This is a genomic window from Chitinophaga qingshengii, assembly GCF_014529935.1.
Lineage (GTDB): Bacteria > Bacteroidota > Bacteroidia > Chitinophagales > Chitinophagaceae > Chitinophaga > Chitinophaga qingshengii.
Map to the genome: position 1 here is coordinate 1 of NZ_JACVFC010000001.1, position 115,343 is coordinate 115,343.

General features: G+C 48.5%; 79 protein-coding genes (1 of these 79 running past the window's edge). 41 read left to right on the top strand and 38 right to left on the bottom strand.

What is annotated here, in order from left to right:
• Both ICL07_RS00005 and ICL07_RS00010 read left to right on the top strand, forming a co-directional pair.
• Nucleotides 1–5,547, top strand: a 5,547-nt coding sequence (locus tag ICL07_RS00005) for a T9SS type B sorting domain-containing protein (protein ID WP_188085908.1), incomplete at its 5' end; no start/stop codon positions are given.
• A 123-nt stretch (nucleotides 5,548–5,670) separates the two neighbouring features.
• Nucleotides 5,671–7,905: a glycoside hydrolase family 20 protein gene (locus ICL07_RS00010; RefSeq protein WP_223151706.1), complete on the top strand. Its 2,235-nt coding sequence runs from the start codon at nucleotides 5,671–5,673 to the stop codon at nucleotides 7,903–7,905.
• Nucleotides 7,906–7,965: 60 nt separating this feature from the next.
• On the opposite strand, the gene ICL07_RS00015 is transcribed toward ICL07_RS00010, so the two are convergent.
• From ICL07_RS00015 to serA, 3 genes are all read right to left on the bottom strand, one after another.
• Nucleotides 7,966–9,564 carry a S41 family peptidase gene (locus ICL07_RS00015; protein WP_188085909.1) on the bottom strand — a complete coding sequence of 533 codons (1,599 nt, stop codon included), beginning with the start codon at nucleotides 9,562–9,564 and terminating at the stop codon, nucleotides 7,966–7,968.
• 26 nt (nucleotides 9,565–9,590) lie between these two features.
• Nucleotides 9,591–10,379, bottom strand: a complete 789-nt coding sequence (locus tag ICL07_RS00020) for a hypothetical protein (protein ID WP_188085910.1) — start codon at nucleotides 10,377–10,379, stop codon at nucleotides 9,591–9,593.
• Between the two features lie 271 nt (nucleotides 10,380–10,650).
• Entirely contained in the window at nucleotides 10,651–11,886 is a 1,236-nt protein-coding gene (gene serA, locus ICL07_RS00025; protein WP_188085911.1) for a phosphoglycerate dehydrogenase, read from the bottom strand.
• Between the two features lie 318 nt (nucleotides 11,887–12,204).
• On the opposite strand from serA, the gene ICL07_RS00030 reads away from it, so the two are divergent.
• Nucleotides 12,205–13,416: a serine hydrolase domain-containing protein gene (locus tag ICL07_RS00030; RefSeq protein ID WP_246484948.1), complete on the top strand. Its 1,212-nt coding sequence runs from the start codon at nucleotides 12,205–12,207 to the stop codon at nucleotides 13,414–13,416.
• 76 nt (nucleotides 13,417–13,492) lie between these two features.
• On the opposite strand, the gene ICL07_RS00035 is transcribed toward ICL07_RS00030, so the two are convergent.
• Complete coding sequence (locus ICL07_RS00035) at nucleotides 13,493–14,470, bottom strand: cation diffusion facilitator family transporter (RefSeq protein ID WP_188085912.1); 978 nt, start codon at nucleotides 14,468–14,470, stop codon at nucleotides 13,493–13,495.
• Nucleotides 14,471–14,633: 163 nt separating this feature from the next.
• Between ICL07_RS00035 and ICL07_RS00040 the strand changes: the two genes are divergently transcribed.
• Together ICL07_RS00040 and ICL07_RS00045 are read left to right on the top strand one after the other, a co-directional pair.
• A complete protein-coding gene (locus tag ICL07_RS00040; RefSeq protein WP_188085913.1) occupies nucleotides 14,634–15,221 on the top strand; it encodes an HD domain-containing protein in 588 nt (195 codons plus the stop codon).
• A gap of 17 nt (nucleotides 15,222–15,238) precedes the next feature.
• The gene (locus tag ICL07_RS00045) at nucleotides 15,239–15,787 is read left to right on the top strand and encodes a hypothetical protein (protein ID WP_188085914.1); all 549 of its coding nucleotides are present in this window, start codon (nucleotides 15,239–15,241) and stop codon (nucleotides 15,785–15,787) included.
• A gap of 36 nt (nucleotides 15,788–15,823) precedes the next feature.
• Here ICL07_RS00045 and infC read toward each other — a convergent pair whose 3' ends face one another.
• Complete coding sequence (infC, locus tag ICL07_RS00050) at nucleotides 15,824–16,501, bottom strand: translation initiation factor IF-3 (protein ID WP_188085915.1); 678 nt, start codon at nucleotides 16,499–16,501, stop codon at nucleotides 15,824–15,826.
• Nucleotides 16,502–16,668: 167 nt separating this feature from the next.
• Nucleotides 16,669–18,609 carry a threonine--tRNA ligase gene (thrS, locus tag ICL07_RS00055; protein ID WP_188085916.1) on the bottom strand — a complete coding sequence of 647 codons (1,941 nt, stop codon included), beginning with the start codon at nucleotides 18,607–18,609 and terminating at the stop codon, nucleotides 16,669–16,671.
• A gap of 514 nt (nucleotides 18,610–19,123) precedes the next feature.
• On the opposite strand from thrS, the gene ICL07_RS00060 reads away from it, so the two are divergent.
• Both ICL07_RS00060 and ICL07_RS00065 read left to right on the top strand, forming a co-directional pair.
• On the top strand, nucleotides 19,124–19,456 hold the full coding sequence (locus tag ICL07_RS00060; RefSeq protein WP_188085917.1) for a hypothetical protein: 333 nt from the start codon (nucleotides 19,124–19,126) through the stop codon (nucleotides 19,454–19,456).
• Nucleotides 19,457–19,485: 29 nt separating this feature from the next.
• Complete coding sequence (locus ICL07_RS00065; RefSeq protein ID WP_188085918.1) at nucleotides 19,486–20,079, top strand: hypothetical protein; 594 nt, start codon at nucleotides 19,486–19,488, stop codon at nucleotides 20,077–20,079.
• 3 nt (nucleotides 20,080–20,082) lie between these two features.
• On the opposite strand, the gene ICL07_RS00070 is transcribed toward ICL07_RS00065, so the two are convergent.
• On the bottom strand, nucleotides 20,083–22,443 hold the full coding sequence (locus ICL07_RS00070; protein ID WP_188085919.1) for a TonB-dependent receptor: 2,361 nt from the start codon (nucleotides 22,441–22,443) through the stop codon (nucleotides 20,083–20,085).
• Between the two features lie 51 nt (nucleotides 22,444–22,494).
• Nucleotides 22,495–23,085 carry a DUF3347 domain-containing protein gene (locus ICL07_RS00075; RefSeq protein ID WP_188085920.1) on the bottom strand — a complete coding sequence of 197 codons (591 nt, stop codon included), beginning with the start codon at nucleotides 23,083–23,085 and terminating at the stop codon, nucleotides 22,495–22,497.
• A gap of 210 nt (nucleotides 23,086–23,295) precedes the next feature.
• Here ICL07_RS00075 and ICL07_RS00080 point away from each other — a divergent pair, with 210 nt between their 5' ends.
• The 6 genes from ICL07_RS00080 to ICL07_RS00105 all read left to right on the top strand — a co-directional run bounded on the left by ICL07_RS00080 (nucleotide 23,296) and on the right by ICL07_RS00105 (nucleotide 33,030).
• On the top strand, nucleotides 23,296–25,263 hold the full coding sequence (locus ICL07_RS00080) for an ABC-F family ATP-binding cassette domain-containing protein (RefSeq protein WP_188085921.1): 1,968 nt from the start codon (nucleotides 23,296–23,298) through the stop codon (nucleotides 25,261–25,263).
• 92 nt (nucleotides 25,264–25,355) lie between these two features.
• Nucleotides 25,356–26,042 carry a response regulator transcription factor gene (locus tag ICL07_RS00085; RefSeq protein WP_078673032.1) on the top strand — a complete coding sequence of 229 codons (687 nt, stop codon included), beginning with the start codon at nucleotides 25,356–25,358 and terminating at the stop codon, nucleotides 26,040–26,042.
• Nucleotides 26,039–27,409, top strand: a complete 1,371-nt coding sequence (locus tag ICL07_RS00090; protein WP_188085922.1) for a HAMP domain-containing sensor histidine kinase — start codon at nucleotides 26,039–26,041, stop codon at nucleotides 27,407–27,409. The genes ICL07_RS00085 and ICL07_RS00090 overlap by 4 nt, the downstream gene beginning before the upstream one ends.
• Before the next feature lie 99 nt (nucleotides 27,410–27,508).
• The gene (locus ICL07_RS00095; RefSeq protein WP_188085923.1) at nucleotides 27,509–28,786 is read left to right on the top strand and encodes a TolC family protein; all 1,278 of its coding nucleotides are present in this window, start codon (nucleotides 27,509–27,511) and stop codon (nucleotides 28,784–28,786) included.
• A 4-nt stretch (nucleotides 28,787–28,790) separates the two neighbouring features.
• The gene (locus ICL07_RS00100) at nucleotides 28,791–29,882 is read left to right on the top strand and encodes an efflux RND transporter periplasmic adaptor subunit (protein ID WP_188085924.1); all 1,092 of its coding nucleotides are present in this window, start codon (nucleotides 28,791–28,793) and stop codon (nucleotides 29,880–29,882) included.
• A 49-nt stretch (nucleotides 29,883–29,931) separates the two neighbouring features.
• Complete coding sequence (locus ICL07_RS00105; protein ID WP_188085925.1) at nucleotides 29,932–33,030, top strand: efflux RND transporter permease subunit; 3,099 nt, start codon at nucleotides 29,932–29,934, stop codon at nucleotides 33,028–33,030.
• 180 nt (nucleotides 33,031–33,210) lie between these two features.
• Here ICL07_RS00105 and trhO read toward each other — a convergent pair whose 3' ends face one another.
• Nucleotides 33,211–34,227 (bottom strand): oxygen-dependent tRNA uridine(34) hydroxylase TrhO, encoded by a 1,017-nt coding sequence (gene trhO / locus ICL07_RS00110; RefSeq protein WP_188085926.1) that lies wholly within the window; start codon nucleotides 34,225–34,227, stop codon nucleotides 33,211–33,213.
• A 208-nt stretch (nucleotides 34,228–34,435) separates the two neighbouring features.
• Nucleotides 34,436–34,663: a helix-turn-helix domain-containing protein gene (locus ICL07_RS00115; RefSeq protein ID WP_188085927.1), complete on the bottom strand. Its 228-nt coding sequence runs from the start codon at nucleotides 34,661–34,663 to the stop codon at nucleotides 34,436–34,438.
• 291 nt (nucleotides 34,664–34,954) lie between these two features.
• On the opposite strand from ICL07_RS00115, the gene ICL07_RS00120 reads away from it, so the two are divergent.
• The gene (locus ICL07_RS00120; RefSeq protein WP_188085928.1) at nucleotides 34,955–35,347 is read left to right on the top strand and encodes a response regulator; all 393 of its coding nucleotides are present in this window, start codon (nucleotides 34,955–34,957) and stop codon (nucleotides 35,345–35,347) included.
• 608 nt (nucleotides 35,348–35,955) lie between these two features.
• Here ICL07_RS00120 and ICL07_RS00125 read toward each other — a convergent pair.
• The gene (locus ICL07_RS00125; protein WP_188085929.1) at nucleotides 35,956–38,475 is read right to left on the bottom strand and encodes a DUF5686 and carboxypeptidase regulatory-like domain-containing protein; all 2,520 of its coding nucleotides are present in this window, start codon (nucleotides 38,473–38,475) and stop codon (nucleotides 35,956–35,958) included.
• A 78-nt stretch (nucleotides 38,476–38,553) separates the two neighbouring features.
• Complete coding sequence (locus ICL07_RS00130; RefSeq protein WP_188085930.1) at nucleotides 38,554–38,910, bottom strand: hypothetical protein; 357 nt, start codon at nucleotides 38,908–38,910, stop codon at nucleotides 38,554–38,556.
• Nucleotides 38,911–39,019: 109 nt separating this feature from the next.
• Between ICL07_RS00130 and ICL07_RS00135 the strand changes: the two genes are divergently transcribed.
• Complete coding sequence (locus ICL07_RS00135; protein ID WP_188085931.1) at nucleotides 39,020–39,409, top strand: DoxX family protein; 390 nt, start codon at nucleotides 39,020–39,022, stop codon at nucleotides 39,407–39,409.
• Nucleotides 39,410–39,460: 51 nt separating this feature from the next.
• Here the strand turns inward: ICL07_RS00135 and ICL07_RS00140 are convergent, their stop codons facing one another.
• On the bottom strand, nucleotides 39,461–40,648 hold the full coding sequence (locus ICL07_RS00140; protein WP_188085932.1) for an O-succinylhomoserine sulfhydrylase: 1,188 nt from the start codon (nucleotides 40,646–40,648) through the stop codon (nucleotides 39,461–39,463).
• A gap of 25 nt (nucleotides 40,649–40,673) precedes the next feature.
• The gene (locus ICL07_RS00145) at nucleotides 40,674–41,093 is read right to left on the bottom strand and encodes an OsmC family protein (RefSeq protein ID WP_188085933.1); all 420 of its coding nucleotides are present in this window, start codon (nucleotides 41,091–41,093) and stop codon (nucleotides 40,674–40,676) included.
• Nucleotides 41,094–41,244: 151 nt separating this feature from the next.
• On the opposite strand from ICL07_RS00145, the gene metX reads away from it, so the two are divergent.
• Together metX and ICL07_RS00155 are read left to right on the top strand one after the other, a co-directional pair.
• On the top strand, nucleotides 41,245–42,258 hold the full coding sequence (gene metX / locus ICL07_RS00150; RefSeq protein ID WP_223151707.1) for a homoserine O-acetyltransferase MetX: 1,014 nt from the start codon (nucleotides 41,245–41,247) through the stop codon (nucleotides 42,256–42,258).
• Between the two features lie 94 nt (nucleotides 42,259–42,352).
• Entirely contained in the window at nucleotides 42,353–45,223 is a 2,871-nt protein-coding gene (locus ICL07_RS00155; RefSeq protein WP_188085934.1) for a TonB-dependent receptor, read from the top strand.
• 163 nt (nucleotides 45,224–45,386) lie between these two features.
• Here ICL07_RS00155 and ICL07_RS00160 read toward each other — a convergent pair whose 3' ends face one another.
• The 4 genes from ICL07_RS00160 to ychF all read right to left on the bottom strand — a co-directional run bounded on the left by ICL07_RS00160 (nucleotide 45,387) and on the right by ychF (nucleotide 53,828).
• Nucleotides 45,387–46,946, bottom strand: coding sequence for a reverse transcriptase family protein (locus ICL07_RS00160; protein ID WP_188085935.1), 1,560 nt, complete (start codon nucleotides 46,944–46,946; stop codon nucleotides 45,387–45,389).
• A 406-nt stretch (nucleotides 46,947–47,352) separates the two neighbouring features.
• Nucleotides 47,353–49,005, bottom strand: a complete 1,653-nt coding sequence (locus tag ICL07_RS00165; protein WP_188085936.1) for an SWIM zinc finger family protein — start codon at nucleotides 49,003–49,005, stop codon at nucleotides 47,353–47,355.
• A 92-nt stretch (nucleotides 49,006–49,097) separates the two neighbouring features.
• Nucleotides 49,098–52,436, bottom strand: a complete 3,339-nt coding sequence (locus ICL07_RS00170; RefSeq protein WP_188085937.1) for a HEAT repeat domain-containing protein — start codon at nucleotides 52,434–52,436, stop codon at nucleotides 49,098–49,100.
• A gap of 288 nt (nucleotides 52,437–52,724) precedes the next feature.
• Nucleotides 52,725–53,828 carry a redox-regulated ATPase YchF gene (gene ychF / locus ICL07_RS00175; RefSeq protein ID WP_188085938.1) on the bottom strand — a complete coding sequence of 368 codons (1,104 nt, stop codon included), beginning with the start codon at nucleotides 53,826–53,828 and terminating at the stop codon, nucleotides 52,725–52,727.
• A gap of 67 nt (nucleotides 53,829–53,895) precedes the next feature.
• Here ychF and ICL07_RS00180 point away from each other — a divergent pair, with 67 nt between their 5' ends.
• A complete protein-coding gene (locus tag ICL07_RS00180; protein WP_188085939.1) occupies nucleotides 53,896–55,134 on the top strand; it encodes a nucleoside recognition domain-containing protein in 1,239 nt (412 codons plus the stop codon).
• 27 nt (nucleotides 55,135–55,161) lie between these two features.
• Nucleotides 55,162–56,406: a YeiH family protein gene (locus ICL07_RS00185; protein WP_188085940.1), complete on the top strand. Its 1,245-nt coding sequence runs from the start codon at nucleotides 55,162–55,164 to the stop codon at nucleotides 56,404–56,406.
• Nucleotides 56,407–56,435: 29 nt separating this feature from the next.
• Here ICL07_RS00185 and ICL07_RS00190 read toward each other — a convergent pair whose 3' ends face one another.
• From ICL07_RS00190 to ICL07_RS00225, 8 genes are all read right to left on the bottom strand, one after another.
• Nucleotides 56,436–56,966 carry a hypothetical protein gene (locus ICL07_RS00190; protein ID WP_188085941.1) on the bottom strand — a complete coding sequence of 177 codons (531 nt, stop codon included), beginning with the start codon at nucleotides 56,964–56,966 and terminating at the stop codon, nucleotides 56,436–56,438.
• A gap of 130 nt (nucleotides 56,967–57,096) precedes the next feature.
• Nucleotides 57,097–58,500 carry a SusD/RagB family nutrient-binding outer membrane lipoprotein gene (locus ICL07_RS00195; RefSeq protein WP_188085942.1) on the bottom strand — a complete coding sequence of 468 codons (1,404 nt, stop codon included), beginning with the start codon at nucleotides 58,498–58,500 and terminating at the stop codon, nucleotides 57,097–57,099.
• Between the two features lie 12 nt (nucleotides 58,501–58,512).
• Nucleotides 58,513–61,650 carry a SusC/RagA family TonB-linked outer membrane protein gene (locus tag ICL07_RS00200; RefSeq protein ID WP_188085943.1) on the bottom strand — a complete coding sequence of 1,046 codons (3,138 nt, stop codon included), beginning with the start codon at nucleotides 61,648–61,650 and terminating at the stop codon, nucleotides 58,513–58,515.
• Nucleotides 61,651–61,922: 272 nt separating this feature from the next.
• Complete coding sequence (locus tag ICL07_RS00205; RefSeq protein WP_188085944.1) at nucleotides 61,923–62,333, bottom strand: nuclear transport factor 2 family protein; 411 nt, start codon at nucleotides 62,331–62,333, stop codon at nucleotides 61,923–61,925.
• A 49-nt stretch (nucleotides 62,334–62,382) separates the two neighbouring features.
• Nucleotides 62,383–62,961: a TetR/AcrR family transcriptional regulator gene (locus tag ICL07_RS00210; RefSeq protein ID WP_188085945.1), complete on the bottom strand. Its 579-nt coding sequence runs from the start codon at nucleotides 62,959–62,961 to the stop codon at nucleotides 62,383–62,385.
• A gap of 408 nt (nucleotides 62,962–63,369) precedes the next feature.
• On the bottom strand, nucleotides 63,370–63,867 hold the full coding sequence (locus ICL07_RS00215) for a PH domain-containing protein (protein WP_188085946.1): 498 nt from the start codon (nucleotides 63,865–63,867) through the stop codon (nucleotides 63,370–63,372).
• A gap of 47 nt (nucleotides 63,868–63,914) precedes the next feature.
• Nucleotides 63,915–64,211 (bottom strand): thiamine-binding protein, encoded by a 297-nt coding sequence (locus tag ICL07_RS00220; RefSeq protein ID WP_188085947.1) that lies wholly within the window; start codon nucleotides 64,209–64,211, stop codon nucleotides 63,915–63,917.
• A 242-nt stretch (nucleotides 64,212–64,453) separates the two neighbouring features.
• A complete protein-coding gene (locus ICL07_RS00225) occupies nucleotides 64,454–65,968 on the bottom strand; it encodes a GNAT family N-acetyltransferase (protein WP_188085948.1) in 1,515 nt (504 codons plus the stop codon).
• Between the two features lie 153 nt (nucleotides 65,969–66,121).
• On the opposite strand from ICL07_RS00225, the gene ICL07_RS00230 reads away from it, so the two are divergent.
• Entirely contained in the window at nucleotides 66,122–67,327 is a 1,206-nt protein-coding gene (locus ICL07_RS00230; RefSeq protein WP_188085949.1) for a glycosyltransferase, read from the top strand.
• On the opposite strand, the gene ICL07_RS00235 is transcribed toward ICL07_RS00230, so the two are convergent.
• Nucleotides 67,322–70,894, bottom strand: a complete 3,573-nt coding sequence (locus ICL07_RS00235; protein WP_188085950.1) for a PKD domain-containing protein — start codon at nucleotides 70,892–70,894, stop codon at nucleotides 67,322–67,324. The genes ICL07_RS00230 and ICL07_RS00235 overlap by 6 nt on opposite strands.
• 359 nt (nucleotides 70,895–71,253) lie before the next feature.
• Between ICL07_RS00235 and ICL07_RS00240 the strand changes: the two genes are divergently transcribed.
• Both ICL07_RS00240 and ICL07_RS00245 read left to right on the top strand, forming a co-directional pair.
• A complete protein-coding gene (locus ICL07_RS00240) occupies nucleotides 71,254–72,591 on the top strand; it encodes a lipopolysaccharide biosynthesis protein (protein ID WP_188085951.1) in 1,338 nt (445 codons plus the stop codon).
• Nucleotides 72,592–72,597: 6 nt separating this feature from the next.
• On the top strand, nucleotides 72,598–73,452 hold the full coding sequence (locus ICL07_RS00245; protein ID WP_188085952.1) for a beta-1,6-N-acetylglucosaminyltransferase: 855 nt from the start codon (nucleotides 72,598–72,600) through the stop codon (nucleotides 73,450–73,452).
• 53 nt (nucleotides 73,453–73,505) lie between these two features.
• Here the strand turns inward: ICL07_RS00245 and ICL07_RS00250 are convergent, their stop codons facing one another.
• Genes ICL07_RS00250 through ICL07_RS00280 form a run of 7 tightly spaced genes read right to left on the bottom strand, consistent with a single transcriptional unit; the run spans nucleotide 73,506 to nucleotide 81,028 of the window.
• Nucleotides 73,506–74,273, bottom strand: coding sequence for a class I SAM-dependent methyltransferase (locus tag ICL07_RS00250; protein WP_188085953.1), 768 nt, complete (start codon nucleotides 74,271–74,273; stop codon nucleotides 73,506–73,508).
• Between the two features lie 7 nt (nucleotides 74,274–74,280).
• Entirely contained in the window at nucleotides 74,281–75,408 is a 1,128-nt protein-coding gene (locus ICL07_RS00255) for a glycosyltransferase (RefSeq protein ID WP_188085954.1), read from the bottom strand.
• 18 nt (nucleotides 75,409–75,426) lie between these two features.
• Nucleotides 75,427–77,328 carry an asparagine synthase (glutamine-hydrolyzing) gene (gene asnB, locus ICL07_RS00260; protein ID WP_188085955.1) on the bottom strand — a complete coding sequence of 634 codons (1,902 nt, stop codon included), beginning with the start codon at nucleotides 77,326–77,328 and terminating at the stop codon, nucleotides 75,427–75,429.
• Nucleotides 77,316–78,242, bottom strand: a complete 927-nt coding sequence (locus tag ICL07_RS00265; RefSeq protein WP_188085956.1) for a glycosyltransferase family 2 protein — start codon at nucleotides 78,240–78,242, stop codon at nucleotides 77,316–77,318. The genes asnB and ICL07_RS00265 overlap by 13 nt, the downstream gene beginning before the upstream one ends.
• Nucleotides 78,226–79,440 (bottom strand): glycosyltransferase family 2 protein, encoded by a 1,215-nt coding sequence (locus tag ICL07_RS00270; protein WP_188085957.1) that lies wholly within the window; start codon nucleotides 79,438–79,440, stop codon nucleotides 78,226–78,228. The genes ICL07_RS00265 and ICL07_RS00270 overlap by 17 nt, the downstream gene beginning before the upstream one ends.
• A complete protein-coding gene (locus ICL07_RS00275; protein ID WP_223151708.1) occupies nucleotides 79,440–80,600 on the bottom strand; it encodes a sugar transferase in 1,161 nt (386 codons plus the stop codon). Before ICL07_RS00275 ends, ICL07_RS00270 begins: the two co-directional genes overlap by 1 nt.
• 38 nt (nucleotides 80,601–80,638) lie before the next feature.
• The gene (locus ICL07_RS00280) at nucleotides 80,639–81,028 is read right to left on the bottom strand and encodes a response regulator (protein ID WP_188085958.1); all 390 of its coding nucleotides are present in this window, start codon (nucleotides 81,026–81,028) and stop codon (nucleotides 80,639–80,641) included.
• An 800-nt stretch (nucleotides 81,029–81,828) separates the two neighbouring features.
• Here ICL07_RS00280 and ICL07_RS00285 point away from each other — a divergent pair.
• The 10 genes from ICL07_RS00285 (at nucleotide 81,829) to ICL07_RS00330 (ending at nucleotide 100,046) form a co-directional block, all read left to right on the top strand.
• Nucleotides 81,829–84,015 (top strand): GumC family protein, encoded by a 2,187-nt coding sequence (locus ICL07_RS00285; RefSeq protein WP_188085959.1) that lies wholly within the window; start codon nucleotides 81,829–81,831, stop codon nucleotides 84,013–84,015.
• 23 nt (nucleotides 84,016–84,038) lie between these two features.
• Nucleotides 84,039–85,115 (top strand): acyltransferase family protein, encoded by a 1,077-nt coding sequence (locus ICL07_RS00290; protein ID WP_188085960.1) that lies wholly within the window; start codon nucleotides 84,039–84,041, stop codon nucleotides 85,113–85,115.
• Nucleotides 85,116–85,234: 119 nt separating this feature from the next.
• The gene (locus ICL07_RS00295) at nucleotides 85,235–86,677 is read left to right on the top strand and encodes an O-antigen ligase family protein (protein WP_188085961.1); all 1,443 of its coding nucleotides are present in this window, start codon (nucleotides 85,235–85,237) and stop codon (nucleotides 86,675–86,677) included.
• Nucleotides 86,674–87,402, top strand: coding sequence for a TolC family protein (locus ICL07_RS00300; protein ID WP_188085962.1), 729 nt, complete (start codon nucleotides 86,674–86,676; stop codon nucleotides 87,400–87,402). Before ICL07_RS00295 ends, ICL07_RS00300 begins: the two co-directional genes overlap by 4 nt.
• Before the next feature lie 29 nt (nucleotides 87,403–87,431).
• Complete coding sequence (locus ICL07_RS00305) at nucleotides 87,432–88,232, top strand: carboxylesterase family protein (RefSeq protein ID WP_188085963.1); 801 nt, start codon at nucleotides 87,432–87,434, stop codon at nucleotides 88,230–88,232.
• A 6-nt stretch (nucleotides 88,233–88,238) separates the two neighbouring features.
• Nucleotides 88,239–88,814 carry a gluconate 2-dehydrogenase subunit 3 family protein gene (locus ICL07_RS00310; protein ID WP_188085964.1) on the top strand — a complete coding sequence of 192 codons (576 nt, stop codon included), beginning with the start codon at nucleotides 88,239–88,241 and terminating at the stop codon, nucleotides 88,812–88,814.
• A gap of 17 nt (nucleotides 88,815–88,831) precedes the next feature.
• Nucleotides 88,832–90,016: a glycosyltransferase family 2 protein gene (locus ICL07_RS00315; protein WP_188085965.1), complete on the top strand. Its 1,185-nt coding sequence runs from the start codon at nucleotides 88,832–88,834 to the stop codon at nucleotides 90,014–90,016.
• Between the two features lie 15 nt (nucleotides 90,017–90,031).
• Complete coding sequence (locus ICL07_RS00320; RefSeq protein WP_188085966.1) at nucleotides 90,032–91,081, top strand: acyltransferase family protein; 1,050 nt, start codon at nucleotides 90,032–90,034, stop codon at nucleotides 91,079–91,081.
• A 354-nt stretch (nucleotides 91,082–91,435) separates the two neighbouring features.
• The gene (locus ICL07_RS00325) at nucleotides 91,436–98,203 is read left to right on the top strand and encodes a fibronectin type III domain-containing protein (protein WP_188085967.1); all 6,768 of its coding nucleotides are present in this window, start codon (nucleotides 91,436–91,438) and stop codon (nucleotides 98,201–98,203) included.
• Nucleotides 98,204–98,345: 142 nt separating this feature from the next.
• On the top strand, nucleotides 98,346–100,046 hold the full coding sequence (locus ICL07_RS00330; RefSeq protein ID WP_188085968.1) for a GMC oxidoreductase: 1,701 nt from the start codon (nucleotides 98,346–98,348) through the stop codon (nucleotides 100,044–100,046).
• 83 nt (nucleotides 100,047–100,129) lie between these two features.
• Here the strand turns inward: ICL07_RS00330 and ICL07_RS00335 are convergent, their stop codons facing one another.
• The 4 genes from ICL07_RS00335 to ICL07_RS00350 form a co-directional block, all read right to left on the bottom strand.
• The gene (locus tag ICL07_RS00335) at nucleotides 100,130–101,554 is read right to left on the bottom strand and encodes a right-handed parallel beta-helix repeat-containing protein (protein WP_246484950.1); all 1,425 of its coding nucleotides are present in this window, start codon (nucleotides 101,552–101,554) and stop codon (nucleotides 100,130–100,132) included.
• A gap of 501 nt (nucleotides 101,555–102,055) precedes the next feature.
• A complete protein-coding gene (metK, locus tag ICL07_RS00340; RefSeq protein WP_188085969.1) occupies nucleotides 102,056–103,312 on the bottom strand; it encodes a methionine adenosyltransferase in 1,257 nt (418 codons plus the stop codon).
• 19 nt (nucleotides 103,313–103,331) lie between these two features.
• The gene (locus ICL07_RS00345; RefSeq protein ID WP_188085970.1) at nucleotides 103,332–104,696 is read right to left on the bottom strand and encodes a DUF4270 family protein; all 1,365 of its coding nucleotides are present in this window, start codon (nucleotides 104,694–104,696) and stop codon (nucleotides 103,332–103,334) included.
• Between the two features lie 51 nt (nucleotides 104,697–104,747).
• Entirely contained in the window at nucleotides 104,748–105,566 is an 819-nt protein-coding gene (locus tag ICL07_RS00350) for a glycogen/starch synthase (protein WP_188085971.1), read from the bottom strand.
• A 110-nt stretch (nucleotides 105,567–105,676) separates the two neighbouring features.
• On the opposite strand from ICL07_RS00350, the gene panC reads away from it, so the two are divergent.
• The 9 genes from panC to amaB all read left to right on the top strand — a co-directional run.
• Entirely contained in the window at nucleotides 105,677–106,540 is an 864-nt protein-coding gene (panC, locus tag ICL07_RS00355) for a pantoate--beta-alanine ligase (protein ID WP_188085972.1), read from the top strand.
• A 148-nt stretch (nucleotides 106,541–106,688) separates the two neighbouring features.
• On the top strand, nucleotides 106,689–107,033 hold the full coding sequence (gene panD / locus ICL07_RS00360) for an aspartate 1-decarboxylase (RefSeq protein ID WP_188085973.1): 345 nt from the start codon (nucleotides 106,689–106,691) through the stop codon (nucleotides 107,031–107,033).
• Nucleotides 107,034–107,077: 44 nt separating this feature from the next.
• Nucleotides 107,078–108,100, top strand: a complete 1,023-nt coding sequence (locus ICL07_RS00365) for a lysylphosphatidylglycerol synthase transmembrane domain-containing protein (RefSeq protein WP_188085974.1) — start codon at nucleotides 107,078–107,080, stop codon at nucleotides 108,098–108,100.
• Nucleotides 108,101–108,284: 184 nt separating this feature from the next.
• On the top strand, nucleotides 108,285–110,495 hold the full coding sequence (ppk1, locus tag ICL07_RS00370; RefSeq protein WP_246484951.1) for a polyphosphate kinase 1: 2,211 nt from the start codon (nucleotides 108,285–108,287) through the stop codon (nucleotides 110,493–110,495).
• A gap of 149 nt (nucleotides 110,496–110,644) precedes the next feature.
• Entirely contained in the window at nucleotides 110,645–111,544 is a 900-nt protein-coding gene (locus tag ICL07_RS00375; protein WP_188085975.1) for a Ppx/GppA phosphatase family protein, read from the top strand.
• A 77-nt stretch (nucleotides 111,545–111,621) separates the two neighbouring features.
• Nucleotides 111,622–112,437, top strand: coding sequence for a 3-methyl-2-oxobutanoate hydroxymethyltransferase (gene panB / locus ICL07_RS00380; protein ID WP_188085976.1), 816 nt, complete (start codon nucleotides 111,622–111,624; stop codon nucleotides 112,435–112,437).
• Between the two features lie 462 nt (nucleotides 112,438–112,899).
• Nucleotides 112,900–113,970, top strand: coding sequence for a saccharopine dehydrogenase family protein (locus tag ICL07_RS00385; RefSeq protein WP_188085977.1), 1,071 nt, complete (start codon nucleotides 112,900–112,902; stop codon nucleotides 113,968–113,970).
• Nucleotides 113,971–114,012: 42 nt separating this feature from the next.
• Nucleotides 114,013–114,903, top strand: coding sequence for a DUF1338 domain-containing protein (locus ICL07_RS00390; RefSeq protein ID WP_188085978.1), 891 nt, complete (start codon nucleotides 114,013–114,015; stop codon nucleotides 114,901–114,903).
• 23 nt (nucleotides 114,904–114,926) lie between these two features.
• Nucleotides 114,927–115,343, top strand: the 5' end (the start) of a protein-coding gene (gene amaB, locus ICL07_RS00395) for an L-piperidine-6-carboxylate dehydrogenase (RefSeq protein WP_188085979.1). Its footprint extends 1,113 nt past the window's final position; only the first 417 of its 1,530 coding nucleotides appear in the window; the start codon lies at nucleotides 114,927–114,929; its stop codon lies off the right edge, out of view.

Genomic DNA, 115,343 nt, shown 5'->3' on the forward strand with positions numbered 1-115,343 from the left:
TCTGTATGTAACAGCGGTACTACCTTCGATCTGGTTACTTCCAACCAGGTAGGTATTATCACTACATACACCATCAAACCGGCCGCTACCAAGCCAATGTCCGGCTTCCCGACCCAAACCGGTGCATGGACAGGCGTAGGTACTATTAAAGTCACCTACCCTGCTGGTACTGCTGCGGGTACTTATAACTTCATCCTCACTGTACAGGATGGTACCAATGCGGGTTGTACCAAAGATGTTCCGTTCTCCGTGAAAATCGAGCAGCCGTCTACACCAGCTACCGACATCTCCATCAACGCAGCTGAAATTTGCGACAAAGGCGATGTAGTACTGACCATCAACGGCGGTAGCCTCGGTACCGATGAAAACGGCGCCACCAACGCATCCTGGAAATGGTATACCGGTGGTTGCCCAGGAACACCGGGCAGCACAGCGGTTACGCCAGACGCTATCAGTGCCGACGGCAGAACTGCTACCTTTAAAAATGTATCCGCTACCACTACCTGGTATGTACGCGCTGAAGGCACCGGTGCTTGTGATCACACCTCCTGCACATCGGTGAAAGTAACCGTGTACGAGAAACCAGCGGAAGCGAATGCCGGAGAAGACAAATCCTTCTGTAACATTAAAACAGATCTCAAGCTGGAAGGTAATGATCCGAAAGCTGCCGGCGCCACCGGTAAATGGACGACCAACAACCCGAAAGCCATCATCCGTAATCCTGACCAACCAGGCTCTAATGTGTACCTGCCGGTAGGTGAAACAGCTACCTTTACCTGGACTATCACCAACGGCATGTGTGCCGTTACCAGCGACGAGGTAGTACTGACCAACTACGAAACACCGGATGTGGCCAATGCAGGTCCGGACCAGGAACATTGCGATGATGAAAACTTCACCCTGGAAGGCAATGCACCTAAACAATTCGGTGCTGCCAGTCAATGGACTGCCTCTACTACTACCGGCGTAACTATCGACAAACCGGGTGACGCCAATACCAAAGTGACCGTGAAAGCCGGTACCACCGTGACCTTCACCTGGACTATCACCAACGGAACCTGTGATGCTACTTCAGACAATGTGGTGATTACCAACTACGCTACCGCTGCTGACGCGAATGCAGGTCCTGACCAACAGGCTTGTAATCAGCTGGAAGACTTCATCATGAAGGCTAACGCTCCAAGCGTTCCAACAGCAACCGGCGAATGGAAAGACATCAGCCGCATCCCGGGAAGAGCTACCATCAAACAGCCTACCAACCCGCTCACAGCCGTAACAGTGCCTGTAGGCGACACCGTAGTGCTGCAATGGACGATCACCAATGGCGTATGTAAGGCTACTTCCAGCAGAATCACTATTATCAACTACAAAACGGCTGCTATTGCCAACGCAGGTGCTGACCAGGAAAGATGTGCCAGCGATGCAGACTTCGTAATGGACGCTAACCAGCCTGGTTCTTCCAGTGCCACCGGTACCTGGACAGACATCAGCCGTATCCCTGGCAGAGCAACCATTTATGAGCCTAACAACCCGGCTACCAAAGTGAAAGTGCCAATAGGCGATACCGTTATACTCAAATGGACCATCACCAATGGCGAATGTGCCAGCACCTCCAGCCAGGTAATACTGATCAACTACGCGAAAGCACTCGCTGCCAACGCCGGTCCTGATCAGGAAGCATGTAACCAGCTGACAGACTTTACCATGGCAGCTGATGCTCCAAGTGTTGCCAGCGCAACAGGCTTCTGGTCTATTATCAAAGGCAATGCACTCATCAAACCGATCAACAGCCCGACTGCAAAAGTGCAGATAAATCCAGGCGATACCGTAACGCTGCGCTGGACCATCACCAACGGTGTATGTAGCTCCACCTTCGACGACGTAACCCTGATCAACTACCTGACACCGGTAGCTGCCAATGCAGGCCCTGACCAGGAACATTGTGACAACGCGGTCTTCACCATGGACGCCAGCGATCCGGGTGTACCAGGCGCGAAAGGCGTATGGGTGGTAACCAGCAGCAATGCAGACCTGATCAGGATCAGCAGCGCTACCAATCCGAAAGCTACGGTTACCGTACCTGCCGGTGAAACAGCACAACTGACATGGGTGGTAAGCAATGGCAAATGCCCGGCTACCAGCTCCAGCGTCACCCTGATCAACCGCAAACCAATACTGGGTAACAGCATCGTGGCTGACCAGACTGTATGTACCACCGAAATGCCTGCGGCGATCCACGGTAACGTACTTTCCGGTGGCAATGGTACCTACACCTATGTATGGCAGCAAAGCACCGCCGGTGCAGCCGGTCCGTTCACCAACATTCCGGGTGCTACCACCGATACCTACCAACCGGGTCTGCAAAGCGCAGATATCTGGTACAGAAGACTGGTTACTTCCGGTGCATGTATCAATAACATCAGCAACGTGGTGAAAATCACCGTAGTCACCAAAGCACCGTTCGTAGTGTCTCAACCTTCAGACATCACAACAGAATGCGTACAGGGTATGGATTACACCACCCTCTTTGGTAAACCGGTATTCAGCCACGCACCATATGACGACGTGTCCCTGAATGTGACATTCAACGACGTGACCACGGTACATTCACCCTGTCTCACAACGATCACCCGTACATGGACTGCTGTGGACAGATGCGGACTACCTGCCATCGCCTCTCAGACCATCACGGTACAGGATACCAAAGCACCGGTGTTCCTCACCCCTGCTCCGGCCAACATCACCGTTGACTGTGATAAGGTTCCTGCTAAAGTAGACCTGACGGCGAAAGACAACTGCGCCGGCAACATCATCATACCGGCAGTAGAAGTACGCAAAGACATCCCAGGCGCCTGCGGTAACAACTACCAGCTGATCCGCACCTGGACTGCCAAAGATGCCTGCAACACCGGCGTCACCCTGACACAAATCATTACTGTGAAAGACATGACCGCTCCAGTGTTCACCATGCAGCCACCAGCCGATGCTACTGTAGATTGCGATAAAGTACCGGCCGGTATCAACCTGACCGCTACCGATAACTGTACTCCGGGCGTCATCAACGTTACCTCCAGAGACTCTATCGTTCGCAAACCAACTGACTGCGCCAGCAACTACATCATCTTCCGCAAATGGACTGCGCTGGATGAATGCGGTAACGGTAACACTGTACAACAGATCATCCGCGTACAGGATACCACCAGACCAGTATTCTCCATGCCTGCTCCGAAAGACACCGTGGTAGATTGTGATAAAGTACCGGCATGGCCTGTGATCACCGCTAACGACAACTGTTCCGGTGCCGTTCAGGTAACCACCAGCTCCAAAATCCAGAAAATTCCGGGAGCATGCGCGGGTAACTACCTGGAAATCCGCACCTGGTCAGCCATCGACAATTGCGGTAATAAGGCTACCATGCAACAGACGATCCACGTACAGGATACCACTAAACCGGTATTCACCGTACGGCCTCCGAAAGACACCACGGTTAACTGTGACGCCATCCCGGCTCCGGCTACCAACGTGTCCGCAACGGATAACTGCAGCGCTACCGGCAACGGTCTGACCATCACCCGTCAAACCGTTACCCAGGCTATCCCGGGTGCTTGCGGCAACAACTACCGCATCATCAGAACCTGGATCGCCAAAGATGCCTGTGGCAACGCCGACACACTGAGACAGATCGTAACCGTACAGGATACTACCAGACCTGTGATCATGCCTGCTCCGGCAGATGTGACCGTATACTGTCAGGACCCTATCCCGGCGCCGGTGACCTTAACCGCCACCGATAACTGTGATCCTTCCTTCCCGAAAAAAGCGACCTATAGTGAAGATCCATTTGTGAAAGACATCTGTAACGGCTATACGATCGTGAGAAGATGGAGCGTCACAGACGCTTGTGGCAACAAAGCCAACGATGTGATCCAACGCATCATTATCAAACCTTGTCCGAAACCGCAGCTCGCTGCTACCTTGCCGGCCAACTGCTCCGATAACCCGAGAGTAGCCCTGCAACCGGTAGGCAACGTAAACCTGCCTTCCTTTACCCTGGTAGCGGTTACACCTGCCAACGCGGTAACCGGCCTGCCGTTAACACAACGCAGCAACCAGTTCAACCTGAACGGTGCTACTTCCGCTTCCTTCATCATGACCGATGGTAAAACAGGTTGCTCTTCCGATACCATGACGTACCAACTGAACTACATTCAGAAACCGGTAGTCAACCTCGGCAAAGACACCACCATCTGCGGCGGCAACAGTCTTGTACTCGATGCAGGCGCTTCCAACTTCGCTTACACCATTAAATGGTCTACCGGAGAAAGCACCCAACGGATCAAAATCACCAAAGCAGGTACCTACTGGGTAAGCGTTAGCAACGGTCAGTGTATCACCAGCGATACCATTAAAGTGGGCCTCATCCCCACCCCGCTGGTAAGCATTCCGGATACTACTATCTGCCGTGGTCAATCCGTGAAACTGGATGCCTACGTAGACGGCGCTACCTACCTGTGGAGCACCGGTGCAACTACCGCTTCTATCCTCGTCAGCACACAGGAACAATTCTGGGTGAAAGTGATGAAGAGCGCTTGTATCACCATCGATACCGTAAAAGTAAGCGTGAATCCGCCACCGGATATTACGCTCAGCCGCGACACAGCGATCTGCCCTGACCAGTCCATCATGCTCACCGTTAATTCCAACGGCGGCCGCATCAAATGGCAGACAGGTGAAACCAGCAACTCCATCGTCGTGAATAAACCAGGCGGCTATTGGGTAGCGGTAAGCAGAGACAACTGCGTGGTAAGAGATACCGTAAACGTAAGAATGAAACCGGGTATTACAGTAGACCTCGGCCCGGATAGGAACATCTGCCCTGACGGCACCGTTACCTTCGATGGTACCAACCCGGATGCAGTGACCTACCTCTGGAACGACGGCGATACCAACCCGATCAAACAGGTAAGCCGCGCCGGTAAATACAAACTGGCCGTGATGGACAGATTCTGTCAACGTGTATACCTCGACAGCGTAAACGTCAACATCACCGGTGTACCGAAAATCAACCTGGGCAATGACACGGTACTGTGTATAGGCGAAACCCTGACACTCCGTGCAGAAGGCGGCGGTATCACCAGCGTACGCTGGGATAACGGCAGCACTTCGCCCACCCTGCAGGTCACCAATGGTGGCACGTATACAGTAACCGTGTTCAATGATTGCGGCAGCGCAACAGACGACATCCGGGTTAACTTTATACAGTGCGAACCGAAACCTCAGTTCCCGAATGCGTTCTCACCGAACGGCGACGGACGGAACGATGTGTTCAGACCAATCGTACGCGGACCAATGTTCGACTACGAACTGCGGATCTTCAACCGCTGGGGCGAACTGATCTTCATCTCCTCCGATAGTCACAAAGGATGGGACGGTAAATTCAAGGGTTCTCCGGTTGATATCGGCACCTATGTATGGTGGCTCACCTACAAGAAAGTAGCCGGCGGCGCTTCCAATGTTATCAAAGGCGAAGTGACCGTGGTTAGATAAATGTGATAACCGAATATTTCCTGTTGCAGAAAGCATAAGGCCTCCGGGCTTTATGCTTTCTGCTTTTACAGCCCTTTCGTTTCTTATAATCTTTCCCTATCATTGTTGTTTAATTATTGTAAGATGATGTTTAAGTATTGTGTTAGTGTGTTGTTGTTGACAGCATGCAGTGTGCTGCCGGGAAAAGCGCAGTATACCGGAAACCTGGACCTGATACCCCGCCCGGCGCAGATCACAGCTGGCGCCGGATTTTTTCACCTCAATGGCAACGCGCTCGTTTTTCCGGGGAAAAATTTTCCCCAGGCCGCACGGCTGTTAAAAGAAATGGGCGATTTTCCTGCCTCCGGGAAAAACCGCTCCACCATTATCTTTAAACAATCCAATGCGGCTGCTGTGCCGCATCCTGACGGATACCGCCTGCAGATCACGCCGGCAGCGGTAACGATTGAAGCCCGCAGCAATGCCGGCGCTATCAATGCCGCCCTCGCACTGGTGCAACTAAGCTGGCTACAGCCCGACCGTTCCCTGCTGCCCTGCGCTGCTATCAGCGATCAACCCCGCTTTGGGTACCGCGGCGTACACCTCGATGTGTCCCGCAACTTTTTCCCGACGGCCTACATCAAACGGTTCATCGACCTGATGGCCCTGTATCGCATGAATACCTTCCACTGGCATCTCACTGACGGCGCCGGCTGGAGACTGGAAATAAAAAAATATCCGGAACTTACCCGGCAGGCCGCCTGGCGCACTACCGCCAACTGGAAAGAATGGTGGAAAGGCGGACGCCGTTACTCCCATGAAGGAGATCCGAACGCCTACGGCGGTTATTATACCCAGGAAGAAGCCAAAACAATTGTGGCCTATGCCGCCGCCAGAGGCATCACAGTAATACCTGAAATTGAAATGCCCGGCCACTCCGAAGAAGTACTGGCCATGTATCCTTCGTTGTCCTGCTCCGGCATTCCTTATGAGAATTCCGAATTTTGCCTGGGTAATGACACTACTTTTCATTTTCTGGAAAATGTACTGGATGAAGTGATGGCCATCTTCCCTTCAAAATACATCCATATCGGCGGTGATGAAGCCTCTACCAAAGCATGGAAACAATGTCCGAAATGCCAGCAGCGTATCCGTACGGAACACCTGAAAGATGAAAAGGAACTGCAGAGTTATGCCATCCGCCGTATGGAAAAATTCCTGATCTCCCGCCACCGCAAACTGCTGGGATGGGACGAAATACTGGAAGGTGGTCTCGCGCCGGAAGCTACAGTGATGTCCTGGCGGGGAGAAAGCGGCGGCATCGCCGCAGCCAAAGCAGGCCACGATGTAGTAATGACACCTGGTACCTACTGTTATTTCGACGCCTACCAGGCCGACCCGGTCACACAACCTGAAGCCATCGGCGGATACCTGCCACTGGAAAAGGTGTACAGCTACGAGCCCATACCCCGGGAACTGGACAGCACAGCCGCTAAACATGTACTGGGCGCACAAGCCAATATCTGGACAGAATATATTCCTAATTCCTATCACCTGGAATACATGACCTACCCCAGGCTAATAGCTTTATCTGAAGTAGTGTGGTCTGATACCTGGCATAAAAAATGGGAAGATTTCCACCAGCGGATACAATCCCACTATCGCTTACTGCAACGGCTAAACGTAAATTACTACCGCCCTTCCTACGCGGTCAACATCCACCCGGAAATTGATATACAACAACATCAGGCGGCCATTACCTTCAGTTCCGAACAGTATCATCCACAGATCCGGTACACGCTGGACGGCTCCGCTCCTACACCGCAATCAGCCTTATACAACGGCCGTTTTACGGTAAAAGGTTCTGCGGTTGTTACCGCCGCCATTTTCCAGGACACTGTACGGAAAGGTAAACCGGCGGTATTAGCGATAGACGATCACATCGCACTGGGAAAAAAAGTCATCTACAACAGACCCTATAACGGGAAGTATGCAGCACAGCAGGAAGCCACCCTGGTAAATGGTTACCGCGGATCGCTGACTTATGGTGACGGCCAGTGGCAAGGATTTCTGGGAGATATGGACGTAACGGTAGACCTGGAAAAAGTGACGCCGTTGCATAGCCTGTCTGTTAATTTTATGCAGCTGACAGGACCAGGTGTATACATACCAGCCTGGGTAGAAATTCAATTATCTGACGATGGAACCAATTTCCGTACAGTCAAACAAATCAATAATGATGTGCCGGTAAGCCTGTCCACACTGGCTTTCAAGGAATTCAAATTTGAGCTGGGGCAACAATCCGCGCGTTATGTACGGGTTCATGCCAAAAATGAACAACGTGGATTTATGTTCACAGACGAGATCATCATCTACTAATCATATTTAATAAAAAATCCCCGCAAAGACATCTTTGCGGGGATTTTTTATTGAATATGATTAACGGCCAGCGCGTATCAGACGGCTACGTTCATAGTCCACCATTCCATTAAATCCATGTGCCGGCTTCTGTGACAGGTCCACCTTCATCAGGTTGCTATTCAGTTCAGGCGCGGCTATCCGGGCAGAAGTATTATAGTTGCCGGTAGTGAGGTAATTGACGATCTTCTTCAGGTTCTCGTCGTTTTGGGTATCTCCCCAGGAGGCATCAATGAAATCGCTGGCAGCGGCATCTACAGGGATACCTGTATAATAACCGCCTTCTCCTTTGGCATTTTTTGTTTCAAAGTTAATGGCGTATAAATCTGCCAGGTACACCTGTTTATGACTTGGATCAAAAACAGAGATATTAAAATCAATGAAGCCTACCGGTTTACCATACGTTCTTGAGCCGACCAGTTGCACCGGCATATACGGTTTCAGGCTGTTCAGCGTCAATTCGCTGGCAGAGGCCGTACTGCCGGAAGTAATGAAGAACACATTATCCAGTTTCAGCTTGCCGGTAGTGGTGGCAAAATTGGTGGTAGTCGTCAGCTTCACATCTGAAATGTGCGCCATCAGTTTATCGTTGTAGAGGGTGGTATACATTACCTGGCCTACAGCTGCCGATGGCGCGATGGCATTGCACAGGTATTGTGTAGTGGCTACAGCGCCTCCTCCATTATAACGGAAATCCACAATCAGGTTGTTGATACCTTGCGAGGCGAATTTGCTGAACAGCTGGTCCAGTACCGTTTTGGTGTAAGTATCCTGTCCGTTGCTGTTGATCACACTGGAGAAAGTATACATGGAAAAATATCCTACTTTCTTTTGGATATGATTAACATCTGTAACAATAAACGTGGTATCAAAAACCACCGGGTTGATATTATAGGTGGCGGTAGTCAGCGTTTTGGTAACCGTAGCAGCGCTGCTGGTACTGGGTTTGAGGCCCAGTGTCACCGAAGGGCTGTTAAAGACAGCACTGTACAGCGACTGCAGAAAGGATTGGGTAAAGCTAAAATTACTGTTGCCGTTGACGGAGACGATCTCCCATCCGCGGGCAATACCTGCCTGGCCTGCAGGGCTGTTCTTATCTACATACACCACAAAGATGTGTAGCTTTTGCTCGTTATCCCTCGCGAACAGGTAATCAAAACCGAAATCCCCGCTATTGGTAGCGGCTACTGCCTGTGAAGAGATACCGTTCATCAGTTTATTGGTCAATACCCCGTTGCGGTCCAGGAAACTGTAGTGGTCAAATGGCTGAGTAGTAGCAGGATTGATAGCATACGTTTTCATGGCGGACAGTAAGCTGTCAGCATTCGCGTATTTGCTATCCAGGGGATTGAGTGCCGGCACCTGGGAATACCAGTAATAGGTCGGCAGTCCCAGGGCCGCGTTTCGTCCGCCGTCGGCATAGGTGACTTGCATAATCTGGTACATCAGGTACTTCAGGGAATCTTCATAAGCCGATGCAGGCTTGGCGGCGATGGTATCACCCTTGGGCGGATTGTCCGGCGACGTTTTATTGTCTTTGCGGCAAGCGGTCCATAAAAGTACACTGGCGATTCCGGTGAGAATCACCCTGGCTCCTGAGGTAAACAGATTCGTATGCATAATAACGGTTAAGACGATGTGTAATATCAGGGATGTGCCGCCAGCGTTTGTTTCGTCCAGAATTCACTGGAGAAAAACAATACCATGTTCGCGCGGGTTTCTTCGTCAGGCATGGCGGGAGCTCCCCCATCTTTACTGGCTTTGGCCTGCTTCTCCCTCAACGCTTTCTCAAATTCCCGGCGTTCGGTAGCACTCACAGAGTTTACTCTAAAACGATAAGCGACCGGTTTATCGTATCCGGCAGGAATACCGGCTAAAGCCAGGGGTACCGCCATCTCACAAACCAGGTTGCCCGCTGCATCAAAAGCCGCCGAGGTACGGATACCGTAGGAGTTGTTAGCCGGAATGTTACCGTCTGTTACACCGGTAAGGCCTTCCACCTTGATTTCCTTTACATTGGCCAGAGCCTGCCTTTTCCATTCATCCGCCAGTTTCTGACGGGACTCCTTCGGTACATCCGGCGCTCCCATAATTTCCCCTACCAGCGGGAAAGTGATCATGGCGCCGCCTTTCTTTTTACCGGTAGCATTAATGGAAACACTCAGTCCGGAACGAAGAATACGCCGTTGGCTGGCCTGATCTGGCGAGCTAACGATCATAAACAGGGTATCCTTATTATTGGCGATCGTATAAAAAAGTTTGGTATCGTTGTTATAAAACTGCAGTGGTTTAGGCCATTCTGTTGCCTGCCCGTCAATGCTGATATGTTCCGGCGCCCATTTGTTGGGTTCGCTGTCCTGCGCGTTTACATTTACCTGCCCTAGCAGGGCCGTCATTAAAACTACCCCTGCTATGCGTACGTTGATACTGTTCATGCGTTTATTTTGATTGCTGTTTACGCTTGCAAGGATAACAAACAAATCTGAAACAATTTACATTTTGATTTTGGGATTTACGAATTTATGAATTTATGAATTTCGGGGATGAAGGATGAAGGAAACAAAGTTTGAGATTTACGAATTTACGGATTTTGGGATTGGTTATTTGTGAGCGGTTTCACAACCGAAACCATAAATAATCCAAATTTTATCTCCTCCATCCTTCATCCCCAAAATTCATAAATTCATAAATTCGTAAATCCCAAAATCAATACAGCAGTCTTGTTTTAATCGTGTGTTTCACATCCTTCAACAATGCCAGGGCTTCCTGGGAAAGCTGACGGTCGATATCCAATACCACATAACCGATCTGGTCGTTGGTCTTAAGATACTGACCCAGGATATTGATTTTATTTTCAGATAATGCGGTATTGATGGCTGACAGTACGCCTGGTACGTTCTGGTGAACATGCAGGATACGGTGGGTATTTTCAATAGGCGGTACGCTGATAGCGGGCACCGTATGGGAACCGAAGCTGGCGCCTTTCTCCAGGTAGTTGAGCAGTTTGGCGCTCACGTCCAGGCCGATATTATGCTGTGCCTCTTCCGTGCTGCCACCAATATGCGGCGTCAGGATGACGTTGGACAATTTCTGCAGCGGTGTGCTGAAAGCAGCGCCGTTTTTTTCCGGTTCTACCGGGAACACGTCTACCGCAGCACCGGACAGCTGGCCGCTTTCCAGGGATTCTTTCAGCGCCTCCAGGTCTACCACTTCTCCTCTTGCATAGTTCAGGAAGATCGCTCCTTTTTTCACGTAAGATAAGGTCTCCCGGTTGATCATCATTTCAGTGGTTTTATTGGAAGGCACGTGCAGAGAGATGATATCTGCCTGTTCAAACAGCTCTTTCAGGGTTCTTTGTTGTACGGCGTTACCCAGCGGCAGCTTGGTTTCTGCATCGTAGTACATCACGTTCATACCCATATTCTCTGCCAGTACGCTTACCTGGCTACCGATGTTACCGTAGCCGACAATGCCCAGGGTCTTGCCTCTCAGCTCATAGCTGCCTTTGGCTTCCTTCATCCAGATGCCGTTATGGGCAGCGGCATTTTTATCAACGATCCGGCGGATCAGCACTATAGACAGCCCAATCACCAGTTCCGCTACCGAGCGGGTGTTGGAGTAAGGCGCGTTAAAAACAGCTACCCCGTGTTCAGTCGCCGCTTTAAGGTCAACCTGGTTGGTACCGATACAAAAACAACCAATCGCCTGCAGTTTTTTGGCCGCCTCCAGTACAGGGCGGGTCACTTGTGTTTTGGAACGGATACCTAATAAATGAACATCCTTGATTTCGTTGATCAGATCAGCTTCACTCAGCGCTCCCGCGAGCTTACGCACCGAGTACCCAGCGGCCGTAAATTCAGCCACTGCTGCATCGCTAATATTCTCCAACAATAAAATGCTGATCTTTTCCTTCGGATAACTTGTAGACTTTGCCTGTTCCATAATATTATAAAGAATTATATGTCAATTTTATATGCGCAATTGGCTTAATAATTGCGGTTACGCGGGTCAAACAAGGCACAAACCTACTTTATGTTAGGGAATAATCAAATACCGTGGTAATCAAATTCGATTTTTATCAAAAAAACAGGTTTCTACCCCTGCTTTTTTTGATGTTTTATCAATCATCGGGCTTAAAAATGTATTAAAAGCGGGTTGGATGCCTGGTAATATTTGGTATACATTGACAATGAGTATAATTTTAGCGCCTTGTTATTTATAGAGAGAACAGCATTTAAGTAAGTCAGTGAATCACCTCTAATGAAGCGATTGAAAGCAGTAAGCATCATCTTATCTATCACGGGAATTGCCATCATCACCAGCTGTCAGAGCAATGCAGCACGTAAGGAAGCAAACAGACGAAAAGCCATATCAGACAGTACCCTGTATACGCTTAACCTCACGGAAACGCAGCGGGAAGCCATCCTCAAGGCGCCACGCACCGTACAGCTACAGCGGGAACTGAATGCATTTTACACCGGGAAACTATTACGCAGCGGCTTCAATGGCGCTATCCTGGTGGCTAAAAAAGGCGTCATCATTTTTGAACAGTATCATGGTTTGGAGAACTACCGGACTAAAACAGCAGTGGTCGACAGTTCCGCATTTCAGCTGGCCTCTGTCTCCAAAACCTTTACCGGCGCGGCAGTGCTGTGGCTGGCAGAAAAACAGAAACTTAACCTGGAAGACTCGCTGCAGAAGTTCTTCCCTGAATTCCCCTACAAAGGCATCAATGTACGCATGCTGCTAAACCATCGCAGCGGTCTGCCCAACTATCTGTATTTCTGCGACAGTCTCTGGAAAGACCGGGCTGCCTTCATCACCAACAATGAAGTGATCCGCCTGATGGAACAACACCAGCCGCGTATCCAGCACCTGCCTGATACACATTTCCAGTATTGCAATACAAACTATCTCCTGCTGGCTTCTATTATTGAAAAAGTCACCGGGCAGAAATATGCCGACTTTATGCAACAGACCTTCTTTAAACCGCTGCATATGGTCAACACCTTTGTATATGATCCGGCTTCTGCACCAAGGCCACATCAGACACAGAGCCACAAGTTCAATGGTCAGGCTGAACCAGACACCTACTTCGATGGTGTAATGGGCGACAAAGGCATCTATAGCACCGCCCGCGATATGCTCAAGTGGGACCAGGCTTTGTATTCCGGTCAACTGCTGGATTCTGCCACCCTCAAAGCGGCCTATACGCCATATAGCCATGAGAAGCCCGGCGTACGCAACTATGGCCTGGGATGGCGCCTCATGGTGTATCCCGACAGCACTAAAAACATCATCTATCACAATGGCTGGTGGCATGGCAACAACACGGTATTTTACCGCTTTGTACAGGATACCACTACGCTTATTATCCTCGGGAATAAATACAATCGTGGTATTTACCAGGCCGTGAAACCTATCCGCGAAATGTTGGGCCATGGCGATAATGAAGAAGCCGGTGATGAATAAAAAAGTTATATTCATCTGCATAAAAACAAAAGCGCGAAGGAGATCCCTTCGCGCTTTTGTTTTTATGCAGATGCTATCATCCGTGTTTACGGTTAGGCAATACATTATCCCTTGTCCAGGTGATTTCTCCCGTGAAAGGATGTTTCCGTACGGGGCAGGCTTCCTTCAGGCAGTAGTGGCAACAGGAAGGAATACAGGGATCCATATGGATAAAAAATTCTACTTCTCCCCCTTCAAACTCTTTGTTAACAAGCACTTCCACCTTTTTCATTTCATCGTGCGCTTCTGTTAGTGACAGGTAATAGGGCATCGTGATATGGCAATCGATGTGGTAGTTATTGCCATATTGCTGTACGCGCATATTATGGATATCGATCCAGTTCTGTACCCGATGACTGAAAAGGATCGCAATCACCTTGTCCACTATCTGCATATCCGTTTCATCCATGAGGCCGGAGATAGAGCGGCGCATCAGCTGATAACCTTTGGTGAGGATCAGGATACTCATGAGTACGGAAACAGCGGGGTCCAGCCAGTTCCAGCCGGTAAAATGAATAACGGCAAGCGCAATGATCAGGCCTACGCTGCTGTATACGTCGGTCATGATATGCTGTCCGTTACCACTCAACGTAATAGACCCCAGCGTGCGGCCGGAGCGGATGAGATATAAGCCCAGCAATAGATTAGCTACGGTAGTGGAACCGAGTAACCACATGCCGCTGCTCATTTCGTGCAACTCTTTGGGGGAGATAAAATACTGTACTGCTTTAAAGAGAATGAGGATACCGGCGAAAAAGATCATGGCGCCTTCAAATCCGATAGAGAAGAATTCTACTTTGCCGTGTCCATACGGATGGTTGGCATCCTTGGGTTTACCGGAAAGATAGATGCTGTAACTGGCAAAACCGCCAGCTACCACGTTGATGATAGACTCCATGGCGTCAGAAAGGATAGCCACCGAGTGGGTCAGATAGAAGGCCACGAACTTGGCCACGGTCAAAATAAAACTAACGACCAGCGACACCAGGATGACGCGTAATTCTCTTCTTAGCAAGTAGATCAGATTGTATGGGTGTGAAAGTACAAAGGTAAGGTTATTCCATTATCTCCCCTACTGCGGTGACGGCGAAAATTAATATTCCGGTAACACCTACCCGGCAAAATTGTACGATATTAATAGACAGAAGAATCGACCCTAACGTAAACCTATAAACGAAATGGATACTAGAGAAATCCGGGCCAATGCAGTTGTAGACGAACTTTTTGGTTTGTACGAGCAACATGGCCATCATGCCTATGGAGAACAGGTAACCATGTTGATGCACATGATGCAATCCGCCCTCATAGCCGAACAGACCGGTTTCGACGATGAGATGATACTGGCAGCCTTCCTGCACGACATCGGCCACTTCTTTGAAGGCGGCGGACAGATGGACATCTACGGCGCCAAAGCGCACGATACCATCGGTTACCGCTACCTTATTTCCTGCGGCTTTCCCGCCAGGATGGGGCAACTCGTGGCCAGTCACGTTGCCGCCAAAAGATACCTCACCTGGACCGACAGCGCCTACTATGATACCCTCTCCGAAGCCAGCAAGGAAACATTAGCCTACCAGGGTGGTCCGATGACAGCCGCCGAAGCCAAAATATTCCGCGCCGATCCGTTGTTTGAACAATACATCCAACTGCGCATCTGGGACGATATGGGCAAAGATCCCGATATGCCGGTACAGCAAGCCGACCTGGAAAGAATGCGCGCACGCATGCTCCGCTACCTGATGTTCTATGGACAACTGGGAGATTAATTTTATATTGCTGCAGTATGGAATTAAGAAAAGAAATACTGTCGGCGCACAGCAAGGAACATTCCCTGTATATAGCGCATTGGATAGGCGACGACGCTACCCGTTTCCGGGAGCTGATGCAGCTTTTCCTGGAAGATGAATACCGGGTGGTACAACGAAGTGCCTGGATCATCAGTCTGGTGGGGCAACAACATCCGGAGTTGCTGCCCCCTCACCTGCCTGCCATGGTGGCCCGTATGGAAACCGTCGGGCTTCCGTCCGCGGTAAAACGGAATGTGCTGCGGGTGATGCAGGAAATGACATTACCACCGGAACTGCATGGTCCGGTGATGAATGCCTGTTTCCAGTACCTGGAAGATCCTAAGGAGATGATTGCCATCAAGGCTTTCTCTATGACGGTATTGTCCAACCTGGCCCTGTCTTATCCGGATATCAAAAATGAGATCCGGGTGTTGCTGGAAGACCTGCTCGAGCATGATCCGTCGCCGGGTATCCGTTCACGGGCAATAAAGGTGCTGAAAGCCATCAGTCCTGCAGCCACAACAAAAAAGCGGCACAGCAGGTAGTGTTACCTGCCGGGCCGCTGTATGAGTTGAAATCAATTAAGCCTTTTCTTCCGGTTTGCTTTCAGCAACACGAGGTTCTTTCGGTTCTTTCGGCTCTCTTGGTTCTCTTGGCTCTTTTGGTTCCTTTTCTTTTTTCTTGGCTGCCTTAGGAGCGAAGATGGCGATCATGCGTTTACCTTCCATGGTAGGCATGCTTTCCAGGCCACCTACTTCTGCCAGCCTTTCAGCGAACTTCAGCAGGATGAGCTCTCCACGCTCTTTAAACATGATAGCACGACCTTTAAACTGCACATAGGTTTTCACCTTGTTACCGTCTTTCAGGAAGCTTTCCGCATGTTTGGCTTTGAAGTCAAAGTCATGATCGTCGGTGTTAGGCGTAAAGCGGATTTCTTTCACTTCGCTTTTGTGCGCCTTCGCCTTCATTTCCTTTTCCTTCTTTTTCTTCTCGTAAAGGAATTTATTGTAGTCGATGATACGGCATACAGGAGGGGCGGCGTTAGGGGAAATTTCCACGAGGTCGAGGCCTTGTTCCTCAGCCATACGCAGGGCGTCTTCTGTTTTGTAAACGCCTACTTCCACATTTTCACCTACCAGTCTGACCTCAGGGACACGGATCATTCTGTTGGTCCGGTGTTCTTGTTGTTGTTCCCTGCGGAAATTCGGGTTTCTGCCCCGGTTATTACCGCCAAAATTTGGTCTGGGTCTTTGTTGCATTAAAAAAATTAAGATTTATTAATTATTGTTCATAGTCCATGGTCCATATCCCACGCATGGACCAAAAACAACTTATACAAAAATAAGGGGAAAAATCCGTGCAATTAACATACCTGATTTCCGGAATGTTCATTGTTTTATATACTTCTTTTCCACATTTCAGTATGTTACTCTATGGGCTTGCGATTGATCACCTCTTCGTTTACCAGTGCGGTAAACTGTTCCATCGTCATGGTTCCGAGGTCACCTTTAGCTTGCCGGCGAACAGCCACGATATTGTCTGTCGCTTCTTTTTCGCCGAGTACCAGCATGTATGGCACTTTAGCGAGTTCTGTATCGCGGATTTTCTTACCGATTTTTTCACTCCGGTCGTCAATCTCAGCGCGAATTTCCGCTTTTTTCAGCAAATCTGCCACTTTTTCTGCGTAGGCCTGGGTTTTCTCGCTGATAGGCAGGATTTTCACCTGTGTAGGCGCCAGCCACAGCGGGAATTTACCCGCGCAGTGTTCGATCAGTACGGCGATGAACCTTTCCAGGGAGCCAAACGGTGCACGGTGGATCATTACCGGGCGGTGACGCATATTGTCAGCCCCGATATATTCCAGTTCAAAACGTTCCGGCAGGTTGTAGTCCACCTGTATGGTACCCAGCTGCCATTTACGGCCGAGGGCATCTTTCACCATGAAGTCCAGCTTAGGACCGTAGAAGGCAGCTTCCCCGTATTCGATCACGGTGTTCAGGCCTTTTTCGGCGGCAGACTCGATGATGGCTTGTTCAGCCAGGTTCCAGTTCTCTTCGGTACCGATGTACTTACTGCGGTCTTCCTTGTCACGCAGGGAAATCTGGGCAGTATATTCGGTAAAGCTGAGACTGTTGAACACGTACATCACCAGGTCGATCACTTTCTGGAATTCTTCCTTCACCTGGTCGGGACGGCAGAATAAATGCGCATCGTCCTGGGTAAATCCTCTTACACGGGTGAGGCCATGCAGTTCACCATGCTGCTCGTAGCGGTATACGGTACCGAATTCGGCGAAACGTACCGGCAGGTCCTTGTAGGACTTCGGTGAGCCTTTATACAGTTCACAGTGGTGAGGGCAGTTCATTGGTTTGAGCATGAACTCCTCTCCTTCTTCCGGCGTATGGATAGGCTGGAAGCTGTCTTTACCATATTTTTCGTAGTGACCGGAAGTCACGTACAGATTTTTGTTACCGATATGCGGTGTGACTACCGGCAGGTAGCCGCTTGCCAGCTGGGCTTCCTGGAGGAAACGTTGCAGGCGTTCGCGCAGCATGGCGCCTTTGGGCAGCCACATCGGCAGGCCCAGGCCCACTTTCTCAGAGAACATAAACAGTTCCAGTTCCTTGCCCAGTTTGCGGTGGTCGCGTTTTTTCGCTTCCTCGATCAGGGTCAGGTATTCGTCCAGTTCTTTCTGATTCGGGAACGTGATACCGTAGATGCGGGTGAGCATCTTGTTTTTCTCGTTACCCCGCCAGTAAGCGCCGGCGATGCTGGTCAACTTAATGGATTTGATAAAGCCGGTGTTGGGAATATGCGGGCCACGGCACAGATCTGTAAAACCGCCCTGGGTGTAGAAGGTGATGCTTCCATCGGGCAGTTCGTTGATCGTTTCCACCTTGTAGGGATCGCCTTTTTCCGTGAAATACGCCAGTGCATCGGCTTTGCTGATGTCTTTACGAACATATTCGCTGTTCTTTTTGGACAGCTCTACCATCTTGGTTTCGATCGCTTTCAGATCTTCTTCGGAGATGGTGCGGTCGCCCAGGTCGATATCGTAGTAAAAACCGTTTTCAATAGAGGGACCGTAACCCAGTTTCACACCGGGATACAGGGCTTCCAGGGCTTCGGCCATCAGGTGCGCGGAAGAGTGCCACATGGTGGATTTACCATCGGCATCCGTCCACGTCAGGAGCTGCAACGTAGCATCCGTTGTAACCGGGCGTGTAGCGTCCACTACCTGCCCATTAACTTTTGCAGCCAATACTTTACGTGCCAATCCTTCGCTGATGGACTTGGCAATGTCCAATGCAGTTACTCCTGATTCATACTGACGAACTGCGCCATCCGGAAAAGTGATATTTATCATACGTTTTACTGTTAGCGTCATACTTTTTCATATGCGCTATATTTCCTTTATAAAATGTTTGCGAAGTTAAGAAATAGTTTGTTAGCTTTTTGCTTAGTCCGCCAGCGAAATCAAAGGAATTTTAAAAATAGTGTTTCGCACGGCGGTGGGGTATCAGTCCGGAAAGTCAACAAAGCCTACAAATATAATGAATTTTGTCCGCTTTACAAAGCTGTTGATCCGCCAATTCTCCAAAAGTTGACAAAATCGTTATTGCAGATGGAGGGTTGGTGAGAATTGGCGGATCAATTGACGACCTTGCCCCTGCCGAAATAGTAACGCCTTAATTATCGCTACCCTGGCTGATTACAGCTTCATTTCCATCTCGCTGAAAAGACGTTCCCTCCCCTGTTTTTCATCCCCGAAAAAAGAATTTTTAAAAAATGTTGTGCAAAAAATTGGGTAACAAAAGTGTGTGGGATAATTTTGTCATGTCATTTAAAAATATTCATTTCGTGCAAAAAACAAATAAAATATGAGCTATATTTCAAAACCTACACGTAAACCTTTATTGGCGGATCACCATCGTATACATCGTATTCTCACAGATGAATTGAAAATGAATCCTTCCACTGTCAGGGAATTGGTATTGGAGATGGACAATGTTCTAAACGACCGACTGGAGGCTTTAATAGAATACAGTGATTCTACTCAACAGAACAATGATCAACTCAAAGACAAGGTTGACAGGATTTATCAAGAAGTTTTCGGGATCTATGGAGGAATAACCTGGCGTATCGTTTTCTGGATGACTACTATTGGTACTCCTGTATTCTTAATGCTGCTCGCTTTGCTGGATAAACGTTAAGCCATTTGTCACCATAAAATACACTCACTATGATTGCAAACAACATTAAAATCTACGACATTTTCAGAAAAGATCTTCATCTTGAAGATGAAAAGGCCCGAGAGCTGGTTTCAGAAATGGATGATTCATTCAACAATTACCAGGTCACCAATTTTGCCACTAAGCTGCAAGTGCAGGAGCTTTCCGGCAGAATGGATCAGATAATTATCAATCAACACTCGATGAAAGGTGAGCTAACGGAAGTAAAAACTGAAATGAGAGACTTCAGGAACGAGATTAATACGAAGCTCGACGGGTTCAAGAACGAGGTCAATACGAAGCTCGATGGGTTCAAGAGCGAAGTCAATACGAAGCTCGATGGGTTCAAGAGCGAGGTTGATACAAAGCTCAATGGGTTCAATAACAACCAGGACGGATTCAAAGGTAAACTTGATGAATTCAAGGATAAAATGAATGAAGGCCAGGTTGGGCTGGCTAATTTTCAAACAGCCATAGCGATCCAAATGAAAAATGACTTTGAAAAAATTTACTCAAAAATGAATAGGATCGGAATTTTGCAATATGTAGCGATTACAGGCACACTAGTAGGTATCATAGCAAGCTTAATTAAACTTTTTAAATAACCCTCAAAACTTAAAATTATACGTCACCGAAGGTATAATCGGAAACAACGACACCTGCTTCGCCGTGACTTTCAGCGACCCGTCAACAGCGCTGCCTTCCTGATCAAAGTAGATAAAATAGGGATTTTTCCGGCTGTATACATTATAGATCGAAAAAGCCCAGCTGCTCCGGAACCGTTTGTTCTCTCTCTTAGGTTTCGGCGTGTAGATAGCGGACAGGTCCAGCCGGTTGTACGGCGCCATACGATATGAATTGATCTTACCATATCCTTGCACCAATGCCCCTTCCATGAAATAAAATTGTTCCGGCATCGTGGTAGTATTACCGGTGCCAAAGATAAAAACTCCCGAAAGGGTCCACCGTTTGCTTAATTCATATGTACCCACTGCTACAAGGTCATGCCGCCGGTCGTATTTGGCCGGAAAACGTTTACCATCGTTCAATTGCGGAAACTGCCGCCAGGTCCAGGCCAGTGTATAACCCAGCCAGCCCGTGAGCACCCCTTTCTTTTTACGGATGAAGAGTTCCAATCCATAAGCCTGCCCTTTACCAAATACAAAATCCTGTTCCGGATCGGTCAACGACGGCGTATAACCTTCGCGGTATTCTATCTGGTGGTACATCTCCTTATAATATACTTCTGCGGAGGCTTCGTAGGTGTTGTTCTTAAAGTTGCGGAAATAGCCGGCGGAATATTGCCAGGATTCCTGTGGCCTTACCTTGTAGGTACTCGGCACCCAAACGTCCGTAGGCAGCGTGGTAGCGGCGTTGGACACCAGGTGAATGAACTGGTAATTGCGCGTCAGCGAGGCTTTGACGGCATTGTCGTTATTCCAGGAGTACCGGAGAATGAACCGGGGCTCCAAACCACCGTAACTGGTAACAGGGCGCCAGCGGGCATAACGGACACTATCGATCTTCTGGCCCGCATCGTCGCGGATATAACGGGTGTAGGGACCTATTTGCATAAAACCACTGAAACGCACACCGGCATTGAGTTGCAGGTGGGGTGATATTTCCCAGTCGTCCATCAGATAAACGCCCACTTCATGCGCGTATTTTTTATACGCATTTTCCGGCGGCGCAAATTTGGTGGAATCCTGGCCACCACTGACAGTACTGGGTGTAAAAACATGGTAGATATAATTACCTCCAAACTTAATATGGTGGCGTGGACTGGCATAATAATCAAAATCCAGTTTAGCATTGCCATCGCTGATACCGGACGACAGACGGAGATTAAAATTATTTTGTAATACGCCAAACTGGAACTTATAATCATTATAGATCAGTGACAGGTTGGCAAACAGTTTACTGTTAAATACGTGGTTCCAGCGTAAAGTGGCCGTAGTATTACCCCAGGGGATCTTCACCATAAACTTCCGGTTATTGCTGGAAAAACTGAACACATCCCGGCCCAGGTATCCGCTGAGATACAGCCGGTCCTTGTCGGACAGGATATAATTTACTTTCATGTTCAGATCGTAGAAGTAATACCCGGTGCCTTTGTATTCAGAGTTATTGATAACCGGTTTGGCGAGCAGGTCCACGTAGGTACGCCTGCCGGAGATAATATAAGAGGCCTTGTCTTTTTTAATAGGTCCCTGCAGGGAAAGCCGGGAAGCGATGAGCCCTATCCCTCCCTCGCCCTGAAAGGTTTTGTTGTTGCCTTCCTTCATGCCCACATCCACCACGGAAGACAGGCGTCCGCCGTAGTTAGCCGGCATCCCGCCTTTAATCAGCGTGGTATTTTTGATGGCGTCCGCATTAAACACAGAGAAGAAACCGAACAGGTGACCGGTGTTGTATACCGGTGCTTCATCCAGCAGGATGAGGTTCTGGTCAGGCCCGCCACCACGTACATAGAAGCCGGCATTTCCCTCTCCGGCAGCCTGTACGCCGGGCATGAGCTGCAAGGCTTTCAGTATGTCCGTCTCCCCCATGAGCGCCGGCAGTTTTTTCACTTCCTGGGCAGCCATTTCCACGCGGCCCATATCGGTGCTTTTTACGTTGGCATGTTGTTGCTGGGCCGTTACCACGACTTCCTTTGCCTGGTAGGAACGCGGCAACATATCCATATAACGTATAGTGTTACCTGTTAGATGCAGTTCTACGGATTTGCTTTCGTAACCTATAAAAGAAAAAACGATGGTGTAGGTACCCGGAGACAGCGAGAGAGAATAAAAGCCGTAATTATTGGTGTGGATGCCCGTGGTAGTACCCTGTATATGAACACTGGCGCCGGTAAGGGTTTCACCGTTGGTACTGTCCCGCACATAGCCACTGACGGTATAATGCTGCGCCTGTACAGACACGCATATCAGGATCATCAGGAAAGTAACGACATAACGGACGATTTGCATATTACTGTCTATTGTACCGGCAACAGACAGTAATTTACAAATAATAACTACTTACTGATAACTTAAGGTGTCTTTTGTTTCTCCACAATGCAACATTTTGTTACCGAAGTAGGGATTCAGTATCTCCGGTTTGTCGCTCAGCCAATAGGCGCCTTTATCATCAAAAGCCATGGGGCAATATTGATGGTAAACAGTTTTTCCTTTGAGACCGGTATTTTTTACCAGATCAAATAACATATCGGAAACCATCTGGAAAGAAGAGCGTTTGCCTTCCAGGTCCTTCTCCCCTTCAAAACCTGCCAGTTCAGCGCTGATACTGCCGGTGGTGCCGGTGATAATGCTGAGATGACTGCTGTCCATTTGTAAAGTATTCACCGGAAGGCTGTCCATATGCCCTTTCAGAGAAGCTGCCGCTGTATTGGCTGCTGCACTGTCCGCCTTTACCAGCGCGTCTGACAGCTGATAGTAAGCCTGCATGACTACCTGCAGGGAATCGTAATACACCTGGTTATAGGGCGCCTGTAAGGCGGCTACAGGAGCAGCAGCCGGTTCTTCGGCTGATTTGTTGGCCGGCGACTGGCAACCAAACAGGGCGAATGCCATACATAATGTTCCTACGGGAACGCCTAATCTAAAGTTCATGCGCGTATGTTTTCTTCGTTCGCAAAAGTAGTAATAATCCGAAACCCTGCTAAAAACGTTAAAATTCTAATCTACATTAAAAGATGATAATTTCTAAAACATTATTTATCAACGTTTAACACATATAAAATATACAAAAACATAGGGAGTATTAAAATGACGGCAATTCTGGTTACCTTTGCACGTTTTTATCCAATTTTTGAACTATTTATGTTAATCGCATTACAGGACATTACTTTTGAGTTTGGATCCAGGGTTATCCTGGAAAATTCTTCCTGGCATATTGAGCCGGGAGATCGCGTAGGCCTTATCGGACTGAATGGAACAGGCAAGTCTACCCTGCTGCGTATTATCAACGGCGAATATTCCGTTTCCAAAGGAAGCGTTAATAAAAGCAAGAACCTGACCATCGGGTTCTTCAACCAGGACCTGCTCAGCTTTGAAACAGACGACTCTATCCTCAGCGTGGGGATGACCGCCTTTGGCAAAGCCCTGGAACTGGAAAAAGAAATAGAAAGACTCACCAAAGAGCTGGAACACGACCAGACAGAAGAACTGTTGCACCAGTTCAGCGACGCCCTTCATGAATTTGAGGCGCTGGATGGCTACAACATGAAACATAAAACAGCGCAGGTACTGGAAGGCCTCGGTTTTACCACTGCCGACCTGGAACGCCCCTATAGCCAGTTTTCCGGTGGATGGCGTATGCGCGTACTCCTGGCCCGTCTCATCCTGCAGCAGCCGGACGTGCTCATGCTCGATGAACCGACGAACCACCTCGACCTCCCGTCCATCGAATGGCTGGAACGTTACCTGATAGGTTATAACGGCGCTGTGATCATCGTATCGCACGACCGTTATTTCCTGGACCGTATGGTCAACAAAATCGTGGAAGTATACCAGCAGGAGCTGCACCACTATGCCGGCTCCTACGCCGATTACGAAGTGGAAAAAGAACTGCGCCGCGAAATGCAGCAACGTGCCTACGAAAACCAGCAGGACTATATCCGTCAGCAGGAACGATTTATCGAACGTTTTAAGGCGAAAGCCTCTAAAGCCGCCCAGGCACAAAGTATCGCCAAAAGACTCGACAAACTGGAACGGGTAGAACAGGTAGATAATGGTCCTTCTAAAATCAAGATCAACTTCACCATCGATAAAACACCGGGCAAAATCCTGTGTACGCTGAATAATATCAGCAAAGCCTATGGCGCTAACCAAATCCTGAAAAATACCAGCGCTGAAATTAACCGCGGCGATAAAATCGCCCTGATCGGCGCCAACGGTAAGGGTAAATCTACCCTCCTGCGTATTATCTTCGGGATGGAGTCCATGGAAGGCGAAAGAGTGCCGGGCCATAACGTGGTGACCAGCTTCTACGCCCAGCACCAGCTGGAATCCCTGGACCTGAACAGCGAAATACTGGATGAACTGAAAAACTTCGGTTCCGGCCGTACAGAACTGGAACTGCGCCAGCTGCTCGGCTGCTTCCTGTTCACCGGTGACGACGTATTTAAAAAAATCCGTATCCTCTCCGGTGGTGAAAAAGCCAGGGTGGCATTGGCTAAAACCATCATCAGTCAGGCCAACTTCCTCATGCTCGATGAACCGACGAACCACCTGGACATGAACTCTGTACAGATGCTCATCGATGCGCTCGACAAATACGAAGGCAGCCTGGTACTCGTATCGCACGACCGTTATTTTGTGAGCCAGACCGCCAATAAAATCTGGGAAATCGTAGACGGCGAAATCAAAGAGTTTAAAGGCACCTATGCCGAATACGAGGAGTGGAAAAAACGCATGGCCGCCCAACAGGCCCCTGCAAGCGTGAAAGCCGCCAGCGATAATAAAAAAGAAAACAAACAGGCCGCCGGCTCCAACACCACTGCCGCGGCTGCCAGCAAAGGCGCCATCAATAAAGAAGTACAACGCGAACTGCAAAAACAACAAAAACAGTTCTCACAGGTAGAAGGTCAACTGGCCAGCCTTAAAGAACGCAAAGCGAACCTGGAAGCCAGCTTAGGCGATCCAGGCATCTATAATGACCGAACTAAATTTGCCCAGGTAGAAAGCGAATACCAGGATGTATTGAAATACCTCGACCGAGCTAACGAACAATACGAACAGCTTTTCGAGAAAATCATGCAGCTGGAAGCCAACCTGGTAACCAATTAGGAATTACGCATTACGAATGACGAATTGAGCGTATCGTGGGGTACCCCAATTCGTCATTCGTAATACGTAATTTGTAATTCCAAAGCTCCTATATGCAGAAAATACTGGTGGTAGAAGATGAAGTCAAAGTAGCCAATGCCGTTAAAAAGGGACTGGAAGAAAACGGCTTCGAAGTAGACGTGGCCTACGATGGCCGCATGGGCAAAAGCCTGGCTGCCAGCAATAACTATGACCTCGTCATCCTCGACCTGAACCTCCCCCATCATAACGGTTACGAACTATGCGAAGTCATCCGCCGCAAAAATAATCGTGTACCCGTGATTATGCTGACGGCACTCGGTGGTGTGGAAGACAAAATGCAGGCTTTTGAGCTGGGAGCCGATGACTACCTGGTAAAACCCTTCGACTTCCGCGAGCTGCTGGCACGTATCCGGGTGTTCCTGAAAAGAGCCGGCTCCGAAGCGCCTCACAGCACACAATATAAGATCACCATCGCCGACCTGGAAATAGACCGGGAAAAAAAGGAAGTGACCCGCGGCGGCAAAAAAATTGCCCTCACCGCCAAAGAATACCAGCTGCTCGATTTCCTGGCGCTGCACAAAGGCAAGGTGATCTCCAAATTAACCATCGCTGAAAAAGTATGGGACATCGATTTCGATACCGGTACCAACGTGATCGAAGTATATATGAATTTCCTCCGTAAAAAGATCGATAAAGACTTTGAGCAGAAACTGCTCCATACCAAAACCGGCATGGGATATTATCTCTCCGAAGAATGAAGATCAAATATAAGATAGCACTGTATTACACGATATCAGCCTCCCTGATGCTGATCGCCTTTGCCGTGCTGGCCTATTATTTTTCTTCCAAATCCAGGCGGGCCGAATACCTGGAAAGACTCGAATACCGCGCCCGTTCCATCGCCAATGTGATCATTGAAGATGGTAATGTAAAAGTAGACCTGCTGCGGAAACTGGACCGCACCACTTTCCAGGACCTTTACAAAGAAACCATTCTGGTATACGATCCCAACTATGACCTGCTTTACAGCAACCTCAAAGACACTACCATCCGTACCCACCGGAGCCTGCTGGATTACATCAAACAAAACAAGTTATATAGTAATGTAAAAAACAGCGGAGAACAGGTAGGCGTCTATTATACAGAAGGCGATGTATCCGTGATCGTTATTGTATCTTCCTTCGATAAATATGGTTTTCAAAACCTGCAAAACCTCCGCCAGATCCTGCTGATAGAGCTGATCACCGCGGTGGCCATACTTGTGGGCGTTGGCTACTTCTTTGCCCGGAAGATGGTGCAACCTATTGACCGGCTGGTACAGCAGGTGGATAATATCAATGCCAGCAACATGCAGGATGCCCAGGTAGCTGTGAAAGGGAAAGATGAAATCGCCACACTGGGCGCCAACTTCAACACCATGTTACAACGCCTGAGCGACTCGTTTGATCTTCAGAAAAGTTTCGTGAGCAATGCCTCCCATGAGTTGCGAACGCCGCTGGCCGCCATTATCAGCCAGTTACAGGTAATGCTTTCCAAAGAACGCAGTAAGGAGGAATACCATGCCCTGCTGGTGTCTGTACTGGAAGATGCCGAAAACCTGTCGGACCTCTCCAACGGACTGCTACAGCTGGCACAGTCGGAACTGAACCAGGAGCAGTTTGTATTTAACAGTGTCCGGATTGATGAGTTGCTGATGGATATGGCCAACCTGATCCGTCTCAAACAGAAAACACCTGCCAAGGTGGATATCCAGTTTGTGAAAGTGCCGGAAAACGATCTGCTGGTAACCTGCTTCGGCAATGAAAGCCTGTTGAAAGTCCTTTTTCTGAACCTGATAGACAACGCTTGTAAGTTTTCTCCCGACAACAGTGCCCATGTGTCTATCGATTTCTTTACCCAGTATATCACTGTTCAGATCAGGAACCGGGGACCGGTGATCCCTGCCAGTGAGATCAACAAAGTTTTTGAGCCCTTCTACCGGGGCGAGAACGCCCATCAAACCCGCGGCCATGGCCTGGGCTTATCTATCTGCAAAAAGATTGTGAAAATACACAACAGTCATATCACCGTTACCTCCACTCCGGAAGAAGGTACCACCTTCACCGTGATACTCCCCCACTTGTAGCGCCCATCTTCCCTTAGTGCATTTTTAATGCGTTTTTAATATGTCTTAAAGCCCCCTTTAATCTGACTTGGAGAGCTTTGTATCATGAAAATAGGCATTATGCGAACCAAGACGAAACTGATGCTCTCAGTGTGCGTTGCCAGCCTGGGTTTTATTCAACCTATAAAAGCTCAAACTCCGACCCAAACGGTCACCCTACAGGCCGTGGAGGATTCATTCCTGGTCAGGAACTATGTACTGTTGGCACAACGTTATCAGATCGACGCCTCCAAAGCATTGGTGCGTCAGGCAAAAATGTGGAGTAATCCCTCCTTTAGCACGGTATTGGGCTTCGGCAGCACCGATAAGTTCAAACCCTTTAATGTAGGCGCTCAGGGAGAAACACAGTACACCATCGACCAGCTTATTCAGTTGGCCGGCAAACGCAACAAGAACATTTTGCTGGCGGCCACGGCCACCAAAATGAACGAAGCCACCTTCGATGAGTTGGTGCGTACCCTTCGCCTGCAGTTGCGCGAAAACTTCTACACGCTATACTATCGCCGCCAGACCGGCAAAGTACTCAAAGAGCAGCTCGAAAACCTGCAACGTATCGTAGACGCCTATGTGACCGCCGACAAAAAAGGCGTTGTGGCCCATGCAGACCTGGTACGTTTACAAGCCTTACAGGTAGGCATCGAAAACGATTTTGCCGACCTCAAACAGGAAGAGCTCGAAGCACAGAAAAACCTGCAACAGTTACTACATAGCCAGGATTTCTATGAAGCCGTAGTAACGGCTTCAGACCTGGCGCCTTACCGGCTCGACCAGATACAACTGCCGCCCCTGCTCGATAGTGTGGCAGTAAACCGTCCCGATGTCCGCATCGCAGCCAGTCAGTTCCAGACCGCAGAACTCAACTACCGCCTGCAAAAAGCCATGGCCGTACCCGACCTGCATGTAGGCGCCACCTATGATAAAAAAGGCAGTTATGTCGACAACTTCGTGGGACTTACCCTGGGTATTGATTTACCGCTGTGGAACCGCAACCAGGGCAATATCAAGGCCGCGCAGTTACAGATCGGCTCTGAACGGCAACAACTGCAGCAACAGCAGTCCATTGCCCAAACAGAAGTGCTTAACGCCTATCAGCGCATCGTAGCCCTGGAAAAAAGGTATAAAAGCTTCGACCTGCACCAGTTTCAGGCCGAATTCGATACCCTCATCTCTGAAGTGGCCAAGAATTTCAGCAAGGGCAATATCTCCCTGTTGCAGTTCATCGATTATTTCAACAGCTATAGTGACAACGCTAAAAACATCAACAAGTTTTTATCCAACCGGGTGAATGCTTATGAAGAACTCAATTATGCAACAGGACAAGAATTATTTAAAAAATAAGCGCATGAAACAGCCTATATTGATCCTTGGCTTTTCGCTGCTGGCAGCAGTTATCTGGAGTGGATGCAAACACACGCAGGCAGAAGATACAGAGAAAAGCACCTTTGTACTCAGCGACACCATGTTAAAAAATATCCGCATTGATACCGCGCACCTGGTGCCGGTCATGAATGAAGTGCGGCTCTCCGGTAAAGTAACACCCAACGGTGGTAAGGTATTAAAAGTATATCCGCTGGTGAGTGGTTATGTGGAAGATATCAAAGTACAGCTGGGCGACTATGTGCAGAAAGGCCAGGTACTGGCCGTGATCCACAGTGTGGAGATCGCCGACTATGAAAAACAACTGGCCCAGGCCCGCTCCGACCGCGGCGTTGCCGAGAAAAACCTGAAAGTAGCGCAGGACCTGTATGACAGCCGCCTGAGCACCGAAAAGGATGTGGTGAACGCCAAAGGCGAACTGCAAAAAAACAATGCAGAAATCAACCGTCTTAATGATCTCTTTAAAATATACCGTAAAGGCAAAGGCGCTACCTACCTGGTAACCGCCCCTATCTCCGGTTATGTGATTGAAAAAAATATCAACAATAACATGGAGATCAGGACAGATAACAGCGCCAATATTTTCACCATTTCCGAACTGGACGATGTGTGGGTAATGGCCAACGTATTTGAAACCGATATCGCCAAAATCAAAGAGGGTTATGAAGCCGATGTGGTGACCGTGAGCTACCCCGATCAGCCCTTCCATGGCAAGATTGATAAGATCTACAACTTCCTCGACCCTGCCACCAAAACCATGCAGGTACGCATTCGGATCGACAACAAAAACATGTTGCTCAAACCTGAAATGTTTGCCACCGTATACGTGAAGTATACCGACCAGAACGAGAAAATCGCTGTTCCCTCCGCCGCTATCATCTTCGACAACAGCAAAAACTATGTGCTGGTGTTTAAAGACAAGTTCAACATTGCGGTAAGGCAGGTGGAAGTAGCCAAAACCTCCGGCGACCTCACCTATCTGCAATCCGGCCTGCAGGCGGACGAAAAAGTGATTTCAAAAAATCAGCTGCTCATTTACGACGCACTGAAAGATTAAGCACGTCATGGCATGAAACACCAGCCTGGCCAACTAAAGAAGCCGAATTATGAATAAATTCATCAGAAATATTGTTGCCTTTTCACTCAAAAACAAACTATTTGTTTTTATCAGCGTCGTCACGCTGATCGTGGCGGGCGTGTTTTCTTTTCTGCACACACCCATCGAAGCATTTCCCGATGTAACCAATACCCAGATCGTGATCGTCACCAAATGGAACGGTCGCAGCGCCCAGGAAGTGGAGCGTTTTGTGACCCTGCCCATCGAAGTTTCGATGAACGCCGTACAACGTAAAACCAGCGTACGTTCCGTGACCATGTTTGGTCTTTCCGTGGTAAAAATCATATTTGAAGATGATGTGGAAGATTTCTTTGCGCGTCAGCAGGTCAATAATATGCTGGCAGGCATTGGTCTGCCTGAAGGCGCAGAACCGGAAGTACAGCCGCCCTACGGCCCTACCGGGGAAATCTTCCGCTATTATCTCAAAAGCGCTAAGCGCGATTCCCGCGACCTGCTCACCTGGCAGAACTGGGTGATAGACCGCCAGATACGCAGCGTACCCGGCGTAGCCGATGTAGTAGCTTTCGGCGGACAGGAAAAGATCTATGAAATTTCTGCCGACCCTGTACGACTGGCTAAATACGATATCACGCCCCTGGAACTGTACCAGGCCGTCGCCAAAAGTAATGTCAACGTAGGCGGCGACGTGATAGAGAAAAACGGTCAGGCTTATGTGGTACGCGGTATCGGTTTGCTCAACAGTATCTCCGATATCAATAACATCATCGTACAAAGTATCAACGGTGTACCGCTGCTGGTAAAAGACCTCGCCAATGTACACGAATCCTCCGCCCCCCGCGTAGGACAGGTAGGCCTGGATAAATCAGACGACCTGGTGGAAGGCATTGTGGTGATGCGTAAGGGAGAAAACCCTTCCGAAGTGCTGAAACGCCTGAAAGATAAACTGAAAGAGCTGAACGAAACCGTGCTGCCCGAGGATATTAAAATGGAGACTTTCTACGACCGCGATAACCTGATGGCGTTCTGTACCCATACGGTGATGCATAACCTGGCAGAAGGTATCATTTTCGTGACCGTGATCGTGTTTATTTTCATGGCCGACTGGCGCACCACGGTGATTGTGTCTATCATTATCCCGCTGGCGTTATTGTTTGCCTTCATGTGTTTACGCATAAAAGGTATGAGCGCCAACCTGCTCTCCATGGGCGCCATCGACTTCGGTATTATCATAGACGGGGCCGTGGTGATGGTGGAAGGCATTTTCGTAATGCTGGACCACAAAGCCCATAAGTATGGCATGGAGCGGTTCAACAAGATGGCCAAGCTGGGATGGATCAAACAAACCGGCGGGGAGCTGGCCAAAGCCATTTTCTTCTCCAAACTGATCATCATTATTTCCCTGATCCCTATCTTCTCTTTCCAGAAGGTAGAAGGCAAGATGTTCTCGCCCCTGGCCTGGACACTGGGTTTTGCGCTGATGGGCGCCTTACTCTTTACCCTAACGCTGGTGCCTGTACTCTGTTCTATCCTGCTCAACAAAAACGTGAAGGAGAAAAACAACTTTGTGGTGAATTTCTTTGACCGCATCGTTACCAACGGGTTTAACTGGACCTACCGCAACAAACGCCTGAGCCTGACCATGGCGCTGGTGTTTATGGGATTGACTTTCCTGTCCGCCAGGTTCCTGGGGACCGAGTTTCTGCCGCAGCTGAATGAGGGTTCGCTTTGGGTAACCACCGAATTGCCTATGAGTATGTCGCTCACCGAGAGCACACGCATGGCCCGCAGTATCCGCGAAGACCTGGGCGGGTTCCCGGAAGTAAAAAGGGTGTTGTCACAGGTAGGCCGTTCCAACGATGGTACCGATCCGAACGGATTCTACTTTATCCAATATCAGGTGGACCTGCTGCCCAAAGATGAATGGAAACGCAAGATCACCCAGGATGAACTGATTTCCCAGATGGAAGGCCGGTTGAAGAAATACCCCGGCATTATCCTCAACTTCTCCCAGCCTATCAGCGACAACGTATCCGAAGCCGTAGCCGGCTTTAAAGCCGCCAATGGCGTGAAAATATACGGCGCCGATCTGACGGAGCTGGAGTCGCTCTCCCAGCGCGTGATTGCGCAATTGAAGACCGTACCTGGCATTAAAGACCTGGGTGTGATCCGCAATATCGGTCAGCCGGAAATGAGCATCAACCTCGATGACAACAAAATGGCACAGTACGGCGTCTCTACCGGCGACGCACAAGCGGTAATTGAAATGGCTATTGGTGGTAAGACAGCCACCCAGTTATACGAAGGCGAGAAAAAATTCGATATCCGTATCCGTTATGATGCCAACTACCGCAAAAATGAGGAAGACCTGGCTAACCTGATGGTACCAACGATCAATAACAACAAGGTGCCGCTGAAAGAGATCGCAGAGATCAAAACCATTACCGGACCTGCTTTCATTTACCGCGATCTGAATAAACGGTTCATCGGGGTGAAGTTTTCCGTACGTGACCGGGACCTGGGTTCTACCATCAGTGAAGCGCAGCAAAAAATTAACAAAGCCATAAAACTGCCCAAAGGATATAGTGTAGGCTGGACCGGCGAGTTTGAAAATCAGGTACGCGCCACCCAGAGACTCGGGCAGGTAGTGCCTATCAGCCTGATAGCCATTTTCCTGGTGCTGTTTATTATGCTGGGTAGCGTTAAGGACGCCGGACTGGTTTTAATGAATGTTCCGTTCGCACTAATAGGGGGTATTCTCGCTTTGCACGTTACAGGTATGAACTTCGGCATTTCTGCCGGCGTAGGTTTTATTGCCCTGTTTGGTATCTGTATTCAGAATGGTGTGATCCTGATCTCCGTTTTTCATAAAAACCTGCAGGCGAAACTCAATCTGAATGAGTCGATCAAGCTGGGGGTGCAGAGCCGTATCAGGCCGGTGGTGATGACAGCGTTGATGGCAGCGATAGGTCTTGTACCGGCAGCACTTTCACATGGTATTGGATCTGAAACACAGAAGCCGTTGGCTATCGTGGTGATCGGAGGTTTGATTACTGCTACCGTATTGACATTACTCGTGTTCCCGATTATTTTTTACCGGGCATACAAAAATAAAGCAGCTGAGCTCTAAACATATTTTTATATCGCCTTCGGCGGATGACCGGGCGGGAGGTGATCAAATTTTAGTTCGCATATAGGTTGATAGAATGGTTATGAAAAAGGAAAAGGCCGGACGACGGTCCGGCCTCAACTGATTTTATAATTATATCTACTCCGCCCTGCCGAGAGGAAACAACGCGGGGCGGTTTTTTTATTTTATTCTTTTCCTGCGGGATTTGTTGAACATGAGTCCTTTCTCAACTCCTTTACGCAAGGCTGCTCTTTCTTCTTCCGGTAAAGCATATACTTCTTTGCACTCATCACTGCAGCAGCCATTGTATTTTTTGGCGCAGGATTCGCATTGGATGAATAAAAGGTGACAGCCGTCATTTAAACAATTCGTATGGGTATCACAAGGTTCCCCACATTGATGACATTGGCTAATAATATCCTCACTTATTCTTTCTCCCAGGCGGTCGTCGAACACAAAATTTTTGCCTTTAAACTTAATGGGTAATCCTTGTTGACGGGCTTTGTTGGTGTATTCAATAATACCTCCTTCCAGGTGAAAAACATTTTTAAAACCATGGTGCAGCATATAGGCAGACGCTTTCTCACAGCGGATTCCCCCCGTGCAATACATAATGATATTTTTGTCTTTCTGATCTTTCAGCATGTCTACCGCCATGGGTAACTGATCGCGGAAAGTATCCGAAGGCACTTCGATTGCACCGTCAAAATGTCCGACTTCAAATTCGTAGTGATTGCGCATGTCCACGATCACTGTTTCCGGATCATTGGTCAGTTCATTGAATCCTTTTGCATCTACGTATTTACCCCGGTTAGCCATATCGAAAGTTGGGTCGGAGATACCGTCGGCCACAATTTTTTCCCGCACTTTGATTTTCAGCACGAAGAAGGATTTACCATCATCGTCTACAGCGATATTGAGGCGGATACCGTTGAGAAAATCAATGGCGTAGAGGGTATCCCTGAAGGCTTCAAAATGATGTTCCGGTACGCTGATCTGTGCGTTGATCCCTTCATGGGCCACGTAGATACGCCCGAAAACGCCCAGTTTAAACAAGGATTCGTACAGTTGATCACGGAAAGCCTGTGGATCTTCGATTTTCGCGTACTGGTAAAAGGAGACGGTAACGCGTTTAAATGTTTCGGATAGCAGCCGTTTTCTGAGCTCTTCGGCGGAGACTCTGTTGTGTAATACCATTTGTTTGAAATTTTAAGGACACCTGCGTCGTGAACAAAATTTCAATCAGTACCCTGGTTAGCAAGGTGGTTGATCGATTCGTCTTAGAAGTATGTCAATGAAGCCTGTTTTTAAAAGGCAGCGCAAAGATAGGCAAATCTCGCGGGAGTCGGAGCAGTTACGGGGAGAAATGCAGTAAGGAGCCTCATGTATTAATAAAATAGCTCATTTATAAATCTTTCAGCAGTCCGGGCATGTCTGTATTAAGTGCTCTGGCAATGGCTTCCAGTGTGCCCAGGGTTGGATTACCTCTCCCCGATTCGATGGTCCATATCTGGGAATAGGCGATGCCGGCGGTATCAGCAAATTCACGTGTACTCAGGCCGGTAGCCTGGCGTAGTTTCCGGAATCTTTCGCCAAATCTTTTGGATAGTTCTTCGTTGCGGACACCATTCATTCGCACAAATTGGATAAAAGGTGTAAAATTATTGACTTGATATATCAAGTCAATTGAAAAAAAATATTATATTGGGTTATCTTTGCCTCCCCAAAAAAATATTTCGAGGCATCGCTTTTTTTACCTGTCCACCGACCAAGTATGACGCAGGTACAGAGAAGTGAGGCCCGCGACCTTTGTGCGCGGGCTCTTCTTTGTCTGGTCATCTTGGTCGGTGGCGGGCACTGTAAGAGTTCCGCGCCTTTTTTGTTACCTGCGCGTTGCTGATCCCCTAACGCAAATCTATATCCCATGATCACCTGGCCTTGCAAGCCTTATAACATTATCTGGGTAGATAATGATCCCTTTTTCCTGGCATGGATAACCCCACAGGTAACTGCATTGCCCTGCTTTATGGTACATACCTGCGGCGATGCCCCTACTGCATTGCATTACCTCGAAAGGGCAAATCCCGACATCATACTCACCAATTTAGTAATGCCTTATATATGCGGACTGGAGATGATGACGCTTATCCGTTCCAGGGATGCGCATATCCCTATGGTAGTGGTTTCTGCCAGGTCTCAGGAGTACGACCGGCAGGCAGCCCTGGCAGCAGGCGCCAGTGCTTTTATTTCCAAAGCCGGCATGAGCGGCAGAACCGTGATAGCCGGTATACAACCTTACCTGGTGTGGAGAGACTAATCTTTTTCGCAGTATGTTCCCCGGTTTATCTAAACCAGGGGTTTTTCATAATCCTTATAAATAACAGAAAGCACAAACGCCGGATATCTATCCGGCGTCCTTTATTTTTAATCCCGGGGCGTTGCCCCCCCTCATAAAATCCCCCTTCAGTGTGACAAAATCCACAAAAAGTGTATTCGATTGAGTATCAATTTTACAAAGCGTGTTTCCTGACAAATGTTCACAAAGTGTGAAAAAGTTATTTATAGATTTATAACTATTTGATATTTATTGTATATAACTTTGATTTTACGTTACGACCCCTAGTTGGCACCCTTTTTGAAAATACGGTTCTGACGAAAATTATTGATTAACCCGAAAATGTTATGTTATGAGTATTTACCTTACTTACTTTATGTACGCTATCGTTGGCATCTGGGTCTACAGACTGTTGGCTTACTTCTTCGATGAACGCAAAGAAATGAGAAGCAAAAAAAGATAAGCCATGAGAGACAACAGCAACCTGGATATTTTTTTTATTTAGTTATTTGATTATTTAGTTATTGTTTTCCCCGTATTACTGTCAATAACCAAATGATCAAATAACTAAATAACCCGATATTCCGTCTCTACTGATTTGCCTTGATTAAATTGCCAAACAAACCTCCGAATCCAACCCGCACGCCTATACGCGTATCGTCCTGGCTCTGATAACCCGCTACCACATCTACCCTCAATACTTTCAGGATATTCTCCAATCCCAGGAATGCTTCCACATAATTGTTTTTATCATTTACATAGAAGGCATTGGAACCTGCCACCAGATTCCATTTCAGTCGATTAAACAAGGGTATCTTGTTAGTCAGCAACCCATTGAAATGATGCTCTACATTAGCCGTCAGAAAAAATGGCGCGGTCGTACTGTAACGATAATAGGGCGCTAACTGAAAACTGTTCAGGTATCTGGTATTATAAAAAGTCTGGTTGCCATTGAAATGCTGAAAATCCGGGATCTGTACATTACGGTCATTCAGGAAACCACCGGCCGTAAGACGGTAACGAAACTCGCCAAATAATTTGAAGTTCATATTGTCGAACACGGAAAGCTTCCACTTATCGAAGTCCACCACACTATTAGCCACATTCGGAATCCCTTTGCTATAGGCTATTTCAAAGGTTGGGTACTTAGAACCCAGCGGCATCTTACGGTCCGGCATCTCTATAAACTGCTGCCCCGGCTGATAACGGAAGCTCAGGTCTACAATAAACGCCTGGTGACGGTTGAAGGGTATCTGCGCCAGATCGTCCGGATGATTGGGCGTAAACTGTTTTTTGTCGTTTTTAAAGATCACAAAATCCGTGGTGTTCTCCACGGGTATCCGGCTTTCATAACGTGCCCCCACCGTAAGCCGGTCATTCGTCTGGAAGGTACGGCTGTAGCGCAATTGAGCGAACCAGTTTTCATACAGCTTCATATAGTTCTCCTTCAGCAACAGCGTATAAAACTCATTGGCAATATTATCTATCGGGTTCTCCTGGTTAAACTGACTGACACGTTTACCACCCCCAACGGTCCAGTCGTTGCGCCCATAACGGGTACGGATACGGCTTTCTGAACTATAGGTAACAAACGTATAGGCATTGAGGTGAGTATTACTCAAACCGTAACGCACAAACGGAGATATCTTTAGTTGTTTTTCTTCTCCCGGATTTAGCTGTAGCCTTGGCTCCAGCGCCAGCACCAAACCTTCAACCGTATTATATTTCAGGGATTGCGCCAATCCTTTCAGGTGAAACGTATTAAACTGAATGCTGCTATCCCGGCGGAAATACAACTTACGGTTCACACCCGACCATAACACATCCATCACTTTTACCGGCTTCTGTTTTTTTCGCAGCGAATCGAGGGTATTGCCTTTCATGGCCGCCAGGCGGTTGGCCCGGGCAGTACTGTCTTTTTCGTGGTAGTCTTTCGCCTCTGCTTCTTCCAGCGGCACCGGCCGGATGCTATCCCAATACGGCACTTCTTTTTTATCAAAGGCAGAATCATATTTCAGGAAGGTATTATCAAAATATTTCGGGCCGAACTGCGGATGCAGGTTGTAATCGGAATATACATTGACAAAGTTGCCGCCCATACGGAAACCGAACTTATCAATCGACAGCTGCAATACCTGGTCTTTAATACGCCATACATCGCCGGATACCGGTACATGCGTTTGACGGATACGCAGCGTATCCATCAGTTCCAGCTGGTATTCACCGGTAAGAATCAAATCTGTACTGTGAATACGCCAGTCGCCGTCGGTGATAAAAATGTATCCGGAGAACAGCGGCTCCTGTTTTCTTCTGGGGATCACGCGTATTTTACTTACCATACGCCCGTCTTCCAGGAACTCGCCTTTGAGGCGGTATTTATAGTAGGACAACGCATTTTGTGCAATCGGGGAAATGTAGCCTCTGGGGCCCATCTGCGTGATAACAGCCGAAACATTGTTATCGTAGAAACTGATAAACGCCGGGAAACTCATGCCGATACCGCCGCCGCTCTTACGGTCGGATATCACTTCCAGCTTCATTTTATCCGGCATGCGGAAAGAAATTTTTGTGATGGACTCCGACAGGAACACCATGCCTTTGCCGGCACTGTCCACGCCCATATCTTCCTTATCCACTTTTTGACCCATGAACTTATTGGGCGCACCTTTCATCTTGATGGTACCCTTAATGTAGGACATACAGGTGTATTCCTTTACCTGCTGCTGATAGAAAGCTCTCTTTTTGATCGCCTGGCGGATGATGGCATAGGCAGGGTCCTCCCCTCCGGCTTTTACCACCACTTCTTTGATCTGAAGGTTGACAGGCAGCAATGCGAAATTAACCGTCTGCGGCTCGCTACCCACCTGGATAACCGTTTCCGTTTTACGGTAGCCGATATACTGGCATACCAGGGTGTATTGACCGGGGGAGATATCCAGCTGGTATTGTCCGGCAGCATTGGTAGTGGTACCCGTTGTAGTTCCCTTTATCAGTACGGTAGCATATGGCAGGGGGTTATGTCTGTCATCTGTCACCAAACCTTTCACGACAGTGGCTTCACAGTAGGTAGTAAACAGGAGTAAAAACAGGGTAGGTAAATATTTCATCATATCTCAAAAATAACTACCAGGTACGTACGCCAATAAGGTACTTACCGTTTTACCACAAATTTAACAGCACATGATAACCTATGATACAATCTTTTTCGGAGCACGGAGAAAGGCAGCACTGCTGGCAGCGAAACCGGCTACCAGTCCGCCGATGAGCGCACTGATCACTCCCAGCAAAGGAGCGCTGCGTACCTGAAGAATCATTTCGCTCATCCGGTTAGCGAGCAGATGGTCATTGCGTACATCCATATAAAATGCCAGCAACAGCCACAGTACAAAAACGGACAGGAACGCGCTGAAAAAAGACTTGCCGGGTGTGAGTGGCAACACCAGCGTAACAACAAATGCCACCAGGGCTACGCTCCACCAGGGAAGCACCGTACCGGCCAGATAGGCCAGGACAAGGATCAGCAGGAAATGGGAAAAGGATTTCATTATTCTAATATAATAAAATATATTAAACAGACCTTTCATTTCTTAAGCTGTCTTAAGAAATATGCCTGTTACGGCAGCTACCTTTGATCACAGCTTTATCTAAAAAATAATGAGAGACAAAACAACCGAATGGTTTTTACGTATAGCCCTCAGTGCCGGCTTTTTGTCAGCTGTCGCCGACCGGCTGGGCTTATGGAGCAAGGCAAATTCCGCCTGGGGCAACTGGGATAACTTCCTCGCCTATACGGGCCAATTAATGCCCTGGCTGCCGGGACCATTGCTCAATGCTGCAGCTATCATCGCCACGGCAGCGGAGCTTATCCTGGGCATTGTTTTATTGGTCAATTTTAAAACCCGGCTGATAGCCATCGCCAGCGGAATTTTATTGCTGTTGTTTGCAATAGCGATGACCTTCTCCCTCGGTATTAAAGCACCGCTCAATTATTCGGTATTTGCAGCGTCAGCAGCGGCTTTTGCGCTGAGCGCACAGAAGAAATGAAAAAGCCCGGAGCCAGTAGCTCCGGGCTTTTTTATAAAGATGTACCGCCGTTTACAGGGCGCTTTTTGCCAAAGCCTGCTCAATATCGGCAAGGATATCGTTTACATGTTCCAGGCCAACGGAGATGCGTATCAGTCCGGGTGTAATGCCTACAAGGGCTCTCTCCTCGTCGCTCAGTTTAGCATGTGTAGTGCTGGCAGGATGCGAAGCGATGCTGCGGCTATCTCCCAGGTTAGCCGTGAGAGACAGTAGTTTTAAGGCGTTAAGGAAACGCACGCCGCTTTCGAGGCCGCCTTTCAGCTCAAAACATACGATACCACCGCCACCGCTCATTTGTTTGCGGGCGATATCATGCTGCGGGTGACCGGGCAGGAAAGGATACTTCACACCGCTGAGGTGCGGGTTGCTTTCCAGTGCCTGCGCCAGTTTCAGGGCGCTGCCAGTGTGGCGCTCCATCCGTATATGCAGTGTCTCCAGGCTTTTGCTCAGCACCCAGGCATTGAAGGGCGACATGGCCGGACCCGTACTTCTGCAGAAAGTATGTACTTCCTTGATCAGTTCCTTTTTACCCAGGACAGCGCCTCCCAGCACACGTCCCTGGCCGTCGATCCATTTGGTGGCCGAGTGGGTCACGATATGGGCGCCGGCTTCGATGGGGCGTTGCAGTACCGGTGTGGCAAAGCAGTTGTCCACGTTCAGGATGATATTGTGTTTGTTGGCGATGCCTGCCAGGTAGGCAATATCAATGATTTCCAGGCCCGGGTTGGAAGGCGTTTCCACGAAGATCATCTTTGTATTGGGCTGGATCATCGCTTCAATGCCGGCAGGATCGTTGACATCAAAATAAGACGCCTCTATCCCCCATTTGGGCAGGAATTTAGTAATGACAGTATGGGTAGAACCGAAGATAGAACGGGCACTCAGCAGGTGATCGCCTGCTTTCAGCAGGGCCATAAAGCTGGCGAAAATAGCGCTCATACCGGAAGCGGTGGCATAACCGGCTTCGGCGCCTTCCAGGGCGCACATTTTCTGTACAAATTCATCCACATTGGGATTACTGAACCGGCTATAGATATTAAAATCCGTTTCATCCGCGAAAGTGGCCCTCATTTCTTCTGCGTTGTCAAAGCAGAAGCTGGAAGTCAGGAACATGGGCGTAGAGTGTTCCATTTCATTGGTACGCGCCGTCTGAATCCTGACCGCATTGGTTTCCGGTTGGTATTGATTGTTATCGTTCATTGCACATGGTGGTTTCTCTCCGTGATTAAGCATGCAGTTTCACTTCCCAGGTCAGTTTGGTATTGGCCTGACGCAATGTTTCCGCTACGGAGCAATATTTGTTCATCGACAGTTCTACCGCGCGGGCAGCCTTGTCCGCATCGATATTGCCGGTTAAATGAAAGATGATATGGGCAGTTTCCCACAGCGCAGGTTCTTTCTCCTTTTCTCTTTCCGCTTCAATTTCGATACGGAAATCCTTCACTTCCTGCCGTTGTTTTTTCAGGATCATCAGCACATCAATGGCAGAGCAACCGCCGAGGCCCATGATGACCATCTGCATGGGTCTTACGCCATTATTTTTGCCTCCGTTTTCCAGGGATGAGTCCATCAACACTTTGTGACCGCCTTCATCTACGGCTTCCATGTTAAACCCGTCGTCTACTCTTTGTAATGCTATTTTCATGATTAGGTGGATTTCTTCCAACAAAGATAAATAAATCAATTACGAAATACGAATTACGAATTACGGCTACTGCTAAGTATTGGCGCTCAATTCGTAATTCGTTATTTGTAATTCGTAATCCGTATTGTAGATTTGCAAAAATTTTGGATTATTGTCTGCACAGGTTTTTCACAGTAAAGCACCATTCCGGCTGGAGTCCGGCCAGGTATTACCAGCCTTACAAATCGCCTATCATACTTACGGTACCATGAATGCTGAAGGCAGCAATGTGGTATGGATATGTCATGCATTAACCGCCAACAGCGATGTGGCTGACTGGTGGAGTGGTCTGGTTGGTCCGGGCAGGACCATCGATCCTGCTCAGCACTTTATCGTATGCGCCAATATAATCGGCTCCTGCTATGGCAGTTCCGGTCCGCAGACGGTGAACCCTGCCACCGGCGAGCCCTGGTATCATACTTTTCCCGCTATCACCATCCGCGATATGGTACAGGCCCATAGCCTGCTGCGTGCACACCTGCAGATACAACAGATAAGCCTGCTCGTAGGCGGCTCCATGGGCGGTTACCAGGTATTGGAATGGGCGCTGACAGAGCCTGAACGTATCCAGCGGTTATTCCTGCTGTGTACCGGCGCTGCTGAAAGTGCCTGGGGCATTGCCATTCACACCGCCCAGCGGCTGGCCATAGAAGCAGATACCAGCTGGCAGGATGCCGCACCCGGCGCCGGCGCCCGTGGCCTCAAAGCCGCCAGGGCCATCGGTATGGTCACCTATCGCAATTATCAGACCTTTATGCGCACCCAGTCGGACCCCGACAAGGAAAAGACTGACAACTTCCGCGCTTCCTCCTATATCGACTACCAGGGTGACAAACTGGTGAAACGTTTTAATGCCCAGTCCTACTGGCTGCTAACCAAAGCCATGGACAGCCACAACATTGCCCGTGGCCGCCATGAAGATATCACCACTTCCCTCTCCCATATTCAACAACCGGTATTGCTGATCGGTATCAGCAGCGATATTCTCTGTCCTCCGGAAGAACAACGCCTGCTGGCCACCTATCTGCCTCATACCACCTACCATGAGATAGACTCTTCCTACGGCCATGATGGCTTCCTGATTGAGTTTGAGAAGATCGGGAAGATCTTGCAGGAGTGGCACTAGATAGTATCCGTATTAAATATTTCCCTTTACGCAGTTGTATTTGATTTTTCCTTATATTTAGATAAACCGAGTCTAAATCACAAAACGTCTGCGTATGAAAAACATTCGATTCAAAGTTTGTTTGGGCGCCCTGTTGCTATTGATGTCCCTTTCCCTGACACTTTCAGCACAAACACCAACAACTATTACCGGTACTGTAACAGACAAAACTTCCGGCAACGGCATGCAAGGAGTTACGGTGGCCGTAAAAGGCGCCACCGCCGGCACCATCACCGGCAGCGGCGGTAGCTTCCAGCTGAAAACCACACATGCGCTCCCCCTGACCCTGGTTTTTACCTATGTAGGTTACCAAACTGCTGAACAGGTGGTCAACAATGCCAGCGATAAAATTGCAGTAGCCCTGGGGAGCACTGAAATACTCGGCCAGGAAGTAGTGGTAGCTGCCAGCCGTGTACAGGAAAGCATTCTGCAATCGCCGGTATCCATCGAAAAACTGGATGCCCGCGCCCTGAAAGCCTCTCCGGCCCCCTCCTTCTACGACGCCCTTGCCAACCTGAAAGGCGTGGAAATGAGCACCCAGAGCCTTACCTTCAAATCCGTGAATACACGCGGCTTCAACAGCAACGGTAACACCCGCGTATTGCAGCTGAACGATGGTATGGACAACCAGGCCCCCGGCCTTAACTTCGCCGTAGGTAACATGGTAGGTATTCCGGAACTGGACCTCGACAACGTGGAACTCATTCCCGGCGCTGCCTCCGCACTGTACGGTCCCAACGCCCTTAACGGCATTGTGCTGATGACCAGCAAAAACCCATTCCAATACCAGGGTTTAAGTGCCCAGGTGAAAACCGGTTTCCTCAACGATAAAGGCCGCACCTCCGCTACAACAGGTTATTATGACGTGTCTGTACGGTATGCACATGCCTTTAACGACAAATGGGCCTTTAAACTCAATGTAGGCTACCTCAAAGCAGACGATTGGCAGGCACACGATTACCGCGACCAAAGCCTCGCCAACGGCCATACGCTGCAGGACGGCACCCGCGCCAATAACGAAGGTTATAACGGCGTGAACACCTATGGCGATGAGAACACTGTCAACATGTACAACACGTTGAAAGCTACCGGGGCGCTCAATCAGCAACTGGCGGCAATTTCCGCGGCAACAGGCGGCGCCATCACACCCGATCAGATCTTCAACACCATTATGCCGGCTCCCAATATGGCCAATGTTACCCGCACCGGTTATACCGAAGCGGATATCATGGACTATACTACCAAAAACCTGAAGCTCAACGGCGCCCTGCATTATAAAATCAAACCTAACCTGGAAGCCTTGATACAAGGCAGTTACGGCTATGGTACTTCTGTTTATACCGGCGCCGACCGTTACTCCCTCCGTAACTTTAAAATGGGTCAGTACAAAGTAGAATTACGTAGCCCGGACTTTTATGTACGGGCGTATACCACCCAGGAAAGAGCGGGCGACAGTTATGCCGGTGGCACCCTCGCCTCCGGTATCAATGAAGCCTGGAAAACCAGCCAGCTCTGGTACAACCAATACTTTAGCACTTACGCCACCCAATCGCTGGGTACCTTCGCCCAAACGCTCCAGGGTGCGCTGCAGGGAGGCGCTACACCAACAGCTGCCTACGCAGCTGCGAGGAACGCAGTAATTGCCGGTATGCCTGCTTTCTACCAAAGTGCCCGCGCTAAAGCGGATGAAGGCCGTTTCATTCCCGGTTCACCTGAATTCAACGCCGCAGCAGAACAGGTGAAAAGCAAACCCATTCCCGGCGACGCCAAAGGGGTAGGCGCAAAATTCACCGATAAAACCAATCTCTATCAGCTGGAGTTCATGTACAACTTCCATAACCTGATCAAATTCGCTGAAATACTGGTGGGTGGTAACTATCGGCGGTATGCGCTGAACTCCGAAAAAACCCTGTTCGCGGTAGACGATAATGGCAAAGAATTCCGTATCAACGAATACGGCGGCTATGTGCAGATCATGAAAAAACTGATAGACGACCACCTGAAACTGACCGGCTCCGTGCGTTACGACAAAAATATGAACTTCAAAGGCCAGTTCAGCCCCCGTTTATCTGCCGTGTATACCTTCCTGGAAACACAGAACATCCGTGTATCCTATCAAACAGGCTTCCGCATTCCACACAACCAGGACCAGTACATAGATCTGGTAACGCCGCAGGCACACCTGATCGGTGGTCTTCCGTTCCTGCGCGAGCGTTATGGTTTGACTAACGGTCCTGTATATACGCTGCAATCCTTACAAGCCGGCGCACCGAAAGAATATACCTTCCGCGAATTCCTGCCTGAACGTATACAGGCCTATGAGCTGGGTTATAAATCCGTGATCGCCAAAAGGCTGCTGATAGATGCCTACATCTATAAAAATGATTTCAAAAACATGAATGGCGCCCAGGTATTGGCTAAACCAACCGGCCCTACTACCTTCCAGTATTTTTCTGTTCCGGTAAGTGCAGAACAAACGGTAAAATCATGGGGATGGGCACTGGGACTGGATTACAGTCTGCCGCTCAACTTCACCGCCGGTGGTAATATCTCCTATAATGAACTGAGCAATGAAAAAGATCTGGGTAGTTTCCAGGCTCAGTTCAATACGCCTAAAGTACGGTACAACCTCAATTTTGGTAACCGCAACATTGCCAACTCCAATATAGCCGCCAACGTGGTATGGAGATGGCAGGATTCCTACGTATGGCAGTCGTCTTTCGTAGGTCCTAACGTGAATGTTGCCGGGCTGAGTGAAATCCCTGCTTTCGGTACACTGGATGCCATGATCAGCAAATTCTTCCCCAAAGCAAAAACAACGGTTAAGCTGGGTGGTATGAATATACTGAACAGGTCTTACGTGCAGTCATGGGGTAACCCTACCATTGGCTCACAATGGTATATTTCCCTGGGATACAATCTTTGATCATTTAGGGATTTACGGATTTAGTGATTTATGGATTTACGGATTTTGGGGATTATTGTGCGAAGATCATGTTTTGAGATCGTCATTAATATAATGTATGAATCAAAACATGATCTTCGCACAATAATCCCCAAAATCCGTAAATCCATAAATCCCTAAATGATTACAGGATATCCCACCATGGCTTATCCGGTTTGCCGGTAGTGGCAGGTGGCGTATCTTTTTTAATCGGGATGCCTTCTGGGTGCTGTGTTGATGGTGTTACCGCAGGTGCAGGCGCCGTAGCTGTAGAACCCGTTGTCCAGAGATTGCGGGCTTCCGCCTTGATATCTTCCCTTTGCAACAACGCTGCCAGGGTAGCTTTCAATTTAGCGCCCTGTTCCGGTTTCACCATGTATACATAGTTGGCGAAGCCTTCCAGGCTGCTGATGATGTTTTTGCTTTTACCCCAGCTTTTGCCGGCCAGGCCAGTTTTAGAGATCTGGTGCAACAGTGCGCGGAATTTGCGCAGGGTTTCCCGATCGAGGCTCAGTTTTTCGTTGACTACGATGCCGGTCACCTCTCTTTTATCGCCGCGGCGCATTACCTTCAGTTTGTCCGGATGAATGGTAAACCCTTCTTCCTTCACCACCTGTTTAATGGCCCAGAGCATTTGCCCGGCTTTATCCGCCACGTCCTCTTTTGCAGAGAAAGTCATATCGTCCGCATATCGCGTATAGGCGTATCCGTATTTGGCGGCTAATCCTTCAAAACGACGGTCCAGTTTGAAACAGATCAGGTTAGTGATAGCCGGGCTGGTAGGCGCGCCTTGTGGCAGGTGCCTTTCTGTTTTGGCCACGTAATATTTGCGGTTATCGAGCAATATCTCATCTACTTCCGGTTCTGTACAGATAAGGCCGAGGATGGTAGCCACCTGTTCAGCGTAACCCAGTTTACAGAAAAGGCCTTTTACCCTTTTGTAGGCGACAGAAGGGAAAAAGTCACGCAGATCGATATTGATCACGATGTCCTGTCCTACGTGTGGCGCGGCGTTGGTGACGATTGACTTGCCAGGCACAAAGCCATGGGCAGCGTCGCTGTTTTTAATTTTATAGAGGATATTTTCCAGTATCCAGTGCTGAGCGGCCTTCAATTGCGGCATGGGAGCAGAGATCACGCGGGTGCCGCCTGATTTTTTCGCAATCTGAAAACGCTGGTAGTGGGTGTTGTTGGCCACTTTACGATTAAAAGCGAGGAAGCGCAGTTTACCCAAAGTGATGCCCATAGCGGCAGCGAGCGCATTAGCGTCTTTCAGCAGCGGCAGACCGAATTTGGTAAGCAGTGCTTCATCGGGGGTGACTTTATTCAACCCGGCAGATACCTCTTCCCCGAGATAGATGATATCCTGGTTCTTTTTTTCAGCCCAGGCAGCAGCGCGGGCTTGTCTTTTTTCTTCGTTACGTTTTTTCGTTTCCGCGCGTTTCAGTTTGGCTTTAGCCATGCGTTCCTTGCGCATGTCTGCCAGCATTCTTTCCTTGTTGCGGTATTTTTGTTTTTCGGCCAGCAGTTCACTCAATTCGCGGCGCAGTTCTCCTTCCTTGCGTATCAATGTTTCCGGCAGGGATGGCTGGTCGGTGTTTCTTGCCCAGAAACCCAGGCGGGTCATTTCTTCCAGTATAAGTTCCTCTTTGGAGGATGCACGGATTCTGTCGTACAGCTGTTGACGGGTTAAGCCTTCGGCCATAATGTTGGCGTTTACTTTTTTAATAAATGTTTAGCAGCTAAACTGAAGCGGAGTTAAAAGGTCCGGCTGAAGGTGGCTGCGGGAAGCCATGCCTGACGCGAAGAGAAACAGGATTCTGTAAAGAGGAAAAGGCCTTCGTGCAAACCTTTGACTAAATCAATCAACTCCAGGGAGGGGCGTACCTAGTGTGAATTTCAGCCCCCGGGGCTAGTACCGTAAATTCGCACTAGGTACGCCCCTCCCAAAGTAAAGATTGCATTTAGTGAAGCATGTATAGTCAAAATACCTGAATGACGAAACATCATTCGTCCCTTTTACGGGCGCAAGTGCAATCAATTCCTCTTTACAAAGATCTTTGTTTATTAACGAGCCAGCAAGTTAGAAAATAATTTTGAAAAACAAAACTTTATTGTGCAGAATTATTTTCAGCATGGGTCATACGCAGTGCCAGCATGTGTTCGCAGGGCCCTTTGTATAACTTGTTGGTATTATAAAAACTACAATCGCAGTGTGCATCGCTCAATCTTTCATCGTTATCGATTACTATAACGGGATGGTATACACGTTGTGCGCCTTTGACGTTGCCTTTTAATTGTATTCCTTTTCCGGGAATTTCCTGCGCGGTGTAAGTCACCCGTTTTTCCTGCACCAGCTGGGCAGCTTCTGCTTCCAGCGGATTGGCAAAACGCAGTTCATCCAGCGGCAGCGGATCGCGGCTCAGTTCCCGCAGACGGTACATACCGCTGTGCAGGTCGAAAATCACTTTACCGGCTTGTGTATAGAGTCCCAGTGCACCTAATACAGTGGCTTTATCGAGCCCGGTAGCGGAAGCAATCGTCTCGGGTTTAGCCATCCAGCGGCTTCTCAGATCGGCAAATACTTTCAGTTTGGCGCTGTCGTCTACAATAGCACGGGGCGCCATCAGATCAAACTGACCGGCACGTGACCAGTCGTTGGCCGTCCAGCCGGAGAGACCGAGGGTAAACTGCATATCTCCCAAGTCTGCAACATAGAACGAAGGCAGACCGTTGCCGGTAAGATGCACGGTGAATTTTTTCGCGATGGGGATCAGGCGTTCCAGTATCAGCAATCTTCTTCTGCCCCATATCCTGATTTCGCGGCTTTGACCACCCTTGTATATCGATCTCGCACAAACGATTTCGTGATTCCAGGGCTCAAATACCGCCCGTACCGGCTTTCCGGGTTCCAGCTTAAAGCGGATGGAACGCGGTCCGTTCTTCTCTTTAAAACGGCGCAGCCAGGAACAAAAATTATATACATCCATCGGATGCAGGTCGAAAGTGGCCGCCGGCAATGTCATCGCTGAACTTACCTGCAGAAACCCCCTTACCCAGCTATCCGGTAAATCGATCTTTACTTCATGATACATTTCTTCCCTGGAAGTCTGTATCTGGAAGCCGCCCGGATCTACTTTAAAATCAGTTTCCTTGTAGTCGCGGATCTTCTGGAACTCGTCGTACAAAGCAGCAGAATAGTCGATATTGGTGGTACCGCATTCAAACTCATTTACTTCTTTGAACACGTTGTAACTGGCGCTCAGCTTACCATAGGTAGATTCATCCTGGCTGAAACATTCAAAAAACATTTCATCCGGATGTACCGTGATCACCGGGTCCAGCACAAACCAGGCATCCCTGTCTTTCTGGTACAGGTAATCAAAATATTGTTTGCGCGATTTATAGAAAGGGGCCATCACTTTATCCTTCTCCTCTCCCACTTTCTTCAGTTCAGCGGTCAGCGTTTCAATACGTTGATTCGCTGCGGCGGCATCATAACTGTTCATGTGTTCCGCCAGCCAGATAGCTTCCTGTTGAGCGGCCCATTCCTTATAAGCGGTTTTATCTTTGGGTTTAAAACGCAGGTCAGACACCACTACATCATGCAGGGCAGATATGGCTTCGCGGAAAGCGATTTTTTTATGGAGTTTACCCACAAAAAAGGTGGGGTCACGGCGGGTATCCGGCGCAAAGGAAATACCGGCAGATGTAGCATTGCTGTACACCTGGGAGTTACCGCTGTATCTGTAATTGAATAACATACAATCTATTTTCAGATTTTGTTATTTTTTTATTTGATTATTGAAAAAGGCCAGGACCTCTTTAATAATCAAATAAAAAAACAACTCAATTTCTAAATGACATGGGTTCGTACTGGCATCAACGTTATAGGCAAGGATACCTCAAACTGTTGCTGGATGTTATGCATGATCTGTATGCAGCGTGCTTTGTCAGCAATAGCCACCGTGGCAGAAATATGAGCGATGATTTCACCGATATAGGCAGCTGCCTCCGGCGATTTCAGGGCTTCTTTTTCCAGCAGGCTGAAGATACGTTCCTTGGCTACCCTGGCTTTGTTGACACGGCTCAATACAGCACGGAAATAGTGTTCCATACTGCGGAGATATTCCAGGTTACCGGCAGCATATGTTTCCAGGTAGTTGGTAGCAAATACCTGCATGGCTACACTTGGATGCTGGCTTAGTTTCAGCAGATAAGAAGCCCCATCGGCCTCTTTGAAGAAGCGCATCAGCATCTCCCGGCCAAATGCCTGTATATCGGGGCGTACGCTGTCGGCAATCGCTACGAGCGTTTCCGGTGTCCAATCGTTTTCGGTGAACTGTGTACGGAAAAACTCCTGCGCAAAACGACGGGTATCTTCCCATTTAGCATCCAGTAAACCGATAGCAGCATCGCGCTCATAGCGTAAACGGGCAACGTGCTGATTGTAGAAACCCCAGCACCATTCCCGCACCGCCAGCAGCTCATGGTTACCGGCGGCAATCACCTGTTTAATGGTGAGCGCTTCCGCCGGGATGTATTTATTTAATACCAGCACACCAAACTCCTGTGCAGCGCGGTAGTTGGCATACAGTAAACGTAATGCTGTAGCAGTGTCTACATCCTGCAGATGACCTACCAGTTCATTACTCAGGATAGAAGCGATATCATCGTGGATACCTTCCTCTGTTTCCTTACGCATCAGACGGGGCACCAGTTCATTGACCAGGTACACAGCCAGGCGGCTATCTTTTGCGATCAGCTTAGCGATCAGCGGACGAACACCTTTTCGTACATCCGTGTACGTAGCCAGTACCATATCCAGCAGGAGTTCCGGTCTTCTCAGCAGTTCTTCTTCCGGCATGGCCTGCAATACTGCGATACCACCCATTCTCACGGATTCATATCTGCTGGCCGTCAGATTACGAAACAGCTGATCAGACAGGTCAGCGAAGTTCAGCTGTCCTTGTTTCATTACCAGCAGCCGCACGCCCAAAGCCTGACAGGCAGGCACTTCGGAGTTCATGAGGTCAGTAACCACCGTTATATCTACTTCACGCAATGCATCGCCGCAGAACTGTTCCAGGATCTGGCAACCGTCGTTGAGGTTATGGGTTACTTCTTCCGACAGGTTGTTGGAAGCCATCAGCGCCGTGATCGATTTACCGACCAATGCGCGGGCTTTATCCATTGGCAGGTAATCTGCCGTCAGGAACTTACGTACGTAGTTACGTACATCCTGATACGGATTAAATATCAGGCGCATCAGGAAATCGGTGTCCCCGAAGCAGGCTGCCTTGTTTTGATCTACCCAGTCCAGACCCTGTATCCTGGCCACTTCCAGTGGACTCATGGTAACAGCGTACAGCAGGAAGAAAGACAGGTTAGCCGGATTATATTTTTCTTTCGCCAGTTCCAGGCCAAAGAGTGCGGGCACGTTAAAATGGCTGATCAGCAGATAATAAATCGTCTGTTCATCCATTTTGGATTTCAGGTCCGCATAGTCGGGATGCGCTTTCAGTTGCTCCATCGCAAAGAGATGCACCGCTTCCATACGGCCGGTGATCAGCAGTTGAATGAAAGCCTGCGGCATCTGTTGCCACAGTTCCAGGAAAGGTACGTCGCTTACCGGCCCCTCCTGTGCAGGCGCGGGATCAGGTTTGTAGGCAGGTGGTACTACACCCGGAGACGGGCTTTGTTTCTCTCCTCCCAGCCAGCCAAACAGCTTTTGAATCAGAGTACCCTTCTGCTGTGCTTTCACCGTATCGGGGTGTTCCCGCAGGGTGGTTGCTTCCTGGGTGGGATTGCCTTTATTATCTTTCGGCTCTTCAAAGTACCATTCAGTACCATTGGTATCGAGCTTCATGTTAGGCGCATTGCCACGCAGGATGTAGTTCAGGAATACTGCGCGGGAATGGGCCGGAAACTGGCGGTACCAGGTGGTATAACGGCCATTGACCCAGCTGTATTGGCGGGTTTGATACTCCTGTTTCGCATCGCGCTGTTCCTCATATTGCAGCAGCAAAGCGGTAGCCAGGCGTACATATTCCAGGTCCCCTCTTTTGCCGATAGCGCGCAGATTGCGCAGCACCCTGCGTTTGAGGTAGTTCCTGGTTTTATTGGAATAAGACAGGCGGGAGCCTGGTTTTTTAATTTCTTTTGCTATTTTGAAATACTCCTGTACTTCCGCCACATATACGTTGGGGTGATATTCATTCCCATCGTAGTCCAATCTTTTACCAGGATGGTTAAACATGGGCAGTTCCCTTTCAAACCTAACGGCCAGTGTACCTACGACACCCTGGTCGTCGCGCAGTTCTGCCTGTTTGAAAATATGGCGTATGTGCTGGAAATAACTGGGACGTAACGGCATATGTACCAGGAAGCCGATGACAGCATCTCTGACAGCCTTGTTACTGTAGGCTACGATGTAGAGGTCTTCCAGCAACGGATAATTCAGCTCTGTTTTCACCAGTACCAGTTGCTGGGCCGCATCAAAGATTTCCTGTGCATTACCACCGGCAATAACCTGTTGTAATGATTCGGGTAAGCGCAGCAGGTAACTCTGGATATGTGCGTTACGTTCTTCTTCCGGCAGCACCATCAGCAGGCCGTTGGCCGCCAGCATCCGGATATTGAGCGCATAGGAGCCGTTGTCGGCATAGGAACGCAGTACCGGTGCAGCTGCGGGATCACCACATTTGCCAAGCGCCCAGAGGGCAGTATAACGCTGCATGGCATCCCCTTTCTCCACCAGTTTGATGAGATAGGGAACGGCCTCTTTGATTTTGCGTTCACCTGCTTTCCAGATCACACGGGATGTTTTCCATTTGGTTTTATACGCGGGCTTGTTTTCCACGGCGCCCTGCAACCTTTTGAGAATAGCGGCGTTTTGCGGGTCGGACACCTGGGAAGTATCTACTGGTACAAAAGACAGGTCCTGCACAGCTTCCTGCTCACCGAGATAACCTTTGCCGCGTTTTTCTTTTTCCAGCGCGTCGAAGATCGTGGTGGCCGCTGCGAGGGCTACGGGGGTTACGGTCTTGGTGCCTTCTTTCAGGGTTCCGAAGCGTTTTCCGTATCTAAAGTTAACAGTATATTGTTCCGGGCCAACTTCACAAAGGTCTATTTCATATGTTTTATCCGAGTTTCCTTCCCGGAAAAACAATTTTACATTCCTGACTAATCGCATGAGCTAACATTAAAATAGTAGGCTAAACTAATAAATAACTCCAATTTGCCAAGTATATTTTTTTAACATTCATTTCCCCGCACGGAGAACGATCGCGTCAAACGCAATACCCGTAACAGTTAGCGCAGGATACTGCTTTCCGGGAACAGATTCTATCTCGATAAAAATTCTGATAAAAACAGGCGGGGATAAAAACAAAAGAGCGTCCTGTGGAGACGCTCTTAGTTTTTGTTGTAACCTTCATAGCCGAAAAATATCGTCCTGAAGTATTTATTGTAACGGAAATGATTACACGTTAAAACGGAAATGCATTACGTCGCCATCGGCCACGATGTATTCCTTGCCTTCGATACGCAGACGTCCGTTGTCACGGGCGCCGGATTCAGAGCCATATTTTACGTAGTCGTCGTAAGCGATTACTTCGGCTTTGATGAATCCTTTTTCGAAATCGGTGTGGATTACGCTGGCGGCCTGCGGCGCTTTCCAGCCTTTGTGGATAGTCCAGGCGCGTACTTCCTGTACACCCGCAGTGAAATAGGTGATCAGGTCCAGCAGGTTATAGGCAGAGCGGATCAGGCGGTTGAGGCCCGGTTCCGTGAGACCATATTCTGAGAGGAACATTTCCTTGTCGCCCGGATCTTCCATTTCGGAGATCTGTGCTTCGATGGTATTGTTCATCACGATAACTTCTGCATTTTCGGCTTTCACGCCTGCTTTCAGGGCTTCAGAAAACTTATTGCCGGTATGGAGTGATGCTTCGTCGACGTTAGCCACGTACAGCACTGGCTTTTCCGTGAGCAGGAACAGGTCGGCGATAGCCACACGTTCTTCCTTGCTCAGGCCCAGTTCGCGGATATTGCGGCCTTTTTCCAGGTGTTCCTGGCATCTTTTCAGCACTTCAAATTCCGCTTTGGCTTTAGGATCGCCACCGGTTTTAGCCATTTTCTCGGTGCGGGCCACTTTACGTTCTACGCTTTCGAGGTCTTTGAGCTGCAGTTCGGTGTCAATGATTTCTTTATCGCCTACCGGGTTGATCGCCCCTTCGTCGCGGAGGATGTTGTCATCTTCAAAGCAGCGGATTACGTGCACGATAGCGTCTACCTCGCGGATATTGGCGAGGAACTTATTACCCAAACCTTCACCTTTGCTGGCGCCCTTTACCAGGCCGGCGATGTCCACGAACTCGATGGTAGTAGGCACTGTACGCTGGGGTTGTACCAGTTCGGCCAGTTTATCCATACGGCTGTCAGGTACATCTACCTGTCCTACGTTAGGTTCTATGGTACAAAAGCGGTAGTTGCTGGCCTGCGCCTTAGCGCTGTTACTCACCGCGTTAAATAATGTCGATTTCCCTACATTCGGCAATCCTACAATTCCAACTTGCAAAGCCATTTTTTAAAATTTGCGCAAAGATAAGTTTATTTTAGTTTATTTGTTGCCTGAATAAACCAATAATCTAATGGCATTAAACTACGTTTGGCTGGGCTTTTTCCTGATCGCGTTTGTAGTAGCAGTTTTCAAGTCGGTGTTTTTACAGGATACGGCCATTTTCGGCGATATTATGAACGGTATGCTGGGCAGTGCCAAAACCGGGGCAGAAATCTCCCTGGGCCTGGCCGGTGTGATGACGCTCTGGCTTGGTATCATGAAGGTGGGCGAGGCTGCAGGCATGATCAATCGCTTCTCCAGACTGGTAAATCCATTTTTTTCGAAGTTATTCCCCCTGGTACCCAAAGGCCATCCGGCTATGGGTTCTATGATGATGAATTTCTCCGCCAGTATGCTCGGATTGGACAATGCGGCCACGCCCATGGGGCTTAAAGCCATGAAAGAGCTGCAGGAACTGAATGACAAACCGGACACTGCCAGCAATCCGCAGATTATGTTCCTGGTGCTGAATACAGCAGGCGTTGTACTGATTCCCACCTCTGTGATCGCCTTACGGAAGGCCGCAGGGGCCGCCAATCCGGCTGATATTTTTGTACCTACACTGATTTCTACCTTTGTAGCGTTTATTATAGGGATGTTTACGGTAGCCATGTACCAGCGCATCAACCTGTTCAAACTCCCCGTACTGGTGTTCCTGGGCGGTTTTGGTGCGGTGGTGACCGGTTTATACTTTTGGGTGAAACACATGCCGGCAGAAAAGATCGGTCCCACTATGAGTAACCTCGGCGGCGGTATCATCTTCTCGATCGTGATCCTTTTCCTCGGGGCAGGTATCATCAAAAAAATCAATGTGTATGACAACTTTATAGAAGGCGCCAAAGAGGGATTCGCAGTATCCGTGCGGATTATCCCCTACCTGGTGGGTATATTGGTAGCCATCAGTGTATTCCGCACTACCGGTTGTATGGATTACCTCATCAATGCTATCGCCAGCGTATTTTCCTGGATGGGCTTTAACACTGATTTCGTACCGGCATTACCGGTAGCCCTCATGAAACCATTGAGTGGCGGCGGCGCCAGGGGCCTGATGATTGAAGTGATGACGCGCTACGGCGCCGATTCCTTCCAGGGTAAACTGGCCAGTGTGATCCAGGGTACTACGGAAACTACTTTTTATGTACTGGCCGTCTATTTCGGCTCCGTGAATATTAAAAATACCCGTTACGCATTGACAGCCGGACTGATTGCCGACTTCTTCGGGCTGCTGGCCGCGATCCTGCTGGGGTATCTCTTTTTTCATGGCGCTTAAACTGCGGTTATAATAAGCATCAAACCTATGTTACAACCTAAGAAAATTCATGAAGACTGGATTGCGGTGATTATCGCATTCCTGACCATCACATTGGTGGTGGCCGGTTTGAAGCCGGCATTGCCTAAATACGGATGGTCTTCCGGCGCTGAACTAGGGGCGCAGCTGACCAACCCTTCCAACCTGATACATATTGGCGCGTTGTTCCTTTGGGTACTGGGAAGCCTGTTGCTCGCGAGGTTTCTGGCCGGAGAGTTCAAACCCGCTGCCCTGGTGACAGGTCTGCTGGCCATTGTACTCATTTCGTTGCTGGCACAGTTGATCACGGCCAACAAAACCATTAAGGACCTGGGCATTGAAGTGGTGCTTTTCAGCCTGCTGCTGGGCCTTTTCATCAGCAACGTGATTGGCCTGCCGGAATGGATAAAACCTGCGCTGCAAACGGAATTGTATATCAAGATAGGATTGGTGCTGCTGGGCACGAACATTATTTTCGGAGACATCATGCAGGCAGGTATACTGGGTATATTACAATCTGTAGTGGTGGTATTTACCGTCTGGTATTTTTCTTTCTGGTTATGTAAGATGTTGGGGCTGGACGATGAATTTCGGATGATGATTTCCAGCGCAGTATCTATCTGTGGCGTTTCGGCTGCTATCGCTACTTCCGGCGCTATTGAAGGGGACAATAAAAAACTGTCGCATGTTATTTCCCTGGTAATGATCGTTGCGATCCCGATGATGCTGTTTATGCCCGGTATCGCCGTATGGGCCGGCATGTCGCCCGCTGTGGCCGGCGCCTGGCTGGGTGGCACCATTGATACATCCGGCGCGGTAGTAGCTGCCGGTACCAAACTGGGGGATGAAGCGCTGAAATATGCGACCATCGTGAAATTCTCTCAGAACGTATTACTGGGCCTGGCCGCTTTTATCATTTCTTTTTACTGGTCTTATACAAAAAAGAAAGCCAATTATGAGAAGCCTACGCTTCGCACTATCTGGGACCGTTTCCCCAAATTTGTGCTGGGCTTCATTGTGGCCTCTCTCCTGTTTTCTTTCGTGTTGCCGTCGCCGGTAGTTGCTGCCGCAAAAGGTTCACTGAAAGAAATTCAGACTTACTGGTTTGCCCTGGCTTTTACCTGTATTGGCCTGGAAACCAAATTCACCGATATCTTTAAAGTGGAAAACGGGAAACCCGCCATGGCATTTATTATTGCGCAGTTGTTCAACATATTCTTTACGCTGATTGTAGCGTATCTTGTTTTCAGATAAACCCCCATCAGGCAGGGATAACGGATAGGTTATTCCTGCTTGATTCTTATGGGCCGGGCTTTATCATTATGAAAATCTGACTTCATTATTTTTCTTCCTGCATATTTCTTTTGATAGAAATAACTATCATGAAATCTTGATCCCCCTTCTACGCCAGCTCCTACCGTTTCGTCTTTTTTAAGTTTGTTTTTAATGGCAGTGAAAATCTTTTTGGTATTGCGGTCCGGTGTTTTTGATAACACCCTTAACGCAATCCGTTCAATGCTATCCGCTGTTTCCCGCCCCCCTTCCCCTACAATAACAAAAGGCGCCATTTTATCATCGTATACCTCGTGCCAGGTAAGACCGGGCAACTGTTGAGATAAAATATGGAAGCCCAGGTTTTTCCCCCGGTTATCTTCCACCTCATGAGCGCCTGTTGCAGCGGATATTTTTTCCAGGCAGATGTTTCCCGCATCATCTTTTCTCTCTATAAAAAAATCTGCTTTATTCTTCTCCAGTATATCCGCTACATACGGCATAAACTCTTTCAAAGACATGACAACATTGATATAAGACATCTAAATATATTTAACGGTTACTTCAAAAATAGCAAATGCCCGTTTGATAAAACATCAAACGGGCATCTATATGTTATCATCTTCGCTACTATCTCCACAAAATCAGCGAAATCAGCACTCATCCTGTTCATCATTTGTTCCACCATACTCTATCCGTTAGCGTTACCGATGGCACATTCGCACCGTTGCGGCTTTTCTCGGAATCCGTGTAGGCTACCCTACGGATAAAGGTAGGTAGTTGAGCATTGACCGGCAGGTTAAAATCCTTGTATTGATACTCGAAGCGGCGGGCATCGTTCCAGGCTTCGGGGTGCAGGAACATGGCCACATACTTTTCTTTCAGGATCAGGTCCAGGGTAAGACCAGCCTGCCCTACGGCTACCACCGGATTAGCCAGATACGCGTCGCGGCGGGCAGGATCTACGCCCAGTTTGTTCATGTTCACCGTAATGCCTTGTATGTATGCCTGGTAAGCCTGTGGTAAATCGCCGCTCCGGAAGGCCGCTTCGGCCTGGATAAAACGGGCCTCTGCATTGGTGGCAATCAGCAGCGGGGCGCCTGGTTTGGAATAAAAGCCTTTCTGGGAAAGGTAACATTCTTCCCTATTGGTACCGGAACCTATTCTGCCGGCGCCGTTGATGGTACCGCGGTAGTCGCCAAAACGGGTGGTATCGGTAATCATCGGCAGCCGCGGGTCAAATACGCCGAAAGTTTTGCCGTTGAGGGCATCTACAAAATGGGTGCTTAACCAGCCGTCGAGCAGGTTGTTAACGTTGTTTACTGCGGCCTGGTTCCAGGGACTGAGTGATTGAAAACGGGTCAGCTGGGCATCATCCGCATTGTCCGTATAGCCGTTGGCGAGAGCCGCCAATATTGCTGCCGGATCGTAGTTGCCTTTTTTAGTGAGATGATTGAGCAGCCGGGCTTTGATAGTGTAGGCCGTTTTGATCCAGGCAGCCGGTTTACCGCCATGGATCAGGTCTTTGACAGGGTCCAGTTCATATTTGGAGCTGGTGCTTTTAAGCCGGGCAATACCATCGTCCAGCATGGCGATACATTGCAGGAACACGCTGTCATCCGGTGTATAAGCCGGTTGCAGGAAACTGGTATTAAACGCCTGTGTATAGGGTACTGATCCCCACATATCATTGAGGACCGCCAGGTTGATGGCCATCATCACCTCCGCAGCGCCTACGTGGTAGTCGGCGCCACCGGTGCGGGCCTGTGCAATCAGATCGTGCAGGTCCGTCATGTTATCGTACAACGCTTTCCAGGTGCTGGTATAGTCGGTGGATTCGTAGGTATCGCTGGCGCCGTTGGCATTGGGCGAAGCGAGGTACTGCACAAAATAGGACGTGGCGTTGCTGGCACGGTACAGGTTATACGAAGTAAAATAAGTGGTGGAGGCCAGCAGTCCGTTCATGGGTGGAATGACCGCCTGGTTTGGGTTATCGTTGATATCCAGCTCCTTTTTACAACTGGCGGTGAGCAGGGCCAGTAGTGCTATATATAATATGGTGTGAATTCTTTTCATGATCGAAGCAGTTTAGAAGGTTACGTTCAGAGAGGCCAGGAAACTACGTGTAGTCGGGTACGTGAATCCGGCAAAAGCGTCGATGGCGTTGTCGGCGTTCATGGAGCTGGACTCAGGATCGAAACCGGTGTATTTGGTATGCAGCCAGAGGTTATTGCCGGTAAAAGTGAGGTTGGCTGCGGAAATCAGGTGGGTGCGGGACAAGAACCGGGGTGGCAGCTGCCAGGAAAGGCTCACGTTGCGCAACCGTACCCAGGACGCATTTTCTATGAAGTTTTCCGTTACGCCGCGATATACGTTGCGGTAAAAACCCCCGCCATAGTTACGGCCATCCGGCCCTTTGGCCTGTTGCAGGTATACCACCTGTTTGTTGGGCGTGCCATCCGGCAGAACGCCATCAAACACCTTGCTGCTGAAGCGGTCCGCTGTAATAGCAGACTCCCCGAAGGCCGACATAAAATTGGCCAGCTGATTGTATTTCATAGTACCCTGGCGGGTATCTATCAACACAGACAAGCTCAGGGGGCCGTAGGTGAAAGTATTGGTGATAGCGCCGATCCACTTGGGCTGGGAATTACCCAGGTATTTTTGAGCGGAGTTGATCATCGGGAAACCTGCCTGACTGCCGGTGGCGGCGATCTGAACAGGGCGGCTATAGTCGATAAGGATACTGTTGTCTGGCTGACCACCCATATACCGCTGGTAGCTGGTGCCGAAGATAGCCCCTACCGGGTAACCGGGGAGATATTTCATGGTAGCAGTAGAACCGGCATAACCAAACTGGTTACCTACCACGACTTCAGACAATCCTTTACCGAGGTTCAGCACTTCGTTGTGGTTGGAAGAGAAGTTCACCCGCACGTCCCACTGGAACTTTGTTTTTTTGACAGGCGTAGCATTGAGGGCTATTTCCACGCCGCGGTTTCGGATAGAGCCCGCGTTGGTATAAAATTCCTCGTAGCCTGTAGCGCTGGACACTTTTACGGGAATCAGCAGGTCAGTGCTTTTGGAAGTGTACCAGGCAAAGTCAACGCCTATACGATCATGCAGGAAACGTAGTTCCGTACCTACTTCAAAAGTGTTGGTGAACTCCGGTTTCAGCTGGGCATCGCCGTAGCGGTCGGCCCGGGTCCAGCCAATCACGTTGTTATCAATCGGTCCATCTACCAACGGAATGTAACCGGAGCTGGTGTTGTAGGGCTTCGCATCTTTACCCACCACCGCCCAGGAAACGCGGGCCTTTCCGTAGGACAGTATGTTATCCGGTATTTTCAGGTGGTCCGTAAAGAGGTAGGCCAGGCTAGCAGACGGATAGAAGAAAGCCCGGTGCCCTTTCGGCAGCGAGGAGCTGATATCTGTTCGGCCGGAGAGGGTAAGATATAACCAGCGGTCCCAGGACAGGGTCCAGTCGCCAAACAACCCGACGAGGTAATAATTGGTAATGTTTTGCCTGGAGACGATCTTTTTAGCGTTCTGCATAATGAGCAGGTCCGGAATATCCAGGGTATCGCCTTCTGTAGAGAGTTGTTTAAAGCGCTGGTCAAACAGGTCGTGTCCGAGTTTGAGATCGGAAGTCAACCGGGACGTAATATTGTTTTTGAAGTTGAGGATCAGGGTGGAACTAAGGCCACGTTGGTTGACCATATATTCATTGACGAAGCCGAAACCGTTGTCGGTATTTACCACTTCGCCGGCGATGCCTTTGGGACCGGGGCCGGTATGGCGGCGGTTGTCGGTGTAAAAGTCGGTACCGGCGCGGTATAGCACGTCCAGCCATTTAAACGGAGAATACGTGAAGTTGATATTACCGATGAGGCGGTTTACGTTATCGCCGAAACGATTGGTGTACAGGGTGTACATAGGGTTATCGGTAGCGCCGTAGGTTTGTTGGGTACCGTCGGGTTTAATATAGTCGCGCAGGTTCCAGCGGGGTGACCAGTAGATGAGTTGTTCCCCGTAGCGGTCAGCATTGGCGCGGTTACCACCGGAGTTGATATAGTTGAGGGACACCCCCATTTTTACTTTTTCGCTGAAGCGGATATCGCCGCTCACACGAGCGGAATAGTTCTGATAGTTACTGAAGGGAATAACACCGTTCTGGTTGAACTGACCTAACGAGGCAGCATATACGACTTTTTCCGTACCTCCGCTGATAGCGAGCGTGTTGCGGTATTGGGAACCGGTGTTATAAGCTTGTTTATAGTTATTATACAGCGAAGCCGGGTGTGATGGGTCCAGTTTGCGGGCTTCTTCCACGGTAGGTCCCCAGGCCGGCCAGAAGCTTTGGTTATCGTATTGACCATTGTTGCCCTGAGAGTAAGCCATTTGCACATCAGGGGTTTTACCTACTTTATCGAATCCTGCGGTGGTAGTAAAGCTCACGCGGGTACGGCCGGTTTTACCGGATTTGGTGGTGATGATGACAGCGCCGTTGGAAGCACGGTTACCATATAATGCAGTAGCTGCACCGCCTTTTAACACGGAGATACTTTCAACATCATCGGGGTTGATATCGGCAGCCCGGTTGCTCATGCCGCGGGTATCGGCGCCGGTGGTCATGGTGGTGCTATTGTCCAGGGTGATGCCATCGATTACAAACAGGGGCTGACTACTACGACCCGGGTCCAGGGAGTTAATGCCCCGGATCACGATGCGGGAGCCTTGTCCGGGTGCGCCACCGCCGCTGGAAATCTGCACGCCGGCTACTTTACCCTGCAGGGCATTTACCACATTGGATTGTTTGGACTGCGAAAGGTCAGCACCTGATACATCCTGGATGGCATAACCAATGGCGCGCTTTTCTTTTTTGATGCCCATGGCGGTGACCACTACCTGGTCGAGGCTGCGGGTATCGGGTTCCAGTGTGACCGCCAATGGCCCCTGGCCGTTGACCGATACTTCTTTGGTCAGGTAACCGATAAAACTGAATACCAATACCTGGGGACCTGTGGCCATTGGCAGGCGGAAATTACCGTCAGCGTCTGTGGTAGTACCATGGGCACTTCCTTTAATCTGAACAGTTACACCGGGCAATGCGGAATTATTGGCGGTGACACGGCCGGAGACAATACGGGGTTGGGCGTAAAGATGACAAAGGGGAATAAATAGGAAAGCGCCCACCACCAATATCAACGTGCAAATTGATTTCATGGTGTTTAGTTTAGACTTTGGTTTGAGATGCGTTGTGATTCGTTTTTTGAGATTGTACTGATTAAGATAATCAAGGAAAAACGAAAATCAATGCATCCGTACTTCATTTCGGTTGTTTGGCAGACATAATTTTTTACATCAATTATAATTTATTGATGACTAGTAAATAAATGAGAAGTAATGGGTACTAACGGGGTATCTGTGAGGGCTATACGAAGATGGTATAATGAAGGAGAACAGGGCTGACCGGAATGCATCAGCCCTGTAAAAAATTAAGCTGTCAATGTTTTCACCAGGCCGAAACTATCTTCCAGGAGCAGATAGCGGTTAATGCGACCATCTCTCACCGTGATTTGTATGGTGAAGGGACTGTAAAACACCTTCCCGGTGGCGAGCATGCGAGATTCCAGGTTCCCGGTCAGCACCGCCTGGTCACCCGCATAAAATTTTCCGGTGAACGCATAAGATATCGGTTCCACATGGCGGAACAGTTCTTCATAAAACAGGACCACTTCTTCTTTCGTGTTACGGTCTCTTATCCAGGGTGCCATTGCCTGATTGCCGGGTATACGCCATTCTACCTGGTCGGCCAGTAAATCCAGGTTAGCCTGGTAGTTTTTGGCGGAAATATTACCCAGGTATTTTTCTACTACTGCCTGTGTGGATGCTACTTGTGATTCCATATATGTGAAGTTTATTTTAAACCGATCGTTTCAAAATAAGGCAAAAAAATTATCGTCTCAGGGAACTGATTAAAAAATCGACCATATCGTTTACTTCCTGTTTGTTGCCCGAAAGGATATACCGCATATGAAAGCTGTTGCAGCTGGAGAGGATATAACGGGCAAGCATATCCGGTGCAAATCCGGGTTTCAGTTCCCCGGCATCTATAGCCCGGATAATCAGCTCCTCGAAAATAGCTTCCAGTGCGGCGGCGTTTTTCTTAATAAAGGATGCCACAGCAGGTTCGTCATTGCCCAGTTCAAAGATGGTGCGAACAATCAGGCAGGCTTTGCGGTCTTTATAGGTTTGTTCAGCTACGTCGCGTATTGTGAAAGCCAGCGCTTCAAAGGGTGAAACGATGTTTTTTCCCGCGCGGCGGTATTGTTCTGTTTTCAGCACGGCATAATTCTCCAGGCATTTCAGGAAGAGCTCCTGCTTATTGCCAAAGGAATTGTAAACGCTGCTGCGGTTGAGTCCCATCCTGTCCACAATATCATGAATGGAAGTGGCATGGTATCCCTTTTCCCAAAACAGGTTCCGGGCTTGTTCCAGCTTTTCTTCATAATCAAATTCTTTATTCCTCGGCATGAGGCAAAGGTAAATGTTTTGAAACGATTGTTCCAAATCAAATATTTGTTGTGTTCAGGTGGGAAGCAAACCGTTGAAAGGCACCTTCGTTTTCTGCCAAAGTTGCAGTTTAGGGATGTTGTCAAGGGGAACGAAATATGGCGGTCTTTCTTTCAAGGACTTCGAAAATGATCGTGCTTACAGGTAATGATTCGTTCAGGTTTAGGGGTGGCTGCGGTTCCGAGGGAGGGGATGCTTCGGCCCGAATCCCAGGGAAAGAAATGGAAATGGTGCTCGGGTAAAAGGGAATGCTTCGTTTCGGTATGGGGCACGATTGGGGCATCTGAGGAGGGAATGAGGCCGCTGGAAATTCAGGGAGCTACGTTACCATTAAAAGAAAGCCGGCCTTTAGGCCGGCTTTCGAACAAGTTATTTTGCGATGTTGATGATACCGTTCATCGTTTTCACGAAGTCCTCCGAGCAGGAAGGGCTGATCACCCATTTACGGGAGCGCGATTCCACCAGGACAAGGTTTTGCCGGTTGGTGCACCAGCGCTGGTATTTACCGATTTCGGCGGAGCGGTAGGTGCCGAGGTACCCGAAGATACCACCAATGCCCAGCATACGGCTGCTGGTACCCAGTTCCTCCTCGGTGATGCTGCGCAGCCGCACGATGTCATCAAACATGATGGTAATAGGAAACAGTGCTCTTTTGATCACCAGGCCTTCGGCGGTGATTTTATAATACCGGGGACTGAGGCAGGCTGCCACCAGGATGGCCGGTATCAGTATGAACAATAGTATACTGGTTTTTACCGCTTCATGATTCACATCGGTGATCTGCCGGCATAAAATGACCAACGTAATGATGATCGTGAGGTTTGTGATTATTTTGGAGTTATCATCCAATGTTGCGGCGTATCTCATAAGTCCTGTCCTTTGGTTGCAGAGAAAGATAGAGAAATTTAATTATATCAGGAATCATACTTGCCTGTTTTTTCTTCGATGGTGACATCCTGATCTTTTTTTATCTGCATTTTTATATACACGAGCAGCTGTGATGCACCCGCCTTAAAACACACTTCCTGTGTTTTACGCACTACTTCCATCAGCTCATCATAGGTACCTTCCATCACGGTTTCAAATGGACATACCCTGTACTTAACACCCGAATCACGGATCACCGCGATGGCTTCATCCACTACGGCATATACTTCTTCGGAAGGCACGGACGGCAGGATCTGCAGGGCTAAATTAATCTTATGACTCATCTCTTTATCTTTAATTTATAATTTGATTATCAATATTTTATAAACATCTATCTACAACAACACTTAAAGCAAAAAGCAAATGAAGATACATCATAATTCATGGAAGATGATAAAAACTTGTCCTTCAACCTTCAACCATCTCCCTAAATAATCTATACAATCATCTATATATCAATAAAATATAAAAATCATCATCAAGTAATTATCTAACTAAAAAAGCAATAAAATGCAGGTCTTCTACCCTACTTTTTAATCACTTTATAGAGATCATTTCGTATATCCTTCATCGTTTGTACACTGCCAAATGCATGCAGTTCCTTCAGCAACACCAAATCAATATCTGCTACGACCACCATCTCGGTATTGGGTGTCGACTCCGCCTTTATACCCGTTACCGGGAAGTTAAAATCGGAAGGTGTAAATACACAGGATTGTGCATATTGCAGGTCCATATTATTTACTTTCGGCAGGTTGCCTACACTGCCTGCGATGGCAACATAACATTCATTTTCAATCGCTCTGGCCTGGGCACAGAAACGGACACGGTTATACGCATGTTGGGTATCGGTCATAAACGGCACAAACAAAATCTGCATGCCCTGTTCGGCCAGGATACGGGAAGGCTCCGGAAACTCCACATCATAACAGATCTGTATACCTATCTTGCCGCAGTCGGTATCAAATACCTTGATCTCTGAACCTCCCTTCATCCCCCAGGCGGATACTTCCCCCGGTGTAGGATGGATCTTGATATACTGTTCCCAGGTACCGTCGCGCCGGCACAGGTAAGAAATATTATACAGCACCTCATCGATCACGATAGGCATACTGCCGGAAATGATGTTCACATTATATGACACCGCATGCTCCAGGAACCGGTCGCGGATGGTTTCTGTATACTTGGTTACCCCGCGGATGGCGCCCGCCGGGTCCAGCTGGTTAAATTCCCCCATCAGCGGCGCATTAAACAGCTCGGGGAACACTACAAAGTCCGACCCGTAATCACTCACGGCATCAATGAAAAACTCCACCTGCTGCATGACGGTCTCCAGACCACCGTAATCCCGCATTTGCCACTGTACCAGTCCAATCCGTACGGTGGATTTATTATACCGGATGGTATCGCTGTCCTTCTCATAGTAAATATTGAACCACTGCAACAAGGTGGCGAACCCCTTGGAGGCCTCGTCATTGGGCAGGTAATTTTTCAGTATCTTCTTTACCGTAAAATCGTTGGAGAACTGGAAGGTTAAAGTGGGATCATAAATCTCCTTATCCTGTACCTTTTCAATATACTCCCTGGGTGACAGTTTGTCGGCATACTTTTCATAATTGGGAATACGGCCACCGGCTACAATCCCTTCCAGGTTCAGCTGCTCACAAAGTGTTTTGCGGGCATCGTACAGTCTGCGGGCCAATCGCCTTCCCCGGAAATCCGGGTGCACAAACACCTCTATACCATACAGGATGTCTCCCTTGGGGTTGTGGGTGCTAAAGGTGTAATAGCCGGTAATCTGCTCATAGGTGTGATTGTCACCGAACTTGTCATAATCCACGATGATTGACAAGGCACAACCTACCACCCGGCCATTAACGGTAATGGCTATCTGTCCTTCGGGGAACAACTTGATTAACCGCTGGATGGTGCTTTCGCCCCAGTAACTTCCCGCCATATCGGGATAGGCAGATACCATAGATTCCCGGAGGTCCAGGTAATCGGCAGCAGTAATATTTCTGATTTCAACTGTTTCTGACATATATCTATTTTTCTTGTATTAATTTAACCTTTTGTGACCGGATAAAGTTTATTTGTATGAACCGGTTCATTTTATTTACTTTGCATTCCATTCAATTTTACCCATCCCTCCTCTGGACGACCTTCCTTTTTTAGTTACCTACTGGTATTTATCATGATGTCTGTTTATAACCGGGATATTGTTATCGTGGGCTTACAACCCTGGTACACCAAAATTGGCAGCAACTGCAAAAGTCTCGCTGCCGAATTTTCCAAACACAACAGGGTATTGTACGTCAACGCCCCCATAGACCGTCGTACTGCTTTCAATCGTCATGCCGGCGAGGAAATCGATCACCATAAGGCGGTCATCAGCGGGAAAGCGCCTTCCCTGGTGCAGATCAGTGACAATATGTGGAATCTTTATCCCACTTCCGTTATCGAATCCATCAACTGGTTGCCGTTCACTTCTCTGTTTTCTGCGTTTAACCGGGTCAACAACCAGCGCTTTGCCCGTAACATCCGAAAGGCTATACAGCAACTGGATTTTAAAAACGTGATCCTGTTTAATGACAATGATATTTTCCGCAGCTTCTATCTGAAAGAGCTGTTACAGCCGTCGGTCTATATCTACTACAGCCGCGACAACATCCTGGCGGTAGACTACTGGCGCAGGCACGGTCAAACACTGGAACCAAAACATATCGCCAAAGCTGACATCGGCGTAGCCAATTCCCTGTATCTGACGGAACGTTTAAAAAAGTATAATCCGGAAAGTTATTATATCGGTCAGGGTTGTAACCTGGAGCTGTTTAACCCCATGCATGTGAAAGCAACGCCGGCGGACATTGCTCATCTGAAAGGTCCTGTTATCGGTTATGTAGGCGCCCTGACAAGTTTAAGACTGGATATTCCCCTGCTGGTCAATCTGGCATCAGAGCAGCGGGACTGGAATTTTGTGCTGGTAGGCCACGAAGATGAAGATTTTAAAAAGTCGGCATTACACGGACTACCCAACGTTCACTTTACCGGCGGCAAGCCGATGGCAGAACTCCCGGCTTATGTGCATGCATTTGATGTATGCATTAATCCGCAGGTAGTCAACGATCTTACCATTGGCAACTATCCCCTGAAAGTAGATGAATACCTGGCTATGGGCAAGCCCGTCGTCGCCACCCGTACGCCTACCATGAAAATGTTTGAGGAACAGGTATACCTGGCGGAAGATCTGACCTCCTATCTGGTACAGTTAAAAACGGCCCTTGAAAGCAACCCTGCAGCACATGCCGCGAACCGCAGGGCCTTTGCGCTCACCCATACCTGGGAGAACTCCGCTGCTGCGCTATATGAGGCCATTCAGACTTATGAAGCCCGTCTATAATTTCAGCAGACGGCCTACCCATTTATAGTCGGTATCTGTACCTCTTACCTCTATGAAGTAGAGGCCTGTACCCGGCATGCTGAAATCGATGCTGGTAGAGAAAACCCCATCCATCTGAAACATGAATTGTTTCACGACCAGGCCCGTGCTGCTATAGATAGTAATCCTGCCGTTTTTAAGGGCGTTATTCCTGATTTTAAGCATCGCGCTGCCATTACCCATTATTCTGTTAGGATACAGGCTAACGCTGTCCTCATCATTATCAGGTACGTCAGGGTCCACCACGGTGACCGTTTTGACGGCACTGGCGGACAGGCCTTCATTGTCAGTAACCGTTAACCGGAAAACGTACACCCCTCTCTGCAGTCCGCTGGCAGTGGCTTTAGCGGCATTAGCGCCGACAATATTGGCATTGGAAGGACCGCTTACCTGCGCCCAGTTGTACTGCGTGATGGTACCGTCCGGATCAAATGATGCCGTTCCATCCAGGATAACGATTGACACCACTTTTTCATCGGGACCGGCATTGGCTACCGGCGGACGGTTGGTGCCCGGCGGTGGTAAAACGGTAATGGTTACACGCGCAGAGGACGAGGCGCCGCCGTTGTCTGTTACCGTCAGTTGAAATACATAGGTACCCGCTACCAGGTTGGTAACGGTGGTAGTGGCCGTGGCGGGGCTATTGATAGTACCTCCGTTGGGGCCGCTTATCTTTTCCCATTTCCAGGCAGTGATTGTGCCATCTGTATCGCGGGAAGCGCTGCCATCGAGCGTAACGCTGCCGGCGGGTGCCGTAATCGTTTGATCACTGCCGGCGTTAGCGATGGGAGGTTGGTTGGAGCCGGGAGTACCTGTCACCGTCACCGTTACCGTGGTAGTGACCTGCGTACCCGCGTTATTGGTGACGGTTAACTGAAACACATATACGCCCTGTACCAGTCCACCGGCGCTGGTATTGCTGGAAATTTTATCGTCCAGCGTACTGGCGGAGGGTCCGCTGAGTTGTTTCCATTCATAGCCGGTAATGATACCGTCGGGATCATAGGAACTGCTGGCATCCAGCTGCACCGAATTAGTGGGCAGGGACACCTTCAGGTTGTTATTGGTAACGATCACCGGCGGCCTGGCTGCGGCAGCCCGGACTGTTACAGTTACCAGGTCCGTTGCACGGAGTCCTTTATCGTCTGTCACCGTTAGCTGAAAGATATAGGCGCCAGCGGTAAGCCCGGTTACCGTTGTAACCGCCTGTCCTGCGCTGGTAATGGTTCCTGTAGGCGGACCGCTGATCTTTTTCCAGCTATAGCCGGTGAGAGTACCATCGGCATCCGAAGAAGCAGAACCGTCCAGCTGTACAGTGTTGACCGGCAGGGAGATAAACAGGTCTTTGCCCGCATTGGCGGCGGGGACTATATTGGCAGTACCATTTTTGAATTCATAGGCGCCCACATCGTATTTGCCATCTTGTGGACGGAGGGTGTTTTCCAGGTCGGTGGTCAGGCCCAGGTCGGTCATATCGCGCCCGGCATTGATAGCCTTAGAACCGGCCACCAGGCGAAAATTGCCATTGGGGGCGTCGCCGATGCCTGCGTCGGCGGGTGTTTTAAAATTCAGGTTATTGTTAAAATCGAACTTTATGGGATTGGCTCCTTTGATGTAATAGCCGGTCTGCGGGTAATCCCATTGGGTACCGTTGGCAATCACGAGGTTGTTGTACACCTTATGTCCGATCGTCGTTTTGTCCGCATAAATCTTGATACCGTTTACCCCTGTATTGTACACCGTATTATTATAGATATAAGCCGTTGCCGGTTCAAACACTATTTTATCGATAGCATTGATACCCTCGTAGGTAATATTGGAAACTACGTTATTGTAGACGGTATTGATACCGGAGCCGAAGATCTGGATACCGGGATTATAGCCTTTATCGACACGGTTGTTGTAGATATTCAGGGTACTGCCGCCGCCGCTCATGATACCATATCCATGCGCACTATTGCGGGCTACCGCATAATTTACCACGCGGTTGTTATACACCTTGTTGGTTCCAAGATCAGTCATGGAGATTTGTATCCCATCACTGCCCATATTTTCCAGGTCGTTGTTATATACTTCGAGGTTCTGGATATGATGGGATTTCATATCCTGGCAGCTGCCACTGGAGTAGAGATAATGGGTGTTGCCGATATAAAAACCTTCCCAGGTGGAGTTACGGCAAAGCAGATCATGGATTTTGATGTTTTTCATCAGGAAAGATCCTTCCCACCATTCGGGATGATCGCAGCTTTGTAACGTTTTTGCCTGTACGAACATGCTGGCATCGTGTACATATATATGATGCACATCGAAGTCGGTAGATCCGTCCCCGAAATAAAGGCCAAACATTTTTTCCCCTTTCTGGTTGGTACCGTTTACATCGAAGCCATATTGCAGACTGGCGTCACCGTTACCCTCCAGCTTAAAGTAGCTGCAGGTGGAGAGTACAAAAGCTGCCGCAGTAGCAGTACTGTTGACCCCTACCCTTACCAGGCCGCCACAATTGGTAATAACAACTGGTTTATTGCTGGTACCCGTTAGTTTACTGAATTGTATATAATCGTAATCACCGGCGGGGATGCAAAGCGTATCACCCGGGTTGATTTTCAGTTGGTTCATGGCGTCCGTATAGTAGATGCCGTTACCCCGGTTGGGTTTTACCTCAATCCGTTTGTTGCCCGGCGGTGGCGGCGTTACGCCATTGAGTGCATAGGATAACAGCCATTCATATACGTTTTGCCCCGTGGCAGGATCTTTATAGGCGGGGTTGTAGGCCTGCGACCAGGCGTCATGGCCACTGACATCGAAGATGGTCAGTTTAGCCGGCGGTGTCGGAGCAGGTACGGTGCTATTGATTTTATTGACCCAGTCGATAGACCATTGTGGATTGACCGTTGGATCGATCTTGTTATGAAAAGCCCACACCGGTGTATGATTAGCGGCGATAACCGCCGGTAGTTCGGGCCGGTCATTCACATTGTAGGCGCCGCATACCATGGCAGCCGCAGCATATTGTTTGGCCTGCGAAGGATTTTCAGAGATCACTCCCCAGGCTACACCACCACCCATACTCAGACCGGAAACATATATCCTGTTGGGATCGATACGATATTTGGTTTTCAGGTATGCCAGTAGTTTATGTACATCGTCTGAACCAGGCCATTTAATAAATTGGGGAGAGATCACGATAAAAGAAAAACGCTGACCGTTCACCGAAAAAGAAGCAGGAAATTTTCCTTCCTTAATAAGCCGGGGAATACCATTATTAGCTACCCCTGACAAGGGTCGCGGCATATTGGGATTATTCGCATCATATTGCAGCTCACCTACTCCATGGCAAAAGATAATTAACGGGTAATTATTATTGTTGCTGTTATAATCCTGCGGTAGCGCTTCCAGGTAGCCTGCTACGTTATTGACGGTTTGAGCAGCAAGCGGCACTTCCACCTGTTGTGCGGATACTGGTAATACAAAGGATAAAATGAGCAGGCACACAACAGCCTTTCTGAGTAATGTGTAGCGTTTCTTCACCGGACAACGGCTTTTCGTAAAAAATGGTTGTCTATTGCGTTTCAATGGGGCGACGATTCCATAGTTATCCCGGGCGGAGACCTGCAATAGCATGGCCCGCAAGATAGAATTTTTATCCTACAAATATAAAAAATATTGAATATCTATTAGTTTTTAAATTAAATTATTAATAAATAAATCTTGTAGTAGATTGATTTTCATGAAAAATTTTTATTTCCTGGAAGATGACTGGCATTTTATTTAACAAAAAATGTATCTTGCAGCCGAATTACACCATACCTCCATCAGTCAAACAGCACTGATCTTCACTTTATCTATATCCTGTTAAGAACCAACATAAAAGGTTTAATTGTTGATTCATGGGATTTAGTTTATTAGCCACTATACGTAACCGTCATTTTCACTCCTTGCTTGGCAACGTTGTCACAGCATTTTTTAACGTCCTGTCATTTGCGATACTGGTTCGCGTGCTTTCCCTGAATGCATTCGGCGAATGGGTATTGTTTATTGCTACCTACAACATCATGGACCAGATACGCACCGGATTATTACAATCCGGCATTATCAAGTTCTACGCTGGCGTAGAAGAAGACACGGCGCGGGGTGTGGCGGGTGCCGCCTGGTATATATCGCTGGCATTGACGTTGGGCTATGTACTGCTATCCGCCATTGTTTACGTGGTAGCCTATGACCGTTTCAACGATACCTGGCATCTTTTTATCGGCTGGATTGGCATACTCACGCTGCTATCACTGCCCTGGAATTTTGCCACCTGGATATTGCAGGCAGAACACCGGTTTGATAAGATCGTGCAAATACGATTGATACAGAATGGCTCCTTCCTGGTATTGTTAGGCATACTTTTTTTCTGTCAGCAGATTTCCCTGCCCTATGTGCTATATGCCTATGGCCTGAGTATGGCCCTGGCCAGCGCCTATTGTTTTCTGTTTAAATGGACGCGTGTCCGGACCATGGTATTCCGTACCCGTGAACACAAACTGGCCTTGTTCCGTTTCGGGCGGATGGTGGTAGGCAGCATGGTATCCTCCTCCCTGATCAGCTATTCCGACAACCTCGTGATCAGGACCATGCTCAACCCGGCTGCTGTAGCCATTTACAGTATCCCGCAGAAATTCATGGAAGTAATTGAGATCATCCTGCGCAGCTTTGTGGCCACCTCGCAACCTACCCTGTCGGCAGCCGCCAACAGAAAAGACTACGCCGGCGTAGCCCGCGCTTTCTGCCGGTATACCGGCACTGTCAGTATTCTTATCATTCCCTTTATTGTGGTGCTGATTGTACTGACCCAACCCCTGATCATCATTTTAGCTGACAAAGCCTACCTGGGCGCCACCGATATTGTACGAATATTTCTGCTGTCAGCAATCCTGTGGCCGATAGACCGTTTCATCGGTGTTACCCTGGACATGATCAACTTACCGGATATCAATTTTTACAAGAATTTTTTGAAACTGCTCCTTAACATTATATGTGACGTCGCTTTTGTATACTTCTTTGCCGATGTAAGATCCGTAGCCCTCTCCTCCCTGCTCAACGTGGTATTTGCAGCAGCCTTTGGTTACTATTTCGTCAAAAAACACCTCAACGTCAGTCTGCGTGATATCTGGCTGTATGGCTGGCAGGAATGTATCATCATGCTTAACAAACTGCGGAACAAAAGTGCTGTCACCAAATAACGGCTCATGAGAATTGCATTTATCATACAGGTACATAAACAACCCGCGCAACTGGAGCGGCTACTGAAAAGACTGGCCCATCCACAGGTAGACTGCTACGTGCACATCGACGCCAAATGTTCACTGCCTGAATGGGAATCCGTACTTTCCCTGCCGCAGGTTTACCTGGTAAAACAACGCGCCAATGTTACCTGGGCGGGATGGGGCATTATACAAGCTTCCCTCAACGGTATGAATGCCGTGTTGAACACCGGTATCGACTATGCCTGGGTAACCCTGCTCAGCGGGCAGGACTATCCACTGCAGCCCATCGGTCAAATCATCGCCTTCCTGCAGCAACAAAAGGGCAGGCAGTTCCTAAACGTTATCAGCGAAGAAGCCCTCCGCCCGATGATGAGCAAGATGGAACACTATCATTTTGTAGAATATAATTTCCCGGGGAAATACAGGCTGGGGCGGCTGCTGACCGCTATCCTGCCCCGCCGCAAGGCGCCATTGGGGCTTCAGTTATACTGCGGCTCCGCCTGGTGGACACTCAGCCTGGACTGTGTACGGTTTTGCGTAACCTATGAACAGCAGCATCCTGCGCTGCGCAAATATTTTAAACTGACCTGGGGAGCCGACGAATTTATTTTCCAGACGATATTGATGAACAATGACGTATATCGTTCCCGGTTAACAGACTATCTGCATTACATCGACTGGTCGGCCGGAAAGGAACATCCGAAAGTATTGGGGATAGAGGATATTGAAGTGCTCAGGCAATCGGGGAAGTTGTTTGCCCGCAAATTTGATTTCAATACACCGGTACTGGACCGGCTCGATGCATTAATGGATAAGCCTGTTGACAGTCATTCCTGACTGGCCAACAGGCCGCTCTAAAATCGGACAAAACATGTCAACATTTTCGTCGCTTATTTATTTTTCTTCCACAGCGTATTAAAGCCACCCGTAAAACTTACCGGTAACAGCTCGGCAATGTTGCAATCGAGCGTCTGCAACGCTTTCACCCGTTTGGTCACCATGGAGAACGGAAACACATCTTCCACAAAATTGGTTTTGGCGAACCGGATGATATGAAAATCATTGGCGGTAGCCAGTGCGGTAAGATCTTTACGGGTAAAGAATTGTACGTGATCGAGATTATCGGCCTGAGACTGCACCGTAGTACCCTTGAAACCCAGTCCACTTTTCACCTTATTGATAAAAGACCATAATCCCGGATTGTTGCGTGCTTTCAACATGGGTTTTGTTACACATACTTCGCGGGGTCCCATCCCATTGGGAACAGTCACCACCAGGAGGCCATTATCCTTCAGGGAGGCGTAAATAGTACGCAGTAACACTTCGGGGTGATGCAAATGTTCGAGTACTTCGCTGCAAATAACAGCATCGTACTGCTGACCTTTTGCTGTCAGCTCTTCGGCACTGATGGCTTCGAACGCCACATTAGGCAGTTTGTTTTTACTGCGGGCCACATCAATGGTTTTCTGGCTGATATCGATGCCCAGCACATTATAGCCAAACTGTCCGAGGTGCCTGCTGATAACGCCGTTACCACAACCAACATCCAATACATGTCCGTTGGCCGGAATTTCCTTTTGCAGACTTTCCGTAATGAAGTTCAGACGTTTAATATCTGTAATCCGATCATATTCGTAGGTGATCACTGGTTGTGTCATGATGATGTTATGATTTAAAAAGCTGGTGGTAAACCGCTTCTATTTTTTTGGTAACTGTTGCTACGTTGTATCGCGTACGTACCGCCGTAGCTGCACTGAATTGTAAACGTTTACGTAATGTCGGGTCTTTGGCCAGCCGGACGATAGCAGCAGCCAGTGCATCGGCATTGGAAGCCGGTATCAGCAAACCGTTTTCCTCATGCACCACCGCTTCCCGGGTACCATCCACATCTGAAGCCACCACGGCTTTACCCATGGCCATTGCTTCCAGTACGCCGATCGGAAATCCCTCCCAGAGGGAAGGCAGACAGTACACGTCGGCTGCGTGTAATACCGCTGGCACATCCTGCCGGAACTTATCGAAAACGACATGGTCCGTGATACCCAGCTGCCGGGCTTCCGCTTCGGCAGCTTGTTTCAGCTCTCCTTCGCCCACCATCAGCAAGGTAATGTTTGATACCTGCTGCAATACCAGGGCAAATGCCTTCAGCATATTCACCGGGTCTTTCTGCAAAGTCATCCTGGCAATGTAACAAACCACCAGGTGGTCTGCCGGAATACCATAAGCGGCCTTTACATCCGGATAGATACCTTCCGCATTGAACTTTACCAGGTTTACACCATTGCGGATCACGGTAGCTTTGAAAGTTCCGAAAGCTTTATGGCCGGTTTCCCGGTTGGATTCTGACACGCAGATATTATGCTGCACCATGCGGGTGATAAACTTCTCTGCCGCCACCCTGGCCCTTCTGGCCAGGGGATGTAATCCTTCATGAAAGGACCATCCGTGAATGGTATATACAATAGGTTTGCCCAGGCTTCGGGCCGCCCATAAAATATTGGTATTGGCCCGGGTGCCATGGGCATGTACGATGTCAATACGATGCGAGCGGATAAACTTCCTGACTTTCAGCCATACAGACAGATCGAAGGCTTTACTGCTGCTAATCACTTCTACGGTAATACCCATGGCTTGTAATGCCGTCACCATCGGTCCATCTGTAAAGGAAAGCACTACTACTTCAAACTGTGTCTTATCCAGCGATGCCACCAGGTCCAGCACATGGCTTTCCCCTCCTCCTATCTTCCCCTGACGGATGGTTTCCAGTACTCTTATCTTTCGTTGTTGCGCCATTGGCAGATCGTTTGTTCCTTACAGTTTTTCTATCCATCTGTTATACCAGAGCTGGAACACCAGTATGTTCCATAACTTCTGATGACTTACTTTGCCACCTGACAAATACTGTTGCAGCAACCGCTGTATATGCGGTGCATGGAACAGGTTGGTTTTGTTTAATCTTTCCGGTGACAGATAATACTGCATCCGCTCTTTCAGATCGTCTCTGAACCATTCCTGCAATGGCGCGATGAAAGGACGTTTAGGTCTGTCCATCAATGCCGGCGGGATGTATTTGTGTACAATCTGTTTCAGGATGTATTTATTGGTGTTGTTTTTTACTTTCAGAGATGCCGGCACCCGTGCCAGGAATTCCACCAGGCGGTGGTCCAGCATTGGTTCACGTCCTTCGATGCTCACAGACATCGTTGCGCGGTCTACCTTCACCAGGTTATTATCTGCCAGGAAGGTTTTATAATCCACCGCCAATAAACGGTTCAATGGATCATTGATGCCGGAAAGTTCCCCATTGAGGTCGAAGTTGGTTTTGTAATTGTCCAGCTGCCGGCCGGTATAACGGGCTACTTCACTTTCTGTAAGATATTGCGCAATGTACTTCATGGCTTCCTGCGGCTTGCCGGAAGCCCAGATCAGCTTCATTTTCTCGTACCGGGAGGCAAAATTGTACTGCTTATTAAAGTACGGAATGACCTCAGGGTTTACCCATCCCATCACCGTGCTCAGCGTAGCCTGTATGCCTCTGGGCAACCGGCTGGTATAGGAAAGGGATTGATTGAACTTGTTGTAACCGGCAAAAATTTCATCGCCTCCATCGGCAGACAGGGCCACCTTCACCTGCCGGCTGGCCAGTTTGCTTACCAAAGTGGTAGGCACGGTGGAGTTATCCGCAAAAGGCTCATCATAAATTTCAGGAAGCTGTTCCAGCACTCCTCTTGCATCTTCAGGCCCGATAATCCATTCGTTATGGTCTGTGCCCAAATAGTTGGCAATCTTGCGGGCTTCCGCAGATTCATCCCATTGTTTTTCTTTATAACCGATGGTGAAAGTCTTGATACGGTTGGACGAGCCGGATTGCAGCATTGCCGCTACGCTGGCGCTGTCATATCCCCCACTGAGAAATACACCCACCGGTACATCGGCTACCATACGGTATTGATAGGCGCTCAACATGAGCCTTTCTGTTTCCTTCAGCACTTCTGCCTCACTCAGGTCGGTCAATGGCTGCTGATAAGCGTTCAATACGTTCCAGTATTCTTTTACTTCCGGAGTGGCTGTGTTAAGCCGTAACTCCAGCAAACAGCCTGGCTTCAGCTTGTGGGTATCCGTGTATATTGTATAGGGCCCTGGGATATAACTGTATTGCAGAAAAAGTGACATGCTCCGCACATCGATCTGCCGTGGGAAAAACGGGCAGGCACAAAGACTTTTCAGTTCGGATCCAAAAAGCAGCGTACTGCCGTCCCAGTAGTAGTACAATGGTTTTACCCCTGCCCTGTCGCGGCAGAGGATCACTTTGTCTTCGTTCCGGTCAAACAGCACAAAGGCAAACATGCCGATAAAACGGTCCAGCATTTTTTCCTTCCAGGCATGATAGGCCTTAATAAGGACTTCCGTATCTGAGGAGGATTGAAAGGTGTAACCCAACTTTTCCAGATCAGTCCTGATTTCCTTGAAATTGTATATCTCCCCGTTAAAAACCAGTGACAGGTGGGCAAAATGCATAGGCTGATGGCCGGATGCACTCAGGTCCTGGATAGACAAACGCAGTTGTCCCATACCAATGTCGGCCTTCGGATGTTCCAGCACTTCATATCCTTTGTCATCCGGTCCGCGATGTGCCATCACGTCGGTCATCTGACGCAGCATCTCCGCGTTGGTTCTTTTTTTGAAATCAATAAATCCAGCTATGCCGCACATGGGTCAATATTACGTTTTAGGTGTGTAAGGTTCCAAATGATGCCCTTCCAGAAAGCTTTAAGATGGGCGGACTCCCTTTTCAGCACAAACTGCAGGGTATTTTTGGGTACCGTCAGTAAAGTGAAATAAAGCATGAATACCAGTCTGGCTGGCAGTTTCACATTCCTTCTCATAAACAGCAACCGGTTACGGGTGATGTAGTATGTTTTCAACGGGCTGTTTTTGCCTGTCGTCATGGACTCTTTATGGTAAATCAGTGATTTATACTGATAATATATTTTATACCCCTGGCGCTTGAATTGCTCGCACCAGTCGAATTCCTCATAATAGAGGAAGTACAGTTCCGGCATCAATCCCACTTTCTCCAGGGCTTCCCGGGATATCATCATAGCGCCGCCGTGGGCGTAGTTGGTTTCCGACACCCTGTCATACTGCCCATGGTCTTCTTCCTTGCAACCGATCATGCTGTTGCGGCCGGTAAAGATGTCCACCGCATGATAACCCGCGTATTCGAGGGTGCCTTTATGAAAGTAGTAGTGAAACTTAGGGCTCACCACACCCGCATCAGGGTATTGGTCGAATATTTCGAGGAGGCCTTCTATCAGGCCTTCTGTAAATTCAGTATCGTTGTTCACCAGGAACAGGTATTGTCCCCGGGCTGCTTTTACGCCGAGGTTATTACCACCGGCAAAACCTTTATTAACAGGGCTACAGATCACCTGCACGCCTGGATAAGCCGCTTCAAAAAACGTCGCCGGATTTTCCACAGAGGCGTTATCCACCACTATCACCTCCATATTGGGGTAACTGATTTTTTGCAGCGAAAGCAGCAGATCACGGGTCACCGCACTGTTATTGTAGTTGACCGTAATGATAGATACCAACGGGGATTGTATTTTATTTTCTGGCTGCATCTAACAAAGGATTATCAATTTCCGTTTTGGTATGTTTGGTATGAATAAAGGTGTTGTTGGCCCCTTTCAACCGGAACATCAGAGAAACCATGATCCACACTGCTTTTGGCAGTCCGGATAGCGCCGTGAAGAAATAGCGGGTAAAAAATAAGCGAGGCAACGGCAGTAACAGGCTGATGATATTCAGCAGAAAAACGCCAGCCCAGCCCCAGGCCGGTATCCAGAGGAAACCTTGCAGCAAAAAGGCCAGTACGGTACAAAATAAGATACCTGCCAGCAGGATCATCCTTGGCAACAATATATTCTGGCAGATAGCCAGGTTAAAGTAGTTGAGATTACCTTTCCACAGTTGCTGCCAACCTTTGCCCCAGAAGGTGCGCAGGTAAACGAACTGGCTGGATACCCAACGTTTCCGCTGGTTGCGGAAAGCTTCCGGGTTCTCTACCTTTTCGTCATAAATACAGGCATCTTCCAGGTAATAAACCGGGTATCCTTTTTCTATCAACAGCAGCTGTAACACCTTATCAAATCCGCCGGTAGCCTGTATCTCTTTCAGGATGCTTTTCGCCAGCGGATAATGGAAGGCCATACCAGAGCCGATGACAGAAGATGAAAGTCCCAATGCATTTGCTCCTTTGCGGTACAGATGATTAGCCACTATTTCATTCACGGCATCCAGCACCGCAAACGGGCTGTCCATATTTTTAGCCACCCTGCAACCTTGTATCGCATAATGTCCTTCCTGATAGGCCTGATTGATCCGAAGCAGGAAACTTTCTTCCAGCACATTATCCGCATCACATATCAATGCCAGGTCGTAGTCATCCCCCAGCTGTTCAAAGGCAGCGTTGAGGGATTTGGCTTTCGTGCTTTTATCAAAGGAAACCTCCACCACACGAATGCCCTCCTGCCTTAACTGCCGGATAGTGGCGGATTCCAGCGAATCGGCCACTACCACGGTATCAAAGCGGGACGCCGGGTACAACTGCTTCGCGTAACTGCGGGCAGTGGATAATATAATCGCATCTTCCTTATATGCCGGCACCAATATCGCGATACGTGCGTAATTGGCGTCAGCAGCTAATTCGGTCGTTTTTTTCTTTCGGGCCAGGCGGCCTGCTACAGACAATATCAAATTGTACAGTACACAAGATGCCAGGTAAGCAAACAGTAAAATTTCAGTCAGGTGTAAAAGCATTATACGTTGTCTTTTTGTATAAGCGCCTTCGGAGTATTCATGATCAACCACATATCATAAGCGAATGAATTGCGGTGCGCATAGTTAATATCCAGCTCTATTCTTTCTTCGGCAGACATTTCTTTCTTTCCGCGTTTGCTGATCTGCCACAGACCAGTAATACCGGCAGGCGCAATAAAACGTTCGGCCCATTCATCGGTGGTCAGCGTAGCCGCCTCGTACAAAGGCAACGGTCTGTTTCCTACCAGTGACATATCGCCTTTCAGTACGTTGAACAGCTGAGGGATCTCATCCAGGCTGGTATTGCGGAGGAAGCTGCCCAGGCGGGTTACACGCGGGTCGTTGGATACCTTGTAAAACACGGCGCCTTTCCCGTCGCCGCTGTACTGGTTAAGATGTTGCAGCTTGCTCAGCTGCTTATCGGCGTCAGCCACCATGGTACGGAACTTATAGAATTTAAAAATCTTATAGTTTTTACCCGCACGCGGAGAAGCGTAAAACACATTGCCTTTAGACTCCAGTTTGATGGCGATAGCGATCAGCAGCATCACAGGACTGGCGATCAACAGTAAACAGGCCGAAGCAACAATATCAAAAGTACGTTTCAGCAGGTTACCTTTCCATTTACTTTTCTGTGCAGATACCGGCAGCACCGGTGTTTGCCGGGCAGGCTGCACCTCCTGCATATTTTTAAATTTGGCAACGAATTCAATTTTACCGGAAATGTCGTTCAGCATCCCGCGGGTAATCACATCGTCAACAAAGGGAAATTCTTTTTTCAGGGAACGCACGCGGTCGGTCACCTTATCTGTTACCAGGAAAAAAGGCACTGTTTTCATCGCCGGGAGGAGTGTAAAATACTCTGCCCATTGAGACAATCCCGTTTCAAAACCATTGCCTACCCGAAATATGATCGCAGCGGGTAAGCGGTGATATAGACGTTTCAGTTCGTTGATGACTTTCTCCGCACCTGCCACATTGTTTACCAGCAGGATTTTAGCATAAGGCATGTTTTCCGGCAACTTCGGCTGAAACTGTCCGACCATTACTATTATCTTCTCATTTACCAGGTCACGGATCAAGGCGCCGGTATTCATTTCCACATTCGGTACATTCTCACAGACAACGGGTTGCAAAGTAGGTGTAGTAATTTTATCCATGTTTTCGGGATTATATAACAGCAACATGATTAGAATCTTCAGGCGATAGCCATCAGCGGACGGTTAATAGCCTGTCCAACTATCTCTGTCAGTCGCATGGGATCAAATGGTTTCTGCACAAAGGCATAAACATTATTGTATCTGTGTTCGGTGTTATGCATTTCCATGTCCGGCTGGCTGGATAAAACCACCACCGGAATGTTTTGGTACAGGCCACTACCGGAGAGGTATTCCAGCAGTTCCCATCCATCAATATTTGGCATTTGCAAATCAGTGATAATACAGTCTACTGCATTTCCCTTGGCAAGCCAGGTGAGTGCTACAAATCCATCAGCAGCTGATACCACATTATACTCCTTGCTCAACATTGCCTCCAGCAGAAATCTGATTGGTGCGCTATCATCAATTATTAAAATTGTCTTTTTCATGACCTTATATTAAGAGACTACTTATCGGTTTTTTTACTGCACAGGTGCAGCATGGTAAATAAAAACAACGGTTTTAAATGGGATAAGGTCAGGTGTCAGGTTAAGCGGTCTTTAGGAGGATGGTGGTATGAATTATTACTGCGAGTCTATTCGCTGGCTATAGTAATGCTGGCATTTTTTATTGACGGTGTAAAAGTAGAATAAACCTTTTATTTCTAATCTATAATTTGGTAAACGGTCGTTTTTTTCCGGTAAAAGTCAGAAATTTCACTGTAAACGAAATTACCCTGTTCTTTCCTGCGCTTTCGCATATATTAAATAATATACACTCCATATATTACTGCATTCGTTTGTTATAGCGTATATCCTCAATTTAAGGAAGCCTTTCAAACTTAACTGCTTCAGTTTCGCCGTACTATGAAATATTTTCAACCCGGATTTTTAATCGTTCACCAACAAAAACCCGTCTTTCGCCCAAAAAAAAGAACTCTTAAAAAATTGCCTCGTAATTTAGCGGCGTAAACCGGATATGCCACGACCATTTTTTACATGTCGGAATATACCGTACCCCGTAAAGTCGCCGGTTTTTGCCTACACATCTACTGACCACATCCTTCGACAAAACCAACTAGACGCTGGTTGGATTAATTTCTTACCCGTTTTTTAAAACCCGCCGCAGACAGTGCATTAGCACTTAAGCTGTAGCACCATATGGTTACAGTACCCTCACCGGTACCATAACCCAACCGGTATACCGGATCATGATAAAAATGGAGAAATAATAAAATTTCATAATTAATATGGACGTAATCTATTTTATAAAGGCATTATTGAAGAAGAAATGGTGGATCATCCTCGGTACCCTCGCCGCAGTGGTTCTTGCCTTTGTATTTACGATGGGAAGACAACGCCTGTACGTATCAAACGCACAGATGTCTACCGGCTTCACCATTAAGGACCAGATCACCCTGAGAGAAGAGAACACCAATATATATGAAGCTGACGTAAAGTTCGAAAACGTGGTGCAGACGATCAATTCGCCATTGGTAATCGGACTTTTACAATACCAGCTGCTGATTCACGACCTCACCAGCAACAAACCCTTTGTACAACTCACGGAGAAAGATTTTAAAGCGCCGGAATACAAAGAGTTTAATAAAACAGAAGCGCTGCAGATCTGCCGTAACCACCTGGACTCTCTCCAGATGCTTAGCTCCTACCATCCTAATGAACGCCGTATTCTGGAGTACTTGAAACTCTGCAAATACGACTATGAGTCTATCCGCAAAATGCTGAACGTTGGCCGTTTGTCCAGGACAGATTATATCGATATCTCTTTCCGTTCCCCTAATCCTGAGCAGTCAGCATTTGTGGTCAACACCCTGTACAGCGAATTTATCAGATATTACCGCAGCCTGCGTTCAGAGCGTACCGTTGAAAACGTATCTACCTTTGAAGAGCTGGTCAACAAAAAGAAACAGGAGCTGGATGCCAAAGTGGAAGCCCTGCGTTTGTATAAATCATCTGCCGGCCTGCTTAATGTAGAAGCCGCCAGCACCAACGAACTGTCGCTGATCAGTCAACTCGAAAAAGGACTGCTCGATGAACAGGCGACCAGCAACTCTATTACCGCCTCCCTCCAGAATGTGAACACCCAGATCGCTGCCGCCGGCCAGGGTAAAACCGCCTACAGCAGCAACAATGATATTGTGTCACTGCGCCGGCAGATCAATGATCTGAACGATGAATATCTGCGTACCGGCAGTAACAACGATGTACTGGCAGATAAAATCAAGGCACTGCGCAAACAACTGCAAAATGCCTCTTCCATCAGCGCCACGCCTACAGGCACCACCGTTAGCAAAGAAGAACTGCTGCAGAAAAAAGCCGGACTGGAATCAGACCTGAAAGCCTCCAATCAAAATATCGCCAATCTGCAGGCAAAAATCAGAGTGCTAAAAGGTTCCGTAGGTTCCTACGCCAACAAGGAAGCGACGGTGAGCACCCTGCAACAGGAAGTGACATTGGCCCAGGACGAGTATAATAAGCTGAAAGAAAAACTCAACTCCGCGATCGATAACCGCACCGCCCCCATGGACAACTTCCGTCAAACGCTGAAAGGTCAACCCGCCTTTAAACCGGAATCTTCCAAACGGATTATTATCATGGGCGTAGCGGGCCTGGCCATCTTTATGCTGACGACCATCAGCATCCTGTTCCGCGAATTCTTCGATTCTTCCATCAAGTCTCCGTCTATCTTCGAGAAAAACGTAGACCTGAAGCTGATCAGCACGATCAATCGGGCCGACCTGAAAAAATACAGCATCCTTGAAGTACTGCAACAAAAAGAAGAAAACTATGAAGCGGTACGCATGCGCCAGAACAGCTTCCGTGAATTCCTGCGCAAGCTGCGTTTTGAAATAGAAAACAGTGGCAAGTCCATTTTCCTTTTCACCAGTACCGAGCCCCAGCAGGGCAAAACCACGCTGGTACAGGCTGTATCCTACAGCCTGAGCCTCAGCAACAAAAAAGTACTGATTATTGATACCAATTTCTGTAACAACGACCTTACCCTTCAGCTGAAAGCCAGGCCAACCCTGGAAACGTTTTCTGTTACCCCGGAAGAATTCAGCATCGATAAAGTGAAGGATATCGTCACCACCTATTCTGTAGAAAATATTGAAGTAATCGGCTGTAAAGGTGGCGACTACACGCCTACCGAAATACTCCCCAAAAATCATCTGCTCAATTACCTGCCACAGCTGAAGGAGTATTACGACTTCATCATCATGGAAGGCGCTCCGCTGAATGACTATACAGACAGCAAGGAGCTGGAGCATTATGCAGAAGGCGTTGTTGCGGTATTCTCTTCCAGGATTTCCCTCAAACAGAATGATAAAGAATCGATCCAGTTCCTACAGGGACTCAATGGCAAATTGCTCGGCGCTGTGCTTAACAACATCAATGAGGATTACCTTGATCTGTAGCATTCTGCACAAAAAACCATCTAATGAAACTGAAAGAGATCATCAATTATGTTTTTTCATTCCGCCCTCAAACCTCCCGGCGTTACGCCTGGGTTGATTATGCGAAAGGTATCGCCATCATCTTCGTACTGTATCGTCATGTAATTTATGGACTGCTGTATACCGGCGCCAATATCAGTACTATCATGATGGAAACAAACGAAATACTGTATGGTTTCCGGATGCCGCTGTTTTTCTTTTTATCCGGGCTGTTCTTCGCCGCCAGTGTTCAGAAACGCGGGCCACGGAACTTCCTGATATCGAAGATCAACACCTTGTTGTACCCCTATCTGCTATGGTGTTTTATCCAGGTTTCCCTACAGATAATTTTCACGAATTACACCAATCACAAACTGACGATAAACAACTACGCCGACATTTTTATTCATCCGCGAAGTATGCTGCAGTTGTGGTACCTGGCAGCGTTGTTTAACGTATCCGCGCTGTATCTGTTTACCTCCACTGTGTTGAAACTGCGCCCCTGGATGCAGATCACACTCGGAGTGGTGTTGCTGGGTATGAAGTCGTACGCCGGTGATATCAGTACCATTTCCGATGTGATGTTGTATTACATCTATTTTGTATTCGGACATCTGGCCGTACCATATTTTTTCTCAGAAAAATTACAGCAACAGCTGGCCTCTCCATTGAAAGCAATACTGCTGCTGCCGGTGTTCCTGGGTGTGCAGTACTACTGCATGTCCCATGAAAACATGAGCCTGTACCTGTTTTCACTGCTGGCGATGCTGGGCGGACTGCTGGTGATCATGATCGCCTTTATACTGGCGAAATATGAAAAGTTGAAAATATTGCAGACGCTGGGACATTATTCACTGTACATCTACCTGCTGCACCTGGGTATCATTTTCCTGCTGCGGGTAGCGATCCTGAAAACGGGCATACTGACCAACGTACCGGTTATATGCTTCATCCTGGTACTGGCGGGCCTTTTCGGCTCTATCATATTATACCGGTTTTGCCTGTTGATGCGAATGAAATTTCTTTTCACCGGGCCTTTCAAGGAAAGGCCGCTGGCCACCAGCTCAATGCCTGTATCATGAAAAAACAAAAAAGATTTATCAGCGAAGCGCTGCATCAATCATTGATCATATTATTTGCAGGTGTTATCATCCTGCTGCTGCTGATTAAAACAGTATTTCTATAAAACCAGTGTGAGCGAATGTTTGCCAGTAAAAAAAATATTGTCCGCCTGTTAATGATGGTACTCTGGGTGCTGCTGATACCGGTGCTTACCTATGTGGCTTCTCTTGACCTGAAAATCGGTGTGGCCTTAGTAGTAGGTATTGTCGGGATCGCCGTGAGCCTGGTATGTGTGATCAACTACAAGCTGGGGTTCTATATTTTCATCACCATTTCGTTGATACTGCCTTTACTGGAAAGGATCTCCGGATCTACCCAGAGCATCGGCGTGGTGATGGACGGGTTGCTCCTCAGCACGTTGCTGGGATGTATTCTGCGCAGAGGAGATGACAGCATAAAAAAGGTACAGTTCATGAAAGATGCGCTGTTGATTTCCTTCTACCTGTATATCATCCTGCTGATAATCGAAATCGCCAATCCTGCCGGACACCGGGTATTTGCCTGGTTTATCTTCTTCCGGGTTATTGCGCGGAACATGATTTTCCTGGGACTGGGGCTGCATGTGTTCAACAATATGAAGGACGTACGGACATTCTTTAAGTTCTGGATTGCCATCTGTACCGCAGCTGCTTTCTATGCCTGTTTACAGCAATGGTTTGGGTTGATGCCTTACGAAAAAGCGTTTATCGCCAAATACCCGAAGATGTTCACTACCACGATGATTATTTCCGGTATCCGCATCTTTTCGTTTATGTCCGATGCGGCTTCCTTTGGGATTATCATGGCCTGTAACATCATTATCTGCCTGATACTGCTGACAGCTAAAATGGCCAATCTGAATCTGAAAAGGAAAATATGGCTGATTATCTCTATCCTTTTACAGGCGCTGGCATTAGGCTATTCCGGTACCCGTACGGGTTACGTGATGTTGCCGGTAGGGCTGCTGCTGTTTTTGCTCGCTACCCTGCGTAACCGCAATACCATACTGATTGCCATCGCATTCGGCTTTGCCGCGCTGGTCATTCTCTTTGGGCCTTTTCACAGCAACGGTACCATCATCCGCATCCGTACCGCTTTCCTGGGCAAACAGGATGCCTCCATGGATGTACGGGATGTGAACCGTCACAGCATACAACCTTATATCTATAACCATCCGCTGGGTGGTGGTGTGATGACCACCGGCGGCAACGGCCTGCTGTTTTATCCCGGCCATCCGCTGGCCAATCTTCAGACGGACAACGGTTATCTGCGCGCCGTACTGGAAACAGGCTGGCTGGGCATATTGCTGGTAGCCGCCAACTTCTTCCTGTTAATCGCTATGGCGATAAGAAACTATTTCCGCATAGATGGAGAAGTCAATAAACTATTGATGCTGGGCATTGCCGCATCCATGCTGGAAATGGCCCTGGCCCAATATGCGCAGGACGCCTCTACCCTCGTGGAATCGTCTATTATGTTGAACGCACTCACTGCCATCGCTATAAAAGTAAAATATCTATACGCCTTAAATACGCAATCATGAAAAAAACGTTCACTACCGTCCTGGTAATGTGTATGAGCCTCTTCGCCTTCGCACAACTGCAGAAAAAAGATACCGCAGTGTTATTAAAGCTGCCGGCGGACCCCGTAACGGTAGCCCGCTTCAAGGAAAAGCTGGTGGAACTGGCCCTTCAGAATCCCGACATCAGCCAGTATGCCATCAAAAAAGAGATCAATAAATATGAGAAAAACATGGCGGGAGCTGCCTGGCTGAACCACTTCACCGCCGCCGGTAACCTCAACGAGTTTACCATCAAAGGCAGCAGCGCTAACAACAACGTCAACACGAACTACTACCCCCGTTACAACTTCGGTGTGATGTTACCGTTGGGCAACCTCATCAAAATCCCGAATGATATCAAAAGGGTAAAAGCAGAAGGCAAATTACTCGATAAACAACGGGAGGCTGAGTCCCTGGCCCTGAAAGGCAAGGTACTGGAAGCTTATGAAGAATATGCCGCCAACAAAAAACTGTATGAGCTGCACATGCCATTGATGGAAGATGCATTGCAGAACTACAACCAGGCCGAAGAAAAATTCCGCGCCGGTGACCCTGCCGTTCCCATAGAGATCTACAAATCTTCCTACAGCGCCTATAACGGAGAATTGGTAAAACACATACAGCTGGAGAAAGTATTGCGCCAGTCCAAACTGATACTGGAAGCTATGGTAGGCACTACCCTGGAAAGTGTAATGGCGCAGTTGTAACCGTTGTTTTTATTTTTAAAGAAATGATTATGTATCGGAGATTGATGACCCTTATAGGTTGTTTGCTGACGGGGATCATGGCAGCGGGACAGGATTACAGCCCGATGCGTAGCACAACAGTCAAAATCAGCCCCTGGCAAAAAAGACAGGCGCTGGTTTATACACCGGAAGAAAATATTCCCGGTAAAAAATACCCGCTGCTGATTTGTTTTCACGGACGAAGCATTGCTGGTAAAGACCTGAACAAGATATTCAGAGAAGGCGTTACCCGCCAGCTGAAAGAAGGCAGGAAAATAGAGGCTGTCAATCCAAAAGACAAGCAGCTGTATAAGTTTATCGTACTGGCGCCGCTGGCGGAGAGCTGGTCTTTTGCACCGCAGGACGTTGGCGCCATGCTGGATGATGTCATCAAAAATTACCCGGTGGATACTACCAGGATGTACCTCACCGGTTATAGCGCCGGCGGCTGGTCAGTAGAATCTGCTAAAACACATGAAAGGGAATTGTCCAACCGTATAGCCGGCTGCGTTACCATGTCGGCCGCACGGGTAGACCCTCCTTATCTGCAACGGTATAAACTGGTAGCCGATGCAGGCATTCATACCTGGTACTTCGCCGGCAAACAGGATGACTATTTTCTGAACAATGCCAAAGAAGCCATTGACAGTATCGGTAAGTATAAACCAGGGCTGAACAAATTCACCGTTTACCCCGGCGCGCACTGCTGCTGGCACTCGTTCTATGATCCCCGTTACCGCGAAAACGGTATGAACATCTACGAATGGCTCCTGCAATTTCAAAGCTACAATGCAACCAAGCGAAAAAAATAGGACCTGATGAACAGACGGAAAGCCATTACCCGGATAATGTTGTTTGGTGGCGCCGGAGCCGCTATTGCCGGCGGTGTCGGCTACCACCATTTTAATAAAACGCCCGACCTCCGGGATCTCGACCAATACCTGCCGCTCATCGCGGAACTGGCGGAAGTGATCATCCCGGAAACCGATACGCCCGGCGCTAAAAGCGCCGGCGTACACGACTTTATCGTTACCATGATACGCGACTGCTCTTCCCGCAAAGTACAGAACCGTTTTATGTACGGACTGGAAGACATCGCCTCCTATGCCAGGGCTCAATACGGGAAATCGTTTGTGCATTGCCGTATGGAAGATAAAGCCGCCATTGTAGGGCATTTTGAGAAAAAAAGCAAACCCTGGGGCGGACTGATGGGTAAAGTATCTTCCAGACTATTCGGAGACTCCTTCTTCATCACCCTGAAAAAATATACAGTCATGGGCTACTGCACTTCCATGCAGGGAGCCACTAAAGCCATGGCTTATGACTATATACCCGGCCGCTTTCAGGGCTGTGTTCCACTGCAACCCGGACAACGATGCTGGGCCACTGAATAAACATCTATTCTCAGACAATGATTGTTATTTACCTCATATTCTTTACCGCATTTTTTATCCTGTTCTATAATTACATAGGATATGGGGTGCTGTTATATGGCCTGGTCCGCGCCAAACGGCTGTTCTCCAAACCGGACGACCGTCCGGCGGCGCCCTTCGAACCGCCTGTAAGTCTCGTCATAGCGGCCTATAACGAAGCAGACTTTATTGAGCAGAAAATTCATAACACACTGCAGCTGGACTACCCGTCCGACAAGCTGGAGATTATTTTTGTGACGGACGGTTCCTCCGACCAAACCCCGGATATCATTGCGCAATACCCTTCCATCCGCCTGTTGCATCAGCCGCAAAGGCACGGAAAAACAGCTGCCATCAACAGGGCCATGAAACAGGTACAGCACCCTGTTGTGATCTTCTGTGATGCCAATACCCTCCTCAATAGCGCAGCTATCAAAAATATTGTGCAACATTATGCCGACGAAAAAACCGGCGGCGTAGCAGGTGAGAAAAAAGTAGTAGCTACCGGTAGTACCGGCGCCGCCGCTACTGAAGGTATCTATTGGAAATATGAATCCCTGCTGAAGAAACTGGATGCCGATTTATACAGCGTGGTAGGTGCTGCAGGAGAATTGTTCTCTATCCGCACGACGCTTTACACGCCTGTGGAAGAAGATGTCATCCTGGATGACTTTATCATCTCCCTGCGCATTAACATGGCAGGCTACCGGATTGCCTATGCACCCGATGCCTACGCCATGGAGGCGCCTTCCTTCTCCATGGAAGAAGAACATAAACGTAAGGTACGGATCAGTGCCGGTGGCTTCCAGTCCATCGTGATGCTGTCGCCTTTACTCAATATATTCAGATATCCCCTGCTCGCTTTCCAGTACATCTCACACCGGGTATTACGCTGGACCCTCAGTCCACTCAGCCTTCCGCTGTTGTTGATCAGCAATATCGTACTGGTATGGACAGGCGCCGGTATTTTTTACCAGCTGGTACTGGCTGCCCAGCTGTGTTTTTACCTGGCGGCATTGGTTGGATACCAGCAAGCCAAAGCACATCGTAAATCAAAATTGTTTTATATCCCCTTCTATTTTCTGTTCATGAATATCGCCGTATACCAGGGTTTTTTCCGGTATATCGGCAAAAAACAATCGGCCGCATGGGATAAGGCCCAAAGAAGTACACAAACCTTTTAAAAGCCCGGATTTGACATGGAAACGTCCACCATCACTCATACCGCCAGTGTCAGCAAACCGTCTGCTGCATTTGTAGGATCTGTCCATTATTTCAGAGGGATTGCCATGCTGCACATCGTGGCAGCTCATGTACTGGTAAGGTGGCCGGAGCATTCTCCGGTGCATAAGGCGCTGATACTTCTTTTCGAAAACTCCACGATTTTCTTCATGTTCATTTCCGGTTTTCTTTTCCAGTACCTGGGGCATAAATTTGAGTATCGGGACTATCTTAAAAGAAAGTTTCAGTATGTTATTTGTCCGTACCTGGTGTTATCTGTACCACTCATTATATACCGCGTATTCAGGGCAGACGTACCTGGTTTCACTACCGACCAGCACGCAGATTTCCTTTCCTGGCCCAAATGGGAACAAGCCGGCTACTACCTGTTCCATGGCGCCCATCTGCAACAGTTTTGGTTTATCCCTGTCATCACCCTTTATTATCTTATATCCCCCCTGCTGTTGCGTATCGATCGGCAGCCACGATTGTATTACCTGCTGATCCCTCTGTTTGCTATCGCCATGATCTGGAAAAGAAGTGTATTGAGCGATATACCGGTTAATGCTATTCATTTTCTTTTTGTGTACGTGTTTGGAATGTTCGTTGCACGCTACAAAAAAGAAATTCTGGGGTTGGCAGACCGCTATCGGATCATAACCACCTTACTGCCACTGGCATTTATGGCTGTTACCTGGTTTTCACCAGCATGGCTATATGACCGGGTGGACTATGTACAGAAGTTATTGCTCTGTATTTTCTACCTGTATTGGTTAGGCCGGTTTGAAAAATCTATCCCGCAATGGGTAGGCACCATTGCCACACTAAGTTTCGGTATTTATTTCGTGCACTATTTCTTTGTCCTGTTCCTCCGGGGTGTAAGTCAGAAATTGTACCATCAGGAGATTCCCGGGAATTTACTTACCTGGACATTAAGTTATCTGTTTATCATGATCGCCAGTGTTATCTGCCTGAAAATCACCAAAAAGGTGCTGGGCAGAAACAGCAGGTACCTGGTAGGTTATTAGTCGATCTGACTTACCGCTTGCCGTCAATCACTTAAAGCCGATTTTCTGCTTTTCACCGCTTCTTTTAGCGTGTTCACGAATTAGTTTCCCAACGTATCCTGTTTATTTTCTATTTTGCACCGCATATCGGGAAACGCTCTGTCGTTGTATGTGAATGCCCCGGTACTAACCATAATTTACCATCTCCTCTGCAGAACCGTAAAGGTTTATTTACTGTCGCAACATTTAAGTTGAAGTTGCCCTGTAATTAGTCCGTTAATTTTTTTGACCAATCCCCTGCGAAGCCAACTGACCATGTACATCCGCTTCCGGATGCGCATAAACGATTATGTTCCTAATACTTAATGGGTATATATGAGAAAAATCTACTCTCTGATTACACTACTCATGCTGATCAGCATGCAGTTCCTGATGGCGCAAACAAGCGTCCTCGACCCGAATGATCCGGTAGTGAACTACAATTCATCTGCACCGCCTGCCCAGCCGGCCTGGGGCCAGGTAGGCAAGTGGGTGAGAACTCCGCGGCTGAGTTTCAATACCTCTTCCTACAAGGCTTATATCTACAACGGGATGCAGTTTCGCCTGAAATGGCCTAAAAACTATGATTCCACCAAAACTTACCCCATCATCATTTTCTTCCACGGACTAGGTGAGAAAGGAACTATCTATGACAACGAATACCAGCTATACCATGGAGGCGAGGTATTTATGAACGCGGTGGACAATGGCACTACCAACGCCTTCCTGTTTTACCCCCAGAATCTCTCCGGGTTTTTCGGTCCCAGCTTTTATGACTATATCGTAGAGCTAATGAATAAGTATTTTATTCCGCAGCTTCACGTAGACCCCTACCGTGTTTTCGTACATGGTCTTTCCGGCGGCGGTAACGCTACCTGGGATTTTATTCAACGTAATCCCAAACTGGTTGCCGGCTCTACGCCTATCAGCGCTGCCACCAGTGATCTCGCCAATACGATCAACTCCTGGAAATATACTCCTATCTGGTGGTTCCAGGGAGGGGTTGATCCCAACCCTCCTCCCCAAGTAGCACAATCTGTCTATAACCAGGCCACTGCAGCAGGCGGCAACATAAAACTGACTATATACGATGGTATGGGACATGGCGTATGGTACAAAGCATGGGGAGAAGCCAATTATTTCCCTTTTGTCAATGCCATTTATAAATCCAATCCCTGGCCGCTCTTCGGCAGAACAGAGTTCTGCGTGAACGACCCCATCAATGTGACACTCGGCCTAACTGCCGGTTTCAACGCCTACGAATGGCGTAAAGATGGCGCCGTTATTCCGGGAGCCAGCTCCAATACACTGACTGTAACGGAAATTGGTACCTACGACGCCAGGATATATAACGGCACTACCTGGTCCGATTGGTCTCATACTCCCGTGGTAGTGAAAATTAAAACCGCTACTGTTAGTCCGGCGATCCAGATCGCCGGCCTGATGAGCAATGTGATACCTACCCCGGAAGGCAAAGACAGCGTAGTGCTGCAAGTACCCACTGGCTACGCCAGCTATCTCTGGAAAAAATCTACCGATAATACCACACTGGGTACCAATAACACCTTCGCCGTAAGACAAGCCGGTGACTATGTTGTAAAAGTAACCGAACAATACGGCTGCTCCAGCGATTTCTCCGATCCTTTCAGAGTAATTGCTGCCAATGGCGCCAACGCCCCGGACGCCATTTCCGCACTCCAGGCAACAGCTGCTTCCAGAACACAGATCACCCTGAATTGGAGCGACAAACCCAATCCTGTGTATAATGAAACAGCTTTTGAAGTATACCGTACCGTTACTCCCGGTACCGGTTATACGCTGATCGCTAAGGTAGATGCAGATGTGCTAACTTATACCGACAATAACCTCAATCCCAATACGAAGTATTATTATATTATACGACCCGTAAATAATAACGGCGCAGCCCCTGTCAGCAGCGAGGTAAATGCTACCACCATGGTAGACAGCCAGGCGCCTACCGCTCCGGGCAGCCTCACCGTTACCGGTTCTACCGCCAATTCCGTTTCGCTTGCCTGGACTGCCTCCACAGACGATGTTGGGGTAGACAAATACGATATCTATATTAACGGCGTTAAATCCTATACTGTTAATGCAGACCAAACTACCTTCCTGGTAGGTGGTCTTACTACCAGAACCGTATATGCCTTTACCGTGAAAGCCAGAGATCTTACCGGCAACGTCTCCAACCCGAGCAACCAGGTAAGTGCCGTTACCATTACCAAAGGTCTCAACTACAAATACTACAACGGTACGTACAGTACACTGCCTAACTTTAATAACCTCACACCGGTCAAAACTGGCATCTCTGCTACGCCAGACCTTTCCGTGAGAACACAGGACATCAACTACGCGATCCTGTGGCAAGGGTATATTAACATTCCTGTTACCGGCAGCTATAAGTTTGAAACTAATTCTGACGATGGCAGCAAACTGTACATTGGCACCTATAATCCCAGTGCGACCGCACTGGTGAACAATGATGGGCTGCATGGCTCACAATACGCCAGCGGCACTATCAACCTGAACAAGGGTTCCTATCCCATCACGATCAGCTTCTTCCAGCAAGGCGGAGGCGCCAATATGCAGGTGTATTGGACCAGCACCGCCGCAGGTATCAACAGCAGAACGGAAATCCCTGCTTCTGCCTATACCGATACCTTTACCATGCCTGGCCCTCCGGTACCAGCCAGCAATGTGAAAGCTACCGCTGTTTCATTCAATAAGATCAACCTTACCTGGAACGACAACAGCAGCGACGAAACCGGCTTCGAAATATACCGCTCCGAAAGCCAGGTAGGACCGTTTGAAATCATCGGTACTGCCAAAGCTAACGCTACCAGCTATACGGATAGCCTGTTGGCCCCGCAGACGACCTACTACTACCAGGTACAGGCGCTCAACCGCTATGGCAACGCAGGTCCCGGTCTGGGCGATATCAGCGGCCTGAAATACGATTACTACGAAGCAACCAGCTACTCCACCCTTCCTGCCTTTACGGAAACACCGGTAAAATCCGGTATTACGTCGGCAGTAACACTGGATATGCGTAACCGTGATGCCAACTACGCCATCAAGTACTCCGGCTATATAAATATTCCTACTGCCGGTCAGTATACTTTCTATACCGCTTCCAATGACGGCAGCCGCCTGTATATTGACGGCTTTGGCTCCAGCTATCTGGTTGTTGACAACAATGGAACGCGCAGTTCCACCACAGAGAAAACCTCCGTCAAAAAAACATTGACCGCTGGCAGACACCAGTTCTATGTGACCTACTTCCAGGCCACAGGCGGACAGGAACTGCATGCCCGGTATATGGGTCCCAATATTGCCAAACAGGACATCCCCTCCAGTGCCTTTGAAAACAACGATATCAAGGCTACTACCTTTGCGCTGCCTGCCATACCAACTGCTCCGTCCGGCCTTACCGCTACTGCTGTATCACCGAACACCGTCAACCTGAAATGGAACGACAATTCCAACAATGAAACCGGCTTCGACATCTATCGCTCCGTTAATACCAATGGTAACTATGTATTGCTGACTTCCATTGGCAGCAGCGACAGTGCCTACGCTGTATATAGCGACACCGCTCTTACCGCCAACACCAACTTCTATTACAAGGTAAAAGCGAAGAATGAAGGCGGTATCAGTACTTTCTCCAATGAAGCCAGCACAACGACGCTCAACTCTGTACCTACCATGCCGCAGCTGACGGATAAAAAAATCCGTTACGATGCACAGCTGAATGTACCAATCAACGCTACTGATGCTGACGGCGACGTATTGACTATTACCTCCGCCAACCTGCCTGCATTCGGTACGCTGACCGTATCCGGCAATGGTACCGGTAACATCATCTTTACCCCCACCATCGCTGATGTCGGCACCTACTCCAACATACAGGTGAGCGTTTCCGATGGACATGGCGGTCAGGTTACCCGGTCATTTAACCTGACAATCGACAACAGCTATCCACCGGTGCTGAATAATATCGCTAATGTGGCGATGGCAGAAAAAGGCTCCAATACCATCAATATGTCTGCCAGCGAAACCAATAGTACCGAGGCGCTGACATGGAATGTGACGAATCTGCCAACATTCGCTACACTCACCACCAATGGCAACAACGCCAGCATCGTATTGGCTCCGGGTTATGGCGACAACGGTACTTATCCTGTCACCGTTACCGTTTCTGATAACAACGGAGGCGTGGATTCCAAAACGTTCAATATCACCGTAACCGCTGTCAATCCCAATTACAGCGTATATATCAACTTCAACGACGGAACCTACAAAGCACCGGCGCCCTGGAACAATACCAACAAATTACAGCCGGCACTGAATGATGTGTTCTCCAATATGCTGGATAACAACGGTCGCAATACCGGCATCTCCATGAAAGTAATGACCAATTGGCAAACCGTTAATGGTGGCGCCAATACCAATAACTTTGGTTATACTACGAATAACAATTCCGGTATCTATCCGGATGCCGCTATGGTGAGTGCATGGTTTACCATGGCAGATAAACAAACACTCAAACTGAGTGGTTTTGACACTGCCTACACTTACTCTTTCACCTTCTTTGGCAGCCGCGCAGGCGTAACTGATCCCCGTACTGCAGGATATACCGTAAACGGCACCACCGTAAGTCTGAACGCCTCCAGCAATACGAGCAACACGGTGACAGCCACTGGTATCAGAGCCAACAGTGACAGCACTATCAACGTAGACCTCACCGCTCTCAACGGTTCTGCCTATGCTTACCTCAATACCATGGTGATACAGGCTAACTACGATGATGGTAAAGCACCTGCCAAACCAGGCAGTCTCAATGCCCGTAGCCTCCCTGCCGGTGTGAGATTGAATTGGGTTGACAGAGCCTATAACGAAACCGGTTACGAAGTATATCGCGCTACCAGCCAAACAGGTCCGTTCCAGTTGCTGAGCCCTGTTGCGAATGCTAACGATACCGCCTATACGGACCCGAATGTTTCCGGTAATCATACCTACTATTATGTGGTACGTGCCATTAATACCCACGGTGGCACCCCGTCCGATACCGTAAGTATTAACCTGCCCAACATGCCACCGGTTCTCGACAGCATCAGCAATGTGGCCATGAAAACCGATGCCATCGTACAGGTAAATCTCCATGCGACGGATGATCCGAGCGATGTGATCACCATCTCTGCCACCGGCCTGCCTGTTTTCGCAACCCTGCAGAATACCGGCAACGGAACAGCCACCCTGAAGCTCGCGCCTAGCAGCGGAAACATTGGTACCTATACTATCTCGGTTACTGCCCGGGACGACAAAGGCGCCCAAAGCAGCCGCACCTTCAAGGTACAGGTCACCGATAAAAACATGACATCGGTGTATGTAAACTATAACCGTATTGAACCAGCACCCGCGCCATGGAATAACTTTAATTCACCGGCCAATGCCAATACAACCATCTCCAACATCCTCGATGAAAGCGGCACTGCCAGCGGTATCAATATTACGCTGCTCGATGCACTGACAGGAGACAACAACATAGGCGCCGTAACCGGCAACAACTCCGGCGTATACCCGGATGTGGTTATGCACACTTTCTATTATGATCAAAGCGGCCAGGCTAAACGCATCAGGTTAAGTGGTTTGTCTGCTACGCTCAAATACAACCTTGTATTCTTCGCCAGCCGTGAAGCTGTCAGCGATAACCGAAATACCATCTATAGTGCCGGCGGACAATCAGTAACACTGAATGCTGCCAGCAATACACAAAATACAGTACAGATCAATGGCTTAAGCCCGGATGCCAACGGCAATATCGACTTTACGCTCCAGCAGGCTTCCGGTTCCTTCGCCGGCTACATCGGCGCTATGGTGATTCAGTCCTATGTCGACAACGGAATCCCACTGGCTCCGGCCAACCTGGTTACCAGCGGCCAAACAGCCAGCAGCATCCAGCTCACCTGGGCTGACAAATCCAGCAATGAAACAGGATTTGAGATATGGCGCTCTACAGATCGCAATGGTACCTACACCCTGCTGACTACCACTGCCGCCAATGTAACCACTTACAACAACACCGGTCTGAGCAGCAACAGCCTCTACTTCTATAAAGTAAGAGCTATCACTGCCACCAAACAGTCCGATTACAGCAACATCGCTGCCGGTGGCACGCTCGCTTATGGTGTCAATATCAACTTTAACACCGTAAATCCGGCGCCGGCACCGTGGAATAACACCAACGCACTGCCATACCTTAATCAGACCATGGCTAACCCGAAAGACGGTAACGGCAACCCAACCAGCTTCAGCTGGACCATCATTGACAACTTCACCGGTACTAACCCTGCAGGGTTCCAAACCGGTAACAACAGTGGTGTATATCCTGATCTGGTGATCGCAGAGTCTTACTACGTGGAACCAGGAGATACCGCTAAAATGCAGTTCTCCAACCTCGATCAATCCAAAGAATACTCCTTTACCTTCTTTGGAAGTCGCGCCAGCGGCGGCACCAGGATCACCGCCTATAACATCAATGGCAGAACGGTAACATTGGATGCCTATGACAACAGCACCAATACTGTTACACTCGATCACCTGTCTCCTGACCAGAATGGTCAAATGCTGCTGGTGATCTATACAGCCAACAACACGTATGGTTACCTGAATGCCCTCGTTATTAAAGCGTTCCCGAGAGAAGTACCGCAAACATTCGCTAAAATCGGCGGTACCGGCACCATGGCAACCGCGCCAAAAACAAACCTGAACATCGGCGACAATACCACCAATGCTACCGGCAACGCTGCTACGGACGTATCCGTTTCCCAGGTGTATCCTAATCCATTCACCAACTTTGTGAATGTGGCGCTCACACAAAAAGGAAAAGGCTCCTACAGAACGGCATTAAAACTGCTGGACTTCAACGGCCGCATCGTTACCATGAAAGATCTGGGTCTCGTTGCACCAGGCTCTTACCAGTTCAGAATGGACATCACCGGCCGCGAATTAACGCCAGGGGTCTATCTGTTGCAGGTCATCGCCGATAACCAGACAGTAACAACAATTAAACTGGTGAAACAATAAAGCAGTCACCGCACATAGCTTTGAAAAAAATCCGGTGTAACAGCCGGATTTTTTTCAATATCACTAATAGAAAAAATCATACTTTATAGGACTTTTAAATACCTGATTCATTTTTTTGTTAACACAATAGCGCAGATAACCAGTGGCAAACCTGAACATTAAAGCAACAAACGACCATACTTACGATGCGATCGTCATCGGCTCCGGCATCAGCGGAGGCTGGGCGGCGAAGGAACTATGCGAAAAAGGACTCAAAACATTGTTGCTGGAAAGAGGAAGAAATGTTGAGCACGTAAAGGACTATACGACCGCTACGCTTCACCCCTGGGAGTTTAAACACCGGCTCAACAATCCCGAACAGGATAAACAGGAAGATCCGATACAGAGCGGCGCATACGATGAAAGCAGCAAACACTTTTTTGTACGCGACAAAGAACATCCCTACATCCAGGAGAAACCCTTCAGCTGGATCAGGGGATACCAGGTAGGCGGACGCTCCCTCACCTGGGGAAGGCAATGTTACCGCCTCAGCGATCTGGATTTTGAAGCCAATGCCAAAGATGGACATGGTGCGGACTGGCCCATTCGGTACCAGGACATCGCACCCTGGTACGATTACGTGGAGCGGTTTGCCGGTATCAGCGGACAGCCGGAAGGATTACCCCACCTGCCCGATGGTCAGTTGCTGCCTCCGATGGAACTCAATTGCCTGGAGCAACACCTGCGGGATCAACTGAAAAAAAAATATGATGACCGCCTGTTGACCATCGCCAGGGTGGCCAACCTGTCTCAAGGTCACAATAACCGCGGCCCCTGCCAATACCGTAACCTGTGCCATCGTGGCTGCCCCTTCGGCGGTTACTTCAGCAGCAACGCCGCTACCCTGCCCGCAGCCATGGCTACCGGCAACCTCACCTTACGGCCTTTCAGTATTGTTACAGAAATCATCTTTGATAAAAATACGCGCAAAGCCAGTGGGGTAAGGATTATTGATACAGAGACAAAAGAGAGCTTCACCTACTACGCCCGTATCATTTTCCTCAACGCCTCTACCATCGCATCTGCCGCCATTTTGCTGAGGTCCGTTTCCGATGCATTTCCGAATGGCCTCGGCAACAACAACGATCTGGTAGGCCGGCATCTGATGGACCATCATTTTAAAGTAGGCGCCATGGGTGAATACGATGGCTTTAAAGACCAATACTATTCCGGCCGCAGACCTGCCGGTATTTATATTCCCCGTTTCCGCAACCTGAACGATGCCACGCGCAGAACAGATTACGTACGCGGTTTCGGCTACCAGGGGTACGCTGAAAGAGAAGCCTGGATGGATCATTACCAACTACCAGGCTATGGCGATCAGTTTAAAAAAGACCTGGTTAAACCCGGTAAATGGGTAATGTGGCTGGGCGCCTGGGGAGAGATGCTGCCTTATGCAGATAACCGGGTAACCCTTGATCCTGGTGCTACCGATAAATGGGGACAACCACTGGTAAGGATCAGTTTTGAAATCAAAGACAATGAGAAAGCCATGCGAAAAGATATGCGGAGCAGTGCCGAGGAGATGCTGGAAAAAAGCGGGTTTTCCCATATTTCCGGGTTCGACTACAACTACGTCGGCGGTGAGTGTGTACATGAAATGGGGACTGCCAGGATGGGACGCGATCCTAAAACGTCTGTGCTCAATGCGTGGAACCAGCTGCATGAAGTGCCTAATGTATTTGTGACCGATGGCAGCTGTATGGCTTCCTCTGCCACACAGAACCCGTCGCTCACCTATATGGCGCTGACTGCCCGTGCGTGTGATCATGCAGTACAACTACTGAAGAACAAAGAGCTTTAGTTTTTTGTGTTCCATAAAAACAGCAGACCGAAACAGGCTATCTGTTTCGGTCTTTCGTTTTATAAGGTTTTCTATAGCATAAATTATTTTTTCCGGTATCCTGTTACACCTATCGCAGAACCGGCTTTGGGAGAAAAGTAGTTCCCGATGTCCACGCCAGCTGCATCCAGTGAAGGAATACGGCTGTTAGCCTTGTCTCCGGTGCCTTCTACGGCACCGCCGCCATTCTCCGTATATACGTAAGAGTTATAGGTGATAGCACCGCCGCTCATACGGGGTTGGATAAACGCATTGTCCATTACCACCAGTGCGGCCGTCATTCCTTTTTCGCCGTTGATGCGCAAAGACACACCGCCGGTAAGCGCCACTGTGTTATTACTGATGGTTACCGCTGCCCGGTCTGTACCTCTGAAGCTGATACCATCGTTGCCACCCTGACTGTTGTTGACAAACAAATTATTACTGATCACATGTTTGGAACCATTTTCACCTGAACCGTAGAACTGCAACAGTTCGCCCCAGCCGTCATGTACGTAGTTGTCGTGCACGTATGAATTGGTAACCCTGCCACCAATCAGGATACCGCCGTTGTGGGAACTGTTATGTCTCATTCCCCAGTTGGTTACCGTGTTGCTGTATACTTCCAGCTGATCAATGGCTGCCGTTTGGATACCATCTGCGCCGCCATCCTGGACCTGGTTGTTATAGATTTTTACATTGTGCCATTTGATGGGTTGTACATACTGGCTGCCGGGTGTAAAACCGGATGGGTCGCCATAATAGGAAGTATTGGCGTTCAGGTCCCAATAGGTGGCAGTATGACCAATGTACATCGCTTCATTATTGGTGCCGCTGATAGCCACGTCGTGGATCAGCAGATTTTCCATTTGTGAATTGGGATAGTAGGTGCTCGCATCCCCTTTCACCGGATCTGTTTTAGCCCATATACCCGTGCCACCGTTACGGATGGTCAGGTTTCTGATTTCGATATTGTCGGTATGTTTACTTAATACCAGGTTAAAGTAAGCGTCTCTCGCCGGATGAACTGATCCATCGATAATAAAATCAGTGCGGGACGATTCGCTGCCTATTTTGATATAATGACAGTTGACCAGGCTCAGTGCTTCCGCCCAGGAACCGCCGTTCCAGTCGGGATTGCCGATCTTTACAGCTGTTCCGTCAAAATTACGGATGATAATAGGACTGCCAGCAGTGCCATTCAGGTTGGTGATGTTGATGGACAGGAACCGGCCTTTCAGGTTAAGGGCATCTCCGCCTTTATACGGACTTTTAGCGCCGTCTATGACCAGGCGTCCGCTGGCATCCGGCACCAGCGTATACTCCTTCCCTTTTACCGGCGGATTGGGCGTAGAAGGTTGTTCTGTCGGGTCCTCCCCATGAGGGGTTTCCGGTTTAACAACCGTCTTGTTACAACTCCCGAAATAAATTATCGCAATGAATGCAAACTTCAGCATAAGCAGTTGGGAAGTAAGGTGGTGCTTCTTCATGGTTCTTCAATAAAATGATGGTATAAATTAATTCCGCGTAAAGCGGTCAGTTTACCGGATACGGATGGTTAGGCAATGGAGAAAGACGCCAGTATGGCTGCATTCAGGCGATACGGAACCTGATAAATTTGTTTTTCAGGCGTGAAGATCAAATAATTTTTTGATAGAAAAACACTTGCAGACTGCCACCATAACGCAATGAAACGGTTAGACGATTTCCCGGGGATAAATACATCCGTAAACTACATATTAAAAATTACCGACCGCATCCGAAGATCCTCTCCTGTGCTGGAACACAGGCCCACAGAGCATATTAATTTATTTAATATATATTTACATAATAAATATATAATTTTTTTTGAAGATTTTAAAGTTTTTTTGCACCACGGGTAAAAGGAATAAATAGCTGTTTCCAAAAGCAAGAGGCGATTGATAAATGGTTTATCAATCGCCTCTTTATAATGTTTATACTGACAACAGTAGTATAAAAGCTGACGGCTATTACAGGCCGAAGGCAGCTTTTACCTTGTCCACATAGTCGAGTTTCTCCCAGGTGAACAGTTCTACTTCTACAGATTTTTCGTTTTTCTTGCCTTTGTTAAACACTTTGGTAACCACCTTAGGTTCGCGGCCCATGTGACCATAAGCAGCGGTATCGCTATAAATTGGGTTACGCAGTTTCAGGCGTTGTTCGATAGCATAAGGACGCAGGTCGAAAATTTCTTCCACTTTCTTAGCGATCTCACCATCTTTCAGGCCTACTTTGGAGGTACCGTAAGTATTCACGTATACGCCGCAAGGTTTAGCTACACCGATAGCATAAGAAACCTGTACCAGTACTTCGTCGCAAACACCGGCAGCTACCAGGTTTTTAGCGATGTGACGGGTAGCGTATGCCGCAGAGCGGTCTACCTTGGAAGGATCTTTACCGGAGAAAGCACCACCACCGTGAGCGCCTTTACCACCGTAGGTGTCTACGATGATTTTACGGCCGGTCAGACCGGTATCACCGTGAGGGCCACCGATAACGAATTTGCCGGTAGGGTTGATATGGTGTTGGATATCATAACCTTCAAACAGCTTTTGCAGTTCCGGTTTCAGCTGAGCTTTCACGCGCGGGATCAGGATGTTGATCATATCCGCTTTGATTTTAGCCAGCATTTCTTCGTCGTTTCCGAAGTCGTCGTGCTGGGTAGAAATCACGATCGTGTCGATACGCACAGGTTTGTTATCGTCAGAGTATTCAATGGTTACCTGAGATTTGGCATCCGGACGCAGATAAGTGATGTCTTTGTTTTCACGGCGTAATGCAGCCAGTTCCAACAGCAGTTTATGAGCCAGATCCAACGCCAGCGGCATATAGTTTTCCGTTTCACGGGTAGCGTAACCGAACATCATACCCTGGTCGCCGGCACCCTGATCTTCCGGAGAAGAACGGTCCACACCCTGGTTGATATCAGGAGACTGCTCATGGATAGCGGAAAAAATACCACAGGAGTTAGCCTCAAACATATATTCACTCTTGGTATATCCGATTTTACGGATTACTTCGCGGGCGATGTCCTGCACATCGAGGTAAGCTTCAGACTTAACCTCTCCTGCCAGTACTACCTGCCCGGTAGTTACCAATGTTTCACAAGCAACTTTGGATGACGCATCATATGCCAGAAAATGATCGATCAACGCATCAGAAATCTGATCCGCAACCTTGTCAGGATGTCCCTCTGAAACTGATTCAGATGTAAATAAATAAGGCATAAAAATTTGGATTAGCGATTTAAGGTTTTGTGTAAATAATTCGCAATTTCATGTTGTACTGAGACAGGTTTCCACCGCCCGCTTTCAACCGGTCTACATCCGGATAGGCAGTACGTACTACCTGCAGTTTGAAGCCTGCATTGGTTTCCTGCTTCTTAATCAACGCCTGCAGATAACGCCCGATATTGAAGGTGTATTGTGCAACCTGCACCCCTCCAAAATTGGTAATGATCTGTTTGTCACCGCCAAAATAGGCAGTGTTTCCGCCGGCGAGCTGGTCTATCAGGCTTTTGGTGGAGTCGCCCATACCAACATACTGCGTCAGGAGAAGCTTGGCTGGTTCCTTAAAGATATTGTTCATATCGCTGGGACCGACAGTAACCTGGGTAATCACCAGTTCTGCCTTGTTGATCACAGCATTGGGGAAATTCTCCAGGTGAGGAATCAACAGATTGGTGTATAAACCACCCGGTGAGCTCTGTAAAAACAGGATGCTGTCTCCTTTGGGATTACCGGTGTTGATATATCTGCTGGCTTCCGAACCGTTATAATTACGGATAAAGGTATTGGAGTGTGCGGAGTTGTTACCGAAAGCAAAGGTAGCCCGCAGGGAATCATCCACGGAGTTCTTGTAGAAAACAGTCAACTTGGTGTTGGCGTTGTTCACATCAAAGAACATCATGTTGCGGTTGGTACCGGCAATGGTATCAGGAATCAATGCAAACCCTTTCAGGTAGCTCCGGAAGGAAGAGTCATTGGTAAACGCCCCATCAGATTTCTGTTGCAGTAAATCGTTACCGAAAGCGCTGCTTAACTTAATACGCAGCTGAGCGCCCTCTTTTTTATCGTATACGCTGACAGAGTCCTTCAGCCCCAATGGCGTTACAGTGGCCGTACCCAGTAATTCGCCGGGATTGTACTGTAACATTTTGTTGTAGGCGTAGTTGGAGTCTATTTTGAATCCAGGTTCTGACATCCTGTAAACACGGAAGGTCTGAGTGGTAGTGGAATCTCCCTTGTAGCCCAGGTAAGCGAGCGACAGGACTACAGAATCAAGTGTCTGACCGGTGCCTGCGAAAGTGAAGGCACTGGAAGGCAACCCCACCTGCATGAATACAAAAGCATGGGTTTTGCCGAAAACAGGGTCTGTAGTGATGGAGCCCAACGCTTTCTCTGTCCGGTCGTAACCGTTGAAGAACAAAGAGTCGTACTTTAAGATATTATTCGCAACGATGGTGTTGATGGTGGTGTCCTGCCCATTTACAAAGTCACCCGGCGGGATCAGTCCCTGTCCGAGTATAGTAGACTGATTGCATCCGGAAGCACCGTACAACAACGCAATAGAAGCGGCTACTAAGCTAAGGTTCCTGAAATTAATCTTCACGCGTTAAGATTGTTAGTTAAAATGAAGTTGGCGAAAATTCTCCAAATATAGTTATTTACCAAGCAATTGATTGTAAAGTGCCAGGTAATCCGCAAGATCATCATTGTCTTTCTTGAAAGGTAAGATGATTTTGCCTTTTTCCGCCTTCAGTTCATCCACTACTTTTTTCTCTACCTTATCTCCGGCCAGTACTACTGCATCAGCGTACTTACCGGCTCCTCTGTTCAGTGCAGTGTTGGTGCCGTCTTTAAAGAGTTCCAGGTCTTTTTCCTTGATCTGGTTACTGATGGTAGCCTTCTTGATAAAGGAAGCACCCAGCTTTTCTTTAAAGCTATTGGGGGACAAAGAATATACAATTTTGGAATGGGCGAAAACCGGCTCTTTCTTATAAGCGGTTTTCAGATACATGGGTATCAGGGATGTCATCCATCCGCTGCAATGAATAATGTCCGGCGGCCATCCGAATTTTTTAACGGTTTCCAGGGCGCCTTTACAGAAGAAAACAGACCTCGCCGCATTATCATCGAAAAACTCATCGTTTTCGTCAGCAAATACGGTTTTCCGCTTGAAATAATCCTCGTTATCCAGGAAATACACCTGCAAACGGGCATTTGGCAGGGAGGCCACCTTGATAATAAGCGGGTAATCATCCCCGTCTATCACAATGTTGATTCCGGACAATCTGACCACCTCATGCAAGCGGTGTCTTCTCTCATTAATAATTCCAAATCTAGGCATGATCACTCTCACTTCCAGGCCAGCCTCATTGGACTTAATTGCCATTTTATTGACCATTGCCGCGTAATCACTCAGTTCCAGGTAAGGCGACATTTCTTGGGCAATAAAAAGAATTCTTTTCTTTGTGGACATTTAACGCTGATTATTAATGCAGTAATTTTTAATTTGGCTTGCAAAATTACGGATTTTTTACGGAATATTGGCCAATCTGTCAGTTTTAACATCCTTTTAAGCAATGTTTTATGTATCTATTTAAGCGCAGCAATGACCTGAAGAAGCACCTGGACCTGGTAAGAAAAAGCAACAAAAGCATTGGTTTTGTGCCTACTATGGGAGCCCTCCATGATGGGCACCTGTCACTTATTCAGGAGGCGAAAAAAGAAAATGATGTGGTCGTTTGCAGCATTTTTGTCAATCCAACACAATTCAACGATCCCAAAGATTTCGAAAAATATCCTGTTACCATTGAAGAGGATATTAAAAAATTGAATGATGCATCTACAGATATACTTTTTCTGCCATCTGTTGAGGAAATGTATCCGGAAGGACTGGCAGATGGTCAACATTACGAATTCGGCGACCTGGAAACCATTCTCGAAGGCAAATTCCGTCCCGGCCACTTCCAGGGAGTAGGCCGTATCGTCCACAAATTACTGGATATTGTGCAGCCTCACAAGCTTTTTATGGGCCAAAAAGACCTGCAACAATGTTTAATAATACGTAAACTGCTACAAATCATTAATTCAAAGGTAGAACTGGTGGTTTGCCCTACTTTACGCGAACCTTCCGGCCTGGCCATGAGCAGTCGCAATGAACGCCTCTCTCCTGCCGCCCGCAAAAAAGCGGCCGCCATCTACCAGGCCCTCACCCGCCTGAAAAACGAATTCGGGACCGGCCTGTTCCTCCTCGAAGCTGCCCATGAAGCCTTCGATGAACTGAAAAAACAAGGCTTCGAACCGGAATATGTAGACATTCTCGTACTTAACAACGGTCATCTCCAACACCTGTCCGAACCGCCCGGCGACCATACCGTAGTGGCCGCAGTAGCAGCCTGGATCGACGGTGTCCGCCTCATCGATAATATGATACTGCAAGGTGCTATATAGGGTCACCACATAGCCCATAAAGCCGTAAAGCAGCAAGGAGTGCGCTCTCTGCTGCTTTATTGCTTTATGGGAACCTTTTGCCGGAATACTTTTTTTCCATAGCTTTGCAGACTGCTTATTTAGCAACAACAACAGTTCAGAAATAATCATGCAAATAGAAATATTAAAGTGTAAGATCCACCGTGCAGTTGTTACAGAAGCCAACCTGCAGTATGTTGGAAGCATTACAATAGACGAAGACCTGATGGATGCAGCCGGCCTGATCGAATATGAAAAAGTGCAGGTAGTAAACGTGAATAACGGCGAAAGACTGGAAACTTATGTAATCAAAGGTAAAAGAGCTTCCGGCGTCATCTGCATGAACGGCCCTGCTGCCCGCCTGGTAGCCCCCGGTGATATCGTGATTATTATTTCCTATGCCACGATGGATTTTGAAGAAGCGAAGAAATATACGCCTATTGCCATTTTCCCCAAAGAAGGAAACAAATTATAAACCCTTTCCGGTACAACATACCGCTAACACCCTAAATACTTTGGATGATGCCCAAAATGCTTAAGAACGTCATTAAGTTTATATGTTTTTTTGGCATCGGTGTGCTGCTGATATGGCTGGTCACCAAAGACCTGACACCGGAACAATGGGATCAAATCAACGCCGCTTTCCGCAGAGGTAACTACTGGCTGGCTATCCCCGCTGTGATCATGGGTATCGCCAGTCACTGGCTCCGTGCTACCCGCTGGAAACTGCTCATGAAACCACTGGGATATCAACCCTCTACCTTAAATACCTTCTTCGCCGTCATGGTAGGCTATCTGGCCAACCTGGCCGTACCCAGACTGGGAGAAGTAACCCGCTGCGGCATCCTGGCACAATACGAAAAAATACCTGCGGAGAAACTCGTAGGCACCATGATCGCAGAAAGAGCGGTGGACATGCTCTGCCTCCTGCTGCTGATCGGTGTTACCATCCTCACCCAGATAGATGTCCTCGGCGCTTATGTACACCATGACATCTACCTGCCCCTGGCCCGCAAAATTGCGGCTGCCAACGGGATGCAGCTGCTGTTGCTGGTAGTGGTACTGGCAGTGGTAATACTGGCCCTCCTTTGGGTATTGCGCCGTTTTGCCCGCTCGAAAGCAGCCATCACCGTCCGCGCGCTGGCCAAAGGCGTGATGGAAGGCATTCTCTCCATCGGCAAAATGGAGAACAAGTGGTCCTTCATCCTGCAAAGTATCCTGATATGGGGCTGCTACCTCTCCCAGGTATATATTGGCTTCTATTGCCTCCAGGAAACAAACCATCTCGGTATCAGCGCCGCCCTCGCCGTACTGATGATCGGCAGCATCGGCATGATCGTCACCCCCGGCGGTATCGGCGCCTATCAGGCACTGGTACAAAAAGCCCTCGAACTCTATGGCATCACCTACGTGATCGGCTACGCATTCGGCTGGATCATCTGGGTAGTGCAAACACTGCTCGTGGTATTTGTAGGATTCCTGAGCCTCGTGGCCCTGCCCCTGCTCAACAAAAAACAACCCGCTACACCGGTCAAACCATAAAGCATTTGTTTTAGCAAATTTTTAACACCCCGTATACACGTGGGTGTTATTGTCACGTAATTCCGCTCCCACTGTTTTCTTTTGACACCTTTTTCTTAACTTTAATTTAATGGCATCACATACAGCGAAAGCTGTATTATCGTGGATTAAACAACGTGAATTTTTTGAATGTAAACTCGTTTGTATGCAGATGCCACATACGGAGAACCTGAAAAATATGACACCATCTACAACTTCAGCAAAAAAAAATAACAGTAAAAAGACCCCGGCAAAAAAGACCCCGGCGAAAAAAACGCTGATAAAAAAGCTTCTCCTTCCCAAAGACCCCGCGCCACCAGCTAAAAAGCTGATCGCCCGGGATATCAGCTGGCTCTCGTTCAACGCCCGGGTACTACAGGAAGCTGCTGATCCTACTGTTCCGCTACGGGAGAGAATCCGCTTCCTCGGTATCTTCTCCAATAACCTCGACGAATTTTTCCGTGTACGGGTGGCAACACTCAAACGCATGATGTCTATCACCAAGGCCGTTACTAAAATGCACCTGGAAGAAAATCCGGGTAAAATACTGGACGATATCCAGGCGGTAGTAATAGACCAGCAACGCGAGTTTGACCGCATCTGGAAAGACATTGCACAGGAACTGGAGACACAGCATATTTTCCTGAGAACAGAGAAACACCTCAGCCGGGAACAACAGAAGTTTGTACTGAACTACTTCAATGAACAGGTGCGTACCGCCATCATCCCGCTGATGATCGAAAGTATACAACAGTTTCCCATCCTGCGTGATAAATCCATATACCTGGCCGTCGTACTGGCCCGGCAGGATAACTCCGTGCGGCAAAAGTTTGCCCTCATCGAGATTCCTTCCAATGTATTGCCACGCTTTATCATCCTGCCTTCCAAAGAAGGCGAGCACGATATCATCCTGCTGGAAGACCTGATCCGCTTCTGTCTCCCGCATATCTTCTCCTACTTCGGTTACGATAAGTTCTCTTCCCACATTATCAAGGTTACCCGCGATGCGGAACTGGACATCGACAACGATATCTCCGACAGCCTGATCCACCAGATCGAAAAAGGACTGAAAGACCGCCGCAAAGGAAAACCGGTGCGGTTTGTATACGACAAGGACATCGACCCCCTGCTGCTGGAATACCTGATCCGCAGAATGGGCCTGTCCGGCAAAGACAACCTCATTCCCGGCGCCCGTATCCATAACTTCAAGGACTTTATGGATTTCCCGGACTCCATCTTCCCGCCGCATACACATCGCAAAACATTTATCCATCCGCTGTTCAATGAAGCACCCAGCGTGATGCATGTAATACAACGCCAGGATGTAATGCTGCACTTCCCCTATCACTCGTTCGATACGATCATCGACCTGCTGCGGGAAGCCGCTATCGATCCGAATGTTTCTTCTATTAAAATAACTGCGTATAGGCTTGCCCGTAATTCCAAGATCGTGAATGCCCTGGTCAATGCCGCCCGCAATGGTAAGCATGTAACAGTAGTACTGGAGCTGCGCGCCCGCTTCGACGAAGCCGCCAACCTCGACTGGAAAGCACGCATGGAGGATGAAGGCATAAAAGTATTTCTCGGCATCCCCGATATGAAAATACACGCCAAACTCTGCGTGATCAAAAAACGTATCGGCAATAAAACCGTGCAGTGTGGTTTTGTGAGTACCGGCAACCTCAACGAAAAAACGGCCCAGTTATACGGCGACCATTGCCTGCTTACGGCCAACCGTTCAGTGATTGCAGACATCAACCGTGTGTTCTCCTACCTGGAAAGCCCGCGACACGATATTAAAATCCTGGGAGAATGTAAAACACTGCCGGTAAGTCCGCTGAACATGCGCGACACCTATATACGCCTGATCGACCGCGAAATCAAAAACGCGAAGAATAGGAAAAAGGCCGGCATGGTGCTAAAGATGAATTCTCTCTCCGATCCTATCCTCATCGGCAAGCTCTACGAAGCAGCCAAAGCCGGTGTGGATATCAAAATGGTGATCAGAGGTATCTGCTGCGCCTATACGGAAAACAAAAAATGGAAAAAAGATATCACGGCCGTCAGTATCGTCGACGAGTACCTGGAACATGCACGTGTATTTATTTTCCATCACGGCGGCACAGAAAAAGTATTCATCGCCTCCTGCGACTGGATGGTACGAAACCTCGACCACCGCGTGGAAGCAGCCGTTCCTATAACGGACCCGGATATACGCAAAGAACTCTCCGATATTATGAACATCCAGCTCAGCGGCAACGTGAAGGCTCGTATACTGGACAACGAACAAACCAACCAGTACAAAAAAGAAGGAGATAAAAAAATCCGTACCCAGATAGAGATTTATAAGTACCTCCACGAAAAACAATACCGGTAAATATTTTGAGATTTTTTGATTTTCGGATTTTCGATTTCGGGATTTAACAGCTGGCTCCCCGAATCATCAATCCCGAAATCGAAAATCCGAAAATCAGGAAATCCCAAAATGAAAAATGTTATTTTTGTCTCTCAAAAGACCTGTAATTAATGAAACTAGCTGCGATTGATATTGGTTCCAATGCCGCCCGGCTGCTGATCTCCGAAGCATCACCCAATGGTGCGGGCACGATGGATTTCACCAAAGTGAACCTGATAAGAGTACCGCTGCGGCTCGGTTTCGACGTATTTGACCATGGCTCTATCTCCGAAAAAAGGGCTACCCACCTGATAGATACCATCAAAGCCTATAAGCTGCTGCTGGATGTTTATGAAGTAAAGTACCTGAAAGCATGCGCTACCTCAGCCATGCGCGATGCCAGCAATGGCTCCGTCATCCTGCAGGAAGTAAGAACACAGACCGGTATCGATGTACAGATCATCTCCGGCCAGGAAGAAGCCTCTTATATCTACGAAAACCATGTCGCCGAGCATCTCGATAAAACCCGGTCTTACCTCTACATCGACGTAGGTGGCGGTAGTACCGAACTCACGCTCTTCAGCGGCACCCGTCTCGTTTTCAAAGAATCCTTCAATATCGGCACTATCCGCCTGTTACACCAGCAGGTGCCCGACAACGCCTGGCAACAGCTGAAAGATTTTCTCAAACAACAGCTTAAAACCATCGGACTGGTGACTGCTATCGGTTCAGGCGGTAACATCAACAAAATATTCTCCCTCTCCAAACGCAAGGAAGGCAAACCACTGTCACTGGATACACTGAAAGACTATTTCAAGGAATTCAGCAACTTCACCGTAGAAGAACGTATTCACCTCTATAACCTGCGGGAAGACCGTGCCGATGTGATTGTGCCTGCCCTTCAGATCTACATCAACGTGATGCGCTGGGCCGGGGCAGAAGAAATATTCGTTCCCAAGATAGGCCTGGCAGATGGACTTATACAGGCATTATACCGGGAAATAGCCGTTCCTGCCAACGGTTTCCAGTAACCACACATAAAATATTTTTCCTTTTTTCTTTTTATATCATAACCTTTGAGGAATTATTGGTATAAAACAACACTACTATGTCTGTGCATAAGGACGTAAAGCGTATCACTACGCACGTTTTACAGAAGATGAAAATAGACGGGGAAAAAATCTCCATGATCACGGCGTATGACTACTCTATGGCCAGGATTTTTGACGACGCCGGCATCGACGTAATACTGGTAGGCGACTCAGCCTCCAACGTGATGGCAGGCCACGAAACTACCCTGCCTATTACGCTGGACCAGATGATCTACCACGCCTCTTCTGTAATACGCGCCATCAAACGCTGCTTCGTAGCAGTAGACCTTCCCTTCGGTTCCTACCAGGGCAACTCCAAAGAAGCCCTGAGCTCCGCCATCCGCATTATGAAGGAGACCGGCGCCCATGGTATTAAAATTGAAGGCGGTGAAGAAATCATTGAATCTGTCAAACGAATTATTTCCGCCGGTATCCCGGTAATGGGCCACCTGGGCCTTACACCGCAGTCTATCTATAAATTCGGTACCTACGCCGTGCGCGCTACCGAAGAAGCCGAAGCGCAAAAACTGATCAATGATGCCAAACTGCTGCAGGAAGCAGGTTGCTTCGCCATCGTACTGGAGAAAATACCGGCCAACCTGGCTAAAGAAGTAGCCGAAGCGGTACATATTCCCATTATCGGCATCGGCGCCGGCAGGTATGTAGACGGGCAAGTGCTCGTGATGCATGATCTTCTGGGTATCAACAAAGATTTTAAGCCCCGTTTCCTGCGCCGTTACCTCGACCTGTATTCCCAGATCTATGGCGCTACACAGGCTTATATCAACGATGTGAAAACAAAGGATTTCCCGAACGATAACGAACAATACTAGTGCTGTTCCCGCAAAGGGGCAAAGTTTTTTGTTTTTTATTAAGATAGCAAAACACCTTCTCCGTTCCTTAGCGTTCTTAATAAAAAACAAAAACTTTGCGCCCTTTGCGAGAAACTTCTCCGCTTTTTTCCCTATATTAGCTCTTTCATTATCATCAATGAATTATCTGTTAAACATACAACTCTCTCTTCTCTCCTATCTGCGGAGCACCTGCTCCCATGTGCCATGAGTTGTATAGGCAGGTAATACTTTTTCCCTGAACATATTTTTCGTAGGTCCCTTCCTGTTAGGGATTCCTGTTGCGCTGTAACGGCTGCACCGGCATTTATTTTTGTAAATGCTGATATTATGCCCTGTAGACTTGGTAAATTTTACCAGGTGCTGTCCTCTTGTATAAGAGCGGGCATACTGTGCTTACGTTTCGGCCAGTATCTGTCTATTATTTAATAATTCCAATAGATTATGAAACGTGTAATGATTATCGGCGCCGGCAAGATCGGCGAAACAGCAGCATTCCTGTTACAACAGTCCGGCGACTACCAGGTAACCCTGGCAGATGCCAATCAGGCGTTGCTGGACAAATGCACAGACAGTAACATCCATAAAACCAGACTGGATGTAAACAACGCGGCTGCGCTGGAAACAGCCCTGGAAGCCCAGGACATGGTGCTGAGCGCCTGCCCGTTTTTCCTGAACGTGAAAATCGCTGCCGCCGCCGCTAAAGCCAATACCCATTATTTTGACCTGACCGAAGACGTGGCCACCACCAACGCTATCCGCGATATCGCACAAAGCGCTAAGGTGAGCTTTATGCCACAATGCGGGCTGGCGCCGGGTTTTATCAGTATCGCTGCTTATGACATCGCCAAACAGTTCGATACGCTGGATGCTGTGAAACTGCGCGTAGGCGCCCTGCCACAGTTTCCCACCAACAGCCTGATGTACAACCTTACCTGGAGCACAGACGGCCTGATCAACGAATACTGTAATCCCTGCGATGCCATCTACGAGGGCGAACGCAAGGAGGTAATGCCGCTGGAAGGCTATGAGCGCTTTGCACTCGACGGGATCGAATATGAGGCTTTTAACACCTCCGGCGGGCTATCCGCACTGGCAGAAATACTGGATGGCAAAGTGTATAACCTGGACTATAAAACCGTACGTTATCCCGGCCACTGCCACCTGATGAAGATATTACTTAACGAACTGAAGCTCAATAAAAAGCGGGATGTCCTGAAAGAAATTATGGAAGATAGTATACCTTTCACGCCGCAAGACGTGGTACTGGTATTTGTATCGGTGTCGGGCACTATTAATGGCCGCTCCGTGCAACGTTCCTACTCGCGTAAGATCTACAACCAGGAGATCGCCGGGAAAGACTTTACCGCTATCCAGCTCACCACCGCCGGAGCAGCCTGCGCGGTGATAGACCTCCATGCCAAAGGCCTGCTGCCCGGCAATGGTTTTGTTAAACAGGAAGATGTGAATTTCAAAGACCTGATCAGCAACAGGTTTGCTCAATATTATAATTAGCAGTCAGCCGCAGGCTGGCCGCTGGAAGCTCAAATAAACGCCATGTTACAAGAAGTATTAAACGGCCTGATGAGCCGTTACCAGGAGCGGGTGCCGGACGTATCAGCAGTGATTGCTGCGATGGTCCGCCACGGATTAATCGAAAAAGCGGACGATATCGAAAACGATCATATCGCGTTCCGTACCATGGGAGTACCGCAACTCGGCGTACAGTCGCTGGAGAAAATTTTTCTCCATTACGGCTATACGAAAATGGACCATTACTATTTCGCGTCCAAAAAACTGGACGCCTGGTGGTATGCCCCCCCATTGCCGAAATATCCGCGTATCTTTATCAGTGAGCTTCGCGTAAAAGACCTGAGCCAGGCTGCACAGGACATTATTACCAGTTATACCGACGAAGTAAAGGCAGATCCGGTAACACAGCTGGACCTGGACGACAGCAAGGCCGTAGATACCTTCCTCCACAGTGGCCTCTGGCGTACGCCTACCCTGGCGGATTTCCAGGCACTGGCTGCTGAAAGCGAATACGCCGCCTGGGTGATTTACAACCGTTATTATCTGAACCATTTTACGGTGAGCGTACATAATCTGCCCATAGGATATAATACCATCGCGGAATTCAACCAGTTTCTCGAACAGAACGGTTTTATTCTCAATGATGCCGGCGGAAAAATCAAAACCAGTCCGGATGGTAACCTGCTGCAAAGCGCTACCGTAGCCGGTATGATACCCGCCACCTTTGCCGGCGGTGAAACCATCAAAATCGCCGGTTCCTACGTAGAATTCGCTGAAAGGAAAGTGCTCCCTGAGTTCGCATCCCTCGCTGCTGCCGATATCCGCCGGGAACACCGCCGGGAAGGCTTTGAAGCAGGTAATGCCGACAAGATCTTCGAAAGCACCTACGCCGCCCAAACAAAAAAAAGTTCCTAATTTAGTTTATTAATACACCCATTATGGCAGATGATATTTTAAAAGCTTTTGGCATCAGCGCGCGGCAAAGCGGCGTAAGCACCGGCAAACACTGGCTGGAAGCCGGCGGAGCAGACATCGTGTCGGTATCTCCGGTAGATAACAAGACCATTGCCACCGTAAAAAGTGCTGACCGCAGCAACTACGACACGGTGATCGCTGTAGCCCAGGAAGCCTTCAAAGAGTGGCGCCTGTGGCCCGCGCCCAGAAGAGGAGAAGTTGTACGCCAGATCGGCGAAGCCCTGCGCGCCCATAAAGAACAACTGGGCCGCCTCGTTTCCTACGAAATGGGTAAAAGCCTGCAGGAAGGCTACGGAGAAGTACAGGAAATGATCGATATCTGCGATTTTGCAGTAGGTCTATCCCGTCAGCTCTATGGCCTGAGCATGCATTCTGAACGT

Bases quoted from the DNA above. Each gene is read 5' to 3' on its own strand.
- ICL07_RS00010 (WP_223151706.1), top strand. From the start codon at position 5,671: ATGATGTTTAAGTATTGTGTTAGTGTGTTGTTGTTGACAGCATGCAGT.
- ICL07_RS00015 (WP_188085909.1), bottom strand. From the start codon at position 9,564: ATGCATACGAATCTGTTTACCTCAGGAGCCAGGGTGATTCTCACCGGA.
- ICL07_RS00020 (WP_188085910.1), bottom strand. From the start codon at position 10,379: ATGAACAGTATCAACGTACGCATAGCAGGGGTAGTTTTAATGACGGCC.
- serA (WP_188085911.1), bottom strand. From the start codon at position 11,886: ATGGAACAGGCAAAGTCTACAAGTTATCCGAAGGAAAAGATCAGCATT.
- ICL07_RS00030 (WP_246484948.1), top strand. From the start codon at position 12,205: ATGAAGCGATTGAAAGCAGTAAGCATCATCTTATCTATCACGGGAATT.
- ICL07_RS00040 (WP_188085913.1), top strand. From the start codon at position 14,634: ATGGATACTAGAGAAATCCGGGCCAATGCAGTTGTAGACGAACTTTTT.
- ICL07_RS00045 (WP_188085914.1), top strand. From the start codon at position 15,239: ATGGAATTAAGAAAAGAAATACTGTCGGCGCACAGCAAGGAACATTCC.
- infC (WP_188085915.1), bottom strand. From the start codon at position 16,501: ATGCAACAAAGACCCAGACCAAATTTTGGCGGTAATAACCGGGGCAGA.
- thrS (WP_188085916.1), bottom strand. From the start codon at position 18,609: ATGATAAATATCACTTTTCCGGATGGCGCAGTTCGTCAGTATGAATCA.
- ICL07_RS00060 (WP_188085917.1), top strand. From the start codon at position 19,124: ATGAGCTATATTTCAAAACCTACACGTAAACCTTTATTGGCGGATCAC.
- ICL07_RS00065 (WP_188085918.1), top strand. From the start codon at position 19,486: ATGATTGCAAACAACATTAAAATCTACGACATTTTCAGAAAAGATCTT.
- ICL07_RS00070 (WP_188085919.1), bottom strand. From the start codon at position 22,443: ATGCAAATCGTCCGTTATGTCGTTACTTTCCTGATGATCCTGATATGC.
- ICL07_RS00075 (WP_188085920.1), bottom strand. From the start codon at position 23,085: ATGAACTTTAGATTAGGCGTTCCCGTAGGAACATTATGTATGGCATTC.
- ICL07_RS00080 (WP_188085921.1), top strand. From the start codon at position 23,296: ATGTTAATCGCATTACAGGACATTACTTTTGAGTTTGGATCCAGGGTT.
- ICL07_RS00085 (WP_078673032.1), top strand. From the start codon at position 25,356: ATGCAGAAAATACTGGTGGTAGAAGATGAAGTCAAAGTAGCCAATGCC.
- ICL07_RS00090 (WP_188085922.1), top strand. From the start codon at position 26,039: ATGAAGATCAAATATAAGATAGCACTGTATTACACGATATCAGCCTCC.
- ICL07_RS00095 (WP_188085923.1), top strand. From the start codon at position 27,509: ATGCGAACCAAGACGAAACTGATGCTCTCAGTGTGCGTTGCCAGCCTG.
- ICL07_RS00100 (WP_188085924.1), top strand. From the start codon at position 28,791: ATGAAACAGCCTATATTGATCCTTGGCTTTTCGCTGCTGGCAGCAGTT.
- ICL07_RS00105 (WP_188085925.1), top strand. From the start codon at position 29,932: ATGAATAAATTCATCAGAAATATTGTTGCCTTTTCACTCAAAAACAAA.
- trhO (WP_188085926.1), bottom strand. From the start codon at position 34,227: ATGGTATTACACAACAGAGTCTCCGCCGAAGAGCTCAGAAAACGGCTG.
- ICL07_RS00115 (WP_188085927.1), bottom strand. From the start codon at position 34,663: ATGAATGGTGTCCGCAACGAAGAACTATCCAAAAGATTTGGCGAAAGA.
- ICL07_RS00120 (WP_188085928.1), top strand. From the start codon at position 34,955: ATGATCACCTGGCCTTGCAAGCCTTATAACATTATCTGGGTAGATAAT.
- ICL07_RS00125 (WP_188085929.1), bottom strand. From the start codon at position 38,475: ATGATGAAATATTTACCTACCCTGTTTTTACTCCTGTTTACTACCTAC.
- ICL07_RS00130 (WP_188085930.1), bottom strand. From the start codon at position 38,910: ATGAAATCCTTTTCCCATTTCCTGCTGATCCTTGTCCTGGCCTATCTG.
- ICL07_RS00135 (WP_188085931.1), top strand. From the start codon at position 39,020: ATGAGAGACAAAACAACCGAATGGTTTTTACGTATAGCCCTCAGTGCC.
- ICL07_RS00140 (WP_188085932.1), bottom strand. From the start codon at position 40,648: ATGAACGATAACAATCAATACCAACCGGAAACCAATGCGGTCAGGATT.
- ICL07_RS00145 (WP_188085933.1), bottom strand. From the start codon at position 41,093: ATGAAAATAGCATTACAAAGAGTAGACGACGGGTTTAACATGGAAGCC.
- ICL07_RS00155 (WP_188085934.1), top strand. From the start codon at position 42,353: ATGAAAAACATTCGATTCAAAGTTTGTTTGGGCGCCCTGTTGCTATTG.
- ICL07_RS00160 (WP_188085935.1), bottom strand. From the start codon at position 46,946: ATGGCCGAAGGCTTAACCCGTCAACAGCTGTACGACAGAATCCGTGCA.
- ICL07_RS00165 (WP_188085936.1), bottom strand. From the start codon at position 49,005: ATGTTATTCAATTACAGATACAGCGGTAACTCCCAGGTGTACAGCAAT.
- ICL07_RS00170 (WP_188085937.1), bottom strand. From the start codon at position 52,436: ATGCGATTAGTCAGGAATGTAAAATTGTTTTTCCGGGAAGGAAACTCG.
- ychF (WP_188085938.1), bottom strand. From the start codon at position 53,828: ATGGCTTTGCAAGTTGGAATTGTAGGATTGCCGAATGTAGGGAAATCG.
- ICL07_RS00180 (WP_188085939.1), top strand. From the start codon at position 53,896: ATGGCATTAAACTACGTTTGGCTGGGCTTTTTCCTGATCGCGTTTGTA.
- ICL07_RS00185 (WP_188085940.1), top strand. From the start codon at position 55,162: ATGTTACAACCTAAGAAAATTCATGAAGACTGGATTGCGGTGATTATC.
- ICL07_RS00190 (WP_188085941.1), bottom strand. From the start codon at position 56,966: ATGTCTTATATCAATGTTGTCATGTCTTTGAAAGAGTTTATGCCGTAT.
- ICL07_RS00195 (WP_188085942.1), bottom strand. From the start codon at position 58,500: ATGAAAAGAATTCACACCATATTATATATAGCACTACTGGCCCTGCTC.
- ICL07_RS00200 (WP_188085943.1), bottom strand. From the start codon at position 61,650: ATGAAATCAATTTGCACGTTGATATTGGTGGTGGGCGCTTTCCTATTT.
- ICL07_RS00205 (WP_188085944.1), bottom strand. From the start codon at position 62,333: ATGGAATCACAAGTAGCATCCACACAGGCAGTAGTAGAAAAATACCTG.
- ICL07_RS00210 (WP_188085945.1), bottom strand. From the start codon at position 62,961: ATGCCGAGGAATAAAGAATTTGATTATGAAGAAAAGCTGGAACAAGCC.
- ICL07_RS00215 (WP_188085946.1), bottom strand. From the start codon at position 63,867: ATGAGATACGCCGCAACATTGGATGATAACTCCAAAATAATCACAAAC.
- ICL07_RS00220 (WP_188085947.1), bottom strand. From the start codon at position 64,211: ATGAGTCATAAGATTAATTTAGCCCTGCAGATCCTGCCGTCCGTGCCT.
- ICL07_RS00225 (WP_188085948.1), bottom strand. From the start codon at position 65,968: ATGTCAGAAACAGTTGAAATCAGAAATATTACTGCTGCCGATTACCTG.
- ICL07_RS00230 (WP_188085949.1), top strand. From the start codon at position 66,122: ATGATGTCTGTTTATAACCGGGATATTGTTATCGTGGGCTTACAACCC.
- ICL07_RS00240 (WP_188085951.1), top strand. From the start codon at position 71,254: ATGGGATTTAGTTTATTAGCCACTATACGTAACCGTCATTTTCACTCC.
- ICL07_RS00245 (WP_188085952.1), top strand. From the start codon at position 72,598: ATGAGAATTGCATTTATCATACAGGTACATAAACAACCCGCGCAACTG.
- ICL07_RS00250 (WP_188085953.1), bottom strand. From the start codon at position 74,273: ATGACACAACCAGTGATCACCTACGAATATGATCGGATTACAGATATT.
- ICL07_RS00255 (WP_188085954.1), bottom strand. From the start codon at position 75,408: ATGGCGCAACAACGAAAGATAAGAGTACTGGAAACCATCCGTCAGGGG.
- asnB (WP_188085955.1), bottom strand. From the start codon at position 77,328: ATGTGCGGCATAGCTGGATTTATTGATTTCAAAAAAAGAACCAACGCG.
- ICL07_RS00265 (WP_188085956.1), bottom strand. From the start codon at position 78,242: ATGCAGCCAGAAAATAAAATACAATCCCCGTTGGTATCTATCATTACG.
- ICL07_RS00270 (WP_188085957.1), bottom strand. From the start codon at position 79,440: ATGCTTTTACACCTGACTGAAATTTTACTGTTTGCTTACCTGGCATCT.
- ICL07_RS00275 (WP_223151708.1), bottom strand. From the start codon at position 80,600: ATGGATAAAATTACTACACCTACTTTGCAACCCGTTGTCTGTGAGAAT.
- ICL07_RS00280 (WP_188085958.1), bottom strand. From the start codon at position 81,028: ATGAAAAAGACAATTTTAATAATTGATGATAGCGCACCAATCAGATTT.
- ICL07_RS00285 (WP_188085959.1), top strand. From the start codon at position 81,829: ATGGACGTAATCTATTTTATAAAGGCATTATTGAAGAAGAAATGGTGG.
- ICL07_RS00290 (WP_188085960.1), top strand. From the start codon at position 84,039: ATGAAACTGAAAGAGATCATCAATTATGTTTTTTCATTCCGCCCTCAA.
- ICL07_RS00295 (WP_188085961.1), top strand. From the start codon at position 85,235: ATGTTTGCCAGTAAAAAAAATATTGTCCGCCTGTTAATGATGGTACTC.
- ICL07_RS00300 (WP_188085962.1), top strand. From the start codon at position 86,674: ATGAAAAAAACGTTCACTACCGTCCTGGTAATGTGTATGAGCCTCTTC.
- ICL07_RS00305 (WP_188085963.1), top strand. From the start codon at position 87,432: ATGTATCGGAGATTGATGACCCTTATAGGTTGTTTGCTGACGGGGATC.
- ICL07_RS00310 (WP_188085964.1), top strand. From the start codon at position 88,239: ATGAACAGACGGAAAGCCATTACCCGGATAATGTTGTTTGGTGGCGCC.
- ICL07_RS00315 (WP_188085965.1), top strand. From the start codon at position 88,832: ATGATTGTTATTTACCTCATATTCTTTACCGCATTTTTTATCCTGTTC.
- ICL07_RS00320 (WP_188085966.1), top strand. From the start codon at position 90,032: ATGGAAACGTCCACCATCACTCATACCGCCAGTGTCAGCAAACCGTCT.
- ICL07_RS00325 (WP_188085967.1), top strand. From the start codon at position 91,436: ATGAGAAAAATCTACTCTCTGATTACACTACTCATGCTGATCAGCATG.
- ICL07_RS00335 (WP_246484950.1), bottom strand. From the start codon at position 101,554: ATGAAGAAGCACCACCTTACTTCCCAACTGCTTATGCTGAAGTTTGCA.
- metK (WP_188085969.1), bottom strand. From the start codon at position 103,312: ATGCCTTATTTATTTACATCTGAATCAGTTTCAGAGGGACATCCTGAC.
- ICL07_RS00350 (WP_188085971.1), bottom strand. From the start codon at position 105,566: ATGTCCACAAAGAAAAGAATTCTTTTTATTGCCCAAGAAATGTCGCCT.
- panC (WP_188085972.1), top strand. From the start codon at position 105,677: ATGTATCTATTTAAGCGCAGCAATGACCTGAAGAAGCACCTGGACCTG.
- panD (WP_188085973.1), top strand. From the start codon at position 106,689: ATGCAAATAGAAATATTAAAGTGTAAGATCCACCGTGCAGTTGTTACA.
- ICL07_RS00365 (WP_188085974.1), top strand. From the start codon at position 107,078: ATGATGCCCAAAATGCTTAAGAACGTCATTAAGTTTATATGTTTTTTT.
- ppk1 (WP_246484951.1), top strand. From the start codon at position 108,285: ATGCAGATGCCACATACGGAGAACCTGAAAAATATGACACCATCTACA.
- ICL07_RS00375 (WP_188085975.1), top strand. From the start codon at position 110,645: ATGAAACTAGCTGCGATTGATATTGGTTCCAATGCCGCCCGGCTGCTG.
- panB (WP_188085976.1), top strand. From the start codon at position 111,622: ATGTCTGTGCATAAGGACGTAAAGCGTATCACTACGCACGTTTTACAG.
- ICL07_RS00385 (WP_188085977.1), top strand. From the start codon at position 112,900: ATGAAACGTGTAATGATTATCGGCGCCGGCAAGATCGGCGAAACAGCA.
- ICL07_RS00390 (WP_188085978.1), top strand. From the start codon at position 114,013: ATGTTACAAGAAGTATTAAACGGCCTGATGAGCCGTTACCAGGAGCGG.